We start from the raw sequence: 114,238 nt of genomic DNA, 5'->3' as shown, positions 1-114,238 counted from the left end.
ATGGCGTCCACGATGCCCTCGGCCGTGCCCGGGGTCGGCACCTTGTGGGTCGAGAGGATGTTGCCTTCCTCATCGACCACGCCGGCCGCGATCTTCGTGCCGCCGATGTCGACGCCGATGGTGAGTCCCATGAATCCCTCAGTTTCGGTCGAGCCCCGCTACGGCCAACGGTACCCGAGAGGCCGGGGGCTCGGCCGGGGGCTCAGTCCAGGTCGATGCGCTCTCCGGGGCCGTCGTCGTCGCCCCGGTCACGGCGTTCGTCCAGGTCACGGGGATCGGTGTCGTCGTCGCGGCCGGTCCAGCGCCGCTCCTGGGCCTGGACGGCGGAGCGGTAGGCGGCGAGCAGTTCGTTCCCGGCCGCCGCCAGGTGGTCGAAGACGTCCGGGTTGCGCTCGATGACGGGTTCCACGGCGTCCTTGGCCTGCTGGACGACCTGGCGGACGACCTGCTGGGCGGCGGGCCCGGCGACCGCGCCGAACAGCGGGGACTCGAGGCCGGACAGCTTGTCCGCGACGGCGTCGACGAGCTTCTTCAGTTCCTCGGCCGCGGAGCCCGGGGGCGGGCCGTACTCGGCGCGGCGGCGGGCCTTCTCCGCCTCGAGGTCCTCGGCGCACGCGGTCGCCCAGGCGTCGGCGTCGGTCGCCCGTACCTCGTCCACGGCCTCTTCGCGGGCGGCGTCGGACGGGGGGAGCTCTTCGCTCATGACGGACTCCTGACTACGGTTCGTCCCTACGACGTTACCCGAACGGGCGTACCGCGCTCACCGGGCCTTCGGCCACAGTTTCGGGTCGGGTGCGAAGCGGATGCGCAGCTCGCCCTCGCGCAGAGCGGCCCCGTCGACGGTGCAGCGGCGCAGCGCGGAGGGCAGCGGGACGATACGGCGGAACCGCCCCGCGGTGACGACCAGTTCGTCGCCTCGCCGGACGAGGTCCAGTTCCTCGCGTATGGCGCCGGGCAGCGGGATGTGCCAGACGAGCACACCGTCCTCGCCGAGCCGGTCGGTCACGGGCCATTCGGCCGGGGCGCCGGTGGGCTCGGCGCCGGGCGCCGCGAGGGCGGTGAGGTCGTCGGTGCCGCGCGGGTCGTGTCCGAGATGGGTGACGGTGCGCACGTCGTACGCCTCCCGCCACTCCTCCAGTGTCTTGCGCTGCTGGGCGACCGGCCCGGCGAGCCAGGTGTCCGGGGACGCCTCGGGCAGGACGCGATTGGCGACCACGACGTCGGTGCGCAGACCGCGCAGGGCGAGACCCAGGCCGGCGCCGCGGACGGCGTCGGCACCGGCCGGGCCGGGCTCGGCGACCAGCCGTACGACGGTGTCGCGGTCGGCGACGACCGCCTCCACGGCCGCCAGCTCCAGATCCCAGCGGCCCGCCGTCTCGTACAGCCACTCGGCGGGCATGGGCACGCCGGCGAGCCGTCCCAGCACGGGGCGCAGGGCCCGGGCGGCCTGCCGTTCCGGCGGCAGCAGCCGGCGCAGATAGCGGCGCAGTTCCTCGGGCAGGGCGAGAAGGGCGAGGGCCTGCGGCGTCGGCGGCAGGTCGACGACGAGGAGGTCGTACGACTCCGACAGTGCGGCGTCACGCAGGGCCCGCAGCAGGGCGAGTTCCTCCGCGCCGGGCAGCGGCGTGAGTTCCTCGGGGTCAAGCCGGGAGGCGCCGAGGAGATCCAGGGCGGAGGAGGCACGGTCCTGAAGGGCGGTGAGGTCCTTGCGGAAGTCCTGGGCGGGGTCGGGCCGCCAGGCGGTGAGGCGTGGCGCGGCTTCGACGGGGGTGGGGCCCGTGCCGATCCCCAGCGCGGCACCGAGGGTGTCGGTGCGGTCGGCGCTGAGGACGAGGGTGCGGGTGCCCGCGCGGGCGGCGGTGACCGCGGTGGCAGCGGCGAGCGTGGTACGCCCGCTACCGCCGGGGCCCATGATCAGGATGGTGCGCATGGGAAGGAACGGTAACCGAGTCGCCCCCTAAGGGGCGCGGGGCTGTGTTGAACATGCGGCTCCGCCGCGTGGGCGCGAGCAACCACAGCGCACCGGCACCCGGTCAATCAGCTACGCCGACTCAACGCGCTTCTTCAACCCGGCCAACGCCCGGTCGATGATGACCTTCTCGGCCTTCCGCTTGATCATCCCCAGCATCGGGATCTTGACGTCCACGGTCAGCACGTACGTGACCTCCGTACCCCCCGCCCCGGCCGGCTTGAGGATGTACGAGCCGTCCAGAGACCGCAGCATCTGGGACTTGACCAGCGTCCAGGACACCTCGTTCTCGCCGGTCCAGGTGTACCCGAGCACCTGGTCGTCCTTGATCGCCCCCGCGTCCATGACGAGGCGGACCTGCTCGGCGCGGCCCTGCTCGTCGGTCTTGAGGACCTCCGCCTCCTTCACCTCACCCGTCCAGTCCGGGTAGCGGGCGAAGTCGGAGATGACCGCCATGACGTCGGCCGGGGCTGCCTCGATGGTGATGCTCGAGCTGGTGTGTTCCGCCATCGCCGTGGCTCCTCCAGATACGGGCCGGTAAGACGTCGTCGTGCGCACGTGTGTGCAGCGTGAAGGCTACCGCGCACGGGGCCCGCCGATCTCACCCGACCTGGGGCGTCCTCACCATTCCAGCGCCCAGGGCGTCCCGGTCGCCGCGAAGTGCCCCACGTTCACGCACTCGGTGGCCCCGATCCGCATCCGCCGGGTGAGGGGCTGGTGCACGTGCCCGAACAGGGCGTACCGGGGCCGGGTGCGGTGGATGGCGTCCAGCAGGGCGCGGCTGCCGCGCTCGAAGCGGCGGGCGACGGTGTCGTAGACCAGCTCGGGAACCTCGGGCGGGATGTGGGTGCAGAGCACGTCGACCTCGCCGACGGCCTCGATCTTCGCCGCGTACTCCTCGTCGCTGATCTCGTACGGCGTCCGCATCGGCGTGCGCAGGCCGCCGCCGACGAAGCCGAAGACCCGGCCGCCGATCTCGACGCGCTCGCCGTCGAGGACGGTCGTGCCGGGCCCGGCGTACTCGGGCCACAGCGGCGGCATGTCGACGTTGCCGTAGGTGGCGTACGTAGGGGTGGGGAACGCGGCGAACATCTCGGCGTACTGTCTGCGCACCGCCTTCTCGATCACCGAGGCGCGCTCCGCGCCGACCCCGGCCCACAGCCGGGCCCCGAGTTCCCGCGCCTCCTCGAAGCGGCGGGCGGTGCGCAGGGCCACGAGGCGGTCGGCGTTCTCGACGCCGAACAGGTCGGGGAAGATGCCGCGCGAGTGGTCGGCGTAGTCGAGGAAGAGGACGAGGTCGCCCAGGCAGATCAGGGCGTCGGCGCCCTCGCCGGCCCTGGCCAGGTCACGGGCGTTGCCGTGCACGTCGCTCACCACATGCACGCGTGTCCTGTGGTTTCCGGCTGGTGTGGGTGCCATGGCGATCAAGGGTAGGCCGAGCGCTGTCCTTGTGAACAGTGGCGGTCCTACCTGCGGTTACTGGTCAGTCAGTTAGTACGTGGACTACTGTGCGCGAAGGAATACCCGAGTGTGTGACGCACCGAACATCTCGACAGGACCCCCTGTCGCAGAAGCCATACCGGCGGGTAACGTCCGGGCCGTCCAGTCGTGCTCTGCATTTCAACAAGTGAATGCCTGAGTACCTGCCCGAGCCTTGGACCACACCGTCGCAGCACAACGTCGTGGCGCCGGCGCCCTATGAGGAGCAGCAGTCTTGCGCGAGTTCAGCCTTCCGGCTTTGTACGAGGTCCCTGCGGACGGAAATCTCACCGACATCGTCCGCAGAAACGCCGCGCAGCACCCGGACGTCGCCGTCATCGCCCGCAAGATCGGCGGCACCTGGCAGGACGTCACGGCCACCGCGTTCCTCGCCGAGGTGCACACGGCCGCGAAGGGGCTGATCGCCGCCGGTGTCCAGCCGGGCGACCGGGTCGGGCTGATGTCCCGCACGCGCTACGAGTGGACGCTGCTGGACTTCGCGATCTGGAGCGCGGGCGCGGTGACCGTGCCGGTGTACGAGACCAGTTCGGCGGAGCAGGTGCAGTGGATCCTCGGTGACTCGGGCGCCACCGCGTGCATCGTGGAGTCGGACGCGCACACGGCCGCCGTCGAGTCGGTGCGTGACCGGCTACCGGCGCTGAAACACGTGTGGCAGATCGAGGGCGGCGGCCTCGACGAACTGGGCCGGCTCGGGCAGGACGTCACGGACCGGACGGTCGAGGAGCGCGGCTCGATCGCCAAGGCCGACGACCCGGCGACCATCGTCTACACCTCGGGCACCACCGGCCGCCCCAAGGGCTGTGTGCTCACCCACCGCAGCTTCTTCGCCGAGTGCGGCAACATCGTGGAGCGGCTGCGTCCGCTCTTCCGCACGGGCGAGTGCTCGGTGCTCCTCTTCCTGCCGCTCGCGCACGTCTTCGGGCGGCTGGTGCAGATCGCGCCCATGATGGCGCCGATCAAGCTCGGCTGCGTCCCGGACATCAAGAACCTCACCGACGAGCTGGCCTCGTTCCGCCCGACGCTGATCCTCGGGGTGCCGCGCGTCTTCGAGAAGGTCTACAACTCGGCGCGCGCCAAGGCGCAGGCCGACGGCAAGGACAAGATCTTCGACAAGGCCGCCGACACCGCGATCGCCTACAGCAAGGCGCTGGACACCCCCTCGGGCCCGTCCTTCGGCCTGAAGATCAAGCACAAGACGTTCGACAAGCTCGTCTACAGCAAGCTGCGCGCGGTCCTCGGCGGCCGGGGCGAGTACGCCATCTCCGGCGGCGCCCCGCTGGGCGAGCGCCTCGGCCACTTCTTCCGCGGCATCGGCTTCACGGTCCTGGAGGGCTACGGCCTGACCGAGTCCTGCGCGGCCACCGCGTTCAACCCCTGGGACCGGCAGAAGATCGGCACGGTCGGTCAGCCGCTGCCCGGCTCGGTGGTCCGGATCGCCGACGACGGCGAGGTGCTGCTGCACGGCGAGCACCTGTTCAAGGAGTACTGGAACAACCCCGGCGCGACCGGGGAGGCGCTGGCCGACGGCTGGTTCCACACCGGTGACATCGGCACCCTCGACGAGGACGGCTACCTCAGGATCACCGGCCGCAAGAAGGAGATCATCGTCACCGCGGGCGGCAAGAACGTCGCCCCGGCCGTGATCGAGGACCGCATCCGCGCGCACGCGCTGGTGGCGGAGTGCATGGTGGTGGGCGACGGGCGGCCGTTCGTGGGCGCGCTGGTCACCATCGACGAGGAGTTCCTGGGCCGCTGGTGCGCGGACCACGGCAAGCCGGCGGGTGCCACCGCGGCGTCGCTGTGCGAGGACCCGGACCTGCTGGCCGCGATCCAGGCGGCGATCGACGACGGCAACGCCGCGGTGTCGAAGGCGGAATCGGTGCGGAAGTTCCGCATTCTGTCCTCCCAGTTCACGGAGGAGTCGGGCCACCTGACCCCCTCACTGAAGCTGAAGCGGAACGTGGTGGCGAAGGACTACGCGCACGAGGTCGAGGCGATCTACGCCAAGTAGTGCGCGAACGGCGTCATGGCGCGGTGTCCTCGGCGAGGACCCGCGCCATCGTGCGTTCGGCGAGGGCCGTGATGGTCACGAAGGGGTTGACCCCGATCGAGCCGGGCACGAGCGAGCCGTCGACGGCGTAGAGCCCGCGGTAGCCCTTGAGCCGGCCGTAGCCGTCCGTCGCCCGGCCCAGGACGCAGCCGCCCAGCGGGTGGTAGGTGAAGTCGTCGGCGAAGACCTTGTTGCCCGAGCCGAACAGGTCGTAGCGGTAGATCGTGGCGTTCGCCCTGTTGATCCGGTCGAACAGTTTCTTCGCCATGCCCACCGACACGGCGCTCTGCGCCGCGCTCCACCCGAGCCGCACGGCGCCGCTCGCCGCGTCGTACGAGAAGGACGCCCGTTCCGGGTTCTTGGTGATCGCCAGGTAGAGGCTGACCCAGTGTTCGAGCCCCATGGGCAGGGGCGCGATCTCGGCGAAGACGGGGTTGGCGGTGTTGGCCCAGTCGTCGATGCCCATGACCGGCATGGTCGACTGGTTCGCGCCGACCGTGTCCCACAGGTGGTTGGCCCGGCCGAGCATCACATTGCCGTTGGTGCCCCAGCCGGTGCCGACGCTCGCGTCCAGGGCGGGCAGGGTGCCCGACTCCCGGGCGCGGACGAGGAGTTCCGTGGTGCCGATGCTGCCGCCGCCGAGGAACAGGTACGTGCAGGCGTACTCCTTGGTCTCGACGACGGTGCCGGTGTCGTCGATCCGCTCGACGCTCAGGACGTAACCCCCGTCGGCGGCCCTGCTGATCGACGTCACCCGCTCCATGGTGTGGAGGGTGACGTTCCCGGTGCCGAGCGCGGAGGCGAGGTAGGTCTTGTCGAGGCTGCGCTTGCCGTGGTTGTTGCCGTAGATGACCTCGCCCGCGAGCGCCGATCTGGTCGCCGTGCCGGCCGCCTCGCGCTCCATGTGGCCGAAGTCGTAGACGTTGGGCACGAAGGTGGTCCTCAGCCCGGCGTTGTCCGCGTGTTTACGGGAGATCCGGGTGAAGCGGTACCACTCGGTGGACTCGAACCAGGCCGGGTCGATGGTGTTGACGCCGAGCATGGAGCGGGCGCGCGGGAAGTACGTGTCGTACATCTCCGCGGTGTCCACGGTCGGGAACTGCTCGGCGAAGTAGGACCGGAGCGGGGTCACCGCCATGCCGCCGTTGACCAGGGAACCGCCGCCGACGCCCCGGCCGACGTACACGGACATGTGGTCGTAGTGCACGCGGTCCAGGACGCCCGGGTAGGAGCTGATGTCCCTGTTGACCAGGTCCAGCCAGAGGAAGGTGGCCAGCGGGGCCTCCGTGCGGGTGCGGAACCACATGGAGCGCCGGTCCGGGGTGCGGGTGGAGCAGAAGATCTTGCCGTCGGGGCCGGGGGTGTTCCAGAGCCGGCCCATCTCCAGGACGAGGGTGCGGATGCCGGCCTGGCCGAGGCGGAGGGCGGCCACGGCGCCGCCGTAGCCGGAACCGATCACGATCGCCGGGGCGTTGTCGACGGCTGCGGGTTCGGCGGCTTGGGCCGATCGGAGGCCGATTCGGGTGAAGCCGAGGGCGGCCGCGGTCTGGATTGCCGCCATTCCTATGATCTGACGTCTTGTCAGCTGACGTCGCATCAGGTTTGCTGTCATGTGCGCAGCATGGGCGGATTATTGGGTTCCGCCTAGTGGGGTGCGCGTTTTTCGTCGTGGGCGGGTGCGGGTTCGTTGTGGTTGATCGCGCCCACGCGGCGGAGCCGCACATCGACACAGAGCCTTACAGCAGCGTCTGCAGCTTCTCCGCCAGCAAGTCCCAGCGCCACTTCTCCTCGACCCACGCCCTGCCCCGCTCCCCCATCCGGTGGCGGAGCTCGGCGTCTCCCAGGAGGGTGACGATGCGCTCGGCCGCCTCCTCGGGGGAGCCGCCCCGGACGACCCAGCCCGTCTCGCCGTCGAGGACCGCGTCCGGCGCGCCGCCCGAGTCGCCGGCGACGACGGGCAGGCCGGTCGCCGAGGCCTCCAGGTAGACGATGCCGAGGCCCTCGACGTCGAGGCCGCCGCGCCGGGTCCGGCAGGGCATCGCGAAGACGTCCCCGGCGCCGTAGTGCGCGGGCAGCTCGGACCAGGGCACGGCGCCGGTGAAGCGGACCGAGGCGGCGACGCCGGTCTCCCGGGCCAGCTTGCGCAGGTCGCCCTCGTACGGGCCGCCCCCGACGATCAGCAGGACGGCGTCCGGCTCGGCGGCCAGGATCCGGGGCATGGCCCGGATCAGCGTGTCCTGCCCCTTGCGCCGCACCAGCCGGGACACGCACACGATCACCGGGCGGTCGGTCAGCCCGAGCCGGGCCCGGATCTCGTCGCCGCCCGAGTCCGGGTGGAAGGTCTTCTCGTCGACGCCGGGCGGGAGCTGCGCCATGCGCGCGGCGGCCTGGGGGCTCAGCGCGCCGGCGATCCGCGAGCGCGTGTACTCGCCCAGGTAGGTGATCGTGTCCGTGGAGTCCCCGATCCGGCGCAGCAGCTGCCGGGCCGCGGGCAGCTGGGCCCAGCCGGCCTCGTGGCCGTGCGTGGTGGCGACCAGCCGCTCGGCGCCCGCGCCGCGCAGCGCCGGTGCCATCAGGCCGAGCGGCGCCGCCGCCCCGAACCACACCGAGGCGCAGCCGTGCTCCCGCAGCAGCCCGACGGCACGCCGGGTGACGGCGGGCGTGGGCAGCAGCATGGTCGTACGGTCCCGTACGACGGTGAAGGGCTGCTCGGCGTCGAAGGCGGCGGTCGCCTCGACGCCCTCCCGGCTCCGCTTCCACGTCGACGCGTAGACGACCAGCTGCTGCGGGTCCAGCCGCAGCGCCATGTTGTGCAGAAACGCCTGGATGCCACCGGGCCGGGGCGGGAAGTCGTTGGTCACGATCAGGGTCTTGCGCACGCCGCCGACCCTACCGAACCCGACCCTCAGCGCCGTGCGGGGCAGCTCTTATGGCACGCTCACAGCTGTCCGGGACATCATGAGCCCATCGACAGAGCACGCGGACGGGCAGGGATCAGGTGAAGACGACGGGCGCGAGGCGGTCCCTGGCATGGCTGCCGGTGGTCTGGTGTCTCACGAGGCTGGCGCTGCTGCTGTTCGTGATGAAGGTGTACGTCTTCCCGGGCCCGGACGTGACGAGCGACGTGCACGCCATCTACCAGGGCTGGTACGAGGTACTGCGCACCGGAACGTTTCCTCAGAACGATGTCACCTGGCAGTACCCGCCTGCCGCCGCCCTGGCGATCCTCTCCCCCGCGCTGCTGCCCTTCCTGCACTACGCGACCGCGTTCTTCGTCCTGGTCTGCGTCACCGACCTGATCGTCCTGGCCCTGCTGATGTACGCCGGACGGCGGCCCGGCAAGACCCTGCGCGGCGCCTGGGTGTGGGTGGTGGGCGTCCCGCTGCTGGGGCCGACGGTGTACTCGCGCTACGACGTGATGGTCACGGCCGTGGCGATGGCCGCGCTGCTCGCGGGCGCCCGGCACCCGAAGACCATGGGGGCGCTGGCGGCCTTCGGCGCGCTGCTGAAGGTCTGGCCCGCGATGCTCCTGCTGGCCGCCCGCCGCCGGAGCGCCTGGGCGTCGGCCCTGGTGACCGGCCTCGCGGTGACGGGCGCCTTCGCCCTGGTCATGCCCGGCGGGTTCGCCTTCCTGACCTTCCAGCGGGACCGGGGCACCGAGGTGGAGTCGCTGGGCGCGCTGGTCTTCCATGTCGCCCGGCACTTCGGCTGGAACGGCGAGGTGCGGCTGAACTACGGCTCGATCGAGTTCCTCGGGCCGTATGTGAGCGAGGTGAGCACGGCCGCGCTGTTCCTGACGGGGGCCGCCTTCGGCTGGCTGGTGCTGTGGCGGCTGCTGGCCCGGCGCTTCGAGGAGCACACGCTCGCCGACGCGGCCTTCGTGGCGGTGCTGATGTTCACGACCACCAGCCGGGTGATCAGCCCGCAGTACATGGTGTGGCTGGTCGGGCTGGCCGCGGTGTGCCTCTGCTTCCCCGGGAGCCGGATGCGGCTGCCGGTCGGTCTCGTCCTGGTGGCGTGCTTCGTGACGGTGCTGGAGTTCCCGCTCTACTTCGCCAACGTGGTGGCCAGCGACGGCCTCGGCATCACCCTGCTGTTCCTGCGCAACGGCCTCCTGGTCGTCGCCACCCTCCTCGCGGCCCGCGCCCTGTGGAAGGCGACGGTGCCGCGCACGGTCCCCGCTCCCCTGCCCTCTCAGCCGGCCCGCGCGGGCGAGACCCCCGTCTCCTCCTGAGCCGGGGCCCGCCGGAACAGCACACCCGCCAGCCCGCACTGCACCGCCGTCGCGAGCCCCAGCGCGAGACACACCCCCGGCAGCCCGAGCCCCGTCAAGCCGTACGCGAGCGCCAGCTGCACCGCGGTCCCGAGCACGGTCACCCGCAGCAGCGCCGAGGCGCCCCCGCTGCCCTCGAAGACCCCGCCGAGCGCGACGAGACAGGCCATGAGCAGCAGACAGGGCCCGACGCAGCGCAGAAACAGCACACCCTCGCCCGCGACCCCGGGCCCGGACCCGAAGGCGGCCATGAGCCACGGGGCACCGGCGGCCAGCAGCACGGCCGCGCTGAGGCCCAGGGCGCCGGAGACGAGCACGGCCTGCCGCCCGATCGCCCGCCGCTCGTCCTCCCCCGCGCCCCGGGTGTGCGCGGTGTGGATGGCGGCGGCCTGGCGGACGGCGTAGAAGGCCATGGTCGCCACGTACATGACCTTGTAGGCGATCGCGTACGCGGCCACCGACGTCACCCCGAGCCGCGCCACGATCGCGACCAGGACCAGGGCGCCCGTCTGCCGCACGGTGAAGTCGGCGGACATGGGCAGGCCGGTCGACAGGGTCCGGCGCAGGGAGACGGCCAGGGACTCGCCCGTCTCCGCCTCGCGTGCCTCGCGCAGCAGCGCGTTGCGCCGTACCGCGAGGAGTCCCGCCCCGAGCGCCACGGACCGGGACAGCACCGTGGCGGCCGCGGCGCCCCGGACGCCGTAGAGGTGGATGAAGAGCGGGTCGAGGGCCAGGATCAGGCCGTTGGAGAGCAGGGCGAGCCGTAGCGGGGTGCGTGTGTCGCCGGTGCCTTTGAGGAGGCCGTCGACGAGTTGCTGGGCGAAGAAGACGGCCATGCCCGGCAGGGAGAGCGTGAAGTAGGCGACGGCGAGCGGGAGGGCGGCGCTGTCGGCGCCGCCCAGCACCAGCCGGGCCAGCGGTTCGCGTCCCAGCAGTCCGCCCGCCACCACCAGGGGTGTCACGAGCGCCCACAGCGCCCATCCGCCGCGCATGGCCGCCCGTACGGCCACGGGGTCGTGGGCGCCCCGGGCGTGTGCGACCAGCACGGTCGTGCCGGAGCCGAAGACCAGGGCGATGCCGAGCAGCACGTTCTCCGTGTTGGTCGCCACGGCCACGGCGGCCACGGCCGGGCTGCCGAGCCGCGCGACCCAGACGGTGTTGATGATCCCCGCGGCGACGGAGGCGAGCAGCGAGAGATAGACGGGTCCGGCGAGCAGGAGGAGCTGCTTGCGATGGGCGTTCACCGTGACCGTCCCCCTGACCCCGAGTCCCCATGGCCCTCGATACGAGCTACCTCTGTACGAGCTATCTCGATTCGAGGTAGCTCGTTAAGAGGTAGCATGCGTCAGACGTCACCCGCAAGGAGGACCAAGGGAGGACCATGCTGGAGCTGTCGATCCTCGGCTTCCTGGCCGAGGAGCCCCTGCACGGCTATGAGCTCAAGGAGCGCATCAAGGCGCTGACCGGCCATGTCCGGCCCGTGAGCGACGGCGCGCTCTACCCGGCGATCACGCGCCTGGTCGGGGCGGGCCTGCTCGACCAGCACACCGAGCCGGGCGCGAGCGCGGCCCCGCGCCGGATCCTCGCCCTCACCGACCGGGGCCGCGAGGAACTGCTGGAGCGGCTGCGCCGGCCGAAGCAGACCGAGATCACCGACCACGTCCGCTTCAACACGGTCCTGGCCTTCCTGCGCCACCTGCCCGACCGGCACGAGCAGGCCGCGGTGCTGCGCCGCCGGCTGGCCTTCCTGGAGACCCCGACGAGCTTCTTCTACGACTCCGGCAAGCCGGTCCGCGCCGAGGATTCGGACGACCTGTTCCGCCAGGGCATGCTCCGGGTCGCGCGGGCGACGGGCGAGGCGGAGCGGGCCTGGCTGCGGGAGACCGTCGCGCTGCTCGATCAGCCGAGCTGAGCCCGCAGATACTCCTGCCACTGCTCGGTGAAGGCCTCCGGCGTCGTCCCCAGCACGTCCCGCATCGCCTCCGCCACCGCCCCGGCCCGCTTCCGGTGGTCCCCGACGGCCCGGTAGAACTCGCCCAGCCGGGCCTCGCCCCAGCGGTCGGCGATCAGCCGGCACGCCGTCCAGCCGCTCTCGTAGGCCCGGGCCAGGCGGCTCGCGTCGCCGGTGAACCCGAAGTCCTCGTCCTCCGGCAGCGCCTCCGGGAGCCGCCCCTGGCTCACCGCCCGGGACAGCTCGGGCGCGGCCTCGGAGGGGACCCGGCCGGTGGCGCGGTAGCCGGCCCAGTCCGCGTACCCCTCGGACAGCCAGAGGGGCGTGGCGGCGCTGGTGTGGGCGCGGGTGGCGACATGGGTGGTCTCGTGGGTGACGACGACCTGCTCGCCGAGGCCGCCGAGGAGCGCGAAGGCGTCCGGGTTGACGATGACGCGGTCCGCCGGTGCCCGGGCCGGAGCGCCCGTCTCGCCTGTGGTGACCGCCGCGATCCCCCGGTAGGAGGAGGCGGGCGAGCCGAGCAGCCCCGCCATCCCCTCCAGGGACTTCGGCACGAGCAGGACCACCTGCCGGGACCAGTCCGTGCCCCACGCCTCGGACACGGCGGGCACCGCACGGTCGGCCAGGTCCGCGAAGTCGCGCAGCGACCGGCCGGACTGCCCGACGCCGAGGACGAGGCTGCGGGCGCCCCGGACGGCCTGCACCGCCCCCTGGTCCCACAGTTGCTGTGCGGACTTCTTCGCGGGCCGGTCGGTCTCGACGGACCACCGCCCCGCCGTGTCCCGGCTCAGCCGCAGGGTGCGGCCCGCGGTCACCGGCGCCCGGTCGTACCCGGCGACGCGGTAGCGCAGTTCGGCGTCGGCGGTGGCGGTGTCGCCGGTGCGGCGCACTTCGGTCACCCGGTACGACCAGGCGGCCAGCGGCACCGCGCGCAGCCGGGCGAAATCCACCCCAGTGCCCGTGCGTTCGTAGGCCCGCTCGTCGCGGTCCAGGACGGCGGCGGCCCGCCGGTCCAGGAGCCGCTGGACGTCGGCCGTGGCGCTGTCGGCGGCGGACCGGCCGCCGCACCCGACCAGGGCGACGAGCAGCACGACGAGCGCCACCACCGCGGACCCCGACCTTCGACCAGCCACGTTCCCGATCGTACGGGCGCCGGGGCCGCTCCGGTCAGACCCTGGTGACCGAGGAGACGGGCATCATCCCGACGGGGTCGTAGCGCACGGGTGCGCCGGGGTAGGGCGCGTGGATGACCTGGCCGTTGCCCATGTACATCCCGACATGGCTGGCGTCGTCCCGGTAGACGACCAGGTCGCCGGGGCGCGCCTCGGACAGCGGGACCTGCCGGCCGGCGTACCGCTGGGCCTGCGAGGTGCGCGGCAGGGCCACCCCGGCCTGCGCGTACGACCACTGCGTCAGGCCCGAACAGTCGAAGCCGGAGGGGCCGTTGGCGCCCCAGACGTAGGGCCGGCCGACCACGCTGCGGGCGGCCGCGACGGCGGCGGCCCCGCGTCCCGAGGCGGGGGTGGCGTTCCCGAGGTAGGGCAGGTCGCCGCGGCCGGAGCGGGAGGCCCGGTCGTAGGCGGCGCGCTCGGCCTCCGGCAGGGAGTTGAGCAGCCGCCGGGCCGTGGCGAGCTTCCGCTCGACGGACTTCTTGTGGACGGCGACGGTCCTGCGGCTCTTCTCCAGTTCGCGGAGCTTGCCCGCGGCCTCCTCGCGGTCCTGGGCGAGTGTGCGCATGGCGTCCTGGAGGTCTTCGAGCTCACCGGCCTGGTGGGCGGTGAGGCGGTCCAGCCGGGCGGCCCGGTCGAGGTAGTCCTCGGGGTCGTCGGAGAACAGCAGGGCGAGGGACGGGTCGAGGCCGCCCGAGCGGTACTGGGCGCCGGCGAGCGAACCGAGCTGCTCCCGCATGGAGTTGATGCGCTGCTGCTGCCGGGCGATCCGGTCCCGGGCGGTTCCGGCCTCCTCGCGCAGTGCGTCGGCGCGCTCGTCGGCCTTGTTGTAGGCCTCGGTGGCCTTCTCGGCCTGCGCGTAGAGGCGGTCCACCTCGGCCCGGGTGTCGTCGTGCGGTGCGGACGCGGCCGGTACCGCGCACAGGGCGGTGGCCGCGACGGACAGGAAACCGACCGCGGCACCGGCGCCCCGGTCGAACCCGGACGGTGCAAGTCGGCGATGGGACCCCACGGGAAGCCGCACTCCTTCCGCTGACGGACTTGGAAACGCGGCAGACAGTAGCCCCGCGACCGGGAGCAGCCAACGACCATCCGTGGGGGTGCGGCACGACGCCCCGCCGCTGACGCAGGTCACCGGCGGGGCGTGGGCTTACTCGAGACTGTGGTGATTCCCCCGAATGGCGGACACGGTGTCCTCGGGGGCGGTGCCGTTCGTCAGACGCGGACGCCGAACATGAACGGGCCGCCGATGGTGTCCATCGACTCGTAGCGGACGACCGTGCCGGTGCGCGGGGCGTGGATGATCTGGCCGTTGCCGGCGTAGAGGCCGACGTGGTGCAGGTCGTTGAAGAAGAAGACCAGGTCGCCGACCTTGAGCTGGCTGACCGAGGAGATCCTGGTGCCGATCTGGGACTGCGCCTCGGAGGTGCGCGGGATCTGCATGCCGGCCGCCGCGTAGGCCCGGGAGGTGAGGCCGGAGCAGTCGTAGGAGCTGGTGCCGGTGGCGCCGTAGACGTACGGCTTGCCGAGCTGGCTCTGGGCGAAGGCGAAGGCGGAGGCGGCGCGGCCGGAGCCGGGCGGGACGTTGTCGGTGAGGGCGTCGCGCTGGCTGTCGCGGCTGGCGCGGTCCTGCTCGGCGGCGAGCGCCTGCTTCTCGGCGGCGGTGAGGCTGTTGAGCAGCTTCTGCGCGGAGCCGAGCTTGCCCTGGACTTCCTTCTTCTTCTTGCCGAGTTCGGTGCGGGTGGAGGCGAGGTCCTTGAGCTTCTCGGAGGCCTCGGCGCGCTCCTGGGCGAGTTCGCGCTGCTTCTCCTGGACCTTCTTCAGCGCCTCGACCTGCTGGCTGCTCAACTGGTCGAGCGTGGAGGCCTTGTCGAGGTAGTCGTCCGGGTTCGCGGAGAGGAAGAGCTGGACCGAGGGGTCGATGGAGCCGGTGCGGTACTGCGAGGCGGCCGCGAGGCCCAGGCTGTCGCGCAGCTCGTTGAGCTCCTCCTGGCCGCGGGCGACGTTGTCCTGGATGGTGGAGATCTCCTTCTGGAGCTTCTCCTGCTTCTCCTTGGCCCCGTTGTACTTCTCGGTGGCCTGCTCCGCCTCTTCGTAGAGCTTGTCGACCTTGGCCTTGACCTCGTCCTTGCTCGGCTTCTCGCTGGGAGCCGCGTTGGCGGCCTGCGCGCTGAAGGCGACGGCAGCGGCGGCGGCGGTGGTCAGCACGGTCACACGTGCGCGGCTCGGCTGCTTCGGACGACGGTGGGACGCCACGGGTGAAAGCTCCTTCTGCCCCCTCCGCCGTCTCTCCCGATGAGTGATCACCCGAGCGGAGGTTTCGGAGCCTGACCCTAGTGACCTTCCTGTGATCAGTTCAAATCCTCAGATGAAAAATTGCGTCACAGTGAGCCAACTTTTCCCCTGGACTCACAGGCGGTGAGACTCACTTGACTTAACGTGGCCCACAGGTCTCACCAATTCGGGCATCACGCCCGGACGTTACGCATCGCCCGTAGGGGCGCCTAGGACCGCGAAAGGCGCCTGAGGAGCATCGCCGAGGCCACCGGGCGGGCACCGGCCCGGGCCACTCCGTCGGCGACCTCGCGGTCCGTGGACGCCACGATGACCGGCCTTCCGGGTGGTTCGGCGCGCACCAGTTGACGGATGAGTTCGTCGGCGGTGACGCCCGGCTTCGAGAACAGCACCCGTACGCCGCGCGGCGGCGCCAGCAGGACCGGTGCGGCCAGTTCGGCGCCGTCGAAGACGCACGTCACCTCGGCGCCGCTCTGCGCCGCCAGTTGGGAGAGCTGCCCCAGCAGCCTGAGGCGCTGCTTCTCCAGGGGCATCTGCGGATAGCCGGTCTTGGTGACGTTGTAGCCGTCGACGACCAGATGCGCCTGCGGCAGCGCCAGGAGCTGGTCGAGGACCTGCGGGTCGTCCTCGGAGAGGGCGCGGGCGGCGATGTCCTTCGGGGTCATCCGGCCCGGCTCGACGGCGTCCACGGTCTCGGCGGGCCGCACCGACACCGGCGGCAGGGCCAGTTCGCGCCGGAGCCCCTGGGTGGCGTCCAGCAGGGTGTCCAGCAGCAGCCGGACCCGCATGTCCTCCACGCTGCGGCCCTCGCGGGCCGCCCGGCGCGTGGCCTCCAGGGCCGCCTCGGTCTCCCCCAGCCGGGCCTTGAGCCGCCGGCTCTCGCTCTCGGCGGCGGACACCTGGGCGTGCCCCTCGGCGCGGACGGCCTCCATCTCGCCGTGCGCCTTGCGCAGGGCCGCCTCGCCGCGCTTGACGTCGCTGAGGGCGGCGCGGAGCTTGCGGTGCAGCGACTCGGTTTCCTTCTTGGCCGATTCCAGCTCCATGCGCAGCCGCTCGGTCTCGGTCCTGGTGTGGTCACGGGCCCGGGCCAGCTCCTCACGCAGTCGCTCCAGCTCGGCCCGGCTCTCCTCGTCGGCCCGCTCGGCGTCGGCCCGCTGGGCCTCCTCGCCGGCCGCGGTCACCAGCTTCACCCAGTCGGTGGGCCGCAGTACGTAGGCCGCGGCCGCCACGTCGAGCGGGTCCGCGGCCGGGGGCGGGGAGCCTGAGTCGAGGGCGCCGGCGAGTTCCGGCTGGGCCTCTCTGAGCTTCTCCCCGATGCGCTGACGGAACAGCGGGTCGGACTCCAGCGCCGAGGCCATGGCATTGCCGGCGAACTTGGCTCTGCGGTTCGGGGCGAACCGGGCGTACTGCCTGAGCTGTGCGGGCAGCTCGCCGACCGTCAGCGCTCCGAAGCCGTCGGAGACGATCTGCACGACCCTGCGGCGCACCCCGTCGGGCAGCGGACGGTCGAGCACCTCGGCGGCGCCGTCGCCCGGCCCCCCGCCTGTGGTCTCCACCATCCGTCACACCCCTATGCCTGTGCGGGGGCCCTGCTCCCCTCAGGAGCCGGCGCCCGGCCTGTCCACGAGTTCCACCTGGTCCACCGCGTTGCACCAGCGGCAGCGCACCGACTCGATGGTCTCACTGAGCACGTCGCGCTCCTCGACCTTCGGCTCTCCGGCCAGGTCCAGGTGGACGTACTCGACGACCTTCGACGAGCGGGTCACGTCGAAGCGCGTGAGGTTGCCGCAGAGGGTGCAGCGCCACCGCGTCTCGGCGGTCGGCAGGGGAACCGTCATCGTGGCCTGTTCTCTTTCCTTCTAGTGTCCGTGACGCCACCGGCTTCCCCGGTGCGTGTGGCTCGTAACCCTACGGCCTGCGAGGTCCTCGTCGCCTGCGTGTCCACGGCGGCGAGGCGGTCTGTGCGGTTGCGTCCGGTTACGTCATGCTCTGTAGCCATGATCAGCAAGTGGAGTGCGTCGATCGCCCGGGCGAGCGGATCGATCAGGGGTTCGTCGGCGCCGGTGACGTACTCACTGATCGCCCTGTGCTGCACGGTCTTCCTGGCCGGGCCCGCCTCGGGCATCGGCCCGGCGTACGGCTCGGGCGACGATCTGCTCGCCGCGCAGCGGGCCTACTTCCGGCACTGGGGCGTGATTCCCGCAGACCTGTTCGAGGCATCCCCCGGGGCGGCCCTCACCCCGGTGACGGCCCTCTTCGTCCACGGCACCTGGGTGCACCTGCTCGGCAACATGCTCTTCCTCTACGTCTTCGGGGCGATGACCGAGGAGCGGATGGGGCGGGTGCAGTTCACCCTGTTCTACGTAGGCTGCGGCTACCTGGCCCTGCTCGGGTACGCCGTCGCCAACGCGGATTCCGAGCAGTCCCTGGTCGGTGCCTCCGGGGCGATCTCGGCGGTCCTCGGCGCGTTCCTGTACCTGTTCCCCCGTGCCCGGGTGACCAGTCTCCTGCCGTTCCTCTTCTTCCTGCCGGTGCGCTTCCCGGCCTGGGTCGTGCTGCCCTTCTGGGCGGCGCTGCAGTGGCTGGCGGCGGGGCGGGCCCCGGAGGGGCCAGGGGTGGCCTACCTCGCCCACCTGGTCGGCTTCGGCCTGGGCTTCTGCTACGCCTCGGTCCGCTACGGCCGTCCCACCGGCCCTACTAGAGTGAGGAAAGCCCCTGCACCGGCCCCCGAGGGAGAGAACCAGCCGTGATCACCGCGATCGTCCTGATCAAGACCAGCGTGGACCGGATCCCCGAGATCGCGGAGTCGATCGCGGCGCTGGACAGCGTCAGCGAGGTCTTCTCGGTCACCGGCACCTACGACCTCATCGCGATGGTCCGGGTGAAGGAGCACGAGGACCTCGCCGAGGTCATCCCCGGCCGGATCAGCAAGATCCCCGGCGTCGAGGGCACGGACACGCACGTGGCGTTCCGTACGTACTCGCAGCACGACCTGGAGGCGGCGTTCTCGATCGGGCTGGACAACTAGGGCTCGCGGGGCCGACCGGAGGGCCCGGCGGCCCGACCGGCTCCGGATGAAGGGTTCTTCATCCGGGGTTCATCATCCGCGGCGGGTTCCGTCCGCAGGATCGGGCGCATGGCATTCTCCCGTCGTATGGCCGCCCTCTCCGCGGTCGTGCTGATCCCCCTGGGCATCGCGGCGACCAGCTACGCCCTCGCGGACAGCCCCCGGTCGCCGAAGGTCCCGTCCCAGCAGGTGGAGCTGGACAGCGGCACACCCACCCCCACCTCCACGCTCGGGCCCACCCCGAAACCCACGCCCGGCGACGAGGTCGTCTCGCGGCCTCCGGTGACCGACAGCTCGGCTGGTGACGATGATGACGACGACAGCGGCCAGGGCAACGGGGACGACGGACCCGGCGACGACGGACCCGGCTCCGACAACTGACCCCGGCCGGCGGCGGGTCTCCGCCCGGGTCCGCATCCTGCTCTGGCTGCTGCTGGTGATGGCGGTGGCGCTCGCCTCGGTCGCCATGACCACCCGCTCCTTCCTGCTGCGGGACGTCGACAACCGGATCAACCGCCTGCTCACCCAGGAGACCGGCGAGTTCGCCAACTTCGAGGAACGGGGCGGGGATCCGCAGACAGGCCGCCCGTTCACCGACGCGAACCGCCTGCTGACGGTGTTCCTGGAACGGCAGTACCCCGACGCGGACGAGGAGCTGATCGGCCTGGTCGGCCGGGCGGGCGGCGACCCCCGGCAGATCCGCCAGCGGCACGACCTGCCCGTCGCCCTGCCCCTGCACCGGGATCCCGCCGCCAAGCGCGCCGTCTTCGACTCGCCCGAGTCCTCCGGGGTGCTCCGGCGTCCCGAGGGCGAGATCCGCTGGGCGAAGGTCACGGTGGCCCAGCAGGGCCGGGCGCCGGAGGCCGCGTTCGTCGTCGCCTTCCACCCGGAACGCGAACAGGCCCGGGTGAACGACATGTTCCGCATACTGCTCGTCATCTCCGGGGTCGCCCTGCTGCTGACCGTCGGCATCGCCTGGGCGGTCGCCGGGCGGATCCTCAAACCGGTGCGGGTGGTGCGCAGCGCGGCGGCGCAGCTCACCGAGCAGGGGCTCACCCGGCGGATCCCGGTGCACGGCAACGACGACATAGCGGCCCTCGCCGTCACCTTCAACGGCATGCTCGACCGGCTGGAGCGGGCCTTCGCCGCGCAGCGCGAGTTCGTCGACGACGCGGGGCACGAACTGCGGACCCCCATCACCATCGTGCGCGGCCATCTGGAGCTGATGGGCGACGACCCTGCCGAACGCGAGGAGACCGTCCGGCTCGTCACCGACGAGCTGGACCGGATGAGCCGCATCGTCGAGGACCTGCTGCTCCTCGCCAAGGCGGAGCGCCCCGACTTCGTCACCCCCGAGCCGGTCCAGGTCGCCGAACTCACCGCCGATGTCTACGTCAAGGCCCGCACCCTGGGCGAACGCGACTGGCAGCTCGACGGGGTCGCCGACCTGGAGGCCGAGCTGGATCCGCAGCGGATCACCCAGGCCATGGTGCAGCTCGCCCAGAACGCCGTGCAGCACACCACCACCGGCCAGACCATCCGCATCGGCTCCCGCACCGAGGGCCCGGACCTGGAGCTGTTCGTGGCCGACACCGGCCCCGGGGTGCAGCCCCAGGACGCCGAGGTCATCTTCGAACGCTTCCGGCGCGGCACGGCCCGCCGCGGCACCCGGGGCTCCGGCGCGGGCCTCGGGCTGTCCATCGTCAAGGCCATCGCCGAGGGCCACCGGGGGCGGGTACGGCTCTACGACCCGCCCGGTGGCGGCGCCGGCTTCGCCCTCGTCCTGCACCACGCACCCCGGGCACCGGAAGGGGACCCCTCGTGAACCGCATCCTCATCGTCGAGGACGAGGAGCGCATCGCCTCCTTCGTGGAGAAGGGCCTGCGCTCCAACGGCTTCACCACGACCGTCGTCACCGACGGCGACGCGGGGTACGAGTACGCCCTGACCGGCGGCTTCGACCTCGTCGTCCTGGACATCGGGCTGCCCGGCCGGGACGGCTTCACCATCCTGCGCGAGTTGCGGGAGGCGCGGGTGTCGGTGCCGGTGATCGTGCTGACCGCGCGGGACTCCGTACGGGACACGGTGGCCGGCCTGGAGGGCGGCGCCGACGACTGGATGACCAAGCCGTTCCGCTTCGAGGAGTTGCTCGCCCGGGTGCGGCTGAGGCTCCGTACGGCGGCGCGGGCGCCGGAGGTGACGGTGCTTCGGTCGGGCTCCCTGAGCCTCGATCTCCGTACCAGGCGTGCGCGGTCCGGGGAGCGGACGGTTGATCTGACGGCGCGTGAGTTCGTGCTGCTGGAGCTGTTCCTGCGGCATCCCGGGCAGGTGCTGTCGCGGGAGCAGATCCTGTCGCATGTGTGGGGGTACGACTTCGATCCGGGATCCAACATCGTGGATGTGTATGTGCGGACGCTGCGGAAGAAGTTGGGGGCGGAGCGGGTGGAGACGGTGCGGGGGATGGGGTATCGGGTGCCGTAGTGCCACGTCGTCGAGTTGGCCGGGTGCGGGCTCGTTGTGGCTGGTCGCGCAGTTCCCCGCGCCCCTGGGGCACCGTAGTGAAGGTTCCTTCATGTGGAACTCATCGACGACTCACCGCCCGGGCGAATCCTCGATGGCGTGACCCTGAATCTGCGCTCCACCATCGCCTTGTGCGTGGCGCTGTCGTTGTGTGCGCTGCTCGCGATACCCGTGAACTTCCCGGGACTCGGCGGTGACGCCCGATTCACGCTGGGCGTGTTCGTGCTGGCGACCTGTGCGTGGATCGGGACGTCGATCGACGACACCTATATCGCGCTGGGTGCCGGGCTCGCGCTCACGGTGACCGGGGTGATCAGCAGTGACACCCTGTTCGGCACGCTCGGGGACGACACGGTGTGGCTGCTGATCTGCGCGTTCGTGCTGGCGGCGGCGGTGAGTCGGACCGGGCTCGCGGGCCGGGCGGCGGTGTTCCTGGTCAGTGGGGCACGCACCGTACGGCAGCTGGTGCACCTGACGACGGCCGCGCTGGTCGTCACGGCGTTCGCGGTGCCCGCCACCTCCGGCCGGGCCGCGCTCGCGCTGCCGGTGTTCCTGGCCCTCGCGAAGGTTCTCGCCGACCGGAAGCGACTGGTGGTGATGCTGGCGTTGCTGTTCCCGACCGTGATCCTTCTGTCGGCGGTGGCAACACTGATCGGTGCGGGCGCGCATCTGATCACCGTGTCGGTGCTGTGGGAGACGACCGGGCAGCACATCGGCTTCACTCAGTGGCTGCTGCTGGGGCTGCCGCTGGCCGTGGCCTCGTCCCATCTGGCCGCCGAGCTGGTGCTGCTGACGACGACCCGGCGGGCGGATCGCCGGGGCCCGGTCAGCATCGCCCCGGAGCAGATCCAGCAGCACAGCGAGCAGCCGGTGACCGGCCCCTGGAGCCAGGCCGAGAAGCTCTGCGCCCTGCTCCTGGCCACGGTGGTGCTGCTGTGGTGCGCTGAGCCGCTGCACCGGGTGCCACCCGCCCTGGTCGCGCTGATCGGCGCCGTCATCGCCTCCTCCCCCGCGCTCGGCACCGTCCGTCTGAAGGACGCCCTGAAGACCGTCCCCTGGTCGCTGCTGCTGTTCATGGCGGCGACGATGGCGATGGGCGTCGCGCTCGCCGACTCGGGGGCGGCGAAGTGGCTGGTCTCGGGGCTGCCCACGGGTGAATCGCCGGTGCTGTTCCTCGCGATCGTGATCGCCGTCAGTACGGCGGCCCATCTGGTCCTGCAGTCCCGTTCGGCCCGTTCGTCGGTGCTGGTCCCGCTGGTGGTGGCCGCCGCGATCGGCGTCGGGGTCAACCCGGTCGCCGCCGCGCTCGCCTCCACGGCCGCCGCCGGCTTCTGCCACACCCTGCCCGCCTCGGCCAAGCCGGTGACGCTCTTCGCGCAGGTCCCCGGCACCCCCACCTACACCCCGCGTGACCTGCTGCGGCTGTCCGCGTTCCTGGCGCCGCTGACCGCCGCCCTCGTCCTGCTCTTCGCCGTCGCGGTGTGGCCGCTGCTCGGCGTGTCCGTCACCCGTTGAGGAGAGTCCTGATGCTGACCCGTGTCGTCGTAGCCCCCAGTGGCTTCAAGGAGTCACTGTCCGCGGAGGCGGCGGCCGACGCCATCGCCGCGGGCGTCCGCCGTGTCCTGCCCGACGCCGAGATCGACCTGGTTCCGCTGGTCGACGGCGGCGAGGGCACGGCCCTCGCCCTGGCCGCGGCGACCGGCGGCCGGCTCGTCACCGTGCCCGCCACCGGCCCCGTCGGGGACACCATCGGCGCCCATTTCGCCCTGCTGGGCTCCGGGGACACGGCGGTGGTGGAGATGGCGGCGGTCGCGGGCCTCTCCCTCGTCCCGCGCGACCTGCGCGACCCGGGCGCCACCACCACCTACGGCGTGGGCGAGCTGATCCGCTCCGCGCTCGACCTGGGCGTCCGGCGGATCCTCGTCGGCTGCGGCGACTCGGGCACCTCGGACGGCGGCGCGGGCGCGCTCCAAGCGCTCGGGGCCCGGCTCCTGGACGAGGAGGGCCGGGAACTGCCGCATGGTGGAGCCGCGTTGGCGCGTCTGCACCGCATCGATCCGCGGGGCCTGGACTCCCGGCTGGCGGAGGTGGAGCTGCTCGTCGCCTGCAACCCCTACAACGTGCTGTGCGGCGAGCGGGGCGTCGCCCGGGTCTTCGGCCCGCAGAAGGGCGCGACGCCGGTTCAGGTCGAGGAGCTGTCGGCCGGCCTGGAGAACTGGGCGTTCGTCCTCACCCGCGATGTCGCCGTCCCGGACACCGATCTCCGCTCCGGTCCCGGCACGGGGGCCTCCGGCGGTCTGGGCGCCGGTCTCGCCGCCCTGGGCGCGCGTCTCCTCCCCCGTTTCGACGTGCTGCTGAACCATCTCGACCTGGACGCCCGGCTGGCCCGCGCCGACCTGGTCGTCACCGCCGAGGGCGCCCTGGACCACCAGACACCGCGCGGCAAGGTCCCGGCCGAGGTGGCCCGCCGGGCCAAGCTCCACGGCCGCCCGGTCCTGGCCCTCGCGGGCACCCTCGGCGAGGGCGCGCACGAGGTGCCGGGCGTGGACGCGTGCAGCGGCATCCTGCCGGCGCCGATGGCCCTGGCGGAGGCCCTGATCCGGGCCTCCGAACTCCTCACGGACGCGACCGAACGCGCCCTGCGGATGATCGTCCTGGGCGCCCGGCTACCGGCTCAGGCGGAGGTGTCCGGGACGCAACGGCCGTCCTCCGTGCGGTAGTTCCACCGCGCGCCGTCCTGGACCAGCTCCTTGACGGCGCTCACGAACCGGTCGACGTGCTCGTCGGGCGTGCCCGCGCCGAAGCTCACGCGGATGGCGTTGAGGGACTTCTCGCCGGGAGCCGCCTCCGGGGCGCCGCACTCGCCCTGGGTCTGCGGGTCGCTGCCCAGCAGGGTCCGCAGGAGGGGGTGGGCGCAGAACAGCCCGTCGCGCACCCCGATGCCGTACTCGGCGGAGAGGGCGGCGGCGAAGTGGGAGCTGTTCCAGCCCTCGACGACGAAGGAGAGGACACCGACGCGCGGGGCGTCGTCCCCGAAGAGGGAGAGGATCCGGACCTCCGGCACCTCGGCGAGGCCCGTACGCACCTTCTCGATCAGGTACCGCTCGCGCGCGACCAGGTTGTCGAACCCGGCCTCGGTGAGCGCCGCGCAGGCGGAGGCGATGGCGTAGGCGCCGATGACGTTCGGGGAGCCGGCCTCGTGCCGGGCGGCGCTCTCGTGCCACTCCACGTCGACGCCGCCGTCCGTACGCCGCGCGACCTTGCGCGAGGCACCGCCGCCCGCGAGGTAGGGGTCCGCCTCGCGCAGCCAGTCGGACCGGCCGGCCAGGACACCGGAGCCGAAGGGCGCGTACAGCTTGTGCCCGGAGAAGGCGACCCAGTCGACGTCGAGGTCCCGGACGGACACCGGGTGGTGCGGGGCGAGCTGGGCGGCGTCCAGCACGATCCGCGCGCCATGGGCGTGCGCGGCCGCCGCGAGCTCCCGTACGGGCCACAGCTCGCCGGTGACGTTCGAGGCGCCGGTGACGCAGACGAGGGCCGGGCCGTAGGGCTCGCGGTCGGCGAGGGCGCGCTCCAGGGTCTCGACGGCCTGGCGCGGGCTGCTCGGGGCGTCGAGGTAGGTGACGCGCGCGTTCCGCCAGGGCAGCAGGGAGGCGTGGTGCTCGGTCTCGAAGACGAAGACCTGGCAGTCGGCCGGGAGGGCGGCGGCTAGGAGGTTCAGGGAGTCGGTGGTGGACCGGGTGAACACCACCTGGTCGCCGTCCCGGCAGCCGAGGAAGTCCGCGACGGTCCGCCGGGCGTTCTCGAAGAGGTCGGTCGAGAGCTGGGACAGGTACCCGGCACCGCGGTGGACGCTGCCGTAGTACGGCGCGTAGGCGGCGACGTCGTCCCAGACGCGCTGGAGCGCCGGGGCGCTGGCGGCGTAGTCGAGCGCGGCGTAGGTGACCTCGCCGCCGGTCACGAGCGGCACGGTGACATCCCGGCCGAGAACGGGCAGCGAGGCACAAACGGACCGGTCGGCGGCAGCGGTGGAGACAGACATGGGGGAACTCCCGTGAAGGCAGGTGGAATCCGCCCGCGAGCGCATGCGGCTCGAGCGGGGGCGAAGGAAAAAGGGGGTGCGGAGGCGGGGCTCTGCGGCCCTATCGCATTCGCTGGTTCACGAGAAACTCCTCGTCACGCGCTTGCCACAGACCTCGCTGCCTGCGGCCTGGTCTTCACCCGGGGCACCCCGCCACGGACGGAGGGTTGCCGGACAGTCGGCCGGGGCCTCATGACTGTCACTCATGACCTGATCAGGAAAGTACGGGAAAAGATCGGCGTCCCGCAACCCGAGTCCGGATCGCGGGACGCCGTACGAAATCCGCTAGGCGTTGCTCGCGGCCACCCAGCGCTCCAGAGTCCGCTTCGCGGCCCCTGAGTCGATCGACTCCGCGGCCTTCGCCATCCCGGCACGGACCTGGTCGGCCAGCGGTGCCGCCGTCGGCTCCAGGGCCACCAGCGCGGCCGCCGAGTTCAGCAGGACCGCGTCGCGGACCGGGCCGGTCTCGCCCTCCAGCAGACGGCGGGCGACCTCGGCGTTGTAGGAGGCGTCCGCGCCGCGCAGGGCCTCCACGGGGACCAGTTCGAGGCCCACGTCGCGCGGGTCGAAGGGCTCCTCGGTGACCTTGCCGTCGCGGACGATCCACACCCGGGAGGTGGCGGTGGTGGTCAGTTCGTCCAGGCCGTCGTCGCCCCGGAAGACCAGGGACGAGTTGCCGCGCTCGGCGAAGACGCCCGCGACGATCGGTGCCATGCGCGGGTCCGCCACACCGACGGCCTGGGAACGCACCCGGGCCGGGTTGGTCAGCGGGCCGAGCGCGTTGAACACCGTACGGATGCCGAGCTGGCCGCGGGCCGCGCCCGCGTGGCGCAGGGCCGGGTGGAACTTCACCGCGAAACAGAAGGTGATCCCGGCCTCCTCGGCGACCTCCGCGACCCGGTGCAGGGGCAGCTCCAGATTGACGCCGAGCTTCTCCAGCACGTCGGAGGCCCCGGACGCCGAGGACGCGGCGCGGTTGCCGTGCTTGACGACCTTCGCGCCCGTGCCGGCGACGACGATCGAGGACATCGTGGAGATGTTGACCGTCTTGGCGCCGTCACCGCCGGTGCCGACGATGTCGACCGTCGCCCCGGGCACCTCGATCACATTGGCGTGCGCGTACATCGTCCGGACGAGGCCGTTGATCTCCTCGACGGTCTCGCCCTTGGCCCGCAGGGCCACCACGAAGCCCGCGATCTGCGCCTCGGTCGCCTCGCCGCGCATGATCCGGTCCATCGCCCAGGCGGTGTCGTCCGCGCTCAGGTGCCTGCCGTCCAGCAGGCCGTTCAGCAGGGCGGGCCAGGAGCGGCCCGCCGCGGTGTCGCCTCCAGCGGGGGTCACAGCGCTCATCAGCCGCTCCTGGGTCGTCGTACGTCGCGTAAAGCAGTGGTCCCACCCTATCCAGCCCCGGGCACCACGAAGGGCCCCGTCCGAACACCGGACGAGGCCCTTCTGTGGCGTGGCGAAGCAGCGATCAGTGGTGGCCGTGGCCGCTCGTGATCTCCCGGTACTCCTCGGGGGTGGGCTTGGGGATCTGGGCCCCCTCGCCGAAGTAGGACTCGCTGAGCTTGGCGCGCAGCTTCTCGGAGCCCTTCACCTTGCGCTCGACACCGTTCTCGTCGGTCGTCGCACCGATCTCGGCCGGCTGGTACTGCTCGTGCGCGGTGAGCGTGTACATCTGCTCCTGGCTGAGCGGCTCGTGCACCTCGATGAACTCACCGTGCGGCAGGCGCTTGATGATGCCCGACTCACGGCCGTGCAGCACCTTGTCCTTGTCCCGGCGCTGCAGGCCGAGGCAGATGCGCTTGGTGACGATGAACGCGAGGACCGGTCCGACGAAGAACCCGATCCGGACGAACCAGGTGACCGCGTTGATCGACAGATGGAAGTGCGTGGCGACGATGTCGTTGCCACCGCCGATCAGCATGATGATGTAGCCGGTGATCCAGGCGACACCCACACCGGTACGGGTCGGGGCGTTGCGCGGCCGGTCCAGGATGTGGTGCTCGCGCTTGTCCCCGGTGACCCACGACTCGATGAACGGGTAGAGGGCGATGATCCCGAGGAAGACACCGAAGAGCACCAGCGGGATGAACACGCCCAGGACCAGTGTGTGGCCCCAGAAGTTGACCTCCCAGCCAGGCATCGCGCGGATCAGACCCTCGGCGAAGCCCATGTACCAGTCGGGCTGGGCACCGGTCGACACCTGGTCGGGACGGTAGGGGCCCAGGACCCAGATCGGGTTGATCGTCGCGATGCCGGCGAGGGCCGCGATGACACCGAAGACCAGGAAGAAGAAGCCTCCGGCCTTGGCCATGTAGACCGGCAGCAGCGGCATGCCGACGACGTTCTTGTTGGTCCGTCCGGGACCCGCGAACTGGGTGTGCTTGTGGTAGAAGACCAGGATCAGGTGGCCGACCACGAGCCCGAGCATGATGCCCGGCAGCAGCAGGATGTGGATCGAGTAGAACCGGGCGACGAAGTCGGTGCCCGGGAACTCCCCGCCGAACAGGAACATCGAGATGTACGTGCCCACGATCGGCACGGACAGGATCGCGCCCTGCGTGAAGCGGACACCGGTGCCGGAGAGCAGGTCGTCCGGGAGCGAGTAGCCGGTGAAGCCGGTGAACATGCCGAGGACGAACAGCAGGAAGCCGAACATCCAGTTGATCTCGCGCGGCTTGCGGAACGCGCCGGTGAAGAAGACGCGCATCATGTGCACGAACATGCCGGCGAGGAAGATGATCGCCGCCCAGTGGTGGATCTGCCGGATCAGCAGACCGCCGCGGACGTCGAAGCTGATGTCCAGGGTGGAGGCGAACGCCTCCGACATCAGCTGCCCCTGGAGCGGGACGTAACTGCCGTGGTACTCCACCTCGTTCATCGACGGGTGGAAGAACAGCGTCAGATACACACCCGTGAGGATGATGATGATGAAGCTGTAGAGGCAGATCTCACCCAGCATGAAGGACCAGTGGTCCGGGAAGATCTTGCGCATGTTGGCCTTGGCCAGGGAGTAGATCCCGAGGCGGCCGTCGGCCCAGTCGGCGACCCGCTCACCCGCGGGTGCCTTGCGGCGTGTCTGTGCAGTGCTCATCCGCGCTCCCAGAAAGCAGGGCCGACGGGCTCGTCGAAGTCGCCGAGCGCCTCAAGATAGCCCTCGTCGTTCACGCCGATGCGGAGCTGCGGCAGGGCGTGACCGGCGGGACCGAAGATCACTCGGGCACCGTCGGAGAGGTCGAAGGTGGACTGGTGGCAGGGGCAGAGCACGTGGTGCGTCTGCTGCTCGTACAGGGAGATCGGGCAACCGACGTGGGTGCAGATCTTCGAGTACGCGACGATGCCCTCGTGCGACCACTCGAGCTCGCGCTTGTCCTTGATGTTCTCCGGCTGGATCCGGACGATCATCAGGGCGGCCTTGGCGATCTCGTTCTGGAAATCGTGGTCGTGCTCCTCCAGGCCCTCGGGCTTGGCGAAGGTCAGCGAACCGACCGCGACGTCCGAGGGACGCAGCGGCTCGTCCGTGTTCATGTTGACGAGCAGCTTGCCCTTGGACCACAGGGTGTGGCGGAGCTTGGTGCCGGGCAGCGGGCCGAGGTCGCGCAGCAGCACGACGCCGGAGAGCGGCACCAGCGTGAGCGCGCCGAGCATGGTGTTGCGGATCAGCTTGCGGCGGCCGAGCGCCGACTCCTTGGCGCCCTGCTTGAAGTCCGCGAAGACCTTCTCGCGGACCTCGGGCGTCGCCGCGATCGCGTGCCGCTCGTCGGCGACCTCCACGTCGGACATCAGGGTGCGCGCCCAGTGGACGGCGCCCGCGCCGATGCAGAACAGCGCGATGCCGAGCGTCATGCCCAGCGCGAAGTTCAGCGCGCTGATGTGACCCAGCGGGAAGATGAAGACCGACTTGTCGACCGGGATCGCCACGAACGCGGCGATGAAGGCGACGGTGGCCAGCATCGACACCGTGAACAGCAGGGCGACCGTACGCTCGGACCGCCTGGCGGCCCGCTCGTCGATGTCCTGGATCCGGTGCTCGTGGGGAGGCAGGCCCGGGTCGGCGAAGGGGTGCTTGTCGTCCGGGACGCTCACCGCGTCGTGCCCGTGCTCGTCACGTCCCGCGTGCTCGGCGGGCAGGTTCTCTTCTGGAATGTCTTGGCTACTCATGACTTCTTGGCCTTTGCGGTCCGGGCGGCGACCCACACGGCGACGGCGATCAGTCCGCCGAGACCGAAGATCCAGCCGAACAGGCCCTCGCTGACCGGCCCGAGGCCGCCGAGCTCGAGGCCGCCGGGGCTCTCGGTCTGGTCGCTGTTGACCGCGTCGAGGTAAGCGATGATGTCCTTCTTGTTCTTCTCCGACAGCGTGGTGTCGGGGAAGGACGGCATGTTCTGCGGGCCGGTCTGCATGGCCTCGTAGATGTGCTTCGCGGAGACGCCCTCGAGGGTCGGCGCGTACTTGCCGTGCGTCAGCGCGCCGCCCTTGCCGGTGAAGTTGTGGCACTGCGCGCAGTTGGTGCGGAACAGCTCACCGCCCTTGGCGATGTCGGCGCCCTCGGGGCCGTACTGCTCCTCCGTCGGAACGGACGGACCGGCACCCAGCGAGGCGATGTACGCCGCGAGCTGGTCGATCTCGGCCTGCGAGTAGATGTTCTTCTTCTTCGGGACCTGCGGGCCCTGCGAGGTGGCGGCCGGCATACGGCCCGTGCCCACCTGGAAGTCGACCGATGCCGCGCCCACACCCACCAGGCTCGGCCCGTCGGAGGTGCCCTGACCGCCGGTGCCGTGGCAACTGGCGCAGCCGACCGAGTAGAGCTTCTTGCCCTCCTCGATGGTGAGGGACTGGGCGGTTTCGTCGGCCTTCGCCGGGCTCGTCGGTGCGAACACGGCATACAGCCCCCCGGTGCATGCCAGCGCGAGGAGTAGGACGACGAGCGCCGCCAGCGGGTGGCGTCGTCGTGCGGAGAGCTTTTTCACGGATTACCCCGGTGTCAGGATCTTCTGCGTCGATGCTTCTGGGATGCGCGCTTCATGGAGCACGCGTGGATGCGGGCCCTGCTACTTGATCATGTAGATCGTGGCGAAGAGGCCGATCCAGACGACATCGACGAAGTGCCAGTAGTAGGACACGACGATCGCGGCCGTCGCCTGCTCATGGGTGAACCTGCTGGCCGCGTAGGTCCGGCCGAGGACCAGCAGGAAGGCGATGAGGCCGCCCGTCACGTGCAGGCCGTGGAAGCCGGTCGTCAGGTAGAACACCGAGCCGTAGGGGTCGGAGGACAGGGACAGGCCCGCCTCCTTGACCAGCTCCGTGTACTCGAGGACCTGACCGCCGATGAAGATCGCACCCATCACGAAGGTGACGATGAACCACATCCGGAGCTTCTTCACATCACCGCGCTCGGCGGCGAAGACGCCGAGCTGGCAGGTGAGGGAGGAGAGCACCAGGATGGTGGTGTTCGCCGCCGAGAACGGGAAGTTGAGATGGCCGGCCATCTCCTTCCAGTGCTCGGCACCGGTCACCGATCGCAGGGTGAAGTACATCGCGAAGAGGGCCGCGAAGAACATCAGCTCGGAACTCAACCAGATGATGGTTCCGACGCTGGTGAGGTTCGGCCGATTGACCGACGGGTGCGCGTGCCCGGTTTCTGCTGTCGTTGCTGTCGCCACGACCGACATTATGTCGGTCGCTTATCCCGCCCTCACTCCGGGGGGTGCCGTTCGGAGTGTCTTCGCCTGTCGTACCGGTGTTGACGTGGTGTTCAAGGGAGTAGCATCCCGCCCATCGGGCCTGTCCTTACGACGCTGACGTCACGGAGGAACAATGCAGCCGACCGCCACGGTGCTGGTCTACAGCGACAACTCCAACACCCGCGAGCAGGTGCGGCTGGCCACGGGACGGCGGCCGGCGCCGGATGTTCCCGTGGTGGAGTTCCTGGAGTGCGCGACCCCGGACGCGGTGCTCAGGGAGCTGGACCGGGGCGGGATCGATGTCTGTGTGCTGGACGGTGAGGCCGTGCCGATGGGCGGCATGGGGGTCTGCCGGCAGATCAAGGACGAGGTGTTCCACTGCCCGCCGGTGTTGCTGCTGATCGGGCGGCCGCAGGATGCGTGGCTGGCGACCTGGAGTCGGGCGGAGTCGGCTGTGACGCTGCCGGTGGAGCCGGTGGAGTTCGCGGCCGCGCTGGCTGCTTTGCTGCGGGAGAAGAAGGCTCTGAACGCCTGAGGGCTCGGGGCTGCCGGTTGTGTGGCGGGTGCGGGTGTGTGGGGGTTGTTCGCACAGTTCCCCGCGCCCCTTCAGGTCAGATGCTCTGAGGGCGTAGACGGGCCCTGTCGGCCTCTGCGGGGCCGTCCGGGGTGCCGCCGAGGAGGGCGCTGCCTGTGCGCCACTTCTGCCAGTCGAGGTTCCAGTCGCCGAAGCCGTTGCCGAAGGGGGCCATGGTGTCGCCGCCGGAGTTGATGACCTTGACGATGTCGCCCTCGCGTACGGTGTCGTAGAACCAGGCGGCGTTCTCGGTGCTCATGCCGGTGCAGCCGTGGCTGACGTTGGCGGCTCCCTGGGAGCCGACCGACCAGGGGGCGGCGTGGACGTACTCGCCGCTGTTGGTGACCCGCACCGAGTGGTGGACGATCAGGTCGTAGAAGTCCGAGGCGCCGATGCTGGCGCTGGTCATGCGGACGGTGCCTTCCTTGGCCAGGACGACCTTGACGCCGTTGCGCGTGTCGTAGCCGGGCATACCGGTGGTCACCGGTATCTGGCGGATGATCTCGTCGTTCTTGTAGACCGTCATCTGGTGGGCCGAGGCGTCCGTGACGGCTATGAGCTTGTCGGCGGTGCTGAAGGTCAGCGGTTTGGCCTTGCCGCCGCCCCACAGCCGGTCGCCGATCTTGATGCCCTCCAGGTTGCTGCGGACCTGGACGGTGGCCTGTGCGGGCCAGTAGTCCTTCGGGCGGTAGTGGAGCTTCTTCTCGTCCACCCAGTGCCAGGCGCCGTCCACGGCGGGCATGGAGCTGACCTTGAGCGCGCGTTCGACGACGGCCCGCTGGGCCCTGTCCTTGACGGCCCGGCTCAGCTCGGCGGTGACGGGCTGGCCGACGCCGTAGGTGCCCGTCCTGGGGCCGAAGGTGACGTCCAGGCGCTTCTTGGTGGTGGGCTTGCCCGTGTCGAAGGTGAGGACCTTGCGGCCGGGCGCGCCGTCCTCGTCCTCGGTGCTCACCCGGACCGTGTAGCCGGCGTTGGCGGCGAGCGGCGCGGTGCTGTGCCAGCGGCTGCCGTCGGCGGCGAGTTCGCCCGCCAGGTAGCGTCCGGTGGCGTCGTAGGCCGTGACGTCCGTGATGCGCCCGTCGGAGTCCTCGGCGACCACTTCCAGGGGCTTGTCCGGGTCGGCCTTCTCGCGGCCCTCCACGGGGCCGTTGAAGGAGATCTGGTCCGCCGCGTCGTAGGGACGGTGGGAGAGCGGGTTGCCGTCCGCGCCGCAGGCGGTGGTGACGCCCGCGCTGAGGGCTATCACCAGCAGCGTGCAACCGACGACGGTGCGGGGCCGGGGTATCGCTGAGTGGCTCATGACCTCACGCTAGGAAGGCCCGTCAACGGCGGCACGCCGAGAGACTCGTACGAGTGACACATATTGCGGCGGAAGGGCGGCATGCGGCAGGGGCCCGGACGCTCCTCGCGGAGTGTCCGGGCCCCTGTGGCATTTGGGCGCGTGTTACTGGGTGCGGTTCTCACCGCGGTAGTACTCGAAGACCCAGCCCCAGACGCCGATCAGGATGATCGGCAGGGAGAAGTACATCAGCCACCAGCCGATGGCGACCGACAGGAAGGCCAGGGCGCCGCCGATGGCCAGGGACAGCGGCTGCCAGCTGTGCGGGCTGAAGAACCCGACCTCGCCGGCGTCGTCCGCGACGTCCGCCTCCTTGTTGTCCTGTGCGCCGACGTCGACCCGCTTGGCCGTGAAGCCGAGGTAGAAGCCAATCATGATGCACAGGCCGAAGGTCATGAAGAGGGCCGTGGTACCTACCGGCTCCTTCGACCACACGCCATAGACGACCGCCATGACGAGGACGAAGAAGCTCAGCCACATGAACATCTTGCCCTGGATCTTCACTTGCCGGCCTCCTTGCCGCCGGCGAGGGCCTTCTCGCCGTGCCCCGCGTTCTCGAGCTGGTCGAGAGCGGCGATCTCCGGGTGGTGCAGGTCGAACGCCGGGGATTCGCTGCGGATCCGCGGCATGGTGATGAAGTTGTGGCGCGGCGGCGGGCAGGAGGTGGCCCACTCCAGGGAGCGGCCGTAGCCCCACGGGTCGTCGACCTCGACCGTCTTGCCGTACTTGGCCGTCTTCCACACGTTGTAGAAGAACGGCAGGATCGACATGCCGAGCAGGAACGAGCTGATCGTCGAGATCGTGTTCAGCGCGGTGAAGCCGTCGGCCGCGAGGTAGTCCGCGTAACGGCGCGGCATGCCCTCGGCACCCAGCCAGTGCTGGACCAGGAACGTGCCGTGGAAACCGATGAACAGCGTCCAGAAGGTGATCTTGCCGAGGCGCTCGTCCAGCATCTTGCCGGTCCACTTCGGCCACCAGAAGTGGAAGCCGGAGAACATCGCGAAGACCACGGTGCCGAAGACGACGTAGTGGAAGTGCGCGACCACGAAGTACGAGTCGGAGACGTGGAAGTCCATCGGCGGCGAGGCCAGGATGACACCGGTCAGACCACCGAAGGTGAAGGTGATCAGGAAGCCGGTCGCCCAGAGCATCGGTGTCTCGAAGGACAACGAGCCCTTCCACATCGTGCCGATCCAGTTGAAGAACTTCACACCGGTCGGGACCGCGATCAGGAAGGTCATGAAGGAGAAGAACGGCAGCAGCACACCGCCGGTGACGTACATGTGGTGGGCCCACACCGTCACGGACAGACCCGCGATCGCGATGGTCGCGCCGATCAGACCCGTGTAACCGAACATCGGCTTACGGGAGAAGACCGGGATGACCTCGGAGATGATGCCGAAGAACGGCAGCGCGATGATGTACACCTCTGGATGGCCGAAGAACCAGAAGAGGTGCTGCCACAGCAACGCCCCGCCGTTGGCGGAGTCGAAGATGTGGGCGCCGAACTTGCGGTCCGCCTCCAGGGCGAACAGCGCGGCCGCGAGGACCGGGAAGGCGAGCAGGACCAGCACACCGGTCAGCAGCACGTTCCACACGAAGATCGGCATGCGGAACATCGTCATGCCCGGGGCGCGCATGCAGATGATCGTGGTGATGAAGTTGACCGAGCCGAGGATGGTGCCGAAGCCGGAGAAGGCCAGACCCATGATCCACATGTCGGCGCCGATGCCCGGGCTGCGGACGGCGTCCGAGAGCGGGCTGTAGGCGAACCAGCCGAAGTCGGCCGCGCCCTGCGGGGTGAGGAAGCCACCGACCGCGATGAGCGAGCCGAAGAGGTACAGCCAGTAGGCGAACATGTTCAGCCGCGGGAACGCCACGTCGGGCGCGCCGATCTGCAGCGGCATGATCCAGTTCGCGAAGCCGGCGAACAGCGGCGTCGCGAACATCAGCAGCATGATCGTGCCGTGCATCGTGAACGCCTGGTTGAACTGCTCGTTCGACATGATCTGCAGACCCGGCCGGGCCAGCTCGGCGCGCATGAACAGCGCCATCACGCCACCGATGACGAAGAAGGCGAACGATGTAATCAGGTACATCGTGCCGATCGTCTTGTGGTCGGTCGTCGTCAGCCACTTGACCACGACACTGCCGCGGTTCTGGCGCCTGACCGGCAACTCGTCCGCATAGTGGGACCCTGCTGCCGCGGCACCCTGGGGTTCGTTGAGGATGCTCACAGGTTGTTCGTCTCCCGGTTCTTCTCGTGGCTCGTCTGCGCGATGCCGGCAGGAACGTAACCGTTCTGCTGCTTGTCCACGAGGTCCTTGAGGTGCTGCTCGTAGCGCTCGGGGGAGACGACCTTCACGTTGAACAGCATCCGAGAGTGGTCGACGCCGCAGAGCTCGGCGCACTTGCCCATGAAGGTGCCCTCCTTGTTGGGGGTCACCTCGAAGGCGTTGGTGTGGCCCGGGATGACGTCCTGCTTCATCAGGAACGGCACCACCCAGAAGGAGTGGATGACGTCACGCGAGGTCAGCACGAAGCGGACCGTCTTGCCCTTGGGCAGCCAGAGCGTCGGACCGGGGTTGCCGTTCTGCGGGTTCCGCGTACCGGGGGTGCCGCAGTCGTAGGCGCCGCCGGCGTTCGCCGGGAAGTCTTCCTTGAACCGGTCCGGGATCGCGTCCAGGTCCTTGGAGGTCTTGGCGTCACCGGTGGAACCCGCGACGGGCTCGATGTAGTTGAAGCACCAGCTCCACTGGAAGCCGACCACGTTGACCGTGACGTCGGGCTTCTTCTTGAGGCTGAGCAGCTCGGACTCGTCACGGGCGGTGAAGTAGAACAGCACCGAGACGATGATGAGCGGGACCACGGTGTACAGCGCCTCGATGGGCATGTTGTACCGGGTCTGTGGGGGAACTTCGACCTTGGTGCGGCTGCGCCGGTGGAAGAAAGCACTCCACAGGATCAGACCCCACACCAGCACGCCAACGGCGAGCGCAGCCGCCCAGGACCCCTGCCACAGGGAGAGGATCCGAGGAGCCTCTTCCGTGGTCGGGGTGGGCATACCAAGGCGGGGGAAGTCTTCCCAGTTGTACGAGCAACCGGTGGCTGTCGCCAAGACCAGGCCCGCGGTCAGTGCCTGCAGCAGCTTCCGCCGCATCGGGCGCCGCGGCGAGCGGTCGGAGCCGTTGGGACTCACGTAGCGCCTTCCCGAGAGTCTCGCCCGCGCGGATCGGCTGCGGCCTGGCCTTCTCGCTGGTCGGTCGCCGCCCTGCGTCGGGCAGGGGTTTGGATGTTTATGCGGACCAAACCCTAGCCGACGCCCTCCGGGGGTTCTCTAGGAGGGGTGCCTAGTGGGGTGGGGTGTTCGCTTGATTGGCGGGTGCGGCGGTCGTTGTGGCTTGTCGCGCCCCGCGGCGGAGCCGCAGATGTCTCAGGCCCGTGCCCCTTGGGGCATCTCCCAGCTGCACGTTCTAGCGTTGCTGTGTGGCCTACTTCGATGCTGCTTCTGGTGCTCCGCTTCATTCTGTTGCCCGGCAGGCTCTGCTGGCCTCCCTTGATGAGGGGTGGGCGGATCCGGCGCGGTTGTACAGGGAGGGGCGGCGGGCTCGGATGCTGTTGGACGCCGCTCGGGAGGCCGCTGCCGAGGCGGTGGGGTGCCGGGTGGACGAGCTGGTGTTCACCTCGTCCGGAACGCGTGCGGTGCATACGGGGATTGCGGGGGCGCTGGCCGGGCGGCGGCGGGTCGGGCGCCACCTGATCGTGTCGGCGGTCGAACATTCTTCTGTCCTCCATTCGGCCGAGGTGCACGAGTCGGGCGGCGGGTCCGTCACCGAGGTGCCGGTCGACCGGGGCGGGGCGGTGGACCCGGCGGCGTACGGCGACGCCCTGCGCGCGGACACCGCGCTGGCCTGTCTCCAGTCGGCCAATCACGAGGTGGGCACGGAGCAGCCCGTCGCGGCGGTGGCCGGACGGTGCCGGGAGGCCGGGGTGCCGTTGCTGGTGGACGCCGCGCAGTCGCTCGGCTGGGGGCCGGTGGAAGGGGACTGGTCGCTGCTCACGGCCAGTGCGCACAAGTGGGGTGGGCCGTCCGGGGTCGGGCTGCTCGTCGTGCGCAAGGGTGTGCGGTTCTCGGCGCAAGGGCCGGTGGACGAGCGGGAGTCGGGGCGGGCGCCCGGTTTCGAGAACCTTCCGGCGATCGTGGCCGCGGCCGCTTCCCTGCGGGCCGTACGGGCGGAGGCCGCCGCGGAGGCCGCGCGGCTGCGGGAGCTGACGGAGCGGATCCGGGCCCGGGTACCGGGGCTGGTGCCCGACGTCGAGGTGGTCGGGGACCCGGTGCGCCGGCTGCCCGGGGTCGTCACCTTCTCCTGTCTCTATGTCGACGGGGAGGCTCTGCTGCACGAGCTGGACCGGGAGGGTTTCTCCGTCTCGTCCGGATCGTCCTGCACGAGCAGCACGCTGACGCCGAGCCATGTGCTGCGGGCGATGGGCGTGCTGAGCGAGGGCAATGTGCGGGTGTCGCTGCCGGTCGGGGCGGCGGAGGAGGATGTGGAGCGGTTCCTCGCCGTACTGCCGGGGGCTGTGGCGGGAGTGCGGGAGAAGCTGGGGGCGCCGGTCTCCGGGGCGGTGGTGCGGGAGGCGGACGTCCTCGTCGTGGACTCCCTGGGCAAGCGGTGCCCGATCCCCGTGATCGAGCTGGCGAAGGTGATCGGCGATGTGCCGGTGGGGGGCCTGGTCCGGGTCCTGTCCGATGACGAGGCGGCGCGGCTGGACATTCCCGCGTGGTGCGAGATGCGGGGCCAGGAGTACGTAGGGGAGGAGCCGGCGGACAAGGGAACGGCATACTTGATCCGCCGGGTGAGCTGAGAAACCCAGGGGCGCGGGGCTGTATCGATGTGCGGCTCCGCCGCGTGGGCGCGACCAGCCCCCACGCCCCTGAACTCGGCAACGGTCAGGCCAGATGCCCCTGAACCTCGGTCGCCGCCTCGTCGCCGTACGCCTTGGTGAATCGCTCCATGAAGTGCCCCCGCCGCAGCTGGTACTCCTGCGTCCCCACCGTCTCGATGACGAGGGTCGCCAGCATGCAGCCGACCTGCGCGGCCCGCTCCAGGGAGACACCCCACGCCAGGCCCGACATGAAGCCCGCGCGGAACGCGTCGCCGACGCCCGTGGGGTCGGCCTTGCGCTCCTCGTCCGGCGTGCCGACCTCGATCGGGTCCTCGCCGACCCGCTCGATGCGGACGCCGCGCGCGCCGAGGGTGGTGACGCGGTGACCCACCCTGGACAGGATCTCGGAGTCGCTCCAGCCGGTCTTGGTCTCGATGAGGCCCTTCTCGTACTCGTTGGAGAAGAGGTACGTCGCCCCGTCCAGCAGGATGCGGATCTCCTCGCCGTTCATCCGGGCGATCTGCTGGGAGAAGTCGGCGGCGAACGGGATGGACCGGGAGCGGCACTCCTCGGTGTGGCGGAGCATCGCCTCCGGGTCGTCCGCGCCGATGGAGACCAGGTCGAGTCCGCCGACCCGGTCGGCGACGGTCTTCAGCTCGATGAGGCGGGCCTCGCTCATGGCGCCCGTGTAGAAGGAGCCGATCTGGTTGTGGTCGGCGTCGGTCGTGCACACGAAGCGGGCGGTGTGCAGCGTGTCGGAGATACGGACGGAGTCGGTGTCGACGCCGTGCCGGTCGAGCCAGGCGCGGTACTCGTCGAAGTCCGCGCCCGCGGCGCCGACCAGGATCGGCCGGGTGCCGAGCTGACCCATGCCGAACGCGATGTTCGCGGCGACGCCGCCGCGGCGGACGTCGAGCTTGTCGACCAGGAACGACAGCGAGACCGTGTGCAGCTGGTCCGCTACGAGCTGGTCGGCGAAGCGACCGGGGAAGGTCATGAGGTGGTCGGTGGCGATGGAGCCGGTGACTGCGATGCGCACGGCGTGGATTCTCCTGAGGGAGGCGGGCCTTGACACTTCACGCTATCGGGTGGACGGGCCGGCGCTGAAGGCAGCGAAACTACCCGATAGTAGATCTTTCTCCGCGAGCTCGAGCGTGCCTACGGTGCGGCTATGACGAACCTCAAGGTCCAGGTACCCGTTCCGGTCGACCTCGAAGGCGATCTCGCCTCGCTGCCGGGTGACGGGGCGCGGATGGCTCCCCACTGGGCGGCTCCCGACCGCATCGCCTCCCGGCCCGTCTCGCCGGCCCTGATCCACGGCGTGACCGTACCCACGGCGTCGGCCCGGCTGCTCGACGCCATGTCGGACTACGGGGACTGACCGGCCCCCCGCGGGAACCGTGTGCTCCCCCGCTGCGTCCCATCGCTGTCCCCCGTAAAGGGGAGGCGGGATACGACCCACCAGCCGCCCGTGAGTGACCGGTCCGGGTCCCATGGGACGGCTGTGCAGCCGAAGGAGCGATGCGGTGAACACCGAGCGACCCGACAACGACGACGACGCCAGGGAAGCGGGCGGCGCCGGAGCCGCCGACCCTGCCCGTGACACCGGGGGCGTCTGTGACGGTGAACGGGGTTCGGCGGACGCGCAGGACGCGACCGAGGCCGCCGAGCCCCGTGAGGCCGACACGCCCGGGGTCGCTGAGACGGAGCAGGACGCCGACGCCGATCAGGCCCCTGAGGCTCCCGCTCCGGAGGCATCCGAGGTGCGTGAGTCCGAGGCCCGTAAGGACGACACGGCCCCGGAAGCGGAAGCGGAAGCAGAAGGGGAAGCCGAAACAGAACCGGACACCGACGCGGACACGGCAGCGAAGGCCGAATCAGAAGCCGCCGCGACGCCGGACGACACCGACCCGCTCCGTGACACCGGCACGCCGGACAGCGAGCTGCCCCGCAGCGAGGAGGACCTGGTCCACCCGGGCGGCGGTCGGCCCCGGACGCCCGCGATCATCGCCTCCGTCGCCGCCGCCGTACTGCTGATCGGCGGGGGCGGGGCCTGGCTCGCCACCAACGTGGCCGGTGGGTCGGGCGACGGGCAGACGTCCGGCGCGCCCGGCGGGGACGACACTCCCCCGCCGCTGGCGCTCGACGGGTACTCGGATTCGACCTCCGGCGAGGGCAACGGCATCGCGCCCGGTGAACCCAACCCCTACGGCGCCACCTACAAGCTCGGCGGCGCGCTGCCGGACGGCCCCGGCGAGGCGCCGGTGTACCGGGCGCAGGGCGAGGTCACCAAGGAGGACGTGGCCCGGCTGGCGAAGGCCCTCGGGGTCGAGGGAACGCCGGTGACGCAGGGCGAGGCCTGGAAGGTCGGAGCCGGTCAGGACGGTTCGGGGCCGAGTCTCCAGGTGAACAAGCAGGCGCCGGGAGCCTGGACGTTCAACCGCTACGCCCCGGGCACCGACGACTGCAAGGGCACCGACACCTGCACGGCTCCGCAGTCCGGCGGCAGCCCGGTGAGCGAGGCGGAGGCCGAGAAGGCCGCGGCGCCGGTGCTGAAGGCGCTGGGGCAGGACGCCGCGAAGCTGGACGCGAGCCAGGTCATGGGCGCCCAGCGGGTGGTGAACGCCGCTCCCGAGATCGGCGGACTGCCGACGCACGGCTGGAACACCGGGGTCACGGTCGGCTCCGAGGGCGAGGTCGTCGGCGGCAGCGGTCAGCTCAAGGCGCCGGCCGAGGGGGACACGTACCCCGTGGTCAGTGCCAAGAAGGCGCTGGAGCTGATGGAGGAGCGGCCGACGAGCGATCACCGGATGGGCATCGGCGGCTGTGCGAGCGCCGTGCCGCTGAAGGACCGGCTGGAGGAGCCCTGCGGATCATCCGCGAGCGGCTCTCCCGGGCAGGGGCAGCAGGACTCCGTCACGGTCGAGGGCGCGGTGTTCGGACTGGCCTCGCACTTCGTGGACGGGCGCCAGGCGCTGGTGCCGTCCTGGCTGTTCGAGGTGACGGCGCCGGGGGCGAAGGACCCGTTCACGGTGACGTACCCGGCGGTCGACCCGAAGTATCTGACGTCCTCCGCGCCGAGCGAGCCGAGTGACAAGGCGACGTCGGCCCCCTCGCCGCGCGACGTCGAGGTGGACGGCTACCGGGCCGAGGGTGACGAGCTGACCGTGACCTTCATGGGCGGGGTGTGCGCCGACTACGACGTGAAGGCGAGCGAGAAGGGCGGCGAGGTGACGGTCGAGGTGACCTCCACCGCGTGGCCGGACAAGGTCTGCATCATGGTCGCGAAGAAGTTCCAGGAGACCGTGCGGCTGGACGAGCCGCTGGGTGACCGTGCGGTCGTGGACTCGGACGGCAAGGCGGTCCCGCTGGCCAAGGAGGGCGCGCGGCTGCCGGCTCCCCCCACGCGGGAGCGCTAGGACCGGCCCGGGCAGGTAGCGAACACGAAGGCGGCGGCCCCGTCGGAGGGGGCCGCCGCCTTCGTCATGTCCGCTGCCGCTCGGTGGCGGCCCGGCGGGCTCAGCTGAAGGAGTCGCCGCAGGCGCAGGAGCCGGTCGCGTTCGGGTTGTCGATCGTGAAGCCCTGCTTCTCGATCGTGTCCACGAAGTCGATCGTGGCACCGATCAGGTACGGGGCGCTCATGCGGTCCGTGACGACCTTCACACCGCCGAAGTCCTTCTCGACGTCGCCGTCGAGGGAACGCTCGTCGAAGAAGAGCTGGTAGCGCAGGCCGGAGCAGCCGCCGGGCTGGACGGCGACGCGCAGCGCGAGGTCGTCGCGGCCTTCCTGGTCGAGCAGGGTCTTGACCTTGTCCGCGGCGGCGTCGGTCAGGATGATGCCGTCGCTGACGGTGGTGGTCTCGTCCGATACGGACATCTACATCTCTCCCGGGTTGTACGGAGACTGCTTGCCGACGTGTCCAACCGGCGGGGCCGCGGATTCATTCCGGGCCGGGCGCTCGATTTACGGCTTCGTTTCATGCTCGCACACACGCCGGGAACCGGAAAACGGCTCATTCCCGGTCTTCCCGGGAATGAACGGCGGCCCACCGGGATTCACGTCACACAGACGCTATGGCCATCGTCAAAGTGACGTGAAGCAGTTATGATAGATAGCGTCATATCGACGAAAAGTCGCGGAACAGAAAGGGTGCGTGTCGTGACCACCGCCCAGCCCCAGGAGCTCGACGTACAGCCGACGCCCCTCGCCCTGCTGCTCCTCGGCCGTGAGGCCGACCCCAGGAGCGAGCGCGGCGTGGAGTGCCCCGGCGACCTGCCCTCGCCGTCCGACCCGGACCTGGTGGAGCGCGCCCGCAAGGCCAAGGAGAAGCTCGGGGACAAGGTCTTCGTGCTCGGCCACCACTACCAGCGCGACGAGGTCATCCAGTTCGCCGACGTCACCGGTGACTCCTTCAAGCTGGCCAAGGACGCCGCCGCCCGCCCCGAGGCCGAGTACATCGTGTTCTGCGGTGTGCACTTCATGGCCGAGTCCGCGGACATCCTGACCTCCGACGACCAGAAGGTGGTCCTGCCCGACCTGGCCGCCGGCTGCTCGATGGCCGACATGGCGACGGCCGAGCAGGTCGCCGAGTGCTGGGACGTGCTGACCGAGGCCGGGATAGCCGAGCAGGTCGTGCCCGTCTCGTACATGAACTCGTCCGCCGACATCAAGGCGTTCACGGGCAAGCACGGCGGCACGATCTGCACCTCCTCGAACGCGAAACGGGCCCTGGACTGGGCCTTCGAGCAGGGCGAGAAAGTGCTCTTCCTCCCCGACCAGCACCTCGGCCGCAACACCGCCGTGCGGGACATGGGCATGTCCCTGGAGGACTGCGTCCTCTACAACCCGCACAAGCCGAACGGCGGCCTCACGACCGAGGAACTGCGCGCCGCGAAGATGATCCTGTGGCGCGGCCACTGCTCGGTCCACGGCCGCTTCAGCCTCGACTCGGTGAACGACGTACGCGAGCGCATCCCGGGCGTGAACGTCCTGGTCCACCCCGAGTGCCGCCACGAGGTCGTGGCCGCGGCGGACTACGTCGGCTCGACGGAGTACATCATCAAGGCCCTGGAGGCCGCCCCGGCCGGCTCCAAGTGGGCCATCGGCACGGAACTGAACCTGGTCCGCCGCCTGGCGAACCGCTTCGCACCCGAGGACAAGGAGATCGTCTTCCTCGACAAGACGGTCTGCTTCTGCTCCACGATGAACCGCATCGACCTCCCCCACCTGGTCTGGGCCCTGGAGTCCCTGGCCGAGGGCAACCTCGTCAACCGCATCGAGGTGGACAAGGAGACGGAGGCGTTCGCGAAGCTGGCGCTGGAGCGGATGCTGGCGCTGCCGTAGCCCTTAGCCCTTAGCCCGTAGCGGGTACGAGAGGGGTGACGCCGACCGGCACCGTGCCCGGCGTCGCCCCTTCTTCACGCAGGACACAGGACGCAGGCCAGCGCGCATTTCATGTTTCGTGCGGACAGTTCCGCATTCCTCGTGTCCGGCCCGCTCTACCGTCATTACGCTGACCCCTCACAGCACGACGTGCACCATTCGGGGGCGGCATGACGACACAGCGCTGCCGGGTCGACGATCTCGTGGTCGTGGTTCCGGGGATCATGGGCAGCCGGCTGACGGACGCGGACGGGAACGAGTTATGGGGGCTCTCGGGAAAGGCCCTGCTACGAGGGATCAGGACCTTCGGAAAGTCCGTGACCCGGCTGGCCCTCCCGTCCGACCTGGGAGACGGCCACCCCGGTGACGGCGTCCGGCCCGCCGGGCCGATGCCCGATCTGCACGCCCTGCCCGGGGTCGGGCCACTCGTCGACGGCTACAACGGGCTGCTGGACTGGCTGGAGCGACACTTCACCCTGCGACGGCGGCTGCCGGGCGACGACCCTCGCACACCGGTGAACCTGGTGGACTTCTCGTACGACTGGCGGCTCTCCTGCCGGTACAACGCCGAACGGCTCGGCGAACGGGTGGAGGAGGAACTCGGCCGCTGGCGTGCCTCTGCACCCGGGCGGGCGGAAGCCAGGGTCGTGTTCGTGGCCCACTCGATGGGCGGGCTGGTGACCCGGCAGTACATCGAGATGGGCGGCGGCGCGGAGGTCGCCCGGCAGGTGATCACGCTCGGGACGCCGTACCGGGGCTCACTGGACGCCCTGCTGTACCTGGTGAACGGGCTGCGGCCGGGCTTCGGCCCGCTTCGGCTGAATCTGGCGCGGTTCGCCCGCAGCCTGCCGTCCCTGCATCAGCTCACCCCGGACTACGCGTGTCTGGAGGGTGGCGGCACGGACGCGGACAACCTCCGATACGCGCGTGAGGTCACCGGGCTCCCTGGGGTCGACGAGGCCCTGCTCAAGGACGCGGCGCTGTTCCATGCGGCGTTGCACGAGTCCCGGACGGGGGCCGCGTACGGGGTGGAGTACCTGCCGGTGAGCGGGGTTCTGCAGCCCACTCCGACCACGGCCCGGCCGGGGGACGACGGCCGGCTCTCGCCGCTGCTCACCATCGGCGGCGCGGACGAGGGCGGCGACGGGCGTGTGCCCCGTCTGTCCAGCGCCCATCTCACGGGCGTACGGCGACCCGCGTACACCCCGTGGGAACAGCACGGTTCGCTGCAGAACAACTCCGCCGTCCGCTGGGCGCTGTGGGGGTGGCTCACACCTGAGCTGCCGGTGCACCGGGGTCCGGAGGAGTACGCGGCGGCAAGGCCGCTCGGGGTGCGCGTGCCGGAGGTGCTGGCGGCAGGCAAGGCGGCGGAGGTCGAGGTGTCGGTCCCCAGGGACGTCCCCGGGCACGACGAGCTGGCGCTCGCCCTGAGTGTGGACGACGGCCCCGAACGCTCGCTGCGGAACCGGGGCGACGGGCGCTACACCGCTCCGCTCACCGGTCTCGCCCCCGGAGCCCACCGGCTGAGGGTCGGCGCACGGCACGCTCCGGAGGCCTCGGTGACGGCGTTGACGCTGGTGATGGGGCACGAGGGGGAAGAGGGCACCGAGGATGAGTGAGGCTCCGGAGTTCAGGGCCACCGCGCTGTGTGTGGTGTGCGAGTCGTACGACGACTCTCGTACCTTCCCTCAACTGGTGGGCGTCAAGGCGCAGATGGAGGAGATCGCCGGCCTCCTCGAAGGGCTGGGCTTCGACGTGCGGCTGGTGGGCGGGGGGAACCCGGACCGGGCGGCCTTCGACCGGGAAGTCGAGGAGTGGAGCGAGGGCTGGCGGCGCTCGGGGGGCCGCAAGCCGGCGTTGATCCTCTGGTCGGGGCACGGCGTCCTCGCCGACGACGAACTGCGGCTGGTCCTCAGTGATCTGAAGCCCGGCGACCATGTGGGGACGCGGAAGGTCCGGATACGCAGGCAGGGCGTGTCCACCGAAGAGCTGATCGGATACGCCGTCTCCTCGGATGCCGATCAGATCCTGGTGGTCGTCGACACCTGCTACGCGGGCGACGGCGTCGGGGACGGCATCCAAACCGCCCTGAAACACTGGTCCGAGATCTCCCTTCCGCCCGGCCGGACCAAGTGGCTCGGCAGCATGGCGAGCTGCCAGCGCAACGAGACGTCGGACGGCGGCGGACCGCTGCTGCGGGCACTGGCGGCGGTGCTGCGGGAGGGGCCACGCACGGACGAGTACCTGAGCGCGTGGAGCGCGCACAACGAGCTGGTCAGTGGGGTCGAGCTGCTGACGGCGCTGGCGACCAGGTGCGAGTCGGAGGGCCAGCGGCCCGCGCGTGGCACCGCGGGCGACGAACGACCGGCGTTTCCCAATCCTCTCGCCCGGCCGGGGACCGCGCCGACCCTCGTGGAGCACCTGGTGCTCGCCGCGCGCGGCGTGGGGCACCGGGAAGAAGGCTGGTTCTTCAGCGGACGGCAGCGCGTACTCGGAAAGATCATCACGTGGATGGAGGCGGCGGCTCCCGGTCTCTTCCTGGTCACCGGGCCCGCCGGGTGCGGCAAGTCTGCGGTGCTAGGACGCGTCGCGACGCTCGCGGACCCCGAGCAACGACAGGAGGCAGAGCGGCAGGGAGCCCTCCGGGAGGGTGACCCGGACCCGGGTGTACGGGACGTCCGGACCTTCGCGGCCGTGCATCTGCGGGGCCTGGACGCGACACAGGCCGCCGCGGAACTCGCCGCCCGGCTGGGGTTGCGCGAGCCGAGGAACGCGGACGCCCTGAGAGCCGAGCTGCGTGAGCTTCCGACGCTTCCCGTCCTGGTCCTCGACGGTCTCGACGAGGTGCCGGCCGAGCACACCCAGGGCGTGATCGAGGAGCTGGTCTTTCCGCTGAGCCGGATGCTCCCGGTGCTGGTCGGCTCCCGGGAACGGCCCTTCCGGGGCAGGCTGAAGGAGGGCGAGACCCTGCCGGACGCCCTGGTCCGCCACATCGGCGACAGCGTCACGACGGTGGACCTGGAGGCCGAGCCGGACACCCGGCGGGACATCGCCGAGTACGTACGGCGGCGCTGCGAGGCCGCCGAGGTCGACGGGGCCGGGGTCGCCGAGGCCCTGGCGGACCGCGCGACGGCACAGGACGGGGGGTTCCTCTTCGCCCGGCTGGTCACCGGCTTCCTCGTCGCACGACTCCAAGAGCCCGGGAGCCTCCGGGACACCGATGACCTGCTCGCCGGGCTGCCCGAGTCCGTGGAGGCCGCGTTCGAGGAGGATCTGCGTTCCGGCCCCCAGCGGGTACGCGACGACGGCACCGAACTCCCCTCGGCTGCGCGGGACCTCCTCACGGCGCTCGCTTGCGCCGCCGGCCGGGGCATGCCCGCGGGCGGAGTCTGGGAGGCGGTGGCCTCGGCGTTCGGCGGTCAGGGGGTTGTCTACGACGAGGGCGACCTGGACTGGGTTCTGTCCGCCTACGGCCGCTACATCGTCGAGGACGGTGCGGGCTCACAGGCCGTGTACCGGCTGTACCACCGGGAGTTCGTCTCACATCTGAGGAGGCGCGAGGGGCCCGAGGGGGCGGCCGCCGAGGTGGTCGTGCTGTGGGCGGTGGTGGACCTCCTCAAGCGGCAGGCCGAGGCCGGCGGCTGGGAGCGGGTCGATCCGTACGTACGGACCTGGCTGTCCCGCCACGCTGCGTGGGCCAGCGTCCCGGGGCCGGGCATCGACGTGCTGCGTGACCTTGTGGTGTGGGATCGGGAGAACGCGCTGCCGCATCTGGGGAAGGCGCTGCTTGAGGTCTCCGTCGCCTTGTCGGGGAACGCTCATCACACGGTTGCCGCAGAATTCGCTCGTGAGGCAACCGACATCTATAGGGACCTGGCTGACAGGGACAGGAGCTATCTCCCCGACCTCGCCGGATCGCTCAACAACCTCGCCATCTGCCTGGCCGAGACCGGAGACCGCCAAGCTGCCCTCGAACCCGCCCACGAAGCCGTACGCATCCGACGCCAACTCGCCCACACCAACCCCGCCGCCTACCTCCCCCACCTCGCCACGGCACTCAACAACCTCGCCAACCACCTAGCCCAGACCGGAGACCGCCAAGGCGCCCTCGAACCCGCCCACGAAGCCGTACGCCACTACACCCAACTCACCCACACCAACCCCGCCACCTACCTCCCCCACCTCGCCGGATCACTCAACAACCTCGCCATCCGCCTGGCCGAGACCGGAGACCGCCAAGCTGCCCTCGAACCCGCCCACGAAGCCGTACGCCACTACACCCAACTCACCCACACCAACCCCGCCGCCTACCTCCCCCACCTCGCCACGGCACTCAACAACCTCGCCGCAACCCTGGCCCAGACCGGAGACCGCCAAGGCGCCCTTGAACCCGCCCACGAAGCCGTACGCATCCGACGTCAACTCGCCCACACCAACCCCGCCGTCTACCTCCCCGACCTCGCCGGATCACTCAACAACCTCGCCAACCGCCTGGCCGAGACCGGAGACCGCCAAGGCGCCCTTGAACCCGCCCACGAAGCCGTACGCCACTACACCCAACTCACCCACACCAACCCCGCCGCCTACCTCCCCCACCTCGCCACGGCACTCAACAACCTCGCCAACCGCCTGGCCGAGACCGGAGACCGCCAAGCTGCCCTTGAACCCGCCCACGAAGCCGTACGCATCCGACGCCAACTCGCCCACACCAACCCCGCCGCCTACCTCCCCCACCTCGCCACGGCACTCAACAACCTCGCCAACCACCTAGCCCAGACCGGAGACCGCCAAGGCGCCCTTGAACCCGCCCACGAAGCCGTACGCCACTACACCCAACTCACCCACACCAACCCCGCCGCCTACCTCCCCGACCTCGCCATGGCACTCAACAACCTCGCCAACCGCCTGGCCGAGACCGGAGACCGCCAAGGCGCCCTTGAACCCGCCCACGAAGCCGTACGCCACTACACCCAACTCACCCACACCAACCCCGCCGCCTACCTCCCCGACCTCGCCATGGCACTCAACAACCTCGCCAACCGCCTGGCCGAGACCGGAGACCGCCAAGCTGCCCTTGAACCCGCCCACGAAGCCGTACGCCACTACACCCAACTCACCCACACCAACCCCGCCGCCTACCTCCCCGACCTCGCCGGATCACTCAACAACCTCGCCGCAACCCTGGCCCAGACCGGAGACCACCAAGGCGCCCTCAAACCCGCCCACGAAGCCGTACGCCACTACACCCAACTCACCCACACCAACCCCGCCGCCTACCTCCCCGACCTCGCCATGGCACTCAACAACCTCGCCAACCACCTAGCCCAGACCGGAGACCACCAAGGCGCCCTCAAACCCGCCCACGAAGCCGTACGCCACTACACCCAACTCACCCACACCAACCCCGCCGCCTACCTCCCCGACCTCGCCATGGCACTCAACAACCTCGCCAACCACCTAGCCCAGACCGGAGACCACCAAGGCGCCCTCAAACCCGCCCACGAAGCCGTACGCCACTACACCCAACTCACCCACACCAACCCCGCCGCCTACCTCCCCGACCTCGCCATGGCACTCAACAACCTCGCCAACCGCCTGGCCGAGACCGGAGACGAACCAGCCGCCATCCAGGCCTACACGGACACAGCCGCCGGGCTCGCTCAGGCCCACCCGGCCGCCGCACGCACGATCGAGTACGAGCGTGCGGCCTTCCAGCTCGGACGTCCCGAGCCCACGCGCGCGTTCGGTCTGCTGGGACTCATCCGCATCGTCAACGACGAAACGGCCGAGCAACCAGGTGAGATCGTCCTGCACGCCAGACAAATGATCCGGGCCCAGGCCCACACATCCCGTGACAGTCGCGAGTCTCTGGAGCACACGTGGCGGCAGGAGACAGACACCGCCACCCCGGACTGGCTGTCGCTCTCGGAGGACACTCTGAACCTGGTCGTCGAGTGGGCGAACACGCCCACCTGGACGGACAGCCGGACCTTCTGGTCACGTCACGCCGACGCCCTCGGCGCTGACGAAGCCGCGACAGCATTGGCGGAGTTCGCGCTCGCTTGGCCGGTCGCCGAGCAGCACCAGCGCATCAGGGAACTGGTCCTCTCCGAAGGCATGGACGCCGTCTTCTCGGCCCTGATCCTCCGGGACACGCTCTCAGGCTGGTTGGAGTGCGAGGGCTGGGACGACTCGAAGCGCTTCTTCCAGGAGAACAGCGAAGTCCTCCTCAACGAGTCCGCAGAGAAGGCCCTCACCGAAACCGACGACGTCACCCCTGGCGTCGCGGTTCACCCGGCTCTCCTGCGCATCGCCCGCTCTGAGGACATCGACACCGCGTTCCAGTGCGTCCAGGACCGAGGCGCCCTCCAGCGGCATGTTCTCCGTGCTCTGAACGACGGTGACGCCCAGGCACTCGCGTACGGCGCCGCCATCGAAGGCTCGGTCTTCAACGACGCGTTCTCCTCCGCCACCCACCACCAAGCCGCCCTCCTCCTCGCCGGCGACCCGGAGTCCCTGGACCTGGACGCCCTCGCCGAGGCGGCGTCCGAAGCAGACCCGGAGACCCGCAACCGGCTCACCTCCGAACTGGCGGCCCTCGCCACCCGCTCCCCCGACCCGCAGCACACCGCTCACTGGTTTCGCCTGGTGCAAGCCCTTACCCAGACCCGTCCATGACACCGGTGTACGTGGTCTGCCTGGTCCTGGCAGCCGCCCCCGCTCTCCCGAACGCGCCCAACGTGCTGGAGGAGCACCGCGACATCCAGCAGAGCATCACGTACTCCCGCTACGGCCACACCGTCCGGCTGGACACCCTCCCAGCCGCCCGCTGGGACGACCTGACCCAGTACCTGGCCGACACCACACCCCAGGTACTCCACTTCGCGGGGAGGGGTACACCCGACAGCGGCCCCCGGTTCGTCACCGACGACGGCGGTGAGGCACCGGTCGCCCTGGACGGCCTGCGTCGCTGTGTCACCGCTGCCACCGCCAACGGCCTTCATCTGCTCGTCCTGAACGCGTGCTGGACCGCCCACCTTGCCAAGGAGTTAAGCGACGCCGTTCCCGCCGTCATCGGCTGGCAGGCCGAGGTCGCCGACGTTCACGCACGCGGCTATGCACGGGTCGTCCACCGCAATCTCGCCGCGGGCGAGTCCGTGGCCAAGGCCCACGGGACCGCTCGCATGATGCTGGACCTGGCCGGTTGCACGAGCCTGCCGACGCTGCACACCGGCGATGGGCGCATCCCCGAGGCACACTTCCTCATCGGTCCGGAGGCACGCTCCGTACCCCGACGGGAACCGCTCAGCCTCCGCTACCAGCAGTCCGGCGCCCACCTGCGCAAACCGCGCTTCCGCCCGCCGCCCCCACAGTTCTGACCAACCACCGGGCTCATTCGCCCGACAGCCGCGCGCCCCGGCTCGCCGCGATCCGCAGCGCGTCCGTGAGCGCCTCGGCGAGTCGTTCACCCGCAAACCTCAACTCCCTGCCGCCCACCGCAGGTTCACCGAGGAGCGACCTGGCCGCGGTGAGGACGTACGCGGCCGAGTCGAGCAGTTCGGCCTCCAACTCGTCGGCCATGCGGGAGAGCCGGCTGCCGTCGTCGTCCGTGCTGAGGTAGCACGGGCGTCCGTCCGGAGTGGTCCATGGCAGCAGTCTCAGGGGCGCACCCGTTCCGTCGCGCATCATCCGCCGCTCCTTTCGAACCCGTTCCGCTGACAGGCGTGAACACCGGTGATTACCGTGTGTGCCTCCATCGTCGCGCTGCGGCATACGTCCTCGACAGGAGCGCCGCGTCCCGGGACCGAGAACGGGACATCCATAGCAACCTCAACGGCTACAGAGAGGCCAGACCATGGCGTTCAAGCCACAGACCCTCACCCCGTACCTCTCCGCGCGCCACTACTTCGGCGCCGAGCAGCGCCGTCACCGTGAGGCCGCGAGGCTCTCCCTCGTACAGCTCGCGGGCATCGTGAACTCCAGCAAGAGCACCCTCGCCCGCATCGAGACCGCCGAGTTGATGCCTCCCCCGGACCTTCCCGACCGGCTGGACGCGGCGTTCGGCACGGACAAGCACTTCCACGGGCTGTACGAACTGGCCAAGCGGGAGGCGCATCCGGATCAGTACCGGCGGTTCATGGACTTCGAGGCGCAGGCGGAGGTCGTCGAGAACTTCGTAGCGCAGGCGGTGCCAGGGCTGTTGCAGACCAAGGAGTACGCCCGCGCGCTGCTCAGCGTGCAGGAGGCCCTGACTCCGGAGCAGGTGGACGAGCGAGTCAACGCCCGACTCTCCCGGCAGGACCGGCTGCGCTCGGCCGAGCGTCCCCTGCGCTGGGCGATCATCGACGAGGCGGTTCTCCGGCGAAGCGTCGGCAGCGCAGAGTGCATGCACAAGCAACTGGCCCGGTTGCTCGAACAGGTGGATACTCCGGACAGCAAGGTCCAGGTGCTGCCCTTCAGTTCCGGCCCGTACTCGTTGATGGGCGGCACCCTGACTCTGCTGACCCTTCCCAACGGCTCCGCCATGGCCTACGAAGAGGGAATCCGGGTCGGGCATCTCTACGAGGACCGAACCTCGGTGAAGGAATGGCGACGGCAGTACGAGGTGCTGCGCGCCAACGCCCTCCCTCCGGCCGCTTCGGCGGAGCTGATCCGACAGGCGATGGAGGACCACAAGCCATGCGACACACCCCCGAACTGAACTCCGCCCGCTGGCGCCGGAGCAGCTACAGCAACACCAACGGGGGCGACTGCGTCGAGATCACCGAGGACTTCCCCGGCGTCGTCCCCGTCCGCGACAGCAAGAACCCCCACGGCCCCGCACTCGTCGTCCCGGCCACCGCCTGGGACACGTTCGTCACGTCCCTCAAGGGCTGAAGTCGAAGGGGGCGCCCCGTGACCATGAGCCACGGGGCGCCCCTCGCCATACCTACTGCTGTCAGACCTGCGCCGGCTCCGGCTCCTCCGCCGTCTCCGAGCGCTGGGCCGGGAGGCCCTTCTTCGCTGCCCGCTTCTTCGCCCGGCGCTCCTTGCGGAGTTCGAACATCGCGTACAGCGTCGGGACGAGGAGGAGGGTGAGGAGGGTCGACGTCACCAGGCCGCCGATCACGACCACGGCCAGCGGCTGGGCGATGAAGCCGCCCTCGCCGGTGATGCCGAGGGCCATGGGGAGCAGGGCGAAGATCGTCGCCAGGGCGGTCATGAGGATCGGGCGCAGTCGGTGCCGGCCGCCCTCGATGACGGCCTCGACGACGCCGTAGCCCTGCTTGCGGTACTGGTTGATCAGGTCGATCAGGACGATCGCGTTGGTCACCACGATGCCGATCAGCATGAGCATGCCGATCATGGCGGGGACGCCCATCGGGGTGCCGGTGGCCACCAGGAGGCCGATGGCGCCGGTGGCGGCGAACGGGATGGAGACGAGCAGGATCAGCGGCTGGACCAGGGACTTGAAGGTGCTGACCAGCAGCATGAAGACGATCGCGATAGCCGCCAGCATGGCCAGGCCCAGGTTGGCGAACGCCTCGTCCTGGTCCTCGGAGACACCGCCGATCGACGCCGTGGCGCCCTCCGGGAGCTTCAGCGCGCTGATCTCGGACTGGAGCTTGGTGCTCACCGCGCCGGTGTTGTCGCCGGTCGGCTTCGCGGAGATGGTGGCCGCGCGCTGGCCGTCGATCCGGGTCATGGAGACCGGGCCGTCGATCTGCTTCACCGTGGCGATGTCGCCGAGCTTCACCGCGCCGAGGCGCAGGTCCTGAAGCTGCTTCAGGGTCTGTGCGGGCTTCGCCGAGCGGATGACGACGTCGCGCTCGCTGTCGTCGAGGGTGGCCTTGGCCGCGTTGGTGCCGCGGATCGCCTGCGCGACGGCGGCGCCGAGGGTCTGGTCGTTGAAGCCGGCCGCGGCCGCCTTGTCGTTGGCCTTCACCGAGATGCGCGGCACGCTCTGCGCCAGGTCGCTGGTGACGTCCGTGACGTCGTCGAGCTCGGCGACCGTCTTGCGGACCTGCTCGGACGCCTTGCGCAGGACCTCGGAGTCGGCGGCCTTCACCACGACGCTGAGGTCCTGGCTGCCGAAGCCGTCACCGGCGGCGATGGTGGTCGTGCCGATGCCCTTGAGACCGGCCAGACCCTTCTCGATGTCGTCCTGGACGTCCTCGAACGGCACGGAGTCGTCCAGCATCACCTGGTACGAGGCCTGGTTGGAGTCCGTGCCGCCGCCGAAGGCGGCCATGAAGCCGGAGGAACCGATGGTGACCTGGTAGTCCTTGACGCCCTTGGTGTCGGCGAGCAGCCGCTCGACCTTCTCGGCCTGGGCGTCGGTCGCCGCGAGGCTGGTGCCGGGCTTCAGCTCCTGCTTGACGTTGAGGACCTCCTGCTCGCCCTGGTCGAAGAAGTTCGTCTTCAGCAGGGGCGCCATGCCGAACGTGCCGATCAGGACGACGATCGCGATGGCCACGCTGGTGAGGCGGCGGCGCGTCGCGAAGCGCAGGACCGGGACGTAGATGCGCTGGAGGCGGCTCTTGGCCTCCTTCTCCTCGGCGATCCGGCGTGCCTCGTCGGCGTCCTCGGGGGTGCCCTTCGGGGGACGCAGGAACCAGTACGACAGGACCGGGACGACCGTCAGGGAGACGAGAAGGGACGCCAGCAGGGCGGCGGTCACCGTCAGGCTGAACGAGCCGAACAGCTCGCCCACCATGCCGCCGACCAGGCCGATCGGCAGGAACACCGCGACCGTGGTGAGCGTCGAGGACGTCACCGCGCCGGCGACCTCACGGACGGCCTGGAGGATCGCCGAGTTGCGCTCCTCGCCGTAGCCGAGGTGCCGCTTGATGTTCTCCAGGACCACGATCGAGTCGTCGACGACGCGGCCGATGGCGATCGTCAGGGCGCCCAGCGTCAGGACGTTCAGCGACAGGTCGCGCGTCCACAGCACGATCAGGGCGAGGACGACCGACAGCGGGATGGACACCGCCGTCACGAGGGTGGAGCGGATCGAGGCCAGGAAGACCAGGATCACCAGGACCGCGAAGAGCAGACCGAGCGCGCCCTCGGTGGTCAGGCCCTTGATGGACTTGGAGACCGCGGGGCCCTGGTCGCTGACGACCGTGAGGTCGGCGCCGGAGCCGAGGTCCTTGCGCAGGTCCGGGAGCTTGTCCTGGACGGCCTCGGAGATGGCGACCGCGCTGCCGTCGCGGTCCATGGTGACGGCGACGGAGAGGCTGGGCTTGCCGTCGGTGCGGGTGATGGAGTCGGCCGGGGCCTCCTGCTGCTTCACCGCGGCGACGTCGCCGAGGCGCACCGGCTTGCCCTTGCCGGGCTCGCCCGTGACCATCAGGTCCTGGATCTGCTTCAGCGAGGTGAAGCCGCCGCCGACCTGGACCGTGCGGTTGGCGCCGTCCTCGTCGAAGGAGCCGGCCGGGACGGTCGCGCCGCCCGCCTGGAGCGCCTCCATGAGGGACTGCGGGGTGAGACCCGCCTTCGCGAGCCCCGCGTTGTCGGGGGTGACGGCGACCTGGAGGTCCCGCACACCGTCGACGGTGACCTGGCCGACGCCGTCGATGTCCTTGAGGTCCGGTACGACGGTCTTGTCGAGCTGGTCGGCCAGGGCCTGCTGGTCCCGCTCGGAGCTGACGGCGAGGACGACGGTCGGCATGTCGTCCGTGGAACCGGCGACGATCTGCGGGTCGACGTCGTCCGGGAGCTGGACGCGGGCCCGGTTGACGGCCTGCTGGACGTCGGCGACGAGCTGCTTGGTGTCGTTGCCGTAGTCGAAGGACGCCATGATCACGGCGTTGCCCTCGCTGGCGGTGGAGGTGACGCCGCTGATGCCGTCGACGGCTTCGAGGTTGTCCTCGATGGGTTCGACGACCTGCTTCTCGACCACGTCCGGGGACGCGCCCTGATACGGCGCCAGCACGGACACCATGGGCAGTTCGATGGTGGGCAGGAGCTGCTGCTTGAGCTGGGGTATCGCGATCGCCCCGAAGACGAGCGCGATGATCGACATCAGCCCGATCAGGGCCCGTTGCGCGAGGCTGAATTTCGACAGCCAGGACATGGGTGAGGGTCTCTCTTCTGTTAGCGGCAGAAGCGGCAGCGAGCGCGCAGATGAGCACCCGCCCTAACACCCTGAGCCATGGAGGACCCCGGATTCGTAGGCCCCAGGTCCATTTCCTTATGCCGCGCATACTCCGGGCGCAGTACACCCGGGTCGGGCTCACTCCACCCTTGGACGGACCAGTCCGGACTCGTACGCAGTGACCACGAGCTGGGCCCTGTCCCGGGCGCCCAGCTTGGCCATGGCCCGGTTGACGTGCGTCTTCACCGTCAGCGGGCTGACCTCCAGACGCTCGGCGATCTCGTCGTTGGAGTGCCCGCCGGCGACCTGGACGAGCACTTCGCGCTCCCGTCCGGTCAGCGAGTCGAGCCGCTCGGCGCGGGCCGGGTCGCGCTCGCCGTCGTCGGCCGGGTCCTGGGCGAGGAAGCGGGCGATGAGGCCCGTGGTGGCCGCCGGGGACAGCAGGGCCTGGCCGCCCGCGGCGGTCCGGATGGCGGTCAGCAGCTCCTCGGGCTCGGAGCCCTTGCCGAGGAAGCCGGAGGCCCCGGCGCGCAGTGACTGCACGACGTAGTCGTCGACCTCGAACGTCGTCAGGATGACCACGCGGACGTCGCCCAGTTCGGGGTCGGCGCTGATCATGCGGGTCGCGGCGAGACCGTCGGTGCCGGGCATCCGGATGTCCATGAGGACGACGTCGGCGTGCAGTTCCTTGGTCATCCGCACCGCTTCCGCGCCGTCGGACGCCTCCCCCACCACCTCCATGTCGGGCTCGGAGTCGACGAGCACTCGGAAGGCGCTGCGCAGCAGCGTCTGGTCGTCGGCGAGCAGGACACGGATGGTCATGCGGGGTCCTCCCCGGTCGGTGTGCGGTTCTTGACGGGCAGGATCGCATGGACGCGGAAGCCGCCGCCGTAGCGGGGACCGGTGGTGAGGGTGCCGCGCAGGGCGGTGACGCGCTCCCGCATGCCGAGCAGGCCGTGCCCGCCGCCGTTGCCCGGGTCCGCGTCCTCGCCGCTGCCGTCGTCGAGCACGGTGATCTCGATGTTCGGTCCGACCCGTACGACGCTCACCTCGGCCTTGGCGTGCGACCCGGCGTGCTTCTGCACGTTCGTCAGGGCCTCCTGGATGATCCGGTAGGCGGCCAGGTCTACGGCCGCGGGCAGGGCGGTGCCCTGGTCGGTGCGGGCCACCTCGATGCGCTGTCCGGCGTTGCGGAAGGTGCCGGCGAGTTCGTCGAGGCGGTCCAGGCCGGGGGCGGGTTCGGTGGGGGCCTCCGGGTCGCCGGACTGCCGGAGCAGGCCGACGGTGGCCCGCAGCTCGTTGAGGGCGGAGCGGCTGGCCTCCCGGACGTGCGCGAGCGCTTCCTTGGCCTGGTCGGGGCGTTTGTCCATGACGTGGGCGGCGACGCCGGCCTGGACGTTGACCAGGGCGATGTGGTGGGCGACGACGTCGTGCAGATCCCGGGCGATGCGCAGGCGTTCCTCGGCGACCCGGCGGCGGGCCTCCTCCTCGCGGGTGCGTTCCGCGCGTTCCGCGCGTTCCCGGATGGCCTGGATGAAGGCGCGGCGGCTGCGGACGGCGTCGCCGGCGGTGGCGCCGATGCCGGCCCAGGCCACGATGCCGAGGTTCTCCTGGGCGTACCAGGGCAGGGTGCCGGCGGCCATGGCGGTGCCGGTCAGCACGGTCGTGGTGAGCAGGCCGACCCGCCAGGTGGTGGGGCGGTCGGTGGTGGAGGCGACGGTGTACAGGGCGATGACGGCCGACATGGCGACGGGGGTGCGGGGGTCGCCGGTGACGGACTCCACGACGGAGACCGTGCCGGTGAGGGCCAGGACCGTCATGGGGGCGCGGCGGCGGAAGACCAGCGCGGCGGCGCCGAGGACCATGAGGACGAGGCTGAGGGGGTCGGGGGTGCGCAGGGCCCAATTGACGGTGTCGCGGTGCCTGGGCTCCACGAAGGAGCCGGCGACCATGCAGGCCAGGACTGCGGTGGCCAGGACGGCGTCCACGGCCAGGGGGTGTGCCTTGGCTTGGACTCTGACCCGCGCGAGTGTGCTCACGGCTGTTTACGGTAGCTGGGCGGGGTGTGCGGGGGTATGGGGGCCGGGTGTGAGGTGCTCGGCGTCGGGGCTCGGGTCGGGTGGGTCCGCAACCCGGCGGCGCGGGGTGCCGCTGCGCCCACCCGTGCCGCCCCTTGCGGCACGCATGCCCGCAGCTAAGCAATCAGCCGGGGATCAGGCCGTCGTCGCTCAGGAAGTCCCGGACCTCCTCCAGGGTCGCGTCGGGGGACGGGAGGATCAGTTCGGATGGCTCCAGAGAGTCGTCCGGGAGGGGGTCGCCGAGGTCGCGGACTCTGGTCAGCAGGGCCTGGAGGGTGCGGCGGAAGGCCGGACCGTCGCCGTTCTCCATTTCCGCCAGGAGCTCGTCGTCCAGCTTGTTCAGCTCGGTGAGGTGGCCGTCGGCCAGCCTCACCTGGCCCTCCCCCATGATCCGTACGATCATGTCGCCCTCCTAGGCGTGGGCCCCTACTGCTTGTCGAAGCGCGGGGTGTCCTGCGACTGCTGCCGGTCCTGCTGCTGCGACTGGCTCGTGCCACCTTCGATGGCCTGCTGGTCGGCGGCGGGGCCCCCGGCCAGCTCCTGCTTCATCCGCTGCAGTTCCAGCTCTACATCCGTACCACCGGAGAGCCGGTCCAGCTCGGCCTGGATGTCGTCCTTGTGCATGCCGGAGGGGTCGTCCAGCGCCCCGGAGGCGAGCAGTTCGTCGATCGCGCCGGCGCGGGCCTGGAGCTGGGCCGTCTTGTCCTCGGCGCGCTGGATCGCCAGGCCGACGTCGCCCATCTCCTCCGAGATGCCGGAGAAGGCCTCGCCGATCCGGGTCTGCGCCTGGGCCGCCGTGTACGTCGCCTTGATCGTCTCCTTCTTCGTACGGAAGGCGTCGACCTTGGCCTGGAGCCGCTGGGCCGCGAGAGTGAGCTTCTCCTCCTCGCCCTGCAGCGTCGCGTGCTGGGTCTCCAGGTCGGTCACCTGCTGCTGGAGGGCGGCCCGGCGGGACAGCGCCTCACGGGCCAGGTCCTCACGGCCCAGCGCGAGCGCCTTGCGGCCCTGGTCCTCCAGCGTGGAGGACTGCTTGTTCAGCTGGGCGAGCTGCAGTTCCAGGCGCTTGCGGCTGGTCGCCACGTCGGCGACGCCGCGGCGCACCTTCTGGAGGAGCTCCAGCTGCTTCTGGTACGAGTAATCGAGGGTCTCGCGCGGGTCCTCGGCCCGGTCAAGGGCCTTGTTCGCCTTCGCGCGGAAGATCATCCCCATACGCTTCATGACACCGCTCATGGGCTTCGCGCGCCCCCTTCTGACCGAACCGGCTCCAGCTCCTGCGACAGAACCCACAGTACGGGCCCTGCATCCATTACCGCACTGTTCGGGGACGGATGCGCTCATCCCCAAGGACGACTGTGGACGGCACCGCTCCGGCGTAGGGAGTAGGTGATCCCCGGGTTACCGGAGGCATACATCCCGGGAAACGACCGGAGCCGTACACATCGTCCCCTCTGTCCCCATACAGACGACTGGTGTTGCCGGATCGTTCCCCACGGGACTGGGGTCCATGCCCGGAAGCCCTTACCCTTGGGTTTTGTGTTCCGTAGCCGTGCGAAGGATGAGAAGGCCCAGGACGCCGTGAAGGCGCCGGAGACCGACTCCAGTCAGCCCCGTCACCCCGAGGCCCGCAAGGGCCGCCCCACGCCCAAGCGCAGTGCGGCCCAGTCGCAGCGCCGCAGCGTGGCCAACACGTCGACGACGCGCAAGGAGGCCGCCAAGCGACAGCGCGCGGAGCGCCGTACCGCGATGGAGCGCCAGCGTCAGGCGCTGGCCAGCGGCGACGAGCGGTATCTGCCCGCCCGCGACAAGGGACCGGTCCGCCGGTTCGCGCGCGACTTCGTCGACTCGCGGTTCAACATCGCGGAGTTCTTCCTGCCGATGGCCGTGGTCATCCTCGTGCTGAGCATGGTGCGCGTGCCCGCGCTGCAGAACATCGCGCTGCTGCTGTGGCTCGTGGTGATCGTGCTGATCGTGCTCGACTCGTTCCTCTCCGCCTTCCGCCTGAAGAAGCAGCTCGCCGAGCGGTTCGCCGGCGAGAACAAGCGGGGCGCGGTCGCCTACGCCCTGATGCGCTCCCTCCAGATGCGCCGGCTCCGGCTGCCGAAGCCGCAGGTCAAGCGCGGAGAGCGGCCCTGACCACGACGCCGTTTTCCGAGAGCGCGGCGAAAGCCCCGGTGACCGGGCCGGGCGGGTTGCGCGATGTGGTCCGGCAGGAGCTGGTCGCCCGGCAGCTGGACGAACAGATATCCGGGCGGTTCCCGGTCGGGCAGCGGCTGCGGGTGCTCGACGTGGGCATGGGCCGAGGCACGCAGGCGCTGCGGCTGGCCCGGGCCGGGCACCAGGTGACCGGTCTGGAGCAGGACCCGAGGATGGTCGCCGTGGCCCGGGAGTCCCTCGCGGGGGAACCCGAGGGCATCCGGAAGCGGATGCGGATCATCGAGGGCGACGGCCGGGACACCGGTGTGCACTTCCTGCCGGGCGCCTTCGACGTGGTCCTGTGTCATGGCGTGCTCATGCACGTCGAGGAGCCCGACCCGCTGCTGGCGGGTCTCGCCCGGATGCTCGCGCACGGCGGACTGCTGTCCCTGCTCGTGCGCAACGGGGACGCGCTCGCCCTGCGGCCGGGGCTGTCCGGCGCGTGGGCCGACGCGCTGACCGCCTTCGACACGACCGCCTACCGCAACCGGCTGGGGCTCGACGTACGGGCCGACCGGCTGAAGGATCTGACGTCCACGCTCGCGGGCATCGGGGCGCCGCTGCACGCCTGGTACGGGGTGAGCGTGTTCACCGACTCGGCGGCGGACGACGCGGAGGTCCCGGGTGACGCCCGGACGCTGCTCGCGGTGGAGGAGAAGGCCGGGCGGACGGATCCGTACCGCGGGGTGGCGGCGCTGCTGCACCTGTGCGGTGTGCGGGGCTGACGCCCCCGGGGCCATGGAAGAGGGGGTGGGCGAGGGCCTTCGGCCCCCGCCCCGGGCTCACGCCTCGGCCGCGTGCAGACTCATCGGGCCGTAGATCTCCGTGGCGTCCTCGAACAGACGCACCTGGTCGGCACCGCCCTCCTGCAGGGCCTTCCAGTGCTCGCCGATCCAGGACTCGGCGTCCCCCTGGGTGGGGAAGTCCTCCGGCGGCACCGCGGGCTGGACCTCAGTCCCGTCGGTCTTCTCGAACCGCCACGTCCATGCCGCCATGTACGCCTCCCATGTGTGAGCACCTTGCACAGCAGGAGCCGGATCTTGGTCCGGCTCCTGTCCCCGAGCGTAAGCGTTCCGCTGGGTGGGGCGTTATAAGCGTTGCGGGAGTGCGGGTTCTTGGGTGTGTGCGGGTCGTATTGGGCTGGTCGCGCAGTTCCCCGCGCCCCTTGGGGCGTCTCCGTCACGCATGACCCATGGTCACGGGTGAGAATCGGGGGCGTGGAACTTACTCTGCTCGGTACTGGCGCTCCTGCGGGGCTTCCCCGGCCCGACTGTCCCTGTGCTAATTGTTCGGCGGCTCTTGGGCCGGATTCTCGGGCGGCTACCGCGTTGCTGCTGGACGGGGCGTTGTTGCTTGATCTGACGCCCGGTGCGGCGTTCGCGGCGGCTCGGGCGGGGCGTTCGCTGACCGGTGTGCGGCAGGTGCTGTTGTCGCATCCGCATGACGGGCCCGCGGTCGAGGTGCCGGCCGGGGTGCCGCAGCCCGGACGGGTGCCGGACGGGCAGGAGTTGACGCTGCTGACGGGGCACCGGGTGCGGGCGGTGGCGATGGACGCGCCGGGCACGGGGTACGCGGTGACCGGGCCGGAGGGGCAGCGGCTGCTGTATCTGCCGCCGGGCGGGGCGCCGGCGGGGCTGGCGGAGCTCTCCGAGCCGTACGACATGGTGCTCGCGGATGTCGGAGGGCGGCCGGACGCGTTGGCGAAACTGCGGGCCGTGGGGGCGGTGGGGCCGACGACCGATGTGGTCGCCGTCCATCTGGACCATGACGTGCCGCCGGGCCCCGAACTCGGGCGGCGGCTCGCGGCGGCCGGGGCGCGGGCGGTGCCGGACGGGGCGACGCTGGCGGTGGGGGCGTACGAGGACGTGCCGGACGTACCTCGGCGCACGCTGGTGCTGGGCGGGGCGCGGTCGGGCAAGTCCGTGGAGGCCGAGCGGCGGCTGGAGGCCTTTCCCGACGTGCTGTACGTGGCGACGGGCGGGTCGCGCAACGGGGACACCGAGTGGTCGGTGCGGGTGGCCGCGCATCGGGAGCGGCGGCCGGGGTCGTGGCGGACGGTGGAGACCTGCGATCTGGTGCCGTTGCTGGCGGAGGAGGGGCCGCCGCTGCTGGTCGACTGTCTGTCGTTGTGGCTGACGGACGCGATGGACTCCGTCGGGGCGTGGGACGACGCGGTGTGGGCGGAGCGGGGGGAGAAGGCGTTGCGGGAGCGGGTGCGGGAGTTGACGGAAGCGGTGCGTTCGAGTCGGCGGGCTGTTGTCGCCGTGTCGAACGAGGTGGGGTCGGGGATTGTGCCGGCGACCGCGTCGGGGCGGCGGTATCGGGATGAACTCGGGCGGCTGAACGCGGGGTTCGCTGAGCAGTGTGAGCAGGTGCTGTTGGTGGTGGCGGGGCAGGTTGTGGTGCTGCGGGGGTGAGCCGTGCGGGCCGCCTTGGGCTGGGGCAGGTGGGTGCGCAGCCCGGCGTAGCGGGGTGCCGCTGCGCCCACCCGTGCCGCCCCTAGCGGCACGCATGCCCGCAGCGGGGGGGGGCGGCTCGCGGTTAGGCCGGTTTGCGGGCGATCACCCTGTACGTGTTCGCCATCCGTGTGCGGCGGGCCAGCGGAGCCAGTGCGTGGTCCGCCAGGGCCGCCAGCCCCACCAGGGGAAGGCCCGCTCGTAGCAGGGCCTCCCTGGCGTGGCGTTGGAAGGGGGGTGGGGGGATCGCTCGCCAGGGGGTGTCCGGGGTGGGGAGGGCGTGGGAGAGGGCCAGGGAGGTCGCGCCGGAGAGGTCGTGGGGGATGTGGGTGGGGCGGTGGTCGAGGGTGAGGACCGTGCAGCCGGTCGTCTCCAGTTCGGCCCGGAGGTTGCGCGGGGGCAGCAGGTGGAGGTGGCGGGGCTGGTCGTAGGGGAGCCACCAGCGGCCGAGGAGCGCGGCGAAGACGCTGCGGGGGTCGAGGGTCTCGACGAGCAGGTGGCCGCCGGGGCGCAGGACATGGAGGGCGGCGCGGAGTTCGGCGCGGGGGTCGGGGGCGCCCTCCAGGTGGTGGAGCATGCTGACGACGTCGTAGCGGGCGCGCAGCGGGCCCGAGATCCGGGGGTCCGACAGGCGGCCGACGTGGGCCTCCTCGACGCGTTCGGCCGCGACGGCCCGGGTCACGTCGGGGTTGACGTCCAGGCCGTCGAAGGAGGTGTAGGGGAAGAACTCCCGGGCCGTCGCCGGGAAACGCGCGCTGCCCGTCCCGACGTCCAGCCAGCTCTCCGGCTCCCCGAACGGCCGCATCGCCCGGACGGCCGACAGATGGCGCTGCCGGCTGCCGCGCAGGGCGACGAGGGCGTCGGCCGTGGGGTCCAGGGGCGCCCCGCGCACGGTCCGGTGGTAGTGGGCGAGGCCCTCGGCCGTGAGGCGGGGGTTCTGGAAGGTGTGGCCGCAGTCGCGGCAGTCGTCGACGGTGAAGCTGCCCGGCTTGTACTGCCGCAGGTCACCGGTGCGCAGCCGGTTGCGCAGCCGGCCGGAGCCGCACCAGGGGCAGTCCTCGCGGCGCGGTTCGTGCACCGGCGCGGGCGCCTGGGGGACGGAGGGGGCGGGAAGTTCGGGCATGGGCGGCTCCCGGGCGCGAGGCGTACGGCAGGGACGTACGACAATCCGCTGCAAACGGGAACGTATGGGATGCCGATCTTGGGTGCAACGACGTCGCCGTGACGGAGTCGCGATGTGGCGCCGTGCTGTTCGATCGGTGCCGGTACTGTTCGGCGAATGAGCTCGCTTAATCTCGACGACTTCACCGATCTGATCGAGCGTCCGGACGGCGGGATCCGCCGTGACGCCGAGGCACGCCGGGAGCGGCAGATCGTGCCGCCAGGGTCGCTGGGCCGGCTCGACGACCTGGGTGAGTGGCTGGCGGCGGCGCAGTCCGCGGTGCCGGTGCGTCCGGTCGAACGGCCGCGGGTGGTGCTCTTCGCCGGTGACCACGGCGTCGCGGAGCTGGGTGTCTCGGCCCGTCCTGCGGGCGGTGCCGGGGAGTTGGCGCGCGAGGTGCTGGAGGGCGGCCGGCCCGTCTCGGTGCTCGCGCGGCGGCTCGGCGTGCCGGTGCGGATCGTCGACATGGGCCTGGACTGCGATCCGGAGACCCTGCCCGAGGATGTCGTACGGCATCGGGTGCGGCGCGGCAGCGGGCGGATCGACATCGAGGACGCGCTGACGGCCGAGGAGGCCGAGGCGGCGTTCCTGGCCGGGGTCGCGGTGGCCGACGAGGAGGCCGACTCCGGTACGGATCTGGTGGTGCTCGGCGATGTCAGCGTCGGCGGGACGACGGCCGCGGGCGTGCTGGTCGCGGCGCTCTGCGGGGTCGACGCGTCGGTCGTCACCGGGCGGGGCGGGCTGGCGATCGACGACCTGGCGTGGATGCGCAAGTGCGCGGCGATCCGTGACGCGCTGCGCCGGGCCCGGCCGGTGCTCGGGGACCAGTTGCAGTTGCTGGCGACGGTCGGCGGGGCCGATCTCGCGGCGATGACGGGCTTCCTGCTGCAGAGCGCCGTGCGGAAGCTGCCCGTGGTGCTCGACGGGGTCGTGACGGCCGCGTGCGCGCTGGTCGCGCAGCGGATCGCGTTCCGGGCGCCGGACTGGTGGCTGGCCGCGCACGACAGCGGTGAGCCCGGGCAGGCGAAGGCGCTGGACCGGATGGCCCTGGAGCCGCTGCTGACGCAGGGCGTGACCGTCGGGGAGGGCGCGGGCGGGCTGCTGGCGCTCCCCCTGGTGCAGGCGGCCGCGGCGCTGGCGGCGGAGCTGCCCGAGAAGCCGAAGGAGTCCGAGCGGCCGGTGGAGCCGGAGGGCACGGAGGACTCCGAGGTTCCCGCCGAGCAGTAATCGCCCTGGAGATCCAGGTCACGCACACCTGGCTCAACTTCGTCCCGTTCCGGTCGGTCTTCGCGTGTGGTGTCGGTTTGACTGAGCCACAGGCACCGCGCACATCCGCTGCCGCACCGGCCCCTGGACGAGGACGACCCGATGACCACGCTCGCCCGCTGGGCCCGCGCCGAATGGGGGCGGCTGTACGCCGCGGTGCGCGGGCCGCTGCGGGAGCGGCGGCTGCGGGCGGTGCCGATGGCGGCCGGGGCCGTGTGCCTGACGTCCGTGCTCCACTTCGCGCACAACCAGCCGTGGGGTTACGGGTTCGTGCAGGACATCGGTGCCGTACGGGCCGAGGACCCGCTGTGGCTCGCGCTGCTGCGGACGCCGCTGTCGCTGTTCGTGCCCGCGCTGGATCTGCCGGCGTGGGGTGCGCTGGCGCAGATCCTGCTGGTGTTCGGCATCGCGGAGATCTGTCTGGGGTGGCGGCGGACCCTGCTCATCGCCTACCTGGCGACCCTCGCGGGCACGCTCTACGCCCGCCTCGGCATCTGGCTGGGCCCGGACTCCCCGCTGGGCCTGCCCGCCTCGGACGCGCGGGTCGTGGACACCGGGCCGTCGGCGGCGGTGGTGGGCCTGGCGGTCTACCTGGGCCTGCGCTGTCGGGCGTATGTCACGGCGGCGGCGGTGATCGTGGCCATGGCGGTCGAGGTCGTCCTGAAGGAGAACCTCGCGGGCAAGGAGCATCTGGCGGCGATCGCGGCCGTGCTGGTGCTGTGCGCGGCCGAGGCCCTGCGTCAGTGGTGTTCGAGGGACCGGACGGGCTCGGGGTCGGGCGCGCCGCCGATCCAGTCCTGAAATCTGCGCCGGGGGCCCACCCAGCGGCGGTCGTGGTGGTAGGCCCGCAGGCCGGACTTGGCCCGGGCGTGGGGACGGTTGCGGTAGAACCGCTTGGCCCAGGGGGAGGTGGGGCGGGCCAGCCGTACGGCGCCGACCAGGGCGACGAGGGGGATGATCACGCCCAGGACGGCGATGCGGACCTTGCCCTTGAACAGGGCGATGAGGGCGAAGCCGAAGTTCACGAGGACGTTCCCGAGGACGACGGCGCGGTTCTGCTGCTGGTCCTCGGAGAGGTCGTCGACGCCCAGCGGCGAGAAGCCGAGCAGGAGCAGGCCGACGAGGGACGCGGTGAGGACGACCATCTCGACGCTCTTGCGGCCGTCCGGGGTCCAGTAGACGTCGGCGAGGTGCAGGACCAGGGCGAACTCGTCGAGGACGAGTCCCGCCCCGATGCCGAAGAGCACCGCGGCGAGGCAGGAGCCGAAGCCGTACTGGCCGCCGGCGACCGCGCCGAAGCCGCCGATGATCGTCAGGATGACGCCGGGCACCACGTGGTGGACATGGACACCGCCGCTGCTGCTGATGTTGCGGAAGGGGCCCTTGCCCGCCCGGATGAGGCGGGTGATGCCCCGGGTGATCACGAACGTCATCACGAAGGAGACGAGAGCGAGAAGCAGCGGCAGCTTGCCGGGTTCCATGATGTTCCGCTCGAACCATCCCATATGTGAACTTTATCCTCGGCTACCGTGCCCGCTCTCCTGACCGGCCGGTAGCCTGCGCCGGTGTCCAGAACCTCGCCCCTCGACGGTCTCCGCTTCGCCTTCGGCACCCTGACGGTGTTCCCGGTCCGGGTGACCCGGTGGGACCGGGAGGCCGCGCGCGGCGGCATGCTGTGCGCTCCCCTGGCCGGGCTGGCGGTCGGTGCCGCTGCCGCCGCCGTGGGGCTGGTGCTGCTGTTCCTCGGTGCGGGCGGGCTGCTCGCCGCCGTGGCCACCGTCGCCGTGCCGGCCGTCCTCACCCGGGGGCTGCATCTCGACGGGCTCGCGGACACCGCCGACGGCCTCGGCAGCGGCAAGCCCGCCGAGGACGCGCTGCGGATCATGAAGCAGTCGGACATCGGGCCGTTCGGGGTCATCGCCCTCGTCCTCGTCCTGCTCGCCCAGGTCACCGCCCTCGCCCAGGCCTACGACGCCTCCTGGGCCCGGGGCGCCTTCGCCGCGGTCGTCTCCGCGACGGTCGCCCGGCTGGCCCTGACCCTGGCGGCCCGGGCCGGGGTGCCCGCGGCCCGGCCGGAGGGGCTGGGGGCGGCGGTCGCGGGCGTGGCGCCCCCGCGCGGGGCGCTGCTCACCGCCGTCGCCGTCACCGGGGCGGCGGCAGCGGGGAGCGCCTTCTGGGGGCCGTACGACGTGGTGCGGACCGGGTGCGCGGTCGTCCTCGCCCTGGTCGCCTCCGAAGCGCTGCTGCGGCACTGCACGCGCCGCTTCGGCGGGGTCACCGGGGATGTCTTCGGCGGGCTCGCGGAGACGGCGGCGACGACGGCGCTGGTCGTCCTGGTGCTGGGCTGACGGATCGAGCCCGGGCTCAGCAGGCCTGTCGCCAGACCCCCAGTTCGTACTTCTTGAGCAGCGAACTGAGCTTCAGACGGCGGGACTCGGCACAGAAGCGGCGGGTGGGCACCTCGTACTCGACGTGGAAGACCGCCTTGCCCGCGTCGACGAACGGCTTCAGGGCCGCGCACTCGCGGTACTGGGCGCACTGCTCGTTGACCGCGAAGTCGAAGTCCTTGACCAGCTCGGGGATCTGGTCCAGGTCGTTCTTCAGGCCGACGGCCAGGCCCCGGTCGTGGGCCAGGCGGGCGATGAGGCGGTTGTAGCGGAGCTGGTCGGCGGCCTTCAGCGGGAAGCCCGTCTCGTTGCGGTAGCCGTCCATGTTGTCGGGCTCGACCGCGTCGAAGCCCTTGTCGCGGCACATGTCGATCCGGGCCGCCATGAGGGGCTCCAGGACGTCGGTGCGGCGGATGTCCAGCCAGCGTTCGCCCTTCCAGCCGTTGCCGCGCCCGAGGACGGACTTCGGGAACTCCTCGGCGTCCGGGCGGAACTCCTCCCAGGCGCCGGTGGACAGATAGCAGATGACCTTGCGGTCCTCGCGGTGCAGGCGGGTGACGGTGGCCTCGGAGTGGTCGAAGCCGTCGATGTCGTAGACCGGCACGTCGACGGAGGTGTCCAGCTTCCCGCTGAGCTGCCACTGCCAGGCGATGCCCGGCCGGGGCTGCCAGCGGGGGCCCGGTTTGTCGTCGGCGGGCTTCTGGGTGCAGCCGGCGAGCAGCAGGACGAGCAGGGCGACGAGCGAGGACGTGCGTCTCACGGGGTGTTCTCCGGGTGGTGCAGGGTGTACGGCAGGGTGCCCCAAGGATGATCGCCGGTGCCGGGCACCGCACAATGCACCGCCGCGCCCCGCGCCCTGGCCAGGCCCTCCGGGTCGGCGTCGGGCGGCACGTCGTACACCAGGTGGCACAGCCGCACGTCGCCGCCGCCGGGCCACGGCTCGGGGCGCAGCGCGCGGTAGGACGCCCAGGTGCCCTCGAAGGTGACGAGGACGTCGGCGATACGGGCGTAGCAGGGGTGGGGTGCCGTGCCGTGGTTGAGGACGAGGGTGCCGCAGCCGACGCCCCAGGCGGCCACCGCCAGCCGCTGGTAGTACTCGAAGTGCTCGGGCCCGGAGGGGACCTGGTCGAGGAAGGCGCCGTCGGTGCCGTACCAGTCGCGGTGCCGGGTGAGGTCGCGGACGACGTCGGTGGTGGCGCGGCGGGCGTAGTCGGTGTCGGCGTACCCGAGGACCCGGACGCCCGCGTCCCGCAGCCGGGCGGCGACCTCCGCGAAGGCCGTGTCGGGACGGTCGCCGGGGCCGCTGGCCGGGTTGAGGACCACCCCGTAGAGGCGGGGCGCGGCGGCCAGGATCGCCTCCCATTCGGCGGGGCGGACGGAGGGGTGCTCGTAGTACGGGACCAGGAGAGTGCTCATCGGTGGGCTGTTGCCCTCCCCAGCAGGGCGCACACCAGGGCGCCTTGGACCACGGCCGCCGTGCCGTACACGGCCGGGCCCACCAGCTGCGGGTCCCCGGTGCGGGTGACGAGGAGCAGGGTCTGGGCGAGGGCGGCGGCGCAGCACACCGCCGTCGCGCCGGTCACCGCGCCGAAGGACTGGAGCAGCAGGCCCGTCCACAGCACCACGCCCAGCAGGAGCAGCCCGGCCAGCCGGACACCGCCGGGGACCGGGGCGTGCGGCCACAGGGCGGATGCGGCGAGGCTCAGTAAGAGCAGGGCGGTGAGGTAGGCGGCCAGGCAGGCGACGACGGTGAGGACGGTGGTGCGGCGGAAGGCCCCGGTGGTGCCGCTGGAGCGCAGTGCGGCGAGGCCGCCGCTGCGGAATCGATACAGCAGCCACTCGGCGGGGCCCATGCTGAGGGTGAGCGCCACGGCGGCGGGGGCGGCGACCGCGCTGCCGGCCTCACCGGCTAGGACGTCGCCGAGGGCCGCGTACAGCACGAGAACGCCGGTGGCGAGCCCGAACAGGGCGTACGGCAGGGAGCCCGTGAGCCGGGGTCCGGCGGGGCGACGGGGTGCGGGGGCGGTGCCGGACGCGCCCGGCGGGAGCAGGGCGGTGAGAACGGCGGTCCACCCGCCCTCCTCCTTCACGGCCGGTGCCACTTCGCGCGCGGCGAGGGCCGCCACGGCCGCCAGGGAGCCCAGCAGGAGAACCAGGCTCACGGCCTCGGGCAGCGGGTCGGCCAGGGACAGCACCGCGCCCGCCGCCATCGGCGCGAGGGCGGCCAGCAGGAGCCGTTCGCGGCCCAGCACCAGCAGGACGGTCGCCGCCGCCAGATAGCAGGACTGCCCGGCGGCGAAGGCGACTGCGGCCGGGGCGGCTCCGGCCGCACAGGCCAGGGCGACCACCGAGCCGAGCAGGGCCCCGGCCGGGGCACCGAGCAGCAGGGCGCGCCGGGCGGCCGTACGGTCGCCCAGCCCCAGCCACGCATAGGCCCGGTGGGCGAGGCCCTGGTTCCAGGTCCAGCCGCACAGGGCGCCGGCGAGCAGCGGGACCGTGCCCGGCGGGAGGCCGAAGTCCGCGTCGCCGGCGAACAGGGGCGCGCCGAGGACGTAGGCGAGACCGGGCAGGGCGAAGACGACACCGCGCAGCAGACAGCCGAGCAGGCCGGTCCGCCAGGGGTCGGCGGCGGGGCCGTCGGGCTCGGGGTAGCGGCGTTCGACGCGTTCGTAGAGGGTCTCGGCGAGCGCGAAGGAGTTCTTGACGCCGTACCGCTCGCGTATCTGGTCGTCGGAGAGGCCGTCGGACTCCAGCAGCGCGGCGATCTCGTCCGGGTGGACGGCCGCGGCGATGAAGTCCTGGAGGCGGGCGGCGAGTTCGTCGACCGGGTCGGGCAGGGCCCAGCTCGGGGTGGCGCGCTGCCGGGGGATGTAGGGCAGGGTGTCCGGGCGGGAGCCCGGCGGGAGCCAGACGCTTCCGCTCACCAGCCCGTGCCGTTCGTCGCCACGGCCGCGTACCAGGGATCACGCAGTTCCAGGGTCCAGTCGGCGACCATCTCCAGCGTGGGCTCGTACACCTCGTCCTCGCCCGCGAGTTCCTTGTAGATGGTGCGGAAGGCGTCCACCGAGCGGCGCAGCGTGAACCGGTCGATGACGCGCTGGCGCGACAACGCGCCCAGTTCGAGACGCCGTTCGTCGTCCTTGAGCAGGGTCAGCGCGGCGGCGGCCATCTTCTCCGGCTCGCGCGGCGGTACGACCAGTCCCGTGTCGCCGACGGCCTCGCACACCCCGCCGACGTCCGTCGACACCGTCGTACGGCCGCAGGACATGGCCTCGATGATGGAGAACGGGAAGCCCTCGGAGATCGACGACAGCATGACGACGTGCCCGGCAGCGTAGGCCCGCCAGACCTCGGTGATGCGGCCCTCGAAGGTCAGGCCGTCGGTGACGCCCAGTTCGGCGGCGAGCTTCTCCAGCCGGGTGCGGTAGGCCTCGCCGCCGGGCGGGACCGGGCCGAAGAGCCTGAGCCGGGTCGCGGGGATCTCCGCGCGCACCATCGCGTAGGCGCGGATCAGGGTCTCCAGGTCCTTGATGGGGTCGATCCGGCCGCACCAGGAGAGGGTGGGCACCTCGGGCTCGGGGCCGGCGTGCGGGAAGGCGGCCGGGTCGACGCCGTTGTAGACCGTGCGGATCTTGCCGGCGTCGGCGCCGCCGCGCTCCTCCCAGCGGCGGTTGTACTGGTTGCACGGGGTGATCAGATCGGCGGCGCGGTAGCCGTAGGAGTTCAGCTCGCGGTAGAAGCCGAGCATGAAGGCCTTCACGGGCCAGCGCTGGGCGTCGTTGCGGTAGCCGAGGTAGCGCTCGCGCAGATAGATGCCGTGCTCGGTGAGCAGAAACGGTACGCCGTCCAGGTGGCGGGCGGCGAGCGCGGGCAGGGTCGCGAGGCCGCTGCTGACGGCGTGGGCGACGGAGTCCTCGGGGATGCGGACGCCCAGGGGCCTGAGGGCGTGTTCCAGGAGGTCGGTCGCGGTGAGGGCGTCATGGACCGTGGGGCGTGCGGCCGCGGTCGGCAGATGCGGCATCGTCCAGATCCACATCAGGGACTTCAGCGCCGACTCGGTGCGCAGGGCCGCCGACAGGCGGCCGTCCCGGGCGAGTTCGGCCAGCTCGTTCAGGGACGTGCCGAAGTCGGTGGGCGAGCCGGGGTCGAGGAAGGAGAGCAGGAAACGCTCGTAGGTGTCGGTGAAGCGGCGGCGGGCCTTGCCGTAGGGGGGCCTCGCTCGGCCGGGGCGGGGGCCCCAGGTGGGGACGGAGGTGTGGGCGTAGACGTTGGGCGGCAGGTCCCAGGTGACGGGTTCGCGGCCGTTGCCGGTGAGGGAGACGATGTGGAAGTCGACCTCCGGCATGCCCTTGACGAGTTGGTCGCACCAGGTGCTGACGCCGCCGTGAACGTGTGGGTAGGTGCCTTCTGTGAGCATGGTGACGTGGCGGCCTGTTCGCCTCATGCGGTGTTTCCCCCTGTAGTGCGGTTTTGTGCGGGGAACTGCTGCCCGGATGCCGGGTGCGGGCATCGTGTGGCTGGTCGCGCAGTTCCCCGCGCCCCTGAAGTACGTATCCCTACGGCAGCTTCAAGGTGAGAGCCGACGAGAGTGCTGCCGGGCCGGTCCACGCCGAGCGGGATCCCGCGTACGGGGTGCCGAAGGCCGTGGTGCCCAGGAGGAGTTGTTTCTTGGTGCCCTCCGGGGCGGTCACCGGGATCTGGGTGCCGGACGGGGCCGTGACGGTCACGGTGGTGCCGATGCGGTAGGCCGTCACGCGGCCGTTCGCCAGGGCGGTCTGCCAGGCGGCGCGGCGCTGGACCTCGGTGCCGATGGCGCTGTGCCGGGGGTTCTCCAGCGGGGTGCTGTCGGCGAACAGGGATCGATAATCGGCCAGCACCTTCTCCATGACCGGGTAGAGCAGCCGGTCCTCGGCCAGGTTGGACTGGTGCGCGTAGTGCGGTCTGGGGTCGCCCGCGAGGGCGTGGCCCAGGGCGGTGCGCGCCTCCTGGGGGACGATGTGCTCGGCGTAGCCGGTGGTGGTGTCGAGCGGCTCGTCCAGGCAGGTCGAGGTGGGGTTGTCCTCGCAGACGCCGCTGCCGCCGTCGCCGCGCGAGGTGTAGATCCAGTTGTACTCGTCGGCCATCTCGGCCGCCGTGCCCACGTTGTAGTACACGTTCATCGGGTGGCGCGGGACGGTCAGCGCGTTACCGATCGCCCGCTGCTCGGGCTCGCGTGAGTTGTCCGAGGCGATCCACTTGACGCCGGTGTCGGCGAGGGCGCGGGACAGGTTCGGGTTGTCGGCGGGCTGCTGGGGCAGCGTCTTCAGGCCCGAGTGCTCACCGGTGACGAGTTCGGCGCGGTCGACCGGAAGGCCCTTGCCCACGGCCCAGTTGTGGTTGTCGCGGATCTGCGCGGCGATCTCGGCGCGGCTCGTGTACTTCACCGAGCCGTCCGCGTTCTTCGCGCAGCTCCACGGCACGCTGGAGGTGTCCTGGACACAGCCGAGGAACGGGTGCGTGTAGGTGTGGTTGACCCAGCGGTACTGCGCCTCGTCGGCGAGCAGCCGGTCGGTGAGGGCGTCGGTGCCGCCGTGTTCGGCCTTCCACTCCTCGCCGGAACCGGCGTTGTAGACCATGTCCATGGTGAAGCCGTGCTCGCGCTGCCACCGGGCGGCGTAGGCGGCGTCGTCCGCGGTCATGCGGATCGGCGTGGTGCCCTCGCCGTCGCCGCCCGCGCAGTCGAAGTCACCCGGGGTGCAGTTGCGTTCGGTGTCCCAGCGGCTGTCCGGGGCGAACACGTCGTCGACGTGCACCGCGAAGGAGTTGCGGGTCTGCCCCAGGTGCACGCCCTGGGTGAGCCACTCGACGATGCCCCGGGCCAGCAGCCGGAACTGCTGCTGGTTGTTGTTGTACGCGAAGGTCACGACGAGTTCGCGGCGGCCGTCGTGGGCGTACTCGCCGACGAGGCTGCCGCGGCCGGTGCCGCCGGGCACGGGGATGTCGACATAGCTGGTGAAGCCGGCGCGGGGCCGGGCGACATAGCCGTAACTCTCCTGCACGTCCGGCGCGTTGTCCTCGAACCGGAACGCGCCCTGGAGATAGCCGAACCGGCCGGCCTTCCCGGCTGCGGTGACCGATGCCTCGCGCCCGTCGAGGGTGCCCGCCCAGCCGCCTTCACTGGTGTAGTCGAGGCCGACCCTCGGGTGGGCCCAGGTGTAGGCGTCGACCTGCGGGATGCCGTACGTCCGTTCGTACGTCTCCAGGGCGGTCTGCTCGGCGGAGCCCGCGCCGAACGGGGCCTCGTTCGGCAGGACGACGCCCTGGTACTTGGCGCGGGGCCTGCCGCTGACCGTGTCGCTCAGGAACGACTCGGTGATTCTCGGGCGGCCGGAGTCGTTCAGATCGACGGTGGTGTACGGGACACCCGTGCTTCTGAGCTGGGCGGTGACGGCCTTGACGGGACTGTCGCCGTTGTCCACCACCAGCACCTTGAGATCGATGCGCGGCTCTTCCGCTGCCGCCGCCCCGGGCGCCGTCGCCCCGGCCGTGATCATGCCTGCCGCCGTCATCGCCGCGGCCGTGTTTCTCCACCTGCGCGCACGCTGCGCCATGGTTCCTCCCCCAAGAAGATCCCAGAGATCCCCTTGCGGTCGAACAAAGGCCGAACAGAGGAGGATCAGTGAAAATCATGCAAAGCGGCGAGCGAGACTCTTGCCGGATCCGAGCGAGTGTGACCGAGTTCACCGCCTTGAGGGATCAAGAAATGGCTACTTCGCGACCGACAGGTGAACACCCGCAGTAATGAGCGAACGCGACCACGCGCGTAGTCTCGTCGTCGAGTGTTCGCCGCACCGGGGAAGGCCCCGTGATCGCCGGCCCCGAGTCGGAATAGGGTCGGCTCGGGCCCGGTCGACCCACACCGTTCGACCATCGCAACTTCACATCGGAAGCGAGATTTCACCACCGTGACTGCTCTCACTCTCAGCACCGCCGCGGCGCCCGGCCTGCGGGCCGACGCGATCGTGATCGGTGTCGCCAAGGGTGCCAAGGGGCCGGTCGTCGCACCGGGCGCCGAGGCCGTGGACAAGGCGTACGACGGCAAGCTCGCCGGCGTCCTGGAGACTCTCGGCGCCTCCGGTGCCGAGGGCGAGTTGACGAAGCTGCCGGCACCGTCCGGCTTCAAGGCACCGCTCGTACTGGCGGTGGGCCTGGGCGCGGTACCCGAGAAGGACGCCGACTACGACACCGAGGCCCTGCGCAGGGCCGCCGGCGTCGCCGCCCGCGCCCTGTCCGGGACCAAGAAGGCCGCCTTCGCCCTGCCGCTGACGGACGCCGCCGACGCCGGCGCGATCGGCGAGGGCGCGCTGCTCGGCGCGTACTCGTTCGACGCCTACAAGGAGAACGGCAAGGACCCCAAGGCGAAGAACGGCAAGGCCCCCCTCGCCGAGGTCACCCTGCTGGGCGGCAAGCCCCGCGACAAGGCGTACAAGGCGGCGATCGAGCGTGCCGCCGCCGTGTCCGAGGAGCTCAACCGCGCCCGCGACCTGATCAACACCCCGCCGAACGACCTCAACCCCGAGGCGTTCGCCGCGGTCGCGCAGACCGCGGCCAAGGAGCACGGCATCAAGGTGCAGGTGCTCGACGTGAAGGCCCTGGAGAAGGGCGGCTACGGCGGCATCCTCGGCGTCGGGGCCGGCTCGGCGGCGGGACCGCGCCTGGTGAAGCTGTCCTACACCTCCTCGAAGGCGAAGAAGCACCTCGCCTTCGTCGGCAAGGGCATCACCTACGACTCGGGCGGCATCTCGCTGAAGCCGGCCGGTCACAACGAGACGATGAAGTGCGACATGAGCGGCGCGGCCACCGTGTTCGCCGCGGTCGTCGCCGCCGCGCGGCTGGGTCTCGAGGTCAACGTCACCGGCTGGCTCGCCCTGGCCGAGAACATGCCGTCCGGTTCCGCGACCCGTCCGGGTGACGTGCTGCGGATGTATAGCGGCAAGACGGTGGAGGTGCTCAACACCGACGCCGAGGGCCGGCTGGTGCTGGCCGACGCCCTGTGGGCGGCCTCCCAGGAGAAGCCGGACGCGATCGTGGACGTGGCGACGCTGACCGGGGCGATGGTGCTGGCGCTGGGCAACCGGACGTTCGGGATCATGGGCAACGACGACGCGTTCCGCTCCGCGGTGCACGAGGCCGCGGAGGAGGTCGGGGAGCCGGCGTGGCCGATGCCGCTGCCGGAGCACCTGCGCAAGGGGATGGACTCCCCCACGGCCGACATCGCGAACATGGGCGAGCGGATGGGCGGCGGGCTGGTCGCCGGTCTGTTCCTGCGCGAGTTCGTGGGCGAGGGGATCACCTGGGCGCACCTCGACATCGCGGGGCCGGCGTTCAACGAGGGCGGGCCCTTCGGGTACACGCCGAAGGGTGGTACGGGGTCGGCTGTGCGGACGCTGGTGCGGCTGGCGGAGCTGACGGCCGCGGGTGACCTCGGCTGAGTTCGCCTATTGGCTCGGCCTCGCCGGTTGTGTGGCGAGTGCGGGGGCGTGGGGGTTGTTCGCGCAGTTCCCCGCGCCCCTGAAGGCGTGCCCCCGCTGCTCGTCGCAGGCGAGCGTGGGGGCTGGTCGCGCCCGCGCGGCGGAGCCGCAGATCGAACACAGCCCCGCGCCCCTGAAGGCGTGACCCCGCTGTCCGTCGCAGGCGAGCGTGGGGGCTGGTCGCGCCCGCGCGGCGGAGCCGCTGATCGAACACAGGCCCGCGCCCCTTGGGGCGTGCCCCCGGGGGCACTCTCATCTGAACGTGGGGCGTCTCACACAGCAGCCCGGCGTCTCTTTGTGTGTCGACAAGTGCGAAGATGGGGCTCGGCAGGACAGGGCCCCACCGAAGGGCCGAAGAACGAGCGGCCGGACACCAGCCGCCTGCCGGTCAGTGAAGACCGGCGTACGGCGCACATGCATGGAGGACGTGACGTGGCGAACGACGCCAGCACCGTTTTCGACCTAGTGATCCTCGGCGGTGGCAGCGGTGGTTACGCCGCGGCCCTGCGCGGGGCGCAGCTTGGCCTGGACGTCGCCCTGATCGAGAAGGACAAGGTCGGCGGGACCTGCCTGCACCGGGGATGCATCCCCACCAAGGCTCTGCTGCACGCGGGCGAGATCGCCGACCAGGCCCGCGAGAGCGAGCAGTTCGGTGTGAAGGCCAGCTTCGAGGGCATCGACATCGCCGGCGTCCACAAGTACAAGGACGGCGTGATCTCCGGCCTGTACAAGGGCCTGCAGGGCCTGGTCGCCTCGCGCAAGGTGACGTACATCGAGGGTGAGGGCAAGCTCTCCTCCCCGACCTCCGTCGATGTGAACGGCCGGCGCGTCCAGGGCCGCCACGTGCTGCTCGCGACCGGCTCCGTGCCGAAGTCGCTGCCCGGCCTGGAGATCGACGGCAACCGCATCATCTCCTCCGACCACGCCCTGGTCCTGGACCGTGTGCCGAAGTCGGCCATCGTCCTCGGCGGCGGTGTCATCGGCGTCGAGTTCGCCTCCGCCTGGAAGTCCTTCGGTGCGGACATCACCGTCATCGAGGGCCTGAAGCACCTCGTGCCGGTCGAGGACGAGAACTCCTCCAAGCTGCTCGAGCGCGCCTTCCGCAAGCGCGGCATCAAGTTCAACCTGGGCACCTTCTTCGAGAAGGCCGAGTACACCCAGGACGGTGTCAAGGTCACCCTCGCCGACGGCAAGGAGTTCGAGGCCGAGATCCTGCTGGTCGCCGTCGGCCGCGGCCCGGTCTCGCAGGGCCTCGGCTACGAGGAGCAGGGCGTCGCCATGGACCGCGGCTACGTGCTGGTCGACGAGTACATGCGCACCAACGTCCCGACCGTCTCCGCCGTCGGTGACCTGGTCCCGACCCTCCAGCTCGCGCACGTCGGCTTCGCCGAGGGCATCCTGGTGGCGGAGCGTCTGGCCGGTCTGAAGACCGTTCCGATCGACTACGACGGTGTCCCGCGGGTGACGTACTGCCACCCGGAGGTCGCCTCCGTCGGCATCACCGAGGCCAAGGCCAAGGAGATCTACGGCGCGGACAAGGTCGTCGCTCTGAAGTACAACCTCGCGGGCAACGGCAAGAGCAAGATCCTGAACACCACGGGCGAGATCAAGCTCGTGCAGGTCAAGGACGGTGCCGTGGTCGGCGTCCACATGGTCGGCGACCGCATGGGCGAGCAGGTCGGCGAAGCCCAGCTGATCTACAACTGGGAGGCGCTGCCCGCCGAGGTCGCGCAGCTCGTCCACGCCCACCCGACGCAGAACGAGGCGCTCGGCGAGGCCCACCTGGCCCTGGCCGGCAAGCCCCTCCACTCGCACGACTGACCCCCTCGGTCGAAAAGCGACGACACAGACTTCCGCACTTTCCGTAAGGAGCAACCGAAACCATGGCGGTTTCCGTAACCCTTCCGGCGCTCGGCGAGAGCGTCACCGAGGGCACTGTCACCCGCTGGCTGAAGGCCGAGGGTGAGCGCGTCGAGGCCGACGAGCCGCTGCTCGAGGTCTCGACCGACAAGGTCGACACCGAGATCCCCTCCCCCGCAGCCGGTGTCCTGGCCTCCATCAAGGTCGCCGAGGACGAGACCGTTGAGGTCGGCGCCGAGCTGGCCCTCATCGACGACGGCAGCGGTGCCCCCGCCGCCGCCCCGGCCCCGGCCGCCGAGCAGGCCCCCGAGCCCGCTCCCGAGCCGGCCGCGGCCGCCCCGTCCACCGAGCAGGCCGCCCCGGCGCCCGCTCCCACCACCGACGCCGCCGCCGGCGGCGGCTCCGCCGAGGGCACGGACGTCGTCCTGCCCGCGCTCGGCGAGTCCGTCACCGAGGGCACCGTCACCCGCTGGCTGAAGTCGGTCGGTGACAGCGTCGAGGCCGACGAGCCGCTGCTCGAGGTCTCCACCGACAAGGTCGACACCGAGATCCCGGCGCCCACCGCGGGCACGCTGCTGGAGATCGTGGTCGGCGAGGACGAGACCGCCGAGGTCGGCGCCAAGCTCGCCGTCATCGGTGTCGCGGGCGCGGCTCCGGCCGCCGCTCCGGCGCAGGAGGCCCCGGCCGCCCCGGCCGAGCCCGCCCCGGCGCCCCAGCCGGCCGCCCCGGCCCCGCAGGCTCCGTCGGCCCCGGCCCCGCAGCAGCAGGAGACCCCGGCTCCCGAGCCGGCCCCGGCCGCTCCGGCGCCCGCCCCGGCTCCGGCCCAGGCCCCGGCCGCTCCGGCCGCCGCCCAGCCGACCGACGACGGCGCCTACGTCACCCCGCTGGTGCGCAAGCTCGCCGCCGAGAACGGCGTCGACCTGTCCACCGTCAAGGGCACCGGCGTCGGCGGCCGTATCCGCAAGCAGGACGTCATCGCCGCCGCCGAGGCCGCGAAGGCCGCCGCCGCTGCCCCGGCTCCGGCCGCGGCCGCCGCTGCTCCGGCCGCCAAGAAGGCCCCGGTGCTGGAGACCTCGCCGCTGCGCGGCCAGACCATCAAGATGCCGCGGATCCGCAAGGTCATCGGCGACAACATGGTCAAGGCCCTGCAGGAGCAGGCCCAGCTGTCCTCGGTCGTCGAGGTCGACGTCACGCGTCTGATGAAGCTGCGCGCCCGGGCCAAGGACTCCTTCGCGGCCCGTGAGGGCGTGAAGCTGTCCCCGATGCCGTTCTTCGTCAAGGCCGCGGCCCAGGCGCTGAAGGCGCACGCGCCGATCAACGCCAAGATCAACGAGGCCGAGGGGACCATCACCTACTTCGACACCGAGAACGTCGGTATCGCGGTGGACTCCGAGAAGGGCCTGATGACCCCGGTCATCAAGAACGCCGGTGACCTCAACCTGGCCGGTATCGCCAAGGCCACGGCGGAGCTCGCGGGCAAGGTCCGTGCCAACAAGATCACCCCGGACGAGCTGTCCGGCGCGACCTTCACCATCAGCAACACCGGTTCGCGTGGCGCGCTCTTCGACACGATCATCGTGCCGCCCGGCCAGGTCGCCATCCTCGGCATCGGCGCCACGGTCAAGCGCCCCGCCGTCATCGAGACGGAGGAGGGCACGGTCATCGGCGTCCGCGACATGACGTACCTGACCCTGTCCTACGACCACCGCCTGGTGGACGGCGCCGACGCCGCCCGCTACCTGACGGCGGTCAAGGCCATCCTGGAGGCGGGCGAGTTCGAGGTCGAGCTCGGCCTCTGACCTTTTTGCACGGCTGAACAGTGCCCCCGCCCGGACATCACCGGGCGGGGGCACTGCCTGCTTTCAGGGGCGCGGGGAACTGCGCGAGCAACCACCACGGCACGGCAGCCGAACGACGAAGTCACACCCCCCATGTAAGTCTCGTCTCACCTGCACCAAGACACCCCCACCCATCCCGCCCGCGGAGCGACCCGGCCTTATTGTCTAAACGTCAAACCCCTTTAAGGAGCTCACATGACCGCGCCCGTCATCCACTCGCTGCGCGAGCAGATCCGCGAGCACATCCTGGAGGGGATCATCAGCGGACGCTGGCAGCCGGGCGAGCGGATCGTCGAGCGCCGGATCGCCACGGAGCTGGAGGTCAGCCAGACCCCGGTCCGCGAGGCCCTGCGCGAGCTGGAGTCCCTGCGCCTGATCGAGTCCGCTCCGAACAAGGGCGTCCGCGTACGGAACCTCACCGCCGCCGACCTGGAGGAGAGCTACCCGGTCCGGGCCGGTCTGGAGGCCATCGCGGCGGAGCTGGCGGCCCAGGGCCTCGCCGAGGACTGCGGGGCGCTGGAACCGCACGTCACCGCCCTGTACGAGGCCGACCGCAGGTCGGACGGCACCGCCCAGGTCCGCCACACCGTCGCCTTCCACCGCGAAATGGTCCGCGCGGCGGGCAACTCCGTCCTGCTGCACACCTGGGAAGGCCTCGGCATCGAGGTGTTCACGGCCCTGTCGATCCGCTGGCTGGGCACCCAGCAGCAGTCGTACGCGGAGGAGCACGAGGAGCTGGTCGCCGCCTTCAAGCGCCGCGACCCCCGGATCGCCGAACTGGTGAAGGCCCACGTCCTGGGCTGCGCGCCCCGGGCGTGACATTCGGGCACACCTCCGCTCATACGCCTCTCACCTGCGAAAACCAGCCCAAAACCCGTCACCGCGTGCCACTCCCGGAGGCACCGCGTGCCTACTTTCTCGTGATCAAGAGGTTTTACGCCTCAACCCTTTGATCGATCATCGATCAGAGAGTTACAGTCGCCGACGGGCTTGCCACCCAAGCCCCAGCCCTGTCCTGCCAAAGACAAAGGGCACCCCCGAACCCTTACCGATGAGGGAACCCCCTTCGACTGAGGAAGGCGGCGACATGACCGACCCCAAAGCCATCCAGCCGAGCGAGCTCGACCAGCTCCCGGACCGGGACCCGGAGGAGACCGCCGAATGGCAGGCCTCCCTGGACGCGGTGACCGAGGCGGCCGGACCGCATCGTGCCGCATACCTCATGCGGCGCACGCTGGAGCGTGCCGAGGGCGCCGGCCTGGCGCTGCCGAAGCTCCTGGAGACCGACTACGTCAACTCCATCCCCACCGCCGCCGAGCCCGGCGTGCCCGGTGACGAGGCGATGGAGCAGCGGATCACCGCGTGGAACCGCTGGAACGCGGCCGCGATGGTGACCCGGGGCAGCAAGTACGGCGTCGGCGGCCACATCGCCACCTTCGCCTCCGCGGCCTGGCTCTACGAGACCGGCTTCAACCACTTCTTCAAGGGCAAGGAAGCCGACGGCTCCGGCGACCAGCTCTACATCCAGGGCCACGCCTCCCCCGGCATCTACGCCCGCGCCTTCCTCGACGGCCGGCTGAACGAGAGCCAGCTCGACAACTTCCGCCGCGAGGCGGGCGGCGACGGCCTGCCGTCCTACCCGCACCCGCGCCGTCTGCCCTGGCTGTGGGAGTTCCCGACGGTGTCGATGGGCCTCGGCCCGCTCTCCGCCATCTACCAGGCGCGCTTCAACCGCTACCTGGCCAACCGCGGCATCAAGGACACCGCCGGTTCGCATGTGTGGGCGTTCCTCGGCGACGGCGAGATGGACGAGCCCGAGTCGACGGCGGCCCTCGCGCTCGCCGCGCGTGAGGAGCTGGACAACCTCACGTTCGTCATCAACTGCAACCTGCAGCGCCTCGACGGCCCGGTCCGCGCCAACTTCAAGATCGTGCAGGAGCTGGAGGCCCAGTTCCGCGGCGCCGGCTGGAACGTGATCAAGACGCTGTGGGGCACGGCCTGGGACGAGCTGTTCCAGCTCGACACCAGCGGCGCGCTCGTACGCCGTCTGCGTCAGGTACCGGACGCGCAGATCCAGACGTACCAGACGCGTGACGCCGCCTACATCCGCCAGGACTTCTTCGGCGCCGACCCGGCGCTCGTGGAGCTGGCGAAGCTGCTGAGCGACGACAAGATCCTCGAGTGTTTCCACTTCTCGCGCGGTGGTCACGAGGCGCGCAAGGTGTACGCCGCCTACCGTGCGGCCGTCGAGCACAAGGGCGCGCCGACCGTGATCCTGGCCCAGACGGTCAAGGGCCACACCCTCGGCGAGGGCTTCGCGTCGAAGAACGCCAACCACCAGATGAAGAAGCTGACGGTGGACGAGTTCAAGAACATGCGCGATCTGCTGGAGCTGCCGATCAAGGACGGCGACTTCGTGGACGGCGTGGTGCCCTACGGCCACCCGGGCGCCGACTCCCCCGAGGTCCGCTACCTCCAGGAGCGCCGCGCCGCCCTCGGCGGTCCGGCCCCGGCCCGTCGTGTGCACCCGGTCGCCCCGCTGCCCGCCCCGGCGGAGAAGGCGTTCGCGTCCTTCGACAAGGGCTCCGGCTCGCAGAACGTGGCGACGACGATGGCGTTCGTCCGCCTGGTCAAGGACCTGGTCCGCGACAAGGAGTCGGGCAAGCGCTGGGTGCCGATCGTCCCGGACGAGGCGCGCACCTTCGGTATGGAGTCGCTGTTCCCGTCGCTCGGCATCTACTCGCCCAAGGGCCAGACGTACGAGCCGGTCGACCGCGACCAGCTGATGTACTACAAGGAGGCCAAGAACGGCCAGATCCTCAACGAGGGGATCACCGAGGCCGGTTCGATGGCCGACTTCATCGCCGCTTCGACGTCGTACGCGACGCACGGCGAGGCGATGATCCCGTTCTACATCTTCTACTCGATGTTCGGCTGGCAGCGCACGGCCGACCAGATGTGGCAGCTCGGCGACCAGCTCGGCCGCGGCTTCCTGATCGGCGCCACGGCCGGCCGCACCACCCTGACCGGTGAGGGCCTGCAGCACGCCGACGGCCACTCCCCCGTCATCGCGGCGACCAACCCGGCGGCCCTGTCGTACGACCCGGCGTTCGCCTACGAGGTCGCGGCGATCGTCAAGGACGGTCTGCGCCGGATGTACGGCGAGGCGGCCCCGGGCGAGGACCAGAACGTCTTCTACTACCTGACGGTCTACAACGAGCCGATGCCGCAGCCGGCGAAGCCGTCCGTGGACGGGGTCGACGAGGGCATCGTCAAGGGCCTGTACCGCTTCAACACGGCGGAGTCGGCGGGCATCACGCCGCCGGCCAACGCCCCGCGGATCCAGCTCCTCGGCTCCGGTACGGCGATCCACTGGGCGCTCAAGGCGCAGCAGCTGCTCGCCGAGGAGTGGGGCGTGGCGGCCGACGTGTGGTCGGCGACGTCCTGGGGCGAGCTGCGCCGGGACGCCCTGGAGGCGGACGAGGCGCTGCTGCGCGGCGAGGAGCGGGTGCCGTTCGTCCGGCAGGCGCTCCAGGGCGCCGAGGGCCCGGTGCTGGCGGTCTCCGACTACATGCGCCAGGTCCCGGACCAGATCGCGCAGTGGGTCGAGCAGGACTATTCCTCGCTGGGCGCCGACGGCTTCGGCCTCTCGGACACCCGTGAGGCGGCCCGCCGCCACTTCGGCGTGGACGCCGAGTCCATCGTCGTCGCGGCCCTGGCCCAGCTCGCCAAGCGCGGCGAGGTCAAGGCGACGGCCGTGAAGGAAGCGCGCGAGAAGTACGGTCTGTGAGAACCGACCGGTGATCGGCAGGCCCTCGCTCCGGCGGGGGCCTGCTGCATGATGTGCCCATGCGTGCTGCCCGGCTCATCAAGATGGTGCTGCTGCTCCAGTCCCGGCCGGCCATGACGGCCGCCGAACTCGCCCGTGAGCTGGAGGTGTCGGAGCGGACCGTGACCCGGGACGCCCAGGCGCTGTCGGAGGCGGGTGTGCCGGTGTACGCGGACCGGGGCCGGGCCGGCGGGTACCGGCTGATCGGCGGGTACCGGACGCGGCTGACCGGGCTGCACCGGGGCGAGGCGGAGGCGCTGTTCCTGTCCGGGGTGCCGGGGGCGCTGCGTGAGATGGGTCTGGAGGACGCCGCCTCGGCCGCTCAGCTGAAGGTGTCGGCGGCGCTGCTGCCGTCCCTGCGGGACGCCTCGAAGACGGCGGCGCAGCGGTTCCATCTGGACGCGCCGAACTGGTTCAAGGAGCCGAGGACGCCCGCGCTGCTGCCTGCCGTCGCCGACGCCGTGTGGGACGACCGGCGGGTCGTCGCCCGCTACCGGCGCGGGGAGGACGAGGTCGTCCGGGAGCTGGAGCCGTACGGGCTCGTGCTGAAGGCGGGCGTCTGGTACCTGTGCGCGCGGGTGGCCGGGGGCGGGTCCTTCCGGGTGTACCGGATCGACCGGTTCACGGCGGTGGAGCCGGGCGAGGAGCGCTTCGAGCGGGAGCCGGAGTTCGAGCTGCCGGCCTTCTGGGAGGAGCGGGCGGAGCAGTTCGCCCGGTCCATCCTGCGGGCACGGGTGGTGGTGCGGCTGTCCCCCTACGGTGTGCGCGCCCTGCCCCATGCCCTCGACTCGCTGTCCGCGCGGGAGGCCCTGGCGGACGCGGAGGAGCCGGACGCCGACGGATGGGTGACGGTGGCTCTGCCGGTGGAGTCCGAGGAGGTCGCCCACACCCAGCTCACGGCGCTCGGCGCGGAGGTGGAGGTGCTGGCGCCCGAGGGCCTGCGCGAGCGGTTCGCGGCGGACGCGCTGCGGCTGGCCGGGCTCTACCACCCCGGGCACCGGCCCCGGGGCGGCGCATAACGATCCCGCGCACTCCGGGTGCGCCCGTGTGTCCCAGGGCCGATGCTTGTCCCGTGATGGACGAGACGGAGTTCTGGGAGCTGGTGGACGACTCGCGCGAGGCCGCCGAAGGCGACCCGGAGGAGCAGGCCGACCTGCTCGTGGAGCGGCTCTCGCAGCTCGACCCGGACTCGGTCCTGGACTTCGCCCGTCACTTCGAGTCGCGCTACAACCGCGCCTACCGGTGGGACCTGTGGGGTGCCGCCTGGGTGCTGCTGGACGGGGCGAGCGACGACGCCTTCGACTTCTTCCGGTGCTGGCTGATCGGCCAGGGCCGCCATGTCTTCGAGGGCGCCGTGCACGACCCGGACGCGCTCGCCGAGCTGCTGGACGACTTCGACGAGGAGATCGACGGCGACGGCGAGGAACTCGGCTACGCGGCGGACGAGGCCTACGAGCAGCTCACCGGTGTGGTCGCCCCGGATCTGGCGATCCCGCCCGCGCCCCCGGAGCCGGAGGGCACCTCGCTCGACTTCGAGAACGACCGGCTTCTCGCCGACCGCTATCCCCGGCTGTGGGAGCGTTTCAGGGGCTGACCGCCAGGCTCCGGGGCTCGGCCTTCACCTCGTGGTGCAGCGGGGCCGCGTTGGCCTGGTCGAGGGCGGACGCGGTGGCCGCCGCCGGGCCCAGGACGACGGTCGCGACCGCGCAGAGCACCGCCCAGGGGCCGCGCGTGGCCGCGCTCCAGGTGTGCGGGTTCTTCGTACGAACGTCGTTCATGGTCCCCACCTCCGGTCGGCTGCCTGTGGTGGCGACCGTAGGGGGCCGGGATCTGAGGACACTGCGCGTCGGCTGTGGCCTTGCTGTGGGTCCTTCGGCCGGTGCTGCAGACGGGCCGCCAGCTCTCTGATCTCCGGCAGGCGGGCGTGCAGGGCGGCGCCGGGGCAGCTGGTCATGTAGCCGTCGTTGTGGCCCGCGAGGGCGGGCAGTTTCGCGGTGGTGCCGGCCGCGTACCGGCTCAGGCCGTTGCTGGAGACCAGGCGGACGCTGGCCCGCGGGTCGGTGCCGGACAGGCCCAGCTTCCAGGCGGACAGCGCGGCGATGGCCTGGACCATGGCCTGCGGTACGGGCATGCCCTCGGTGAAGGTGCCGAGGGCGGCGATGCCGGTGGTGCCGTGGTTGAAGCCCTGGGTGTGGGCGCCGGTGACGGCACGGTCGACGCCGCCGGCGCGGCCCTCGTAGATGGTGCCGCAGCGGTCGACGACGAAGTTGTAGCCGATGTCGTCCCAGTCCCGGACGCCGGTCTGGCCGGTGTACACGTCCCGGATGATGCGGGGCGAGTCGGCGCAGTCGTAGCCGTTGGGTGTGTCGGTGTGGTGGACGAACACGGCGGAGACCCGGTCGTCGTAGCGGGGGCGCGGCTGGGTGCGGGCAGCGTCGCCCAGCCACTGCGACCGGAGCACGATGTGCGGCCGGGGGGCGGTGTGGGGCTTGGCGGTGGGGCGGGCCGCGGCCGGCTCGGGGGCGCTGTCGGCGGCGTTCTCGACGCCGTAGGCGCACAGCACCAGCGCGACGGCGGCACAGAGGCCCGGCAGGCAGCCGAGGCCCACCCGGGCCGCACGCGGCAGCCCGGTTATGCCGGGTGTCCTGGCGGCGCGGTGCCTGCGCGCACCCTGCCGTCTTCGGAAGACACGCATGTGCTCACTGTCGACCCGATCCGGTCCGTCCGCGATGTGTGATGTGCCACCCGGTGGAACCATCGTCACGGTCCGCGACGTTTTTCCTGGTGCACGGACGCGTGGCCGGTTCTGATCATCCACGCGCGTGTGACTGATCACCGGGCCCTCCCCCCACGTACTAAGGGGTTCCGAATGAAAGGCGGCGTGCGTGGACCTGCTCGACATCCTGCTGTTGCTGGTGGTCCTGGCCTATGCGGCGTCGGGGTACCGGCGCGGGCTGGTGGCCGGCTGTGTGTCACTGGCGGGCTTCGTGGGCGGCGCCGTCATCGGCGTGTGGGCCCTGCCGTGGGTGATGGACCTGGTGACGCCGGGGACCACGGGGGCGACGCTGACAGCGGTGTTCACGGTGCTGCTCCCGGCGGTGGTGGGGCACGAGCTGGCGGGGCGTCTCGCGCTGCGGCTGCGGCGGGAGCTGGACAGGGGGCCGCTCAGAGTGGCGGACGGGGTCGGCGGGGCCGTGGCCAACTCCGTGGCCGTGCTGATCGTGGCGTGGGTGGCCGCGAGCGTCCTGGGCGTGTCCTCGTCGCCGCTGGTCACCTCGGCGATCCGGGACTCGAAGGTGCTGGACGCCGTGCAGCGGACGATGCCGGACACCACGCCGGCCTGGTTCTCGGGGGCCACCTCCGCACTGACCCAGGCGGGCTTCCCGCAGGTCTTCAACCCGTTCGAGAACGAGTCGACCGCCGAGGTCGCCGCGCCCTCCGGTGACAGCGTCACGGCGGCCGCCACCGACGCCGCCAAGCGGAGCACGGTGAAGGTCGAGGGCGTCGCCGGCACCCAGGGCCGCGAGGGCAGCGGGTTCGTGTACTCCCGGGAGCATGTGATGACCAACGCGCATGTGGTGGCCGGCATCGACGAGCCGACCGTGCAGATCGGCGGGGTCGGGCGGACGTACGAGGCGCGGGTGGTGCTCTTCGACTCGCAGAAGGACGTGGCCGTGCTGTACGTGCCGGGTCTGAAGGCGCCGGTGCTGCGGTTCGACGACGCCGCGGAGCGCGGGGACTCGGCGGTCGTCGCGGGCTATCCGCAGGACGGCGACCTGAACCTCCAGGCGGCGACGGTCGCGAACCGGGTGCGGGCGACGGGCCAGAACATCTACAACGACGGGACGGTCACCCGCGAGATCTACTCGATCCGCTCCACCGTCCGCCCCGGCAACTCCGGCGGCCCGCTCCTCACCACCGACGGCCGGGTCTACGGCGTGGTCTTCGCCCGCTCCACCTCGGACGCCGAGACGGGCTACGTCCTGACGGCGGCCGAGGTCGCCGCCGACGCGCGCCGGGCGGCGGACGCGACGGCCCCGGTGGACACGGGCGAGCTGGCCGCGTCGTAGATCCGGCTCAGAGGGAGCGCCCCATCAGTACGTCGTCGACGTACTTCCCATCGAGCAGGAACTCCTCGGGCAGGATCCCCTCCACCACGAACCCCTCGGACTCGTAGAGTCCCCGGGCCGGAACGTTGTGGGCGAGGACGCGCAGGGTGATGCGGCGGGCGCCGCGGCGGCGGGCCTCGTCGACGGCGGCGCGGACCAGCGCTCGCCCGACGCCCCGGCCGCGCGCGTGCTCGCCGACGGCCAGGCCCTGGATCTGGCGGACGTGCCGGCCCGCGTCGACCGGGGTGGGGAAGCCGAGGTGGACATAGCCCGCGAGGCGGTCGCCGACCTCGGCGACAAGGCAGTCCTCGGGCGCGTGCCGCTCGTTGAAGAAGGGCGGGTACGGCGGCTTCGGCTCGGGCAGCACGGCATGCAGAGGTGACCATGCGGCGCGGTCGAGCAGCCCGAGCGCCTCCTCGTCGTCGAGCCGTGCGGGTCGTATGTGCGGAGTCGGCATGGCGGTCACGTTACGTCGGCGCCAGCGGTTCCCGACGGGGCTTTTACGGGCGCGACCGGCAAGATTGAGCCATGCGACGCATCGCGGTGACCGGCGCCTCCGGTCTGATCGGCAGCGCTCTGGTGCGGTCCCTGACCGCGGACGGGCACGAGGTGGTGCGCCTGGTGCGCCATGAGCCCCGGGCGGCGGACGAGGTCCGCTGGGACCCGGAGGGCGGGCGCGTGGACGCGGCCGGGCTCGCCGGGTGCCACGGGGTGGCGAACCTGGCGGGTGCCGGGGTCGGCGACCGCCGCTGGACGGACGACTACAAGCGGAGGATCCGCGACAGCCGGGTGAACGGCACGGCGGCGCTCGCCGAGGCCGTCGCCGCGCTGGACGACAAGGACCGGCCGGGGGTGTTCGTCAACGGCAGCGCCATGGGCTACTACGGCGAGACCGGGGACCGGACCGTCGACGAGAGCGCGCCGGCGGGTGAGGGCTTCCTGCCGTCGCTGTGCGTGGAGTGGGAGGGCGCCGCGGCACCGGCCCAGGAGGCCGGTGTGCGCACGGTGTTCACACGGACCGGACTGGTCGTCTCCCGCGACGGCGGCGCGTGGGGGCGGCTGTTCCCGCTGTTCCAGGCGGGGCTCGGCGGGCGGATGGGCGACGGGCGGCAGTACTGGTCATTCATCGCCCTGCACGACGAGGTCGCCGCGATCCGGCATCTCCTCGACACGGACGGTCTGTCCGGGCCGTTCAACCTCACCGCCCCGAACCCCCTGACGAACCGTGAGATCGTCGCGGCGATGGGACGCGTGCTGCACCGCCCGACCGTGTTCGCCGTGCCCGCGCCCGTCCTGCGGAGCGTGCTCGGCGAGATGGCCGGGGATGTGCTCGGCAGCGCCCGGGTGTTGCCGACGCGGCTGCTGGAGTCGGGCTTCCGGTTCGCGTTCCCGGAGATCGAGGGGGCGATCCGGGCGGCGCTGTGACGAGTCCCGTACGAGTCGCGGCCGTTTCGGCACAGCTCCTCGAGTCGCCCACAAGCAATCTGCGACCACTTCATGCCCACAAGGCATCCGTATGCGACCGCCGTGCGACCGTGCCCTGTTGATGCGCGACCCCATTTGACCGATCACAGCCCTACCCTCGACCAGAACTCGCGTATCCCTGCGGCCTGTTGAGGGCATGACGTCTCCAGCGCCCGCGCAACCTCGAGGAGGGGCACGTGCTTGAGCCCGCGTACCAGGCGGACGTGGTCGTCGTGGGGGCCGGGGTCGCCGGACTCTCGGCCGCGAACCGGCTCACCCGCGCAGGAGTGACGACCATGGTCCTGGAGGCCGCCCATGGGGTCGGCGGCCGCATGGCGACGGAGAAGGTCGACGGCTTCCGGCTCGACCGGATCGGCCAGTTGCTGTCCACGGCGTATCCGGAACTACGACTGACACCCGGACTGGGCGGGCTGGTGCTGCGGCCCTTCGCGCCCGGTGTCCTGCTGCACGGCGACGGCCGCCACCATCGCGCGGGCGTCCAGGCCGGTGCAGGGGGCGCACGGGGCGCACGAGGCGCGCTCCATGCGGTCCGTGCCCTGGCGAGCGCTCCTCGGTCTCCGGTCGCGCCCAGGCCGCCCAGGAGGCCGGTGGCGGTACCGGGGCGGCAGGTCTCCGTGCCCCGGAGCCGGTCCGGCGCCCCGCTCGGCACGGCCGTCGACCAGGCCCGGCTGGGGGCCGCCCTCACCCGGCTGGCGAGCACCCCGGCCGAACGGCTGCTGACCCGCCCGGAGCTGCCCGCCGGTGAGGCCCTGGCGGCGCGTGGGCTGCCCGCCCGTACGATCGACGGCTTTCTGCGTCCGCTGCTCGCCGCCCTGCTGTGCGACCCGGACCTGACCACGTCCAGCCGGTGCGCGGACCTGGCGCTGCGGGCCTTCGCGAGCGGCCGGCTGTGCGTACCGGAGGGCGGCGCGGAGGCCCTGCCGGAGCTGCTGGCCCGCACGCTGCCGCCGGGCACCGTGCACACCGGCGTGCGCGTCACCTCCGTCTCCACGACCTCGGTGACCACCGCCGAGCACGGCGAGATCCGCTGCCGGGCGGTGCTGGTGGCGACCGGTGCCCGGGCCGCGGCGGAACTGCTGCCCGGGCTGCGGGTACCGGAGTTCCATCCGGTCACGGTGGTGCACCACACGACCGACGAGCCGCCGGAGACGGGGGCGTCGCTGCTGCTGGACGCGGATCTCGGCGGGCCGGTGGCGCATACGGCGGTGGTGAGCCAGGTCGATCCGTCCCGCGCCCCGGCGGGGCGGGCGCTGGTGTCCTCGACGGTGCTGGGGCGGCCTCCGGGGGATGTCGACACGGCGGTGCGGATGCACTTGGCGCGGTTGTACGGGATGCCGACGGCTCGGTGGGAGACGTTGGCCGTCCATCAGACGGTGGAGGCTGTGCCGGCGATGCGGCCGCCGCATGATCTGCGGCGGCCGGTGCGGTTGATCGCCGGGCTGTATGTGTGCGGGGATCATCGGGATACCAGCACGGTGCAGGGGGCTTTGCACTCCGGGCATCGGGCTTCTGCGGCGATCTTGGCGGACTTGGGGGCGGGGCGGTCGATGCATGTGGCCGATCCGCTGCCTACTGTGCCCCGGGCTGCTTAGGTGCTTCGTCGGGTGCGGGTGCGTTGGGGTTGTTCGCGCAGTTCCCCGCGCCCCTGAAAAGCAGACACCTCAGCCAAGGGCCGCTACCTTGTCGCGGTAGCTCCGCACCGGGGCCGCGTCCCTGTACGGCTCGAGTCTCCTTTCGAAGTCCCTCACGTACTCCACCGCCCGCACCGAACGCATCTCCGCGGCCTGGCCCGCCGCCTCCGCTCCGAGTTGGCAGGCCTGGTCGAGTTCGCCCAGGCCCAGGCGGGCGGTGGCCAGGACCACGCGGCAGAAGAGGCGGCTGCGGGCGTAGGAGGGAGCGCGCAGTTGCAGGGAGCGTTCCGCGTGCTGGGCGGCGGCGCGGAACTGTTGCAGGTCGCGGTGGCAGTGGCCGAACTCGTCGGCGAGCTGGGCCTCGTCGAAGAATTTCGCCCAGTGCGGTACGTCGTCCCCGGGCCGGGCCGTCTCCAGGGCGCGCTCGGCGCGGACCAGGGCCGCGGTGCAGGCCCGGACCTCGCCGAGCACTCCGTGCCCGCGGGCCTCGGAGGCGTGCAGCAGGGTCTGCACGACGGGCGGGGCGGAGGTGCCGACGCCCTGCTGTGCCACCCGGGCGAGCTGCACGGCCTCCCGCCCGTGCCCGAGGTAGACGGCCTGCCGGCTCATGGTGACCAGCACATACGCCCCGTACGTCCGGTCCCCGGCGGCCTGGGCGAGCCGGAGCGCCTGCACGAAGTAGCGCTGGGCGAGTCCGTGCGCGGCGATGTCGTACGACGTCCAGCCCGCGAGCCGGGTGAGGTCGGCGGCGGCCGCGAACAGCCTGCGGCCGGTCTGCTCGCCGTAGGTGCCGCGCAGCATCGGCTCGCACTCGTGCTCCAGATAGCGCACGAGGGCCTGGCGGGCGTGACCGCCGCCGTAGGCGTCGTCGAGGGTGCGGAAGAGCTCACCGACCGAGCGCAGGGCGGCGATGTCGCCGGCGGTGACCTTCTGGCCGGGTCCGCGCTCGGCCTGGCCGCGCTGGCGGGGCAGGGACGGTACGCCCGGCACCCCCGGCTCGGTTGCCCCCGGGAGGCGGACGGGGACGCGGCCCTGGGCGGGGATGCGGGCGGCGGGCGGCTCGCCCCGGGCGACCTTCTCGTCGGCCCGGCCGATCAGCCAGTCCCGGCTCGGCACGACGAGCCCGGCCGGGGTGAAGGCGATCTTGCGCAGCTCGGCGTGGCTGCCGGAGTCCTTGCGCCACAGCCCGCTGACGATGTCGACGGCCTCCTCGGGGGCGGCCGCGAACTCCAGCCCCGCGTAGACCGGGGCGCAGGCGTCCAGGCCGAGGTCCTGGGCGGTGAGGCGGCGGCCCAGGCGCCGGGTGAAGACCTCGGCGATGAGCGCGGGCGTGGTGCCCCGGGGCTGCTGGCCGCGCAGCCATCGGGTGACGGAGGTCTTGTCGTATCTCAAGTCGAGCCCGTGTTCGAGACCGAGCTGGTCCACGCGACGGGCGAGTCCCGCGTTGGAGAACCCCGCTTCTGCGATGAGCGCGGCGAGCTGTCGGTTGGGGGTGCGCTGCGCGGGTCGTTCCGTCATGGTGCGGTGCGGTCTCCTGCCTTCCGGTGTCGGTGCTGTGCCGGATTGCCTGTGAGCAGGCCTTTTGGCTTGCTGGACGGCGCGAATGTAGCGGAGAGTAAGCACCCCATCACACATTTTCGCGGACATTCATCCGATCGTGTGAGGATTGGCCCCGGGACTGACGTGTTCGGGCCGGACGTACAGTGGCTTGGGCGCGATACGTGCCTGACACACCTGTCCGAGGGAGGCGCTTGCCGTGAGTGGGTTGCGGTTCGTCCGCATGGGGTTCGGTGACGAGGCCGTCGAGTACCAGGAGGCCTGGGACGAGCAGCGCCGGGTGCACGCGGCGCGGTTCGCCGACGAGATCTCCGACACGGTCCTGCTCCTGGAGCACCCCCCGGTCTACACGGCGGGCCGGCGCACCGCGGACAACGAGCGGCCCCTGGACGGCACGCCGGTCGTGGACGTGGACCGCGGCGGCAAGATCACCTGGCACGGCCCCGGCCAGCTGGTGGGCTACCCGATCCAGAAGCTGCCCCGCCCGGTGGACGTCGTGGCGCACGTACGCCGTCTCGAAGAGGCCCTGATCCTGACCTGCGCGGAGTTCGGCCTGGAGACCACCCGGGTCGAGGGCCGCAGCGGCGTGTGGGTCCTGGGCGACCCGGTCGAGCAGCGCCCCGCGCTCGGCGGGCTGGCCCTGGACTTCGACCCGCGTCTGCACGACGAGGAGTTCGACCCTCGTATGAACGGCCCGGAGTACGCCCCGTCCAACGCGGGCCAGCGTCGCGAGGACCGCAAGATCGCCGCGATCGGCATCCGCGTGGCCAAGGGCGTCACCATGCACGGCTTCGCGCTGAATGTGAACCCCGACAACAAGTGGTTCGACCGGATCATCCCCTGCGGCATCCGCGACGCGGGCGTCGCGTCCCTGGCGAACGAACTGGGCCGCGACGTGACGATCGAGGAGGTCCTGCCGGTGGTGGAGCGGCATCTGAGGGACGTACTGGAGAACGCGGAACCGAAGCCGCGAGCAATCGAGAAAACACCAGCAACCGTCAGCCCGTCCGGCGCTTGAGGACGAGGCCGTTCAGGCCGAAGCGGGGGCCTGGGGGCGGCAGCCCCCAGTAGGGGAGAACACCCACGCCGGGTTTCAAATCAACGGGCGTACCCTAGAGGGCGCCGAAGAATCAATCGCTAGGGAGCCGGTCGTGTCCGCAGTCGCACCCGACGGACGCAAGATGCTGCGCCTGGAGGTCCGCAACAGCCAGACCCCCATCGAGCGCAAGCCCGAGTGGATCAAGACCCGGGCGAAAATGGGCCCCGAGTACACCAAGATGCAGAACCTCGTGAAGAGCGAGGGCCTGCACACGGTCTGCCAGGAAGCCGGCTGCCCCAACATCTACGAGTGCTGGGAGGACCGCGAGGCGACCTTCCTCATCGGCGGCGACCAGTGCACCCGGCGCTGTGACTTCTGCCAGATCGACACCGGCAAGCCCGAGGCGCTCGACCGTGACGAGCCCCGCCGGGTCGGCGAGTCCGTGGTCACCATGGACCTGAACTACGCCACGATCACCGGCGTCGCCCGCGACGACCTGGAGGACGGCGGCGCCTGGCTGTACGCCGAGACGGTCCGCCAGATCCACCAGCAGACGGCGGACCGCGAGGACGGCCGGACGAAGGTCGAGCTGCTCGCGCCCGACTTCAACGCGGTCCCCGAGCAGCTCGCGGAGGTCTTCTCCTCCCGCCCCGAGGTCTTCGCGCACAACGTCGAGACGGTCCCGCGCATCTTCAAGCGCATCCGACCCGGCTTCCGCTACGAGCGCTCCCTGAAGGTCATCACCGAGGCCCGCGACTACGGCCTCGTCACCAAGTCGAACCTGATCCTCGGCATGGGCGAGACCCGCGAGGAGGTCAGCGACGCGCTCAAGCAGCTGCACGACGCGGGCTGCGAGCTGGTCACCATCACGCAGTACCTGCGGCCCTCCGTGCGCCACCACCCCGTGGAGCGCTGGGTGAAGCCGCACGAGTTCGTGGAGCTGCAGCAGGAGGCCGAGCAGATCGGCTTCTCCGGCGTGATGTCCGGCCCGCTGGTGCGCTCCTCGTACCGCGCCGGACGCCTCTACCGGATGGCCATGGAGCAGCGGGACGCGCGCATCGCGGCCCAGGCCGTCTGACACATCGTCACCACCCCGCCCGTCACAGGGTGAGACAAGCGTGTGAATTCCCGCACAAGACGCTACTCGCCAGTAGCGGCCGATTTGACGCGGTCCTGACCGTCCTCGCAGATGAGGGCACATGTCAGGACCGCGTCGGCGTTTCACCAGTCCCCGCCGGGGCTTCATGGGTGTTTGACCGGCCGGTCACGCCCTGGTAACACCAATCAGTGACGCTGAACTCACAGCACGTACACCCATACCGAGGGGGGACCTCACCCATGCAGGCCGCGCCGGTCCGCGCCACCGCGATTCCGTCCTTCACCACCGCACTGCGTGCCGTCGAGTCGCTGCTGATGAGCAGCGGTCAGCGCACCGCCCGCCGCAACGCGTGGACCTCCGTGCTGGAGGACCGCCGTCGCGCCAAGGACCGGGTCGAGGCGCAGCGCGTGCTCGACCAGTCCGTTTCCCGGTCCGTCTCCGTCCGCCCCTGAGCGCGGCCCCTCCCCCACGGGGCCCCCGCGGGCACTGCCGTCGTCGGCGCTTGTGGAGGCACGTAGACTTCGTGCCATGGCGAGGAAGGAACCTGCAGCGGACGCTGCGAATCCCGGGCGACTGAAGCAGATCGCTCTGACCTACAAGATGACCCGCAGGGCCGACAAGAAGATCGGTCTTGTACTCGCGGCAGTCGGAATCGTCACCTTCGGTGTCTTCCTCGCGATCGGTTTCTTGATCGGTCACCCCATCTATCTCGGCATCCTGGGCCTCCTGCTCGCCTTCCTCGCGTCGGCGATCGTGTTCGGGCGCCGGGCCGAGCGGGCCGCCTTCGGGCAGATGGAGGGACAGCCCGGCGCCGCGGCGGCGGTGCTCGACAACGTCGGCCGGGGCTGGACGACCACCCCCGCGGTGGCGATGAACCGCAACCAGGACGTGGTGCACCGCGCGGTCGGCAAGGCCGGCATCGTCCTGGTCGCCGAGGGCAACCCGAACCGGGTGAAGTCGCTCCTCGCCTCCGAGAAGAAGAAGATGAACCGCATCGTCGCGGACGTGCCCGTGCACGATCTGGTCGTGGGCACCGGCGAGGGCCAGGTCGACCTGAAGAAGCTGCGCACGACCATGCTGAAGCTGCCGCGCGTGCTGACCGGCCCGCAGGTCACCGCCACCAACGACCGGCTGCGCGCCCTCGGTGACCTGATGAGCAACATGCCGCTGCCCAAGGGACCCATGCCGAAGGGCATGAAGCTGCCGAAGGGCGGGCCGAAGGCCCGCTGACACTCCGCACACGAATGATGAAGGGGCGCCCGGATCACACCGGGCGCCCCTTCGTCATTCGTACTGGACGCGCTAGATACGGACCTCGACCGTGCCCGCCATCCGGTCGTGCAGACCGCGGCCGTCGCGGTCCCAGATCAGGGCGGGGATCGCGAGGAAGAGCAGGACCGTGCGCAGGAGCGCGCGCCAGGGGCTGACGCGGCCGGTGTCCAGGGCGAGGACCCGCAGGCCGAGGAGCCGCTTGCCCGGGGTGAAGCCGACCGTACCGACCGTGAGCACCATGAGGGCGAACAGGATGAGCGGCGCCCAGATCTGGGCCGCCTCGTTGTAGCTCTGCGTGATGAGACCGTATGCGATCAGGAGGCTCAGGCCCCAGTCCACGGCGAGGGCGCCGAGGCGGCGGCCCGGGCGGGCGATCGAGCCGGATCCCTCCTCGGGCAGACCGAGCTGCTCGCCCCGGTATCCGAAGTCGACACCGGCCTCTTCCGCCGCCGCGCGGGGCCCGGAAAGCCACGATCCGAGTGCTTGCCTGTTGTCCACCCGTCCACGGTACTGCGCCCGTAAATGACCAGGGCACGGCGGGGTGTGATCGGGCTACGGTGGAGGGTGAGCCGGTTAACTTGTGCGAAACAAATGAGTCACGCCAGAGAAATCACCCGTCCCTAGGGTCTACGTCAGCGTGTGCCACCCGCACTGGCAGCACGAACGAACTACCACCCCGGCGGGACGGTCGGGAGTAGGAGGAGCTGGATGTTCCAGAACGCCGACGAGGCCAAGAAGTTCATCGCGGACGAGGACGTCAAGTTCGTCGACGTCCGCTTCTGCGACCTGCCGGGCGTGATGCAGCACTTCACGATCCCCGCCGAGGCCTTCGACCCGGCCGAGGAGCTGGCTTTCGACGGCTCCTCGATCCGCGGCTTCCAGGCCATCCACGAGTCCGACATGGCGCTGCGCGCGGACCTGTCGACCGCCCGTGTGGACCCGTTCCGCCGTGACAAGACGGTCAACATCAACTTCTTCATCCACGACCCGATCACGGGTGAGCAGTACTCCCGTGACCCGCGCAACGTGGCGAAGAAGGCCGAGGCCTACCTCGCGTCGACCGGTATCGCGGACACCGCGTACTTCGGCCCCGAGGCCGAGTTCTACGTCTTCGACAGCGTCCGCTTCGCGACCAGCGCGAACGAGTCCTTCTACCACATCGACTCCGAGGCCGGCGCCTGGAACACCGGCGCCCTCGAGAACAACCGTGGTTACAAGGTCCGCTACAAGGGCGGCTACTTCCCGGTCCCGCCGGTCGACCACTTCGCCGACCTGCGTGCCCAGATCTCCCTGGAGCTGGACCGGGCCGGCCTGCAGGTCGAGCGCCAGCACCACGAGGTGGGCACCGCCGGCCAGGCCGAGATCAACTACAAGTTCAACACGCTGCTCGCCGCGGCCGACGACCTGCAGCTCTTCAAGTACATCGTGAAGAACGTGGCGTGGCAGAACGGCAAGACCGCGACCTTCATGCCGAAGCCGATCTTCGGTGACAACGGCTCGGGCATGCACGTCCACCAGTCGCTGTGGACCGGCGGCCAGCCGCTCTTCTACGACGAGGCCGGTTACGCGGGCCTGTCGGACACCGCCCGCTACTACATCGGCGGCATCCTCAAGCACGCCCCGTCGCTGCTGGCCTTCACCAACCCGACGGTGAACTCGTACCACCGCCTGGTGCCGGGCTTCGAGGCGCCGGTCAACCTGGTCTACTCGCAGCGCAACCGCTCCGCGGCCATGCGTATCCCGATCACGGGCTCGAACCCGAAGGCCAAGCGCGTCGAGTTCCGCGCGCCCGACTCCTCCGGCAACCCGTACCTGGCCTTCTCGGCGCTGCTGCTCGCGGGCCTGGACGGCATCAAGAACAAGATCGAGCCGGCCGAGCCGATCGACAAGGACCTCTACGAGCTCGCCCCCGAGGAGCACGCGGGCGTCCCGCAGGTCCCGACCTCCCTCCCGGCCGTCCTCGACCGCCTCGAGGCCGACCACGAGTTCCTCCTCCAGGGCGACGTGTTCACGCCGGACCTGATCGAGACGTGGATCGACTACAAGCGCGCGAACGAGATCGCTCCGCTGCAGCTGCGTCCGCACCCGCACGAGTTCGAGCTGTACTTCGACGTGTGATCGACGCCTGATCGAAGCATTGCGGCCGTGCCCCCGCTGTCCGTCCGGACAGCGGGGGCACGGCCGTATGTTCTATTCTTCTCTCAGGACCACACGGGGGTGGAGTGGGAATGTCCGAACACGAACAGGACGGCCAGGAGCGCGAGTTCGACCTCAGATGGGCGGACGACGCCGAGCACAAGGAGCCCTCGGCCCGGGCCCGTATGCTCGCCGCGCGCTGGAAGGACAATCCTCCCGGCCCCGTCCCCTTCCGTCCCGACCCCGACCACCGCTCACGCGGCCGCCGCGCACGCTCACGCTCCCACTCCCGCTCGTCATGGGTCTCCACGGCCGTGGTGTTCGGCTGTGTGGCGGCGGTGATCGTGCTGCTGGGGTACATCAACTTCCGGGCGCCGTAGCGGGCCGAGGCGCCGTACCGCACCTGGCCTTCTCGCCCGCACCGCACCTGATCTTCTCCGCCCGTACCGCACCTGACCTCGCTATTCGGTGCGCAGGGCCGTGGCCGTCCGGGCTCCGGCGGCCCAGCCGGCGGGCAGGAGCGCGCCCAGGGCGGCGATGAGCAGGCCGCCGAGTGCGAGCGGGAGCAGCTCGGCCGCTTCGTAGACGGCGATGACGGAACCGGGGAGGCGGAGCCCCACGCTGTCGCCCATCGCGGGGAGGACCCAGCCGTGCAGGGCGACGCCGAGCGGCACGCCCAGAGCGCCCGCGGCCAGGCCGGTCACGACGACCGAGGTGAGGACCATCGCGACGGTCTGCCGGGGGGCCATGCCGAGCGCTTTGTGGACACCGATCTCCCGGACGCGTTCGCGGGTGTCGAGCAGCACGCCGTTGAACACGCCGAGCGCGGCGACGGCGACGAGCATCAGGGTGAGGATCATGGACAGCGCGTTGAGGGTGACGACCACGTCGCTGCCGCCGTCGAGCCCGCCGGACTGAGCGGTGGCCCCCAGCGGTGCCAGGTCCTTGTTCAGCGCGTCGACGTAGCCGGTGACATCGGTGCCTGGTGTGACCGCGATGTGGTGGCTCGTCTCCGTCAGGTCGGGACGCGCGGCCGTGAGGGTCGAGGCGTCGGCGAAGACCTGCATGCCGTCTTTGCGGGGGTCGAGGACCTCGCCGACGATCCGGACCGTGACCGGCTGGGCCAGGCCGTTCAGGGTGACGGTGTCGCCGACGCGGGTGCCGGTGGCGGCGAGGAAGGGCGTGGGGACCACGGCTTCGCCGGGCCTGTCGATCCAGCGGCCCGAGACCATCGTGTAGCCGCCCCAGGAGGCGTCGCCGGTGAAGGCGATCACGTCGGTGGTGCCGGTCAGGCCGGACACGGTCGCCCGTATCGTCGCCGCGCTGTAGTGCTTCCCGGTTCCGGCGGCGGCCTCGACGACCGCGGCGACGGCGGCGGGGTCGGCCTCGGACCGCTTCCCGGTGTCAGGGCCCTGAGGTCCGAAGTCCGGCAGGGGCGCGGGCACCACGACATCGGCGGCGTCGTGGGCCCTGGCCTTCATCACCAGGCCGAGCGAGGCGCCCATCCCCACGGTGAACGTGACGGCGACGGCTCCGAACAGGATCGCCGTGCCCATGGCCAGCGCACGGGCGGGCCGCGCGAAGGGCCGGGCCAGGCCCAGGGCGACCGGCTGCGGCAACGGCAGCCTCCCGGCCAGGCGGGCCGCCCACCGGCCGCGTCCCGCCGAAGCGCCGCGCCCGACGGCGAGCGCGTCGACCGTACGCAGCCGCCCGGCCCGCCAGGCGCTCGCCCACGCGGTCACCGCCACCAGGCCGAGCACCCCGGCGATCACCGCCAGGTCGACCCAGGGGGCGATGGTCAGGGACGGGGCGCCGTAGACCTCCTCGGTCTCGGCCAGGACGGGGACGGCGAGCAGGTGGCCGGCGAGGACACCGAGGGCCGTGCCGCCGGCGGCCGGGATCAGCGCCTGGCCCACGTACGCGCGCACCACCTGGGACGGGGTGAAGCCGACGGCCTTGAGGATGCCGATGCGGCGCGTCGCCGTGCCGACGGCCGACGCGACGACGTTGCCGACGATGAGCACCGACATGACCAGGCCCAGGGTGCCGAAGGCGATGAGGAACGGGACGTAGAGGGCGGTGTCGCGCTCGGCGTTCTTCCTGACGGTGAGCCAGGACGTCTCGCCGACGGCCGCTCCCGGTGGCAGGGACCGCGTCACGGCCTCGGTCCCCGCGGTGATCCGCGCGGCGGTGCCCGCGGCGGTGAAGCGGTAGAGCATCTGGTAGCCGCCGCTGTCCGGACCGGTGAGCGCCGGCATCTGGGACGGGACCACCCAGGCGTCGGCGGTCCGTGTGACCGACCGGGCCACGCCGACCACCGTCAGGGCCGGACCGCCGGGCAGATCGGAGAAGGCGATCTTCATGCCCAGGGTCGGGAGGAGCGAGGAGTCGGCGGACAGGGCGATCTCGCCGGAGCGCGTGGGCCACCGCCCGTCCAGCAGGGCCACCTCGTCCACGGCCCGGCCCGGATCTCCCCGGCCGACCACGGTCATCGGCCCTCCGGGGCCCGCCCCGTCCGACCGCGGTGTGACCGTCGCCGTACGGAACGGCCCGGCCGCGTCGCTCACCCCGCCGGTGTCCCTGGACCGCGCGAGCTGCCCGGCACTCACCTCGCCCGCGTCGAACTCCACGGACAGATGCGCGCCGTGCTGTCCCGCGAAGGCGTCGTCGAAGGGCGCGCCGGAGACCACCAGCAGGGTGCCGCCGAGGACGGAGGCGGCCACCGCCATCATCGTGGCCAGCCCGATCACCAGCGTCTGCACCCGGCGTCGTCCCACCCCCGAGCGCACCACCTTGCCGAGCGCGCTCATCGGGCGGCCTCCGGGGTGACGGCCCGCGACGGCACGTCTTCGGTGATCCGGCCGTCGGCGATCCTGACCGTTCGGTTCGTGCAGGACCGGGCCAGAGCCAGGTCGTGGGTGACCACGACGATGGTCTGGCCCTCGGCGTTGAGGGCGGTGAGCAGCCCGCTGACGTCCTGTCCGGCGGCCGTGTCCAGGGCCCCGGTCGGTTCGTCGGCCAGGAGCAGCGCCGGCCGGTTCATCAAGGCCCGGGCCACCGCGACGCGTTGCCGCTCGCCGCCGGACAACCGCCCCGGGTAGGCGCGGGCGTGCCGGTCGATGCCCAGTAGTTCCAGCACTTCCACCGCCCGGCGGTGCGCCACGCCCCGTGCCAGGCCCGCGAGGCGGGCGGGCAGGACGACATTGTCGATGACGGTCAGATCGTCGAGCAGGTTGAAGAACTGGAAGACCATGCCGATCCTGGAGCGCCGGTAGAGCGCCGACGCGGCTTCGCCCAACCGGTCCACCCGCAGCCCGTCCACGGTGACGGTCCCCGTGTCGGGCCGGTCCAGGCCCGCGATGAGATTGAGCAGCGTGGACTTGCCGCTGCCGGAAGGGCCGAGGATCGCGACGGCCTCGCCGGGCCGCACGGTCAGCGTGGCCTCGTGCAGCGCGGGCGGGCCGTCGTCGTACCGTCGGCTCACCTCGCGCAGTTCGATCATCGGCTGGGTCATGAAAGGCTCCTCGGGTACGGGCGGTTGGCCGCCTGAACGCTAGGAGCGGGTCCGGTCCGAGCGCGTCGCCCGCCCGAACCCCTTGCGGTACCGCGCTGGGAGGATGCGTGCAGACGTCATCCCTGCGATGTAGTCGCGTGGTGTATCCGGTGCGGTGGGAAATGACCGTCGGGACGGACTCCGCGGTCCCCGCGCGGCGACGACAATGACCCGGTGACGGACGTACGTACGACGCTGGAGCGGTTACGGGAAGCGGCCCGCCGGACGCTCCGCGAGGCCGGGCTGCCGAGCGGTCCCCCGCTGCGCCCCACCCCGCGCGCGTGGCGGTTCGACGGCCTGGTGGCGCTGGCACTCGCCGTCGCCACCGTCCACTACGGCATCGACAACGTGAACGTCGTCGTGATGCGGGAGATCGCGCCCGGCGTGGAGATCGTCGTGCCGCGCCCGTCCGGGCCCGGCGGCCTGGCCTACATGGTGACCCTCGCGGTCGTCGCCTCCGGTGCCCTGGCGCTGCGCCGCCGCTACCCGCTCGCCGTGCTGTGCGTCGTGACGGCCGCGACGCTGGCGACACCGCAGAGCGTGATGCGGCTGACCTTCTACGCGTTCGTCATCGCCGTCTACAGCGCCGCCGTGTACAGCCCCTACCGGGTGGCGACCCTGGCGGCGCTGCCGGTGTCGGTCGTCCTGGTCGGCACCTCGGGGAACTCGGTGATTCCGATCGTCCCCCACCACTACATCGCCCTGCTGATCCTCGTCCCGATGGCCGTGGCCGCCGTCGGCCTGCGTACCTGGAAACTCCGCACCGACGAGGGCCGCGCCCGGCTCCTGGCCCTGGAGCGCGAACAGGCCGAGGCGCTGCGCCGGGCCGTCGAGCACGGGCGGGCCAGGATCGCCCGCGAACTGCACGACGTCGTCACGCACAACGTCAGCGTGATGATCATTCAGGCGGGCGCAGCCCGCAAGATCATGAAAGCCTCCCCCGAGCAGGCCGGTGAGGCGCTGCTCGCGGTGGAGGCGGGCGGGCGCGCGGCCATGACCGAACTGCGCCATGTCATGGGGCTGCTCACCATGGCCGACGAGGGCGAGGGGAGGGACACCGCCGATTCGGTTGCGGTGCCGGCCCCTCAACCGGGCCTGGACCAGCTGGAAACACTGGTCGGGCGGGTCCGGGACACGGGACTGCCCGTCGGCCTGACCGTGACCGGCCCGCCCCGCCCTCTCCCGCCCGGCCTCGAACTCGCCGCCTACCGCGTCGTCCAGGAAGCCCTGACCAACACCGTGAAGCACGCCCGCGGGGCCACCGCCGCCGTGACCGTCGAGTACGGCCCGGAGCGGCTCCGGGTGGAAGTCACCGACACGGGTGGGCAGCCGGGCGCGGGCGCGGCCGCCGGGAACGGCCGGGGCCTGATCGGCCTGCGGGAGCGCCTGGCCGTCCACGACGGAACCCTGCGCACCGGCCGGCGCCTGACCGGCGGCTACCGCGTGGAGGCCCTGATCCCCCTGGAGACGCCGTGACCGAGCCGCTGCGCGTGCTCCTCGCCGACGACCAGACCCTGGTCCGCACCGGATTCCGGCTGATCCTCGGCGCCGAGGGCATCGATGTCGTCGCCGAGGCGACCAACGGGACCGAGGCGGTCGAAGCGGTCCGCCGCACCCGGCCCGACGTGGTCCTGATGGACGTCCGGATGCCCGAGATGGACGGCCTGGAGGCCACCCGCCGCATCCTCACGGGCGCCCTGGACGCACCCCGCGTCATCATCCTGACCACCTTCGACCTCGACCGGTACGTCTACGCCGCCCTGTCCGCCGGGGCCAGCGGCTTCCTCCTCAAGGACGTCACCCCCGAGCAGCTGACCGCGGCCGTCCGCACGGTCCGCACCGGCGACGCCCTCCTCGCGCCCGCCATCACCCGCCGCCTCGTACAGAGGTTCACCCAGCGCGGCAGCGACACCGCCGCCCTCCACCGCGACCTCGCCTCGCTCACCCCGCGTGAACTGGAGGTCCTCGGCCTGCTGGCCCGAGGCCTCAGCAACGCCGAACTCGCCGCCCGCCTCCACCTGGCCGAGACCACCGTCAAGACCCACGTCGCCCGCGTCCTCGCCAAACTCGGCCTCCGCGACCGCGTCCAAGCCGTCATCGTCGCCTACGAGACAGGGCTGGTCAGCGCAGGCGTCGGCGAGGACGCCCAGGGGTCCGGCGAGCAGACGTAGCGGCCCGGACGACCGGGTAATTCGCGCGACCAGCCCGGACGGGCGCCCTACGCTCCTCCGGAAGAGCAGGTCGAGCGGGGGCGGAGATGGACGAGGACGTCAGGAGTGGGGAAGCGGCTGCGGCGCGGCTGGCCGGCGGGGGGCTGCTGGCGGAGGTTCTCGACGTGGCCGATCCGCGTGCCTGGACCGCTCTGGACGCCGGGGTGCGTTCCTGGGGGTGGTACCGGGCACGGGATCTGCCGGACCGGGCCTGGGTCGAGGGCCGGGTCCGTCAGATCCGGAAGCCGGCCGAAGGCAAGGACCGTGGTCTGCTGCGGCTGGCCCGGCGGCGGCCGGAGCCCGTTCGCGCCGAGGAGCCGGTCGAGTCGTGGCTCGCGCTCGCCCTGTGCCACCCGGACGGCCGGACCCGCGAGGCGGCCCTCGCCCTGGCCGCTGAACATCCCGCGCTGGTGCCCTTGGTCGTCGTGCGCGCCGCCGACTGGGCCGGGCCGGTGCGGGAGGCGGCGCGGGAGCTGTTGCGGGAGTGCCTCGACGTGGACACCGCCGTCTCCCTCGCGCCCCTGATCCTGCGCGTCGGCCGCCGGGAGCGGGGGACGTACGGCGTGGAGCTGCTCGGTGAGGTCCTCCGGCGGGCACCCCGGGGGATGTTCGACTCGCTGTTCGGGCACCCGGACCGCGGACTGCGGCGGTTCGTGTACCGGGTGGCCGTGGAGGAGTCGTTCCTCTCCCCCGCCCGGCTCGCCCGCACCGCCGCCCGGGACGACGATGTCGTCGTCCAGAACCTGTGCGCCGAGGCGGCCCTGGCCGCCGTACGGGAGGGCGGGGACGGGGAGGACGTGCTCGAAGCGCTGCTCGGCGCCCGCAATCCACGGGTCCGGTCCGCCGGTGTCACCGCGCTGCGCCGGGCGGGGCGGGCCGAGCGGGCCGCGGAGTTCCTGATCGACCGGTCGGCGGTGGTGCGGGCCTGTGCGCGGTATGTCGTACGGCAGTCCGGGGCGGAGCCGCTGCGCCGGTACCGGGAGCTGTGCGCGGACGCGGGGGACCCGGCCCTGCCGCCGGGCGCGGCCATCGGGCTGGCGGAGTGCGGGGAGCGCGGGGACGCCGAGCTGCTGTACCCGCTGCTGACCCACCCGGCGCCGACGGTCCGGGCCCGGGCCGTTGCGGGGCTGCGCACGCTGGACGTGACGGACACGGAGCGGCTGCGTCCGCTGCTCGATGATCCCGCTCCCGGTGTCGTACGGGAGGCCACCCTCGCCCTTCTGCCGTCGGCCGCGCTGCTGCCCGAGGCATGGCTGGCGGAGCGCCTCGCGCCGGGGCGGTCCCGGCCGGTGCGCGTGGCGGCGTTCCGGTTGCTGGAGGCGCGGGGCGGGGTCGTACGGCTGCGGGCCGCGGTACGGCTGTTGGACGATCCGGACGGGAAACTCCGTGCACGGGCCGCCCGGTCGGCGCGGGCCTGGTATCCGGCGGCGGCGTTGCGGGCGGACGCGGAGGCGGATGAACTCCTGGCGCGGGCCCGGCGTCTGCTCCGGAGTGGCTGCTAGCGTCCCGGCGCGTGGACGACTCTGTGTATGTGGGCAACGCGGGTGTGGACGCGGCGTTGGACCGGGGGTGGTTGCTCGGGCATTTCAAGGGGGGTGGGGATCCTCGGCGGAGTGAGGCCGTCGAGGTCAAGTGGGGGGTCCATCCCAAGGGTGACGAGCGGGCGGAGTGGGTGCGGGGGGAGGAGCGGACCGCGCTGCTGGTGCTGATCAGTGGGCGGTTCCGGGTGGAGCTGCCCGGGCGCGGTGTGGTGCTGGAGCGGCAGGGGGACTACGTCGTGTGGGGGCGTGGGGTCGATCACTCCTGGGTGGCGGAGGAGGAGTCGGTGGTGCTGACCGTGCGGTGGCCGTCCGTGCCCGGGTACGCGGTGGACGCGGGCGGCTGACGGCTTTGCCTGTCCTGGGGGTGATCACGACCCGTTCATGGGCGGGGCCGGGTGCACACTGGCAGTGGGACGAGTGCCTGACTGCGGGGTGATGCAGATGCACAGCCGCTTCCGGAGCGACCGGCGGTTGACCACCCGTATGGGGATCACGCTGTTCCTGCTCGGGTTGTTGTACGTGGGGTTCGTCGCGGCGCTGATCGTGCTGCTGAGGTCCTGGGTGCTCGTCGTGGTGGTCGCGGCGGGGCTGTTGGGGGCTCAGTACTGGTTCTCCGACCGGATCGCGCTGTACGCCATGCGCGGGCGGGTCGTGGAGCGGGAGGAGTTTCCCGAGCTGCACGGGGTCGTGGACCGGCTGTGTGCCATGGCCGACATGCCCAAGCCGGTGGTGGCCGTCTCCGATATGGACATGCCGAACGCGTTCGCGACCGGGCGGAATCCGGACCACGCCGTGGTCTGTGTGACGACCGGGCTGCTGCGGCGGCTGGAGCCGGCCGAGCTGGAGGGCGTCCTCGCGCACGAGCTGTCGCATGTGGCGCACAAGGACGTCGCCGTGATCACGGTCGCGTCCTTTCTGGGGGTGATCGCGGGATTGATCGTGCGGTTCGCCTTCTACTCGCAGTTGTTCGGCGGGGGACGCAGGGACCAGAACACCGCGGTGATCTTCGCCGCGGTGATGGGTGTGTCCGCGGCCGTGTACGCGCTGAGCTTCCTGCTGATCCGGGCCCTGTCCCGGTACCGGGAACTGGCCGCCGACCGGGCGGCCGCGCTGCTCACCGGCCGGCCCTCGGCGCTCGCCTCCGCCCTCACCAAGGTCTCCGGCGACATCGCCCGCATCCCGACGAAGGACCTGCGCACGGCCCAGGCCTTCAACGCCTTCTACTTCACCCCGGCGCTGGGCCGCGAGCCCGGTGTCGCGCGGCTCTTCTCGACCCACCCGAGCCTGGAGCAGCGCCTCGACCAACTGGGCCGGATCTCCGCCGAGCTGGGCGAGGCGGCGGCACCCGGAGGGGTGTGAGCGGGGCATGGGGCTGCTGGACATTCTGCTCGGCCGGACCAAGCCGGTCGCGCCGGATCTCGACCGGCTGTTCGCGCTGCCGTCGGCGGCCGTGACCCTGGAGGCCGCGGCGGGTTTCACCCCGACCGGGCAGGGCGCGGTGTGTTACGCGACGGTCGAGGGCGCGGCCTTCGAGCAGAGCCACCGCGAGGTGCAGGCCCTGCTGGACGCCGACACCGAGCGCGACGGTCCACCGGTGGAACTGCGCCAGGACGGATACGGCTACTCCTGGCTGGTCTCGCACCGCGCCCCCGACCAACTGCACGCGCTCGTGAACGACCTGCACGCCGTGAACAGCCAGATGGAGGTCAACGGCTTTGGGCCGCAACTGCTGTGCTCCCTCGCCGGGTTCCGGGACCGGGCCGGGCGGCGGCTCGCGCTGGTCTACCTCTACAAGCGCGGCACGTTCTACCCGTTCGCTCCCCTGCCCGGCGGCGAGGCGCAGCGGCGCGACAACGCGCTGGAGCTCCAGGTGCGGTCGGCGCTCGCCGGTGATCTGCGGATCGAGCAGGATCTCGGCCGCTGGTTCCCGGTGTGGGGGGCGCCCGGGCTGTGACCGCCCCTCGTCGGTCGCGCCTCCCCCACTCACCCGTCACCGCCCTGCGCGGCGTGAGTGAATGGCCGTATGAGTGAGCTGGAGTTGACCCCTTTCACGCACGCCTTCGGCGGTGAACGACTCAGCGGGCTGTACGGCGGAGCCCGTGCGTCGGCGAGAGCGACCGCCGTGGTCCTGCACGGCGCGGGCAACGGCAGCAAGGAGCGGCTGATGCCGCTGCTGTCGGAGTTCGCCGCGCACGGCTGCCACGTCCTCGCCTTCGACTTCTCGGGGCACGGGGAGAGCACCGGCCTGCTGCGGGAGCTGAGCCTGCGCCGCCGCTTCGAGCAGGCCGTGTCCGTGATCGACGCGCAGACACGCGGGGACGTGCCGATGGTCCTGGTCGGGTTCAGCATGAGCGGTCAGACGGTGGCCGATCTCGCCCGGCACTACGGGGACCGGGTGGCGGCCCTGGGGCTGTGCGCGCCCGCGGTGTACGCGGCCGAGGCGTGGGACGTGCCGTTCGGGCAGGGCGACGGACGGTTCAGCGAGATCATCCGCCGGTCCGGCGGCTGGCGTACGTCGTCCGCGCTCGACGTGCTGGGGTCGTACGAGGGGCGGGCGGTGCTCGCGGTGCCGGGCACGGACGAGGTCATCCCGCCCGCCGTGACGGAGGCCGTCTCCCAGGCCCTGGCCCGGCGCGCGCAGTTCACCCACTGGGAACTGCCCGAGGCGGAGCACCGGTTGGGCCTGTGGTTCCGGGACCGTCCCGACGACCGGCGGGCGTTCGTCACGGCCCTGCTGGCCGGGCTCGGCGAGCAGGGCTGGACGGCGACCCGGGCGTGGGTGGCCAAGCAGCTCCCGGAGAGCCGTACGGTCGACAAGTCGGCTTATCTGCAGGGCGGTTGGAGCGCCCAGATGCGGCGGCTCACCCTCGACGACGGCACCGCCCTCGCCCTGCGGACCTTCGTGAAGCCCTTCTTCCGGCGGCACGCCCCCGGGCTGCTGTCCCGCGAGGCGGACGTGCTGACGCTGCTGGGCGGGGAGGAGGGTGTGCCCGCCCCGGAGCTGATCGGCGTGGACGCGACCGCCGAGCACTGTGACCATCCGTCCCTGCTGATGTCGGTGCTGCCGGGGCGGGTCCGGGTCGACGAGGAGGACCTCGACGCGCGCGTGGAGCTGCTCGCGGCTCAACTGGCCCGGATCCACCGGGTCGTTCCCGAGGAGCGTCCGCGCTCGTACCAGGCGTGGACGTCACCGGAGGGCGTTCCGCCGGGCTGGGAGCGGGCCGTGGACGTCATCCGCCGCGATCCCCCGCCGTACGAGGGCTGTTTCCTGCACCGGGACTTCCATCCCGGGAACGTGCTGTTCACGGGCTCGGGGGCCGGGCTGCGGATCGGCGGTGTCGTCGACTGGGTGGAGACCTCCTGGGGCCCCGCCGACCTGGACGTCGCCCACTGCTCGACGGCGCTCGCGCTGCTGCACGGCCCGGAGTACGGCCTCGGCTTCCGGGAGCGCTACGAGGCACGCGGCGGCCGGCCCCTCGCCGACGGCCCGGACCATCTGTACTGGCGGCTGCTCGACGCCCTGGCCTATGTCCCCGACGCGGCGAAGCTGGCGGTTCCTTGGCGGGAGCTGGGGCGGACCGACCTGACACCTCAGGTGCTGGGCGGGCGGCTGGAGGCGTATGCGACGGGGCTGATGGAACGGTACGTCTGAGGCCGGCGCCGCCCCGGGCCCTCAGGCCCGTACGTACACACCCGCGCGCGCCGCCGTCGCGGCGGCCTCGGCGGCCCGGTCGGCCGTGGCGCCGTCGAGGCGGGCGCCGCTGATCAGCAGGTGGTAGTAGAGCGGGGCGGAGACGGCGCGGATCACCTCATGCGTGTCGGTGCCCTCGGGCACCTCGCCCCGGTCGACGGCCTGCCGCACACAGGGAGCCCATTCCCTGACGCGGATGTCGTAGAAGCGCCGGAGCGCCGCGGCCGTCCTGGGGTCGCCGGTGGCGGCGGCGATCAGGGCCTTGAACAGGGGCCCCTGCCGGGGGTCCGTCAGGGTGCGCTGGACGAGCCGGGCGTTGGCCGTGAGGTCGCCGAGCAGCGAGCCGGTCTCGGTGCGGGGCGCGGACTGCTCGGCCATGTCCAGCAGGAGGTCGGCCACCAGCCCGGTCACGGTCGCCCAGCGGCGGTAGACGGTCGTCTTGCCGACCCCGGCACGGCGGGCGACGTCGGCCAGGTCCAGGCCGGTGAAGCCCTGCTCGGTCAGGGCGTCCTCGGCCGCCCGCAGCACCGCTTCCCGTACCCGCGCCGTGCGCCCTCCGGGCCGCACGGTCCCCGGCTCGCCTCCGTCAGCCATAACGGCACTCCTGTTCCATTAACCGTCTCGCCCTGCTACCTTAGTGACCACTAACGGAACCATAGACCCGTTAGTGGAGATCGAGAGGAGCCGAGATGGAATACAGGCGACTGGGCGCGTCCGGACTCATGGTTCCCGCGCTGAGCTTCGGAGCCGGCACCTTCGGCGGACAGGGCCCGCTGTTCGGCGCGTGGGGCACGACCGACGCGCGGGAGGCGCGCCGTCTGGTGGACATCTGCCTGGACGCCGGGATCACGATGTTCGACACCGCCGACGTCTACTCCGCCGGGGCCTCCGAGGAGGTGCTGGGGCAGGCGATCAAGGGCCGCCGGGACCAGGTGATCGTCTCCACCAAGACCGGCCTGCCGATGGGGGACGGACCGGGCGACGCGGGTTCCTCCCGCACCCGTCTGATCACCGCCTGCGAGGACGCCCTGCGCAGACTGGGCACGGACCACATCGACCTGTTCCAGCTCCACGCCTTCGACGCGGGGACGCCGGTCGAAGAGGTCCTGGCCGCCCTCGACACCCTCGTCCAGGCGGGCAAGGTGCGCCACACCGGCGTCTCCAACTTCTCCGGCTGGCAGGTGATGAAGTCCCTCGCGACCGCCGAGAAGCACGGCCGTCCGCGCCCTGTGGCCCACCAGGTGTACTACTCCCTCATCGGCCGCGACTACGAGTGGGAGCTGATGCCGCTCGCCCTCGACCAGGACCTCGGCGCGATCCTCTGGAGCCCGCTCGGCTGGGGGCGCCTCACCGGCAAGGTCCGCCGGGGAGCACCGCTCCCGCCCGGCAGCCGGCTGCACCGCACCGCCGAGCACGGCCCGCCCGTCACCGACGAGCACCTCTACGACGTGGTCGACGCGCTGGACGAGATCGCGCAGGAGACGGGCAAGGCCGTGCCGCAGGTCGCCCTCAACTGGCTGCTCCAGCGGCCGACCGTGTCCTCCGTCATCATCGGCGCCCGGGACGAGCGGCAACTGCGCCAGAACCTCGGCGCCGTCGGCTGGAACCTGACCCCCGGGCAGGTGGCGAGGCTCGACGCGGCGAGCCACCGCCCGGCGCCGTACCCCTACTTCCCCTACGAACGCCAGGAGGGCTTCGCCCGGCTGAACCCACCGGTGTTCCCCGCGCCGGGAACACCGGTGGACCGGCTTCAGCGCGCGTAACGCATGAACGCCCGCACCATGTGGCACGTCGTGCCCGACGGCGGGTGGACACCGATCTGCTCCGCCGCGCGGCGGATCGTCTCGTCGCGGGCCTGGTTCGGCATGTAGACGCCGGAGTCGAGCAGGGCGATGGCGAGCCGCATCGCCTTGAGGCGGCGGTTGTGCGTGACGTACCACTCGCGCGGCCGGCCCGGCGGCAGCGGCCGCTTCTCCACGGGCGCGTAGGGCAGGTCGAGCAGGACGGGACGCTTCGCGGTGGACTGGGTGGGCAACGGCTTCGACTTCAGAGCGGCAGCGGGCACAGACATCCTCCTGTCGCGATCGGGCGGCCACCGGAAGTCCTCTGCGACCCCGGCGCCACCCTCGAACACTGCTTATATTCTACCGCCGGGCACTGACAACGGGGAGTCCGCCAAGCCTGGCAAAAGCCCTGGTGAGCAGGGAAATTGGCGCCATGTCACGGCAGCTCCGCGAGGGGCGTCTGAGGTCGGCTGAAAATCGAACAGCGACGGCTGCGCGTACCGTGGGCGCATGGAGATCTGGATCAATCCGGCCTGTTCGAAGTGCCGTAGCGCCGTGTCGCTGCTCGACGCCGAGGGCGCCGACTACACCGTCCGCCGCTATCTGGAGGACGTGCCGAGCGAGGACGAGATCCGTGGCGTTCTCGAGCGCCTCGGCCTGGAGCCCTGGGACATCACCCGCACCCAGGAGGCGGCCGCCAAGGAACTCGGACTCAAGGAGTGGCCGCGGGACGCCGGTTCGCGTGACCGGTGGGTCAAGGCGCTCGCCGAGCACCCGAAGCTGATCCAGCGCCCGATCATCACCGCGGACGACGGCACGGCCGTGGTGGGCCGGACCGACGAGGCCGTGCGGGACGCCCTGGCGCGCTGACCACCCCTCTTTTCCCGTGTGGCGCAGGTCACTTCATTGACTCCTGTAACTGCTGAGTAACCTCGTTCGGTATCTCGTACATAGCGGCGTACGCTCCCCTACCTCTTCAGGAGGCGCGCATGTCGCGTAGGAGAACTCTCGGCCCAACGAAGAAGATCGCGCTGCTGGTGAGCGCGGCGGCGGTGGCGGGAGGCGGGGCCTTCGTCATGGCGAGCACGTCGAACGCCTCACCGCCGACCACCCGGTCGGCGGCGGAGTCGACGGCCTGCCTGGGACTCGCCACCGCCCTCGGCAACAACGAGAAGTTCATCGCCGACCAGCAGGCCAATCCCGACGCGCAGTCGGAGGCCCGGATCGCCAACCGCGAGGCGGTCATCGAGGAGATCAAGCGGAAGCAGGAGGCGTCGGGGTGCACGGTTGGGGAGTCGGCTCAGGACTCCCAGGCCGCGCAGCCCTCGCAGCCCGCGCAGGGCGGTGAACAGGCCGGCGGCGAGCAGGCCGGTGGCGGTCAGGACGCGGCCGGGGGCGGCGCCGAGGCTTCGCAGCCCGCGGAGTCCGCACCGGCGGAAGACGCCGGTGGCGGCGCCGCCGCGTCGGGACAGCAGGTGTGCAACGGCTCCACCGTCACGCTCTCCGGCGAGGGCGGTGCGCCTGCCGCGTCCAGCAACCAGTTCCCGGTCGGCACGCAGCTGAAGGTCACCAACCTGGACAACAACAAGTCCACGACGGTGGAGGTCACCTCGGCCTCCGGCAGCTGTGCGCTGCTCAACAACGCCGCCTTCGAACAGGTCCGTGAGCCCGGCAAGTTCCTCATCCGCCGGGCCCTGATCGAGAAGGTGGGGTGACGCCGGACGGCCGACTGAGTCACTGAGGCGGCGGCCAACCCCTCGGCCGCCCCACGTACGTGTCACCGGTCCTGCTGCTCCCGGCCAGGAGCAGCAGGACCGGCGCGTGCGGGTGACGCGGGCGCCGGTCACCGGCTTGACGGAGGGAAGCCGGTGACCGCCCCCAGCCTCGGGCGGAGCGCCCTCTCGGCATGAAGTACGGCACGGCAACACCAGGTAACACGGGGTTCACATCCGAGCAATGGCCGGGAAATCGCCTGTTGACAGGCTGCCGGACAGTTGACGCGGCGCACCGGTGCCGCAGCGCCGCAGCACCCGCGATACGCGCCCAGACACACCCCCGAAGGATGTGGCCCGTGACCTTCAAGGCTGAGTACATCTGGATCGACGGCACCGAGCCGACGGCCAAACTGCGTTCCAAGACCAAGATCATCACGGGCTCGCCCGAGGGTCTGGACGCGCTGCCGATCTGGGGCTTCGACGGGTCGTCCACCAACCAGGCCGAGGGCCACGCCTCGGACTGTGTCCTCAAGCCGGTCTTCACCTGCCCGGACCCGATCCGCGGCGGCGACGACATCCTGGTGCTGTGCGAGGTCCTGAACATCGACCTCACCCCGCACGCCAGCAACACCCGTGCCGCGCTGGCCGAGGTCGCCGAGAAGTTCGCGGCGCAGGAGCCGATCTTCGGCATCGAGCAGGAGTACACGTTCTTCCAGGACGGCTACCCGCTCGGCTTCCCCAAGGGCGGCTTCCCGGCCCCGCAGGGCGGCTACTACTGCGGTGTCGGCGCGGACGAGATCTTCGGCCGTGAGGTCGTCGAGGCGCACCTGGACAACTGCCTGGAGGCGGGCCTCGCCATCTCCGGCATCAACGCCGAGGTCATGCCCGGCCAGTGGGAGTTCCAGGTCGGCCCGGTCTCCCCGCTGGAGGTCTCCGACCACCTGTGGGTGGCCCGCTGGCTGCTCTACCGCACCGCCGAGGACTTCGGCGTCTCCGCGACCCTGGACCCCAAGCCGGTCAAGGGCGACTGGAACGGCGCGGGCGCGCACACCAACTTCTCCACCAAGGCGATGCGCGAGACGTACGAGGCGATCATCACCGCCGCCGAGTCGCTCGGCGAGGGCTCCAAGCCGCTCGACCACGTCAAGAACTACGGCGCGGGCATCGACGACCGCCTGACCGGTCTGCACGAGACCGCCCCGTGGAACGAGTACTCCTACGGCGTCTCCAACCGCGGCGCCTCGGTCCGTATCCCCTGGCAGGTCGAGAAGGACGGCAAGGGCTACATCGAGGACCGCCGCCCGAACGCCAACGTCGACCCGTACGTGGTGACGCGACTGCTCGTCGACACCTGCTGCTCGGCCCTGGAGAAGGCCGGCCAGGTCTGACCGGTACCTCCCGGCTCCCGAGGGGGCGCTCACCGCTCGCGGTGGGCGCCCCCTCGCGTTGTCAGTGGGGCGTGTCAGGGTGAGCGGCATGGAGAACGACGGGGGCCTCACGGTCAAGGTGAGGACAGAGAGCGGGCAGGCGTACACGCGGATCGCGGCCCGGGAGCTGCGCGAGTTGGTGGAGCGGATCGGCGGGGACGACGACCACTTCCTCATCGTGCAGCGGATACCGGACCGGCCGATGGTCTTCATCCAGACGGCACGAGACGGGGACGGGGCCTACGACCTCCAGCACCGCACGGGGTCCGTTCCGCACCTGTGGGTGACCCGGCTGACCGATCCGGGCCTCGTCGCCGAGGTAATGGTCCGCTGGGCGCGCCAGGAGGACGGCTGGGACACCGGAGTCACCTGGGAGCGCGAGAAGTTCGGGCTGCCCGCCGCTCCGCCCCCGCTCGCCCCCGAGGTCTCGGCGCGGGCCGAGGGGTACGTCCACGAGATGCTCCGGGACGGCTACCTGGACATCGAGACGATGATCCGCGAGGCGGTGTACCTGATGCAGGGCAAGGAGGACTCCTCCCCCGTCTCCCCGGCGCAGGCTCGCCAGATCGTCGAGCGGCTGTGGCTGGAGCGCGTCGACGAGCAGGAGACCTGGAGCGAACCGACCGACCCGGACCGGCTGGAGCGTGCTTTCGCGGCCCTGGACCGCGGCGGCATCGTCGCCCGTGAGGACTTCACCTGCTGCCGGGGCTGCGGCATGGCGGAGATCGGCGCGGAGGCGGACGGCACGCCGGGGGTGCGCGGGTTCGTGTTCTTCCACCACCAGTGCACGCGCGGCGCGGCGCGGGGGCACGGCCTGTCGCTGTACTACGGCGGATTCGACGGGTCCGAGGAGACCACGAAGGCCGTCGGGCACGAGGTCGTGGCGGCGCTGGCCGCCGCCGGGCTGTCCACGGAGTGGGACGGTGATCCGGGCAAGGCGATCGATGTCGGGCCCCTGGAGTGGCGGAAGCGGCTGGTGGGATGAGGTTCCGGCGGGGCGGTCCGATGTCCGGCGTGTGTCCAAGGTGTGAGAGGAGGGTCCCGGCGCGGGGGCCTCTCTGCTTCAATGGGGCCATGGCCAGCTACCAGAAGTACACCGCGACGGGTCGTCATGACCTCGAGCCCTTCTGGCCGTCCCGTCAGGACTACGACTTCGACCGGGTGTGTTGCCGCGCGACGAACGCGCCGGCCCTCTAACGCCGTACACCCCGGCCTTCGGCCAGCGCGAACCGCGTACGTCCTCGGCGACCCCGACCACGAACTCGCGGCCGTCGATCTCTCCGACGAACTCCTCGCGCGAAAGAGCTGACCTCTCATGGCGACCACTCGTTCTCTGTCCACCGCCGCCCTCAACACCCCTCCCGCGAACACCGCCCGGCATCGACTGCGGGCCGTCGACCGGGACGAGGTGGTGACCGTCGCGGACCTGCTGCCGCCGGGCGCCACCTGGCTCCCGGCGCCGCAGCACACCCTGCCCGCGCTGCCCGGCCAGCCGCCGATGATCGGCTATCTGGTGCTCGTCCCGGCCGACCAGCAGCCGCCGTTCCCGGTGGCGGTGCCGGACCTGCCGGAGCCCGTCGCCCCCGA

Annotated in this window: 104 protein-coding genes and 1 riboswitch (2 of these 105 only partly in view); of the genes, 56 read left to right on the top strand and 48 right to left on the bottom strand. The window is 71.3% G+C overall.

Features of this window, described 5'->3' with window-relative positions:
• The 5 genes from NNW99_RS28335 to NNW99_RS28315 all read right to left on the bottom strand — a co-directional run.
• Positions 1-131: the 5' portion of an ROK family glucokinase gene (locus tag NNW99_RS28335; RefSeq protein WP_215121994.1), read on the bottom strand. The gene continues 823 nt to the left of window position 1, outside the view; the window shows 131 of its 954 coding nt (coding positions 1-131); the start codon lies at positions 129-131; the stop codon falls past the left edge of the window.
• Between the two features lie 71 nt (positions 132-202).
• Complete coding sequence (locus NNW99_RS28330; protein WP_189729155.1) at positions 203-703, bottom strand: DUF5304 domain-containing protein; 501 nt, start codon at positions 701-703, stop codon at positions 203-205.
• Positions 704-760: 57 nt separating this feature from the next.
• Positions 761-1,930, bottom strand: coding sequence for an ArsA family ATPase (locus NNW99_RS28325; protein ID WP_215121993.1), 1,170 nt, complete (start codon positions 1,928-1,930; stop codon positions 761-763).
• Between the two features lie 111 nt (positions 1,931-2,041).
• Positions 2,042-2,479 (bottom strand): SRPBCC family protein, encoded by a 438-nt coding sequence (locus tag NNW99_RS28320; RefSeq protein WP_184596455.1) that lies wholly within the window; start codon positions 2,477-2,479, stop codon positions 2,042-2,044.
• Between the two features lie 111 nt (positions 2,480-2,590).
• On the bottom strand, positions 2,591-3,346 hold the full coding sequence (locus tag NNW99_RS28315; RefSeq protein WP_215124498.1) for a metallophosphoesterase: 756 nt from the start codon (positions 3,344-3,346) through the stop codon (positions 2,591-2,593).
• A gap of 337 nt (positions 3,347-3,683) precedes the next feature.
• Here NNW99_RS28315 and NNW99_RS28310 point away from each other — a divergent pair, with 337 nt between their 5' ends.
• Complete coding sequence (locus NNW99_RS28310) at positions 3,684-5,480, top strand: long-chain fatty acid--CoA ligase (RefSeq protein WP_215121992.1); 1,797 nt, start codon at positions 3,684-3,686, stop codon at positions 5,478-5,480.
• Positions 5,481-5,493: 13 nt separating this feature from the next.
• On the opposite strand, the gene NNW99_RS28305 is transcribed toward NNW99_RS28310, so the two are convergent.
• Together NNW99_RS28305 and NNW99_RS28300 are read right to left on the bottom strand one after the other, a co-directional pair.
• Positions 5,494-7,080: a GMC oxidoreductase gene (locus tag NNW99_RS28305; protein ID WP_215121991.1), complete on the bottom strand. Its 1,587-nt coding sequence runs from the start codon at positions 7,078-7,080 to the stop codon at positions 5,494-5,496.
• A gap of 175 nt (positions 7,081-7,255) precedes the next feature.
• Positions 7,256-8,398 (bottom strand): glycosyltransferase family 4 protein, encoded by a 1,143-nt coding sequence (locus NNW99_RS28300; protein WP_215121990.1) that lies wholly within the window; start codon positions 8,396-8,398, stop codon positions 7,256-7,258.
• A gap of 119 nt (positions 8,399-8,517) precedes the next feature.
• Between NNW99_RS28300 and NNW99_RS28295 the strand changes: the two genes are divergently transcribed.
• Positions 8,518-9,753, top strand: coding sequence for a glycosyltransferase family 87 protein (locus NNW99_RS28295; protein ID WP_215121989.1), 1,236 nt, complete (start codon positions 8,518-8,520; stop codon positions 9,751-9,753).
• On the opposite strand, the gene NNW99_RS28290 is transcribed toward NNW99_RS28295, so the two are convergent.
• Positions 9,714-11,036: an MATE family efflux transporter gene (locus NNW99_RS28290; RefSeq protein ID WP_215121988.1), complete on the bottom strand. Its 1,323-nt coding sequence runs from the start codon at positions 11,034-11,036 to the stop codon at positions 9,714-9,716. The two genes, NNW99_RS28295 and NNW99_RS28290, sit on opposite strands and share 40 nt — an antisense overlap.
• 137 nt (positions 11,037-11,173) lie before the next feature.
• On the opposite strand from NNW99_RS28290, the gene NNW99_RS28285 reads away from it, so the two are divergent.
• Positions 11,174-11,704, top strand: coding sequence for a PadR family transcriptional regulator (locus tag NNW99_RS28285; RefSeq protein WP_215121987.1), 531 nt, complete (start codon positions 11,174-11,176; stop codon positions 11,702-11,704).
• Here NNW99_RS28285 and NNW99_RS28280 read toward each other — a convergent pair.
• The 5 genes from NNW99_RS28280 to NNW99_RS28260 form a co-directional block, all read right to left on the bottom strand.
• Complete coding sequence (locus tag NNW99_RS28280) at positions 11,692-12,876, bottom strand: hypothetical protein (protein WP_215121986.1); 1,185 nt, start codon at positions 12,874-12,876, stop codon at positions 11,692-11,694. The two genes, NNW99_RS28285 and NNW99_RS28280, sit on opposite strands and share 13 nt — an antisense overlap.
• Positions 12,877-12,910: 34 nt before the next feature.
• Positions 12,911-13,924, bottom strand: coding sequence for an NlpC/P60 family protein (locus NNW99_RS28275; RefSeq protein WP_215121985.1), 1,014 nt, complete (start codon positions 13,922-13,924; stop codon positions 12,911-12,913).
• Between the two features lie 203 nt (positions 13,925-14,127).
• Complete coding sequence (locus tag NNW99_RS28270; protein ID WP_215121984.1) at positions 14,128-15,168, bottom strand: C40 family peptidase; 1,041 nt, start codon at positions 15,166-15,168, stop codon at positions 14,128-14,130.
• Positions 15,169-15,416: 248 nt separating this feature from the next.
• Entirely contained in the window at positions 15,417-16,766 is a 1,350-nt protein-coding gene (locus NNW99_RS28265) for an NYN domain-containing protein (protein ID WP_215121983.1), read from the bottom strand.
• A gap of 39 nt (positions 16,767-16,805) precedes the next feature.
• Entirely contained in the window at positions 16,806-17,045 is a 240-nt protein-coding gene (locus NNW99_RS28260) for a hypothetical protein (RefSeq protein ID WP_031106126.1), read from the bottom strand.
• A 159-nt stretch (positions 17,046-17,204) separates the two neighbouring features.
• Here NNW99_RS28260 and NNW99_RS28255 point away from each other — a divergent pair, with 159 nt between their 5' ends.
• The 7 genes from NNW99_RS28255 (at position 17,205) to NNW99_RS28225 (ending at position 23,514) form a co-directional block, all read left to right on the top strand.
• Positions 17,205-17,957 (top strand): rhomboid family intramembrane serine protease, encoded by a 753-nt coding sequence (locus tag NNW99_RS28255; RefSeq protein ID WP_215121982.1) that lies wholly within the window; start codon positions 17,205-17,207, stop codon positions 17,955-17,957.
• Positions 17,954-18,235 (top strand): Lrp/AsnC family transcriptional regulator, encoded by a 282-nt coding sequence (locus NNW99_RS28250; RefSeq protein WP_030848030.1) that lies wholly within the window; start codon positions 17,954-17,956, stop codon positions 18,233-18,235. The genes NNW99_RS28255 and NNW99_RS28250 overlap by 4 nt, the downstream gene beginning before the upstream one ends.
• Positions 18,236-18,343: 108 nt before the next feature.
• A complete protein-coding gene (locus NNW99_RS28245) occupies positions 18,344-18,655 on the top strand; it encodes a small secreted hydrophilic protein (protein WP_215121981.1) in 312 nt (103 codons plus the stop codon).
• A complete protein-coding gene (locus NNW99_RS28240; protein ID WP_215124497.1) occupies positions 18,585-20,099 on the top strand; it encodes an ATP-binding protein in 1,515 nt (504 codons plus the stop codon). The genes NNW99_RS28245 and NNW99_RS28240 overlap by 71 nt, the downstream gene beginning before the upstream one ends.
• Positions 20,096-20,755 carry a response regulator transcription factor gene (locus NNW99_RS28235; RefSeq protein WP_215121980.1) on the top strand — a complete coding sequence of 220 codons (660 nt, stop codon included), beginning with the start codon at positions 20,096-20,098 and terminating at the stop codon, positions 20,753-20,755. Before NNW99_RS28240 ends, NNW99_RS28235 begins: the two co-directional genes overlap by 4 nt.
• Before the next feature lie 138 nt (positions 20,756-20,893).
• Positions 20,894-22,309, top strand: a complete 1,416-nt coding sequence (locus tag NNW99_RS28230; RefSeq protein WP_215121979.1) for an SLC13 family permease — start codon at positions 20,894-20,896, stop codon at positions 22,307-22,309.
• An 11-nt stretch (positions 22,310-22,320) separates the two neighbouring features.
• Positions 22,321-23,514: a glycerate kinase gene (locus NNW99_RS28225; protein WP_215121978.1), complete on the top strand. Its 1,194-nt coding sequence runs from the start codon at positions 22,321-22,323 to the stop codon at positions 23,512-23,514.
• On the opposite strand, the gene NNW99_RS28220 is transcribed toward NNW99_RS28225, so the two are convergent.
• The 6 genes from NNW99_RS28220 to NNW99_RS28195 form a co-directional block, all read right to left on the bottom strand.
• On the bottom strand, positions 23,469-24,836 hold the full coding sequence (locus NNW99_RS28220) for an aminotransferase class V-fold PLP-dependent enzyme (RefSeq protein WP_215121977.1): 1,368 nt from the start codon (positions 24,834-24,836) through the stop codon (positions 23,469-23,471). The two genes, NNW99_RS28225 and NNW99_RS28220, sit on opposite strands and share 46 nt — an antisense overlap.
• A gap of 133 nt (positions 24,837-24,969) precedes the next feature.
• Positions 24,970-25,086: riboswitch (SAM riboswitch) on the bottom strand.
• Positions 25,087-25,160: 74 nt separating this feature from the next.
• Positions 25,161-26,225 carry an anthranilate phosphoribosyltransferase gene (gene trpD, locus NNW99_RS28215; protein ID WP_215121976.1) on the bottom strand — a complete coding sequence of 355 codons (1,065 nt, stop codon included), beginning with the start codon at positions 26,223-26,225 and terminating at the stop codon, positions 25,161-25,163.
• Positions 26,226-26,349: 124 nt separating this feature from the next.
• Entirely contained in the window at positions 26,350-27,972 is a 1,623-nt protein-coding gene (locus NNW99_RS28210; RefSeq protein WP_215121975.1) for a cytochrome bc complex cytochrome b subunit, read from the bottom strand.
• Positions 27,969-29,039 carry a ubiquinol-cytochrome c reductase iron-sulfur subunit gene (locus tag NNW99_RS28205; protein WP_215121974.1) on the bottom strand — a complete coding sequence of 357 codons (1,071 nt, stop codon included), beginning with the start codon at positions 29,037-29,039 and terminating at the stop codon, positions 27,969-27,971. The genes NNW99_RS28210 and NNW99_RS28205 overlap by 4 nt, the downstream gene beginning before the upstream one ends.
• On the bottom strand, positions 29,036-29,848 hold the full coding sequence (locus tag NNW99_RS28200) for a c-type cytochrome (protein WP_215121973.1): 813 nt from the start codon (positions 29,846-29,848) through the stop codon (positions 29,036-29,038). Before NNW99_RS28200 ends, NNW99_RS28205 begins: the two co-directional genes overlap by 4 nt.
• Positions 29,849-29,929: 81 nt before the next feature.
• On the bottom strand, positions 29,930-30,550 hold the full coding sequence (locus tag NNW99_RS28195; protein ID WP_215121972.1) for a heme-copper oxidase subunit III: 621 nt from the start codon (positions 30,548-30,550) through the stop codon (positions 29,930-29,932).
• A gap of 145 nt (positions 30,551-30,695) precedes the next feature.
• Here NNW99_RS28195 and NNW99_RS28190 point away from each other — a divergent pair, with 145 nt between their 5' ends.
• Positions 30,696-31,097, top strand: a complete 402-nt coding sequence (locus NNW99_RS28190; RefSeq protein ID WP_215121971.1) for a hypothetical protein — start codon at positions 30,696-30,698, stop codon at positions 31,095-31,097.
• 76 nt (positions 31,098-31,173) lie between these two features.
• Here the strand turns inward: NNW99_RS28190 and NNW99_RS28185 are convergent, their stop codons facing one another.
• From NNW99_RS28185 to coxB, 4 genes are all read right to left on the bottom strand, one after another.
• Positions 31,174-32,436 (bottom strand): Ig-like domain-containing protein, encoded by a 1,263-nt coding sequence (locus NNW99_RS28185; protein ID WP_215121970.1) that lies wholly within the window; start codon positions 32,434-32,436, stop codon positions 31,174-31,176.
• A gap of 144 nt (positions 32,437-32,580) precedes the next feature.
• Complete coding sequence (locus NNW99_RS28180) at positions 32,581-32,979, bottom strand: cytochrome c oxidase subunit 4 (protein WP_215121969.1); 399 nt, start codon at positions 32,977-32,979, stop codon at positions 32,581-32,583.
• The gene (gene ctaD, locus NNW99_RS28175; protein WP_215121968.1) at positions 32,976-34,712 is read right to left on the bottom strand and encodes a cytochrome c oxidase subunit I; all 1,737 of its coding nucleotides are present in this window, start codon (positions 34,710-34,712) and stop codon (positions 32,976-32,978) included. Before ctaD ends, NNW99_RS28180 begins: the two co-directional genes overlap by 4 nt.
• The gene (gene coxB, locus NNW99_RS28170) at positions 34,709-35,674 is read right to left on the bottom strand and encodes a cytochrome c oxidase subunit II (protein ID WP_215121967.1); all 966 of its coding nucleotides are present in this window, start codon (positions 35,672-35,674) and stop codon (positions 34,709-34,711) included. Before coxB ends, ctaD begins: the two co-directional genes overlap by 4 nt.
• 287 nt (positions 35,675-35,961) lie before the next feature.
• Between coxB and NNW99_RS28165 the strand changes: the two genes are divergently transcribed.
• Positions 35,962-37,341, top strand: coding sequence for a cysteine desulfurase/sulfurtransferase TusA family protein (locus NNW99_RS28165; protein ID WP_215121966.1), 1,380 nt, complete (start codon positions 35,962-35,964; stop codon positions 37,339-37,341).
• An 85-nt stretch (positions 37,342-37,426) separates the two neighbouring features.
• On the opposite strand, the gene NNW99_RS28160 is transcribed toward NNW99_RS28165, so the two are convergent.
• Complete coding sequence (locus NNW99_RS28160) at positions 37,427-38,401, bottom strand: carbohydrate kinase family protein (protein ID WP_215121965.1); 975 nt, start codon at positions 38,399-38,401, stop codon at positions 37,427-37,429.
• Between the two features lie 132 nt (positions 38,402-38,533).
• Here NNW99_RS28160 and NNW99_RS28155 point away from each other — a divergent pair, with 132 nt between their 5' ends.
• The gene (locus NNW99_RS28155; RefSeq protein ID WP_215121964.1) at positions 38,534-38,743 is read left to right on the top strand and encodes a hypothetical protein; all 210 of its coding nucleotides are present in this window, start codon (positions 38,534-38,536) and stop codon (positions 38,741-38,743) included.
• Between the two features lie 145 nt (positions 38,744-38,888).
• Entirely contained in the window at positions 38,889-40,781 is a 1,893-nt protein-coding gene (locus NNW99_RS28150) for a hypothetical protein (RefSeq protein WP_215121963.1), read from the top strand.
• A gap of 100 nt (positions 40,782-40,881) precedes the next feature.
• Here the strand turns inward: NNW99_RS28150 and erpA are convergent, their stop codons facing one another.
• Positions 40,882-41,238 carry an iron-sulfur cluster insertion protein ErpA gene (erpA, locus tag NNW99_RS28145; RefSeq protein ID WP_215121962.1) on the bottom strand — a complete coding sequence of 119 codons (357 nt, stop codon included), beginning with the start codon at positions 41,236-41,238 and terminating at the stop codon, positions 40,882-40,884.
• Between the two features lie 282 nt (positions 41,239-41,520).
• Here erpA and nadA point away from each other — a divergent pair, with 282 nt between their 5' ends.
• The 4 genes from nadA to NNW99_RS28115 all read left to right on the top strand — a co-directional run bounded on the left by nadA (position 41,521) and on the right by NNW99_RS28115 (position 50,123).
• Positions 41,521-42,705 (top strand): quinolinate synthase NadA, encoded by a 1,185-nt coding sequence (nadA, locus tag NNW99_RS28140; RefSeq protein WP_215121961.1) that lies wholly within the window; start codon positions 41,521-41,523, stop codon positions 42,703-42,705.
• Positions 42,706-42,914: 209 nt separating this feature from the next.
• Complete coding sequence (locus tag NNW99_RS28135) at positions 42,915-44,363, top strand: triacylglycerol lipase (protein ID WP_215121960.1); 1,449 nt, start codon at positions 42,915-42,917, stop codon at positions 44,361-44,363.
• The gene (locus NNW99_RS39000; RefSeq protein ID WP_215121959.1) at positions 44,356-49,422 is read left to right on the top strand and encodes a tetratricopeptide repeat protein; all 5,067 of its coding nucleotides are present in this window, start codon (positions 44,356-44,358) and stop codon (positions 49,420-49,422) included. The genes NNW99_RS28135 and NNW99_RS39000 overlap by 8 nt, the downstream gene beginning before the upstream one ends.
• Entirely contained in the window at positions 49,419-50,123 is a 705-nt protein-coding gene (locus NNW99_RS28115) for a CHAT domain-containing protein (RefSeq protein WP_251057967.1), read from the top strand. Before NNW99_RS39000 ends, NNW99_RS28115 begins: the two co-directional genes overlap by 4 nt.
• 13 nt (positions 50,124-50,136) lie before the next feature.
• Here NNW99_RS28115 and NNW99_RS28110 read toward each other — a convergent pair whose 3' ends face one another.
• Positions 50,137-50,433, bottom strand: coding sequence for a hypothetical protein (locus NNW99_RS28110; protein ID WP_215121958.1), 297 nt, complete (start codon positions 50,431-50,433; stop codon positions 50,137-50,139).
• A gap of 166 nt (positions 50,434-50,599) precedes the next feature.
• Between NNW99_RS28110 and NNW99_RS28105 the strand changes: the two genes are divergently transcribed.
• Positions 50,600-51,445, top strand: a complete 846-nt coding sequence (locus tag NNW99_RS28105; RefSeq protein WP_215121957.1) for a helix-turn-helix transcriptional regulator — start codon at positions 50,600-50,602, stop codon at positions 51,443-51,445.
• The gene (locus tag NNW99_RS28100; RefSeq protein ID WP_215121956.1) at positions 51,424-51,621 is read left to right on the top strand and encodes a DUF397 domain-containing protein; all 198 of its coding nucleotides are present in this window, start codon (positions 51,424-51,426) and stop codon (positions 51,619-51,621) included. Before NNW99_RS28105 ends, NNW99_RS28100 begins: the two co-directional genes overlap by 22 nt.
• A 61-nt stretch (positions 51,622-51,682) precedes the next feature.
• On the opposite strand, the gene NNW99_RS28095 is transcribed toward NNW99_RS28100, so the two are convergent.
• The 5 genes from NNW99_RS28095 to NNW99_RS28075 all read right to left on the bottom strand — a co-directional run bounded on the left by NNW99_RS28095 (position 51,683) and on the right by NNW99_RS28075 (position 58,131).
• Complete coding sequence (locus NNW99_RS28095) at positions 51,683-54,802, bottom strand: efflux RND transporter permease subunit (protein ID WP_215121955.1); 3,120 nt, start codon at positions 54,800-54,802, stop codon at positions 51,683-51,685.
• A gap of 159 nt (positions 54,803-54,961) precedes the next feature.
• Positions 54,962-55,645 carry a response regulator transcription factor gene (locus NNW99_RS28090; protein ID WP_215121954.1) on the bottom strand — a complete coding sequence of 228 codons (684 nt, stop codon included), beginning with the start codon at positions 55,643-55,645 and terminating at the stop codon, positions 54,962-54,964.
• A complete protein-coding gene (locus NNW99_RS28085; protein ID WP_215121953.1) occupies positions 55,642-56,862 on the bottom strand; it encodes a sensor histidine kinase in 1,221 nt (406 codons plus the stop codon). Before NNW99_RS28085 ends, NNW99_RS28090 begins: the two co-directional genes overlap by 4 nt.
• 163 nt (positions 56,863-57,025) lie before the next feature.
• The gene (locus NNW99_RS28080) at positions 57,026-57,304 is read right to left on the bottom strand and encodes a hypothetical protein (RefSeq protein ID WP_215121952.1); all 279 of its coding nucleotides are present in this window, start codon (positions 57,302-57,304) and stop codon (positions 57,026-57,028) included.
• Between the two features lie 23 nt (positions 57,305-57,327).
• The gene (locus tag NNW99_RS28075) at positions 57,328-58,131 is read right to left on the bottom strand and encodes a PspA/IM30 family protein (protein ID WP_215121951.1); all 804 of its coding nucleotides are present in this window, start codon (positions 58,129-58,131) and stop codon (positions 57,328-57,330) included.
• 303 nt (positions 58,132-58,434) lie between these two features.
• On the opposite strand from NNW99_RS28075, the gene NNW99_RS28070 reads away from it, so the two are divergent.
• Positions 58,435-59,034 (top strand): DUF3043 domain-containing protein, encoded by a 600-nt coding sequence (locus tag NNW99_RS28070; RefSeq protein ID WP_215121950.1) that lies wholly within the window; start codon positions 58,435-58,437, stop codon positions 59,032-59,034.
• Positions 59,035-59,114: 80 nt separating this feature from the next.
• Positions 59,115-59,819: a bifunctional 2-polyprenyl-6-hydroxyphenol methylase/3-demethylubiquinol 3-O-methyltransferase UbiG gene (locus NNW99_RS28065; protein ID WP_215124495.1), complete on the top strand. Its 705-nt coding sequence runs from the start codon at positions 59,115-59,117 to the stop codon at positions 59,817-59,819.
• Between the two features lie 57 nt (positions 59,820-59,876).
• Here NNW99_RS28065 and NNW99_RS28060 read toward each other — a convergent pair whose 3' ends face one another.
• Positions 59,877-60,089, bottom strand: coding sequence for a hypothetical protein (locus NNW99_RS28060; protein WP_189724613.1), 213 nt, complete (start codon positions 60,087-60,089; stop codon positions 59,877-59,879).
• A gap of 222 nt (positions 60,090-60,311) precedes the next feature.
• Here NNW99_RS28060 and NNW99_RS28055 point away from each other — a divergent pair, with 222 nt between their 5' ends.
• Entirely contained in the window at positions 60,312-61,511 is a 1,200-nt protein-coding gene (locus tag NNW99_RS28055; protein ID WP_215121949.1) for a bifunctional adenosylcobinamide kinase/adenosylcobinamide-phosphate guanylyltransferase, read from the top strand.
• Between the two features lie 124 nt (positions 61,512-61,635).
• Here NNW99_RS28055 and NNW99_RS28050 read toward each other — a convergent pair whose 3' ends face one another.
• Positions 61,636-62,673, bottom strand: a complete 1,038-nt coding sequence (locus NNW99_RS28050; protein ID WP_215121948.1) for a class I SAM-dependent methyltransferase — start codon at positions 62,671-62,673, stop codon at positions 61,636-61,638.
• A 156-nt stretch (positions 62,674-62,829) separates the two neighbouring features.
• Between NNW99_RS28050 and cobT the strand changes: the two genes are divergently transcribed.
• Entirely contained in the window at positions 62,830-63,939 is a 1,110-nt protein-coding gene (gene cobT, locus NNW99_RS28045; RefSeq protein WP_215121947.1) for a nicotinate-nucleotide--dimethylbenzimidazole phosphoribosyltransferase, read from the top strand.
• A gap of 141 nt (positions 63,940-64,080) precedes the next feature.
• Positions 64,081-64,779 (top strand): hypothetical protein, encoded by a 699-nt coding sequence (locus tag NNW99_RS28040; protein ID WP_215121946.1) that lies wholly within the window; start codon positions 64,081-64,083, stop codon positions 64,777-64,779.
• Here the strand turns inward: NNW99_RS28040 and NNW99_RS28035 are convergent.
• On the bottom strand, positions 64,719-65,483 hold the full coding sequence (locus NNW99_RS28035) for a hypothetical protein (RefSeq protein WP_215121945.1): 765 nt from the start codon (positions 65,481-65,483) through the stop codon (positions 64,719-64,721). The genes NNW99_RS28040 and NNW99_RS28035 overlap by 61 nt on opposite strands.
• A gap of 60 nt (positions 65,484-65,543) precedes the next feature.
• Between NNW99_RS28035 and NNW99_RS28030 the strand changes: the two genes are divergently transcribed.
• Complete coding sequence (locus NNW99_RS28030; RefSeq protein ID WP_215121944.1) at positions 65,544-66,326, top strand: adenosylcobinamide-GDP ribazoletransferase; 783 nt, start codon at positions 65,544-65,546, stop codon at positions 66,324-66,326.
• A gap of 16 nt (positions 66,327-66,342) precedes the next feature.
• On the opposite strand, the gene NNW99_RS28025 is transcribed toward NNW99_RS28030, so the two are convergent.
• The 5 genes from NNW99_RS28025 to NNW99_RS28005 all read right to left on the bottom strand — a co-directional run bounded on the left by NNW99_RS28025 (position 66,343) and on the right by NNW99_RS28005 (position 72,955).
• A complete protein-coding gene (locus NNW99_RS28025) occupies positions 66,343-67,125 on the bottom strand; it encodes an endo alpha-1,4 polygalactosaminidase (RefSeq protein WP_215121943.1) in 783 nt (260 codons plus the stop codon).
• Complete coding sequence (locus NNW99_RS28020) at positions 67,122-67,781, bottom strand: spherulation-specific family 4 protein (protein WP_215121942.1); 660 nt, start codon at positions 67,779-67,781, stop codon at positions 67,122-67,124. Before NNW99_RS28020 ends, NNW99_RS28025 begins: the two co-directional genes overlap by 4 nt.
• Positions 67,778-69,289 carry a hypothetical protein gene (locus NNW99_RS28015; RefSeq protein ID WP_215121941.1) on the bottom strand — a complete coding sequence of 504 codons (1,512 nt, stop codon included), beginning with the start codon at positions 69,287-69,289 and terminating at the stop codon, positions 67,778-67,780. Before NNW99_RS28015 ends, NNW99_RS28020 begins: the two co-directional genes overlap by 4 nt.
• The gene (pelF, locus tag NNW99_RS28010) at positions 69,286-70,809 is read right to left on the bottom strand and encodes a GT4 family glycosyltransferase PelF (protein ID WP_215121940.1); all 1,524 of its coding nucleotides are present in this window, start codon (positions 70,807-70,809) and stop codon (positions 69,286-69,288) included. The genes NNW99_RS28015 and pelF overlap by 4 nt, the downstream gene beginning before the upstream one ends.
• A 112-nt stretch (positions 70,810-70,921) precedes the next feature.
• The gene (locus tag NNW99_RS28005; RefSeq protein WP_251057966.1) at positions 70,922-72,955 is read right to left on the bottom strand and encodes a hypothetical protein; all 2,034 of its coding nucleotides are present in this window, start codon (positions 72,953-72,955) and stop codon (positions 70,922-70,924) included.
• A 354-nt stretch (positions 72,956-73,309) separates the two neighbouring features.
• On the opposite strand from NNW99_RS28005, the gene NNW99_RS28000 reads away from it, so the two are divergent.
• The 7 genes from NNW99_RS28000 (at position 73,310) to NNW99_RS27970 (ending at position 83,996) form a co-directional block, all read left to right on the top strand.
• Positions 73,310-74,836 carry a leucyl aminopeptidase gene (locus NNW99_RS28000; RefSeq protein ID WP_215121939.1) on the top strand — a complete coding sequence of 509 codons (1,527 nt, stop codon included), beginning with the start codon at positions 73,310-73,312 and terminating at the stop codon, positions 74,834-74,836.
• A gap of 471 nt (positions 74,837-75,307) precedes the next feature.
• The gene (gene lpdA, locus NNW99_RS27995; protein WP_215121938.1) at positions 75,308-76,696 is read left to right on the top strand and encodes a dihydrolipoyl dehydrogenase; all 1,389 of its coding nucleotides are present in this window, start codon (positions 75,308-75,310) and stop codon (positions 76,694-76,696) included.
• A 62-nt stretch (positions 76,697-76,758) separates the two neighbouring features.
• Positions 76,759-78,534 carry a 2-oxoglutarate dehydrogenase, E2 component, dihydrolipoamide succinyltransferase gene (gene sucB / locus NNW99_RS27990; RefSeq protein ID WP_215121937.1) on the top strand — a complete coding sequence of 592 codons (1,776 nt, stop codon included), beginning with the start codon at positions 76,759-76,761 and terminating at the stop codon, positions 78,532-78,534.
• 234 nt (positions 78,535-78,768) lie between these two features.
• A complete protein-coding gene (locus NNW99_RS27985) occupies positions 78,769-79,392 on the top strand; it encodes a GntR family transcriptional regulator (RefSeq protein WP_215121936.1) in 624 nt (207 codons plus the stop codon).
• Between the two features lie 268 nt (positions 79,393-79,660).
• Positions 79,661-82,363, top strand: coding sequence for a pyruvate dehydrogenase (acetyl-transferring), homodimeric type (gene aceE, locus NNW99_RS27980; protein WP_215121935.1), 2,703 nt, complete (start codon positions 79,661-79,663; stop codon positions 82,361-82,363).
• A 59-nt stretch (positions 82,364-82,422) separates the two neighbouring features.
• Positions 82,423-83,421, top strand: a complete 999-nt coding sequence (locus NNW99_RS27975) for a YafY family protein (RefSeq protein ID WP_215121934.1) — start codon at positions 82,423-82,425, stop codon at positions 83,419-83,421.
• A 56-nt stretch (positions 83,422-83,477) separates the two neighbouring features.
• The gene (locus NNW99_RS27970; protein ID WP_215124493.1) at positions 83,478-83,996 is read left to right on the top strand and encodes a DUF4240 domain-containing protein; all 519 of its coding nucleotides are present in this window, start codon (positions 83,478-83,480) and stop codon (positions 83,994-83,996) included.
• On the opposite strand, the gene NNW99_RS27965 is transcribed toward NNW99_RS27970, so the two are convergent.
• Positions 83,986-84,180 (bottom strand): hypothetical protein, encoded by a 195-nt coding sequence (locus tag NNW99_RS27965; protein ID WP_215121933.1) that lies wholly within the window; start codon positions 84,178-84,180, stop codon positions 83,986-83,988. The two genes, NNW99_RS27970 and NNW99_RS27965, sit on opposite strands and share 11 nt — an antisense overlap.
• Positions 84,177-85,097 (bottom strand): peptidoglycan recognition protein, encoded by a 921-nt coding sequence (locus NNW99_RS27960; RefSeq protein ID WP_251057965.1) that lies wholly within the window; start codon positions 85,095-85,097, stop codon positions 84,177-84,179. The genes NNW99_RS27965 and NNW99_RS27960 overlap by 4 nt, the downstream gene beginning before the upstream one ends.
• 190 nt (positions 85,098-85,287) lie before the next feature.
• Here NNW99_RS27960 and NNW99_RS27955 point away from each other — a divergent pair, with 190 nt between their 5' ends.
• Positions 85,288-86,472 carry a MarP family serine protease gene (locus NNW99_RS27955; RefSeq protein ID WP_215121932.1) on the top strand — a complete coding sequence of 395 codons (1,185 nt, stop codon included), beginning with the start codon at positions 85,288-85,290 and terminating at the stop codon, positions 86,470-86,472.
• A 7-nt stretch (positions 86,473-86,479) separates the two neighbouring features.
• Here NNW99_RS27955 and NNW99_RS27950 read toward each other — a convergent pair whose 3' ends face one another.
• Positions 86,480-86,968 (bottom strand): GNAT family N-acetyltransferase, encoded by a 489-nt coding sequence (locus tag NNW99_RS27950; protein ID WP_215121931.1) that lies wholly within the window; start codon positions 86,966-86,968, stop codon positions 86,480-86,482.
• A gap of 71 nt (positions 86,969-87,039) precedes the next feature.
• On the opposite strand from NNW99_RS27950, the gene NNW99_RS27945 reads away from it, so the two are divergent.
• Positions 87,040-87,936, top strand: a complete 897-nt coding sequence (locus tag NNW99_RS27945; protein WP_215121930.1) for a TIGR01777 family oxidoreductase — start codon at positions 87,040-87,042, stop codon at positions 87,934-87,936.
• 236 nt (positions 87,937-88,172) lie between these two features.
• Positions 88,173-89,588: an NAD(P)/FAD-dependent oxidoreductase gene (locus NNW99_RS27940; RefSeq protein WP_215121929.1), complete on the top strand. Its 1,416-nt coding sequence runs from the start codon at positions 88,173-88,175 to the stop codon at positions 89,586-89,588.
• Between the two features lie 69 nt (positions 89,589-89,657).
• Here NNW99_RS27940 and NNW99_RS27935 read toward each other — a convergent pair whose 3' ends face one another.
• The gene (locus tag NNW99_RS27935) at positions 89,658-91,145 is read right to left on the bottom strand and encodes a regulator (protein ID WP_215121928.1); all 1,488 of its coding nucleotides are present in this window, start codon (positions 91,143-91,145) and stop codon (positions 89,658-89,660) included.
• A gap of 238 nt (positions 91,146-91,383) precedes the next feature.
• Here NNW99_RS27935 and lipB point away from each other — a divergent pair, with 238 nt between their 5' ends.
• The 4 genes from lipB (at position 91,384) to NNW99_RS27915 (ending at position 94,552) form a co-directional block, all read left to right on the top strand.
• Positions 91,384-92,202 carry a lipoyl(octanoyl) transferase LipB gene (lipB, locus tag NNW99_RS27930; RefSeq protein ID WP_215121927.1) on the top strand — a complete coding sequence of 273 codons (819 nt, stop codon included), beginning with the start codon at positions 91,384-91,386 and terminating at the stop codon, positions 92,200-92,202.
• A 133-nt stretch (positions 92,203-92,335) separates the two neighbouring features.
• Positions 92,336-93,301, top strand: a complete 966-nt coding sequence (lipA, locus tag NNW99_RS27925) for a lipoyl synthase (RefSeq protein ID WP_215121926.1) — start codon at positions 92,336-92,338, stop codon at positions 93,299-93,301.
• Positions 93,302-93,561: 260 nt separating this feature from the next.
• Positions 93,562-93,774, top strand: a complete 213-nt coding sequence (locus NNW99_RS27920; protein WP_215121925.1) for a hypothetical protein — start codon at positions 93,562-93,564, stop codon at positions 93,772-93,774.
• 76 nt (positions 93,775-93,850) lie between these two features.
• Positions 93,851-94,552 carry a DUF4191 domain-containing protein gene (locus NNW99_RS27915; RefSeq protein ID WP_215121924.1) on the top strand — a complete coding sequence of 234 codons (702 nt, stop codon included), beginning with the start codon at positions 93,851-93,853 and terminating at the stop codon, positions 94,550-94,552.
• A gap of 72 nt (positions 94,553-94,624) precedes the next feature.
• On the opposite strand, the gene NNW99_RS27910 is transcribed toward NNW99_RS27915, so the two are convergent.
• Complete coding sequence (locus NNW99_RS27910; protein ID WP_215121923.1) at positions 94,625-95,092, bottom strand: RDD family protein; 468 nt, start codon at positions 95,090-95,092, stop codon at positions 94,625-94,627.
• Positions 95,093-95,302: 210 nt separating this feature from the next.
• On the opposite strand from NNW99_RS27910, the gene glnA reads away from it, so the two are divergent.
• A complete protein-coding gene (gene glnA / locus NNW99_RS27905; RefSeq protein ID WP_215121922.1) occupies positions 95,303-96,712 on the top strand; it encodes a type I glutamate--ammonia ligase in 1,410 nt (469 codons plus the stop codon).
• Positions 96,713-96,822: 110 nt separating this feature from the next.
• Positions 96,823-97,110, top strand: a complete 288-nt coding sequence (locus NNW99_RS27900) for a hypothetical protein (RefSeq protein WP_215121921.1) — start codon at positions 96,823-96,825, stop codon at positions 97,108-97,110.
• An 81-nt stretch (positions 97,111-97,191) separates the two neighbouring features.
• Here the strand turns inward: NNW99_RS27900 and NNW99_RS27895 are convergent, their stop codons facing one another.
• Together NNW99_RS27895 and NNW99_RS27890 are read right to left on the bottom strand one after the other, a co-directional pair.
• The gene (locus tag NNW99_RS27895) at positions 97,192-99,540 is read right to left on the bottom strand and encodes an FtsX-like permease family protein (protein ID WP_215121920.1); all 2,349 of its coding nucleotides are present in this window, start codon (positions 99,538-99,540) and stop codon (positions 97,192-97,194) included.
• Positions 99,537-100,244, bottom strand: a complete 708-nt coding sequence (locus tag NNW99_RS27890) for an ABC transporter ATP-binding protein (protein WP_215121919.1) — start codon at positions 100,242-100,244, stop codon at positions 99,537-99,539. Before NNW99_RS27890 ends, NNW99_RS27895 begins: the two co-directional genes overlap by 4 nt.
• A 213-nt stretch (positions 100,245-100,457) precedes the next feature.
• Between NNW99_RS27890 and NNW99_RS27885 the strand changes: the two genes are divergently transcribed.
• The 7 genes from NNW99_RS27885 (at position 100,458) to NNW99_RS27855 (ending at position 107,686) form a co-directional block, all read left to right on the top strand.
• A complete protein-coding gene (locus NNW99_RS27885) occupies positions 100,458-101,759 on the top strand; it encodes a sensor histidine kinase (RefSeq protein ID WP_215121918.1) in 1,302 nt (433 codons plus the stop codon).
• On the top strand, positions 101,756-102,454 hold the full coding sequence (locus NNW99_RS27880) for a response regulator transcription factor (RefSeq protein WP_215121917.1): 699 nt from the start codon (positions 101,756-101,758) through the stop codon (positions 102,452-102,454). Before NNW99_RS27885 ends, NNW99_RS27880 begins: the two co-directional genes overlap by 4 nt.
• Positions 102,455-102,540: 86 nt before the next feature.
• Positions 102,541-103,995, top strand: coding sequence for a hypothetical protein (locus NNW99_RS27875; protein WP_215121916.1), 1,455 nt, complete (start codon positions 102,541-102,543; stop codon positions 103,993-103,995).
• A gap of 11 nt (positions 103,996-104,006) precedes the next feature.
• Positions 104,007-104,378: a signal peptidase I gene (locus NNW99_RS27870; RefSeq protein WP_215121915.1), complete on the top strand. Its 372-nt coding sequence runs from the start codon at positions 104,007-104,009 to the stop codon at positions 104,376-104,378.
• A gap of 97 nt (positions 104,379-104,475) precedes the next feature.
• Entirely contained in the window at positions 104,476-105,393 is a 918-nt protein-coding gene (htpX, locus tag NNW99_RS27865) for a zinc metalloprotease HtpX (protein WP_215121914.1), read from the top strand.
• 7 nt (positions 105,394-105,400) lie between these two features.
• Entirely contained in the window at positions 105,401-105,988 is a 588-nt protein-coding gene (locus NNW99_RS27860; RefSeq protein ID WP_215121913.1) for a hypothetical protein, read from the top strand.
• A gap of 69 nt (positions 105,989-106,057) precedes the next feature.
• A complete protein-coding gene (locus NNW99_RS27855) occupies positions 106,058-107,686 on the top strand; it encodes an alpha/beta fold hydrolase (RefSeq protein WP_215121912.1) in 1,629 nt (542 codons plus the stop codon).
• Between the two features lie 21 nt (positions 107,687-107,707).
• Here NNW99_RS27855 and NNW99_RS27850 read toward each other — a convergent pair whose 3' ends face one another.
• On the bottom strand, positions 107,708-108,319 hold the full coding sequence (locus NNW99_RS27850) for a TetR/AcrR family transcriptional regulator (RefSeq protein WP_215121911.1): 612 nt from the start codon (positions 108,317-108,319) through the stop codon (positions 107,708-107,710).
• Between the two features lie 95 nt (positions 108,320-108,414).
• On the opposite strand from NNW99_RS27850, the gene NNW99_RS27845 reads away from it, so the two are divergent.
• A complete protein-coding gene (locus NNW99_RS27845; protein WP_215121910.1) occupies positions 108,415-109,488 on the top strand; it encodes an aldo/keto reductase in 1,074 nt (357 codons plus the stop codon).
• Here the strand turns inward: NNW99_RS27845 and NNW99_RS27840 are convergent.
• Positions 109,476-109,790, bottom strand: coding sequence for a hypothetical protein (locus NNW99_RS27840; protein WP_215121909.1), 315 nt, complete (start codon positions 109,788-109,790; stop codon positions 109,476-109,478). The genes NNW99_RS27845 and NNW99_RS27840 overlap by 13 nt on opposite strands.
• Before the next feature lie 229 nt (positions 109,791-110,019).
• Here NNW99_RS27840 and NNW99_RS27835 point away from each other — a divergent pair, with 229 nt between their 5' ends.
• From NNW99_RS27835 to NNW99_RS27810, 6 genes are all read left to right on the top strand, one after another.
• A complete protein-coding gene (locus NNW99_RS27835) occupies positions 110,020-110,379 on the top strand; it encodes an arsenate reductase family protein (protein ID WP_215121908.1) in 360 nt (119 codons plus the stop codon).
• 119 nt (positions 110,380-110,498) lie between these two features.
• A complete protein-coding gene (locus NNW99_RS27830; RefSeq protein ID WP_215121907.1) occupies positions 110,499-111,224 on the top strand; it encodes a septal ring lytic transglycosylase RlpA family protein in 726 nt (241 codons plus the stop codon).
• Between the two features lie 356 nt (positions 111,225-111,580).
• Positions 111,581-112,612, top strand: a complete 1,032-nt coding sequence (glnII, locus tag NNW99_RS27825) for a glutamine synthetase (protein ID WP_215121906.1) — start codon at positions 111,581-111,583, stop codon at positions 112,610-112,612.
• Between the two features lie 88 nt (positions 112,613-112,700).
• A complete protein-coding gene (locus NNW99_RS27820) occupies positions 112,701-113,636 on the top strand; it encodes a hypothetical protein (RefSeq protein ID WP_215121905.1) in 936 nt (311 codons plus the stop codon).
• An 89-nt stretch (positions 113,637-113,725) separates the two neighbouring features.
• Positions 113,726-113,848, top strand: a complete 123-nt coding sequence (locus NNW99_RS27815; RefSeq protein WP_255961307.1) for a hypothetical protein — start codon at positions 113,726-113,728, stop codon at positions 113,846-113,848.
• A gap of 118 nt (positions 113,849-113,966) precedes the next feature.
• Positions 113,967-114,238 carry the start of a winged helix-turn-helix domain-containing protein gene (locus NNW99_RS27810; protein WP_215121904.1) on the top strand. Its footprint extends 316 nt past the window's final position, so only the first 272 of its 588 coding nucleotides appear in the window; the start codon lies at positions 113,967-113,969; its stop codon lies off the right edge, out of view.

It is taken from the genome of Streptomyces sp. CRCS-T-1 (assembly GCF_024442335.1).
GTDB classification, from domain to species: Bacteria; Actinomycetota; Actinomycetes; order Streptomycetales; family Streptomycetaceae; genus Streptomyces; species Streptomyces koelreuteriae.
Note: the sequence above shows the minus strand (reverse complement) of the source record. Positions and strands in the feature narration are given on the sequence as shown.

Bases quoted from the DNA above. Each gene is read 5' to 3' on its own strand.
- NNW99_RS27855 (WP_215121912.1), top strand. From the start codon at position 106,058: ATGAGTGAGCTGGAGTTGACCCCTTTCACGCACGCCTTCGGCGGTGAA.
- NNW99_RS28050 (WP_215121948.1), bottom strand. From the start codon at position 62,673: ATGCCCGAACTTCCCGCCCCCTCCGTCCCCCAGGCGCCCGCGCCGGTG.
- htpX (WP_215121914.1), top strand. From the start codon at position 104,476: ATGCACAGCCGCTTCCGGAGCGACCGGCGGTTGACCACCCGTATGGGG.
- NNW99_RS28155 (WP_215121964.1), top strand. From the start codon at position 38,534: ATGACGAACCTCAAGGTCCAGGTACCCGTTCCGGTCGACCTCGAAGGC.
- NNW99_RS28105 (WP_215121957.1), top strand. From the start codon at position 50,600: ATGGCGTTCAAGCCACAGACCCTCACCCCGTACCTCTCCGCGCGCCAC.
- NNW99_RS27845 (WP_215121910.1), top strand. From the start codon at position 108,415: ATGGAATACAGGCGACTGGGCGCGTCCGGACTCATGGTTCCCGCGCTG.
- NNW99_RS28255 (WP_215121982.1), top strand. From the start codon at position 17,205: ATGATCAGCAAGTGGAGTGCGTCGATCGCCCGGGCGAGCGGATCGATC.
- NNW99_RS39000 (WP_215121959.1), top strand. From the start codon at position 44,356: ATGAGTGAGGCTCCGGAGTTCAGGGCCACCGCGCTGTGTGTGGTGTGC.
- NNW99_RS27965 (WP_215121933.1), bottom strand. From the start codon at position 84,180: ATGAACGACGTTCGTACGAAGAACCCGCACACCTGGAGCGCGGCCACG.
- cobT (WP_215121947.1), top strand. From the start codon at position 62,830: ATGAGCTCGCTTAATCTCGACGACTTCACCGATCTGATCGAGCGTCCG.
- NNW99_RS28115 (WP_251057967.1), top strand. From the start codon at position 49,419: ATGACACCGGTGTACGTGGTCTGCCTGGTCCTGGCAGCCGCCCCCGCT.
- NNW99_RS28325 (WP_215121993.1), bottom strand. From the start codon at position 1,930: ATGCGCACCATCCTGATCATGGGCCCCGGCGGTAGCGGGCGTACCACG.
- NNW99_RS28005 (WP_251057966.1), bottom strand. From the start codon at position 72,955: ATGGCGCAGCGTGCGCGCAGGTGGAGAAACACGGCCGCGGCGATGACG.
- NNW99_RS27975 (WP_215121934.1), top strand. From the start codon at position 82,423: ATGCGTGCTGCCCGGCTCATCAAGATGGTGCTGCTGCTCCAGTCCCGG.
- NNW99_RS27985 (WP_215121936.1), top strand. From the start codon at position 78,769: ATGACCGCGCCCGTCATCCACTCGCTGCGCGAGCAGATCCGCGAGCAC.
- NNW99_RS27875 (WP_215121916.1), top strand. From the start codon at position 102,541: ATGGACGAGGACGTCAGGAGTGGGGAAGCGGCTGCGGCGCGGCTGGCC.
- NNW99_RS28095 (WP_215121955.1), bottom strand. From the start codon at position 54,802: ATGTCCTGGCTGTCGAAATTCAGCCTCGCGCAACGGGCCCTGATCGGG.
- NNW99_RS28100 (WP_215121956.1), top strand. From the start codon at position 51,424: ATGCGACACACCCCCGAACTGAACTCCGCCCGCTGGCGCCGGAGCAGC.
- NNW99_RS28265 (WP_215121983.1), bottom strand. From the start codon at position 16,766: ATGGTGGAGACCACAGGCGGGGGGCCGGGCGACGGCGCCGCCGAGGTG.
- NNW99_RS28110 (WP_215121958.1), bottom strand. From the start codon at position 50,433: ATGATGCGCGACGGAACGGGTGCGCCCCTGAGACTGCTGCCATGGACC.
- erpA (WP_215121962.1), bottom strand. From the start codon at position 41,238: ATGTCCGTATCGGACGAGACCACCACCGTCAGCGACGGCATCATCCTG.
- NNW99_RS28205 (WP_215121974.1), bottom strand. From the start codon at position 29,039: ATGAGTAGCCAAGACATTCCAGAAGAGAACCTGCCCGCCGAGCACGCG.
- NNW99_RS28260 (WP_031106126.1), bottom strand. From the start codon at position 17,045: ATGACGGTTCCCCTGCCGACCGCCGAGACGCGGTGGCGCTGCACCCTC.
- NNW99_RS28040 (WP_215121946.1), top strand. From the start codon at position 64,081: ATGACCACGCTCGCCCGCTGGGCCCGCGCCGAATGGGGGCGGCTGTAC.
- NNW99_RS28020 (WP_215121942.1), bottom strand. From the start codon at position 67,781: ATGAGCACTCTCCTGGTCCCGTACTACGAGCACCCCTCCGTCCGCCCC.
- NNW99_RS27935 (WP_215121928.1), bottom strand. From the start codon at position 91,145: ATGACGGAACGACCCGCGCAGCGCACCCCCAACCGACAGCTCGCCGCG.
- NNW99_RS28075 (WP_215121951.1), bottom strand. From the start codon at position 58,131: ATGAGCGGTGTCATGAAGCGTATGGGGATGATCTTCCGCGCGAAGGCG.
- NNW99_RS28035 (WP_215121945.1), bottom strand. From the start codon at position 65,483: ATGGGATGGTTCGAGCGGAACATCATGGAACCCGGCAAGCTGCCGCTG.
- NNW99_RS28285 (WP_215121987.1), top strand. From the start codon at position 11,174: ATGCTGGAGCTGTCGATCCTCGGCTTCCTGGCCGAGGAGCCCCTGCAC.
- NNW99_RS28185 (WP_215121970.1), bottom strand. From the start codon at position 32,436: ATGAGCCACTCAGCGATACCCCGGCCCCGCACCGTCGTCGGTTGCACG.
- NNW99_RS27960 (WP_251057965.1), bottom strand. From the start codon at position 85,097: ATGCGTGTCTTCCGAAGACGGCAGGGTGCGCGCAGGCACCGCGCCGCC.
- sucB (WP_215121937.1), top strand. From the start codon at position 76,759: ATGGCGGTTTCCGTAACCCTTCCGGCGCTCGGCGAGAGCGTCACCGAG.
- NNW99_RS28080 (WP_215121952.1), bottom strand. From the start codon at position 57,304: ATGATCGTACGGATCATGGGGGAGGGCCAGGTGAGGCTGGCCGACGGC.
- NNW99_RS28320 (WP_184596455.1), bottom strand. From the start codon at position 2,479: ATGGCGGAACACACCAGCTCGAGCATCACCATCGAGGCAGCCCCGGCC.
- NNW99_RS27915 (WP_215121924.1), top strand. From the start codon at position 93,851: ATGGCGAGGAAGGAACCTGCAGCGGACGCTGCGAATCCCGGGCGACTG.
- aceE (WP_215121935.1), top strand. From the start codon at position 79,661: ATGACCGACCCCAAAGCCATCCAGCCGAGCGAGCTCGACCAGCTCCCG.
- NNW99_RS27950 (WP_215121931.1), bottom strand. From the start codon at position 86,968: ATGCCGACTCCGCACATACGACCCGCACGGCTCGACGACGAGGAGGCG.
- NNW99_RS28240 (WP_215124497.1), top strand. From the start codon at position 18,585: ATGACGACGACAGCGGCCAGGGCAACGGGGACGACGGACCCGGCGACG.
- NNW99_RS27835 (WP_215121908.1), top strand. From the start codon at position 110,020: ATGGAGATCTGGATCAATCCGGCCTGTTCGAAGTGCCGTAGCGCCGTG.
- NNW99_RS28210 (WP_215121975.1), bottom strand. From the start codon at position 27,972: ATGAGCACTGCACAGACACGCCGCAAGGCACCCGCGGGTGAGCGGGTC.
- NNW99_RS27820 (WP_215121905.1), top strand. From the start codon at position 112,701: ATGGAGAACGACGGGGGCCTCACGGTCAAGGTGAGGACAGAGAGCGGG.
- NNW99_RS27830 (WP_215121907.1), top strand. From the start codon at position 110,499: ATGTCGCGTAGGAGAACTCTCGGCCCAACGAAGAAGATCGCGCTGCTG.
- NNW99_RS27850 (WP_215121911.1), bottom strand. From the start codon at position 108,319: ATGGCTGACGGAGGCGAGCCGGGGACCGTGCGGCCCGGAGGGCGCACG.
- NNW99_RS28060 (WP_189724613.1), bottom strand. From the start codon at position 60,089: ATGGCGGCATGGACGTGGCGGTTCGAGAAGACCGACGGGACTGAGGTC.
- NNW99_RS28225 (WP_215121978.1), top strand. From the start codon at position 22,321: ATGCTGACCCGTGTCGTCGTAGCCCCCAGTGGCTTCAAGGAGTCACTG.
- NNW99_RS28305 (WP_215121991.1), bottom strand. From the start codon at position 7,080: ATGGCGGCAATCCAGACCGCGGCCGCCCTCGGCTTCACCCGAATCGGC.
- NNW99_RS27920 (WP_215121925.1), top strand. From the start codon at position 93,562: ATGCAGGCCGCGCCGGTCCGCGCCACCGCGATTCCGTCCTTCACCACC.
- NNW99_RS27900 (WP_215121921.1), top strand. From the start codon at position 96,823: ATGTCCGAACACGAACAGGACGGCCAGGAGCGCGAGTTCGACCTCAGA.
- NNW99_RS27815 (WP_255961307.1), top strand. From the start codon at position 113,726: ATGGCCAGCTACCAGAAGTACACCGCGACGGGTCGTCATGACCTCGAG.
- NNW99_RS27945 (WP_215121930.1), top strand. From the start codon at position 87,040: ATGCGACGCATCGCGGTGACCGGCGCCTCCGGTCTGATCGGCAGCGCT.
- NNW99_RS28245 (WP_215121981.1), top strand. From the start codon at position 18,344: ATGGCATTCTCCCGTCGTATGGCCGCCCTCTCCGCGGTCGTGCTGATC.
- NNW99_RS27860 (WP_215121913.1), top strand. From the start codon at position 105,401: ATGGGGCTGCTGGACATTCTGCTCGGCCGGACCAAGCCGGTCGCGCCG.
- NNW99_RS28190 (WP_215121971.1), top strand. From the start codon at position 30,696: ATGCAGCCGACCGCCACGGTGCTGGTCTACAGCGACAACTCCAACACC.
- NNW99_RS27895 (WP_215121920.1), bottom strand. From the start codon at position 99,540: ATGAGCGCGCTCGGCAAGGTGGTGCGCTCGGGGGTGGGACGACGCCGG.
- NNW99_RS28220 (WP_215121977.1), bottom strand. From the start codon at position 24,836: ATGTCTGTCTCCACCGCTGCCGCCGACCGGTCCGTTTGTGCCTCGCTG.
- NNW99_RS28090 (WP_215121954.1), bottom strand. From the start codon at position 55,645: ATGACCATCCGTGTCCTGCTCGCCGACGACCAGACGCTGCTGCGCAGC.
- glnA (WP_215121922.1), top strand. From the start codon at position 95,303: ATGTTCCAGAACGCCGACGAGGCCAAGAAGTTCATCGCGGACGAGGAC.
- trpD (WP_215121976.1), bottom strand. From the start codon at position 26,225: ATGAGCGCTGTGACCCCCGCTGGAGGCGACACCGCGGCGGGCCGCTCC.
- pelF (WP_215121940.1), bottom strand. From the start codon at position 70,809: ATGAGGCGAACAGGCCGCCACGTCACCATGCTCACAGAAGGCACCTAC.
- NNW99_RS27970 (WP_215124493.1), top strand. From the start codon at position 83,478: ATGGACGAGACGGAGTTCTGGGAGCTGGTGGACGACTCGCGCGAGGCC.
- NNW99_RS28195 (WP_215121972.1), bottom strand. From the start codon at position 30,550: ATGTCGGTCGTGGCGACAGCAACGACAGCAGAAACCGGGCACGCGCAC.
- NNW99_RS27890 (WP_215121919.1), bottom strand. From the start codon at position 100,244: ATGACCCAGCCGATGATCGAACTGCGCGAGGTGAGCCGACGGTACGAC.
- NNW99_RS28330 (WP_189729155.1), bottom strand. From the start codon at position 703: ATGAGCGAAGAGCTCCCCCCGTCCGACGCCGCCCGCGAAGAGGCCGTG.
- NNW99_RS28135 (WP_215121960.1), top strand. From the start codon at position 42,915: ATGACGACACAGCGCTGCCGGGTCGACGATCTCGTGGTCGTGGTTCCG.